Annotated in this window: 100 protein-coding genes and 2 pseudogenes (1 of these 102 running past the window's edge); 55 read left to right on the top strand and 47 right to left on the bottom strand. The window is 70.6% G+C overall.

The window, feature by feature from the left end; all coding sequences use genetic code 11:
• A protein-coding gene (locus tag P2L57_RS23405; protein ID WP_275817689.1) for a hypothetical protein crosses the window boundary here: on the bottom strand, positions 1–470 show its 5' portion. 1 nt of this gene lie to the left of the window's left edge; 470 of the gene's 471 nt are visible here — the first part of the coding sequence; the start codon lies at positions 468–470; only part of the stop codon is in view: it crosses the left edge, with 2 bases visible at positions 1–2.
• Positions 467–1687: a cytochrome P450 gene (locus tag P2L57_RS23400; protein ID WP_275817687.1), complete on the bottom strand. Its 1221-nt coding sequence runs from the start codon at positions 1685–1687 to the stop codon at positions 467–469. The genes P2L57_RS23405 and P2L57_RS23400 overlap by 4 nt, the downstream gene beginning before the upstream one ends.
• Positions 1688–2276: 589 nt before the next feature.
• On the opposite strand from P2L57_RS23400, the gene P2L57_RS23395 reads away from it, so the two are divergent.
• Positions 2277–3788: an MFS transporter gene (locus P2L57_RS23395; protein WP_372515874.1), complete on the top strand. Its 1512-nt coding sequence runs from the start codon at positions 2277–2279 to the stop codon at positions 3786–3788.
• A gap of 74 nt (positions 3789–3862) precedes the next feature.
• Here P2L57_RS23395 and P2L57_RS23390 read toward each other — a convergent pair whose 3' ends face one another.
• The 3 genes from P2L57_RS23390 to P2L57_RS23380 are packed head-to-tail and all read right to left on the bottom strand — an operon-like array spanning position 3863 to position 6152.
• Positions 3863–4276 (bottom strand): hypothetical protein, encoded by a 414-nt coding sequence (locus P2L57_RS23390; RefSeq protein WP_275817685.1) that lies wholly within the window; start codon positions 4274–4276, stop codon positions 3863–3865.
• Positions 4273–4956 carry a response regulator gene (locus P2L57_RS23385; RefSeq protein WP_275817683.1) on the bottom strand — a complete coding sequence of 228 codons (684 nt, stop codon included), beginning with the start codon at positions 4954–4956 and terminating at the stop codon, positions 4273–4275. The genes P2L57_RS23390 and P2L57_RS23385 overlap by 4 nt, the downstream gene beginning before the upstream one ends.
• Positions 4953–6152, bottom strand: coding sequence for a sensor histidine kinase (locus tag P2L57_RS23380; RefSeq protein ID WP_275817681.1), 1200 nt, complete (start codon positions 6150–6152; stop codon positions 4953–4955). The genes P2L57_RS23385 and P2L57_RS23380 overlap by 4 nt, the downstream gene beginning before the upstream one ends.
• Positions 6153–6415: 263 nt before the next feature.
• Here P2L57_RS23380 and P2L57_RS23375 point away from each other — a divergent pair, with 263 nt between their 5' ends.
• Positions 6416–6952 (top strand): hypothetical protein, encoded by a 537-nt coding sequence (locus tag P2L57_RS23375; RefSeq protein ID WP_275817679.1) that lies wholly within the window; start codon positions 6416–6418, stop codon positions 6950–6952.
• 489 nt (positions 6953–7441) lie between these two features.
• The gene (locus P2L57_RS23370) at positions 7442–7639 is read left to right on the top strand and encodes an SCO3870 family protein (RefSeq protein ID WP_275817677.1); all 198 of its coding nucleotides are present in this window, start codon (positions 7442–7444) and stop codon (positions 7637–7639) included.
• A 63-nt stretch (positions 7640–7702) separates the two neighbouring features.
• Here P2L57_RS23370 and P2L57_RS23365 read toward each other — a convergent pair whose 3' ends face one another.
• Positions 7703–8662 (bottom strand): helix-turn-helix transcriptional regulator, encoded by a 960-nt coding sequence (locus P2L57_RS23365; protein ID WP_275817675.1) that lies wholly within the window; start codon positions 8660–8662, stop codon positions 7703–7705.
• Between the two features lie 99 nt (positions 8663–8761).
• On the opposite strand from P2L57_RS23365, the gene P2L57_RS23360 reads away from it, so the two are divergent.
• Positions 8762–9331, top strand: coding sequence for a DinB family protein (locus P2L57_RS23360; protein WP_275817673.1), 570 nt, complete (start codon positions 8762–8764; stop codon positions 9329–9331).
• A gap of 89 nt (positions 9332–9420) precedes the next feature.
• Here the strand turns inward: P2L57_RS23360 and P2L57_RS23355 are convergent, their stop codons facing one another.
• Entirely contained in the window at positions 9421–9999 is a 579-nt protein-coding gene (locus P2L57_RS23355) for a GTP-binding protein (protein WP_275817671.1), read from the bottom strand.
• Positions 10000–10739: 740 nt separating this feature from the next.
• Between P2L57_RS23355 and P2L57_RS23350 the strand changes: the two genes are divergently transcribed.
• Positions 10740–11258 carry an isoprenylcysteine carboxyl methyltransferase family protein gene (locus P2L57_RS23350; RefSeq protein ID WP_275817669.1) on the top strand — a complete coding sequence of 173 codons (519 nt, stop codon included), beginning with the start codon at positions 10740–10742 and terminating at the stop codon, positions 11256–11258.
• The gene (locus P2L57_RS23345) at positions 11255–12319 is read left to right on the top strand and encodes an NAD(P)/FAD-dependent oxidoreductase (protein WP_275817667.1); all 1065 of its coding nucleotides are present in this window, start codon (positions 11255–11257) and stop codon (positions 12317–12319) included. Before P2L57_RS23350 ends, P2L57_RS23345 begins: the two co-directional genes overlap by 4 nt.
• 160 nt (positions 12320–12479) lie before the next feature.
• Here P2L57_RS23345 and P2L57_RS23340 read toward each other — a convergent pair whose 3' ends face one another.
• The 5 genes from P2L57_RS23340 to P2L57_RS23320 all read right to left on the bottom strand — a co-directional run bounded on the left by P2L57_RS23340 (position 12480) and on the right by P2L57_RS23320 (position 19521).
• On the bottom strand, positions 12480–14483 hold the full coding sequence (locus P2L57_RS23340) for a hypothetical protein (protein ID WP_372515873.1): 2004 nt from the start codon (positions 14481–14483) through the stop codon (positions 12480–12482).
• Between the two features lie 553 nt (positions 14484–15036).
• The gene (locus P2L57_RS23335) at positions 15037–15894 is read right to left on the bottom strand and encodes an oxidoreductase (RefSeq protein WP_275817665.1); all 858 of its coding nucleotides are present in this window, start codon (positions 15892–15894) and stop codon (positions 15037–15039) included.
• 155 nt (positions 15895–16049) lie between these two features.
• Positions 16050–16922: a helix-turn-helix transcriptional regulator gene (locus P2L57_RS23330; RefSeq protein ID WP_275817663.1), complete on the bottom strand. Its 873-nt coding sequence runs from the start codon at positions 16920–16922 to the stop codon at positions 16050–16052.
• Between the two features lie 168 nt (positions 16923–17090).
• On the bottom strand, positions 17091–18083 hold the full coding sequence (locus tag P2L57_RS23325) for a YVTN family beta-propeller repeat protein (RefSeq protein ID WP_275817661.1): 993 nt from the start codon (positions 18081–18083) through the stop codon (positions 17091–17093).
• Between the two features lie 136 nt (positions 18084–18219).
• A complete protein-coding gene (locus P2L57_RS23320) occupies positions 18220–19521 on the bottom strand; it encodes a Dyp-type peroxidase (protein ID WP_275817659.1) in 1302 nt (433 codons plus the stop codon).
• Between the two features lie 344 nt (positions 19522–19865).
• On the opposite strand from P2L57_RS23320, the gene P2L57_RS23315 reads away from it, so the two are divergent.
• From P2L57_RS23315 to P2L57_RS23295, 5 genes are all read left to right on the top strand, one after another.
• Entirely contained in the window at positions 19866–21017 is a 1152-nt protein-coding gene (locus P2L57_RS23315; RefSeq protein ID WP_275817657.1) for an alpha/beta hydrolase, read from the top strand.
• 348 nt (positions 21018–21365) lie between these two features.
• Positions 21366–22820: a molybdopterin-dependent oxidoreductase gene (locus tag P2L57_RS23310; protein WP_275817655.1), complete on the top strand. Its 1455-nt coding sequence runs from the start codon at positions 21366–21368 to the stop codon at positions 22818–22820.
• A gap of 2 nt (positions 22821–22822) precedes the next feature.
• The gene (locus tag P2L57_RS23305) at positions 22823–23326 is read left to right on the top strand and encodes a hypothetical protein (RefSeq protein WP_275817654.1); all 504 of its coding nucleotides are present in this window, start codon (positions 22823–22825) and stop codon (positions 23324–23326) included.
• Positions 23326–24024: a class I SAM-dependent methyltransferase gene (locus P2L57_RS23300; RefSeq protein ID WP_275817653.1), complete on the top strand. Its 699-nt coding sequence runs from the start codon at positions 23326–23328 to the stop codon at positions 24022–24024. Before P2L57_RS23305 ends, P2L57_RS23300 begins: the two co-directional genes overlap by 1 nt.
• Positions 24021–25847: a glycoside hydrolase family 15 protein gene (locus P2L57_RS23295; protein WP_275817652.1), complete on the top strand. Its 1827-nt coding sequence runs from the start codon at positions 24021–24023 to the stop codon at positions 25845–25847. Before P2L57_RS23300 ends, P2L57_RS23295 begins: the two co-directional genes overlap by 4 nt.
• A 29-nt stretch (positions 25848–25876) precedes the next feature.
• Here P2L57_RS23295 and P2L57_RS23290 read toward each other — a convergent pair whose 3' ends face one another.
• Both P2L57_RS23290 and P2L57_RS40820 read right to left on the bottom strand, forming a co-directional pair.
• A complete protein-coding gene (locus tag P2L57_RS23290) occupies positions 25877–28528 on the bottom strand; it encodes a SpoIIE family protein phosphatase (RefSeq protein WP_275817651.1) in 2652 nt (883 codons plus the stop codon).
• A gap of 457 nt (positions 28529–28985) precedes the next feature.
• Positions 28986–29297 (bottom strand): hypothetical protein, encoded by a 312-nt coding sequence (locus P2L57_RS40820; protein ID WP_372515870.1) that lies wholly within the window; start codon positions 29295–29297, stop codon positions 28986–28988.
• Between P2L57_RS40820 and P2L57_RS23285 the strand changes: the two genes are divergently transcribed.
• The 4 genes from P2L57_RS23285 to P2L57_RS23270 all read left to right on the top strand — a co-directional run bounded on the left by P2L57_RS23285 (position 29275) and on the right by P2L57_RS23270 (position 32625).
• Positions 29275–30030, top strand: coding sequence for a L,D-transpeptidase (locus P2L57_RS23285; RefSeq protein WP_372515869.1), 756 nt, complete (start codon positions 29275–29277; stop codon positions 30028–30030). The two genes, P2L57_RS40820 and P2L57_RS23285, sit on opposite strands and share 23 nt — an antisense overlap.
• Positions 30031–30264: 234 nt before the next feature.
• Positions 30265–31263 carry a L,D-transpeptidase gene (locus P2L57_RS23280; protein WP_275817649.1) on the top strand — a complete coding sequence of 333 codons (999 nt, stop codon included), beginning with the start codon at positions 30265–30267 and terminating at the stop codon, positions 31261–31263.
• 135 nt (positions 31264–31398) lie between these two features.
• Positions 31399–31941 carry a hypothetical protein gene (locus tag P2L57_RS23275; RefSeq protein WP_275817648.1) on the top strand — a complete coding sequence of 181 codons (543 nt, stop codon included), beginning with the start codon at positions 31399–31401 and terminating at the stop codon, positions 31939–31941.
• Between the two features lie 90 nt (positions 31942–32031).
• Positions 32032–32625 carry a YbhB/YbcL family Raf kinase inhibitor-like protein gene (locus P2L57_RS23270; protein ID WP_275817647.1) on the top strand — a complete coding sequence of 198 codons (594 nt, stop codon included), beginning with the start codon at positions 32032–32034 and terminating at the stop codon, positions 32623–32625.
• A 120-nt stretch (positions 32626–32745) separates the two neighbouring features.
• Here the strand turns inward: P2L57_RS23270 and P2L57_RS23265 are convergent, their stop codons facing one another.
• From P2L57_RS23265 to P2L57_RS23250, 4 genes are all read right to left on the bottom strand, one after another.
• Complete coding sequence (locus P2L57_RS23265; RefSeq protein ID WP_275817809.1) at positions 32746–34173, bottom strand: NADH-quinone oxidoreductase subunit NuoF family protein; 1428 nt, start codon at positions 34171–34173, stop codon at positions 32746–32748.
• Positions 34174–34250: 77 nt separating this feature from the next.
• On the bottom strand, positions 34251–35030 hold the full coding sequence (locus tag P2L57_RS23260; protein ID WP_275817646.1) for a ferric reductase-like transmembrane domain-containing protein: 780 nt from the start codon (positions 35028–35030) through the stop codon (positions 34251–34253).
• Between the two features lie 231 nt (positions 35031–35261).
• Positions 35262–35636 (bottom strand): hypothetical protein, encoded by a 375-nt coding sequence (locus tag P2L57_RS23255; protein ID WP_275817819.1) that lies wholly within the window; start codon positions 35634–35636, stop codon positions 35262–35264.
• Between the two features lie 322 nt (positions 35637–35958).
• Positions 35959–36423: a MarR family winged helix-turn-helix transcriptional regulator gene (locus P2L57_RS23250; protein WP_275817645.1), complete on the bottom strand. Its 465-nt coding sequence runs from the start codon at positions 36421–36423 to the stop codon at positions 35959–35961.
• A gap of 113 nt (positions 36424–36536) precedes the next feature.
• Here P2L57_RS23250 and P2L57_RS23245 point away from each other — a divergent pair, with 113 nt between their 5' ends.
• From P2L57_RS23245 to P2L57_RS23200, 10 genes are all read left to right on the top strand, one after another.
• The gene (locus P2L57_RS23245; RefSeq protein WP_275817644.1) at positions 36537–37397 is read left to right on the top strand and encodes an SDR family oxidoreductase; all 861 of its coding nucleotides are present in this window, start codon (positions 36537–36539) and stop codon (positions 37395–37397) included.
• Between the two features lie 353 nt (positions 37398–37750).
• Positions 37751–38866 (top strand): conjugal transfer protein, encoded by a 1116-nt coding sequence (locus P2L57_RS23240; protein ID WP_275817642.1) that lies wholly within the window; start codon positions 37751–37753, stop codon positions 38864–38866.
• Between the two features lie 57 nt (positions 38867–38923).
• Positions 38924–39166, top strand: a complete 243-nt coding sequence (locus P2L57_RS23235; protein WP_275817640.1) for a hypothetical protein — start codon at positions 38924–38926, stop codon at positions 39164–39166.
• Complete coding sequence (locus tag P2L57_RS23230) at positions 39166–39753, top strand: hypothetical protein (RefSeq protein WP_275817638.1); 588 nt, start codon at positions 39166–39168, stop codon at positions 39751–39753. The genes P2L57_RS23235 and P2L57_RS23230 overlap by 1 nt, the downstream gene beginning before the upstream one ends.
• Positions 39750–42320: an ATP-binding protein gene (locus P2L57_RS23225; protein WP_275817636.1), complete on the top strand. Its 2571-nt coding sequence runs from the start codon at positions 39750–39752 to the stop codon at positions 42318–42320. The genes P2L57_RS23230 and P2L57_RS23225 overlap by 4 nt, the downstream gene beginning before the upstream one ends.
• Positions 42317–42880, top strand: a complete 564-nt coding sequence (locus tag P2L57_RS23220; RefSeq protein WP_275817634.1) for a hypothetical protein — start codon at positions 42317–42319, stop codon at positions 42878–42880. The genes P2L57_RS23225 and P2L57_RS23220 overlap by 4 nt, the downstream gene beginning before the upstream one ends.
• 14 nt (positions 42881–42894) lie before the next feature.
• Positions 42895–44811, top strand: coding sequence for a hypothetical protein (locus P2L57_RS23215; protein ID WP_275817632.1), 1917 nt, complete (start codon positions 42895–42897; stop codon positions 44809–44811).
• Positions 44812–45603 (top strand): hypothetical protein, encoded by a 792-nt coding sequence (locus P2L57_RS23210; RefSeq protein ID WP_275817630.1) that lies wholly within the window; start codon positions 44812–44814, stop codon positions 45601–45603.
• Positions 45604–45606: 3 nt separating this feature from the next.
• Positions 45607–46791, top strand: coding sequence for an NlpC/P60 family protein (locus P2L57_RS23205; protein WP_275817628.1), 1185 nt, complete (start codon positions 45607–45609; stop codon positions 46789–46791).
• Between the two features lie 33 nt (positions 46792–46824).
• Complete coding sequence (locus P2L57_RS23200) at positions 46825–47580, top strand: hypothetical protein (RefSeq protein ID WP_275817626.1); 756 nt, start codon at positions 46825–46827, stop codon at positions 47578–47580.
• 45 nt (positions 47581–47625) lie between these two features.
• Here the strand turns inward: P2L57_RS23200 and P2L57_RS23195 are convergent, their stop codons facing one another.
• From P2L57_RS23195 to P2L57_RS23180, 4 genes are all read right to left on the bottom strand, one after another.
• On the bottom strand, positions 47626–49074 hold the full coding sequence (locus tag P2L57_RS23195) for a glycosyltransferase family 4 protein (RefSeq protein ID WP_275817624.1): 1449 nt from the start codon (positions 49072–49074) through the stop codon (positions 47626–47628).
• Between the two features lie 74 nt (positions 49075–49148).
• Positions 49149–50297, bottom strand: a complete 1149-nt coding sequence (locus P2L57_RS23190; protein ID WP_275817622.1) for a hypothetical protein — start codon at positions 50295–50297, stop codon at positions 49149–49151.
• Entirely contained in the window at positions 50294–50878 is a 585-nt protein-coding gene (locus P2L57_RS23185; protein ID WP_275817620.1) for a hypothetical protein, read from the bottom strand. The genes P2L57_RS23190 and P2L57_RS23185 overlap by 4 nt, the downstream gene beginning before the upstream one ends.
• On the bottom strand, positions 50875–52698 hold the full coding sequence (locus tag P2L57_RS23180; RefSeq protein WP_275817618.1) for a type IV secretory system conjugative DNA transfer family protein: 1824 nt from the start codon (positions 52696–52698) through the stop codon (positions 50875–50877). The genes P2L57_RS23185 and P2L57_RS23180 overlap by 4 nt, the downstream gene beginning before the upstream one ends.
• Before the next feature lie 260 nt (positions 52699–52958).
• Between P2L57_RS23180 and P2L57_RS23175 the strand changes: the two genes are divergently transcribed.
• The 4 genes from P2L57_RS23175 to P2L57_RS23160 all read left to right on the top strand — a co-directional run bounded on the left by P2L57_RS23175 (position 52959) and on the right by P2L57_RS23160 (position 57277).
• Positions 52959–53636, top strand: coding sequence for a transglycosylase SLT domain-containing protein (locus P2L57_RS23175; protein WP_275817616.1), 678 nt, complete (start codon positions 52959–52961; stop codon positions 53634–53636).
• Between the two features lie 457 nt (positions 53637–54093).
• A complete protein-coding gene (locus tag P2L57_RS23170; RefSeq protein WP_275817614.1) occupies positions 54094–55497 on the top strand; it encodes a nucleobase:cation symporter-2 family protein in 1404 nt (467 codons plus the stop codon).
• A 283-nt stretch (positions 55498–55780) separates the two neighbouring features.
• Positions 55781–56554: a hypothetical protein gene (locus tag P2L57_RS23165; protein ID WP_275817612.1), complete on the top strand. Its 774-nt coding sequence runs from the start codon at positions 55781–55783 to the stop codon at positions 56552–56554.
• Between the two features lie 153 nt (positions 56555–56707).
• The gene (locus tag P2L57_RS23160) at positions 56708–57277 is read left to right on the top strand and encodes a sugar O-acetyltransferase (protein ID WP_275817610.1); all 570 of its coding nucleotides are present in this window, start codon (positions 56708–56710) and stop codon (positions 57275–57277) included.
• A 43-nt stretch (positions 57278–57320) separates the two neighbouring features.
• On the opposite strand, the gene P2L57_RS23155 is transcribed toward P2L57_RS23160, so the two are convergent.
• The gene (locus P2L57_RS23155; protein WP_275817608.1) at positions 57321–58229 is read right to left on the bottom strand and encodes a helix-turn-helix transcriptional regulator; all 909 of its coding nucleotides are present in this window, start codon (positions 58227–58229) and stop codon (positions 57321–57323) included.
• A gap of 175 nt (positions 58230–58404) precedes the next feature.
• Between P2L57_RS23155 and P2L57_RS23150 the strand changes: the two genes are divergently transcribed.
• Positions 58405–59802, top strand: a complete 1398-nt coding sequence (locus P2L57_RS23150; RefSeq protein ID WP_275817606.1) for an MFS transporter — start codon at positions 58405–58407, stop codon at positions 59800–59802.
• A 153-nt stretch (positions 59803–59955) separates the two neighbouring features.
• Here P2L57_RS23150 and P2L57_RS23145 read toward each other — a convergent pair whose 3' ends face one another.
• Positions 59956–60789, bottom strand: a complete 834-nt coding sequence (locus P2L57_RS23145) for an isocitrate lyase/PEP mutase family protein (RefSeq protein WP_275817603.1) — start codon at positions 60787–60789, stop codon at positions 59956–59958.
• Between the two features lie 224 nt (positions 60790–61013).
• On the opposite strand from P2L57_RS23145, the gene P2L57_RS23140 reads away from it, so the two are divergent.
• Complete coding sequence (locus P2L57_RS23140) at positions 61014–61706, top strand: response regulator transcription factor (protein ID WP_303656588.1); 693 nt, start codon at positions 61014–61016, stop codon at positions 61704–61706.
• Positions 61707–61731: 25 nt separating this feature from the next.
• On the opposite strand, the gene P2L57_RS23135 is transcribed toward P2L57_RS23140, so the two are convergent.
• Positions 61732–63057 carry a HAMP domain-containing sensor histidine kinase gene (locus tag P2L57_RS23135; protein ID WP_275817601.1) on the bottom strand — a complete coding sequence of 442 codons (1326 nt, stop codon included), beginning with the start codon at positions 63055–63057 and terminating at the stop codon, positions 61732–61734.
• A gap of 293 nt (positions 63058–63350) precedes the next feature.
• Here P2L57_RS23135 and P2L57_RS23130 point away from each other — a divergent pair, with 293 nt between their 5' ends.
• A complete protein-coding gene (locus tag P2L57_RS23130; protein WP_275817599.1) occupies positions 63351–65126 on the top strand; it encodes a SpoIIE family protein phosphatase in 1776 nt (591 codons plus the stop codon).
• A 19-nt stretch (positions 65127–65145) separates the two neighbouring features.
• Here P2L57_RS23130 and P2L57_RS23125 read toward each other — a convergent pair whose 3' ends face one another.
• Positions 65146–65634 carry a MarR family winged helix-turn-helix transcriptional regulator gene (locus P2L57_RS23125; protein WP_275817597.1) on the bottom strand — a complete coding sequence of 163 codons (489 nt, stop codon included), beginning with the start codon at positions 65632–65634 and terminating at the stop codon, positions 65146–65148.
• 68 nt (positions 65635–65702) lie between these two features.
• Here P2L57_RS23125 and P2L57_RS23120 point away from each other — a divergent pair, with 68 nt between their 5' ends.
• Positions 65703–66824, top strand: a complete 1122-nt coding sequence (locus P2L57_RS23120; RefSeq protein ID WP_275817595.1) for a questin oxidase family protein — start codon at positions 65703–65705, stop codon at positions 66822–66824.
• Positions 66825–66945: 121 nt separating this feature from the next.
• Positions 66946–68256, top strand: coding sequence for a cytochrome P450 family protein (locus P2L57_RS23115; protein ID WP_372515866.1), 1311 nt, complete (start codon positions 66946–66948; stop codon positions 68254–68256).
• On the opposite strand, the gene P2L57_RS23110 is transcribed toward P2L57_RS23115, so the two are convergent.
• Positions 68249–69094, bottom strand: a complete 846-nt coding sequence (locus P2L57_RS23110; protein ID WP_275817591.1) for an SDR family oxidoreductase — start codon at positions 69092–69094, stop codon at positions 68249–68251. The genes P2L57_RS23115 and P2L57_RS23110 overlap by 8 nt on opposite strands.
• On the bottom strand, positions 69091–70017 hold the full coding sequence (locus P2L57_RS23105) for a ScbA/BarX family gamma-butyrolactone biosynthesis protein (protein WP_275817589.1): 927 nt from the start codon (positions 70015–70017) through the stop codon (positions 69091–69093). Before P2L57_RS23105 ends, P2L57_RS23110 begins: the two co-directional genes overlap by 4 nt.
• A 169-nt stretch (positions 70018–70186) precedes the next feature.
• On the opposite strand from P2L57_RS23105, the gene P2L57_RS23100 reads away from it, so the two are divergent.
• Entirely contained in the window at positions 70187–70903 is a 717-nt protein-coding gene (locus P2L57_RS23100; RefSeq protein WP_275817586.1) for a ScbR family autoregulator-binding transcription factor, read from the top strand.
• 219 nt (positions 70904–71122) lie between these two features.
• Here P2L57_RS23100 and P2L57_RS23095 read toward each other — a convergent pair whose 3' ends face one another.
• The gene (locus tag P2L57_RS23095) at positions 71123–71815 is read right to left on the bottom strand and encodes a ScbR family autoregulator-binding transcription factor (RefSeq protein WP_275817584.1); all 693 of its coding nucleotides are present in this window, start codon (positions 71813–71815) and stop codon (positions 71123–71125) included.
• A gap of 785 nt (positions 71816–72600) precedes the next feature.
• Between P2L57_RS23095 and P2L57_RS23090 the strand changes: the two genes are divergently transcribed.
• The gene (locus P2L57_RS23090; RefSeq protein WP_275817581.1) at positions 72601–73491 is read left to right on the top strand and encodes an alpha/beta hydrolase; all 891 of its coding nucleotides are present in this window, start codon (positions 72601–72603) and stop codon (positions 73489–73491) included.
• Positions 73492–73502: 11 nt separating this feature from the next.
• Here the strand turns inward: P2L57_RS23090 and soxR are convergent.
• From soxR to tatA, 3 genes and pseudogenes are all read right to left on the bottom strand, one after another.
• Positions 73503–73941: pseudogene (soxR, locus tag P2L57_RS23085) on the bottom strand (redox-sensitive transcriptional activator SoxR); the annotation flags it as partial.
• 69 nt (positions 73942–74010) lie between these two features.
• Entirely contained in the window at positions 74011–75327 is a 1317-nt protein-coding gene (locus P2L57_RS23080) for a hypothetical protein (RefSeq protein WP_275817804.1), read from the bottom strand.
• 170 nt (positions 75328–75497) lie between these two features.
• Entirely contained in the window at positions 75498–75791 is a 294-nt protein-coding gene (gene tatA, locus P2L57_RS23075; protein ID WP_275817579.1) for a Sec-independent protein translocase subunit TatA, read from the bottom strand.
• A gap of 148 nt (positions 75792–75939) precedes the next feature.
• On the opposite strand from tatA, the gene P2L57_RS23070 reads away from it, so the two are divergent.
• The 3 genes from P2L57_RS23070 to P2L57_RS23060 all read left to right on the top strand — a co-directional run bounded on the left by P2L57_RS23070 (position 75940) and on the right by P2L57_RS23060 (position 81231).
• Positions 75940–77673 (top strand): ABC transporter ATP-binding protein, encoded by a 1734-nt coding sequence (locus P2L57_RS23070; RefSeq protein WP_275817577.1) that lies wholly within the window; start codon positions 75940–75942, stop codon positions 77671–77673.
• A gap of 145 nt (positions 77674–77818) precedes the next feature.
• Entirely contained in the window at positions 77819–79729 is a 1911-nt protein-coding gene (locus tag P2L57_RS23065; RefSeq protein WP_275817575.1) for an ABC transporter ATP-binding protein, read from the top strand.
• 695 nt (positions 79730–80424) lie between these two features.
• Complete coding sequence (locus P2L57_RS23060) at positions 80425–81231, top strand: putative RNA methyltransferase (protein ID WP_275817573.1); 807 nt, start codon at positions 80425–80427, stop codon at positions 81229–81231.
• Positions 81232–81245: 14 nt separating this feature from the next.
• Here P2L57_RS23060 and P2L57_RS23055 read toward each other — a convergent pair whose 3' ends face one another.
• A complete protein-coding gene (locus P2L57_RS23055; RefSeq protein WP_275817571.1) occupies positions 81246–82052 on the bottom strand; it encodes a rhomboid-like protein in 807 nt (268 codons plus the stop codon).
• Positions 82053–82147: 95 nt separating this feature from the next.
• Between P2L57_RS23055 and P2L57_RS23050 the strand changes: the two genes are divergently transcribed.
• Entirely contained in the window at positions 82148–82927 is a 780-nt protein-coding gene (locus P2L57_RS23050) for a FadR/GntR family transcriptional regulator (protein WP_275817569.1), read from the top strand.
• A 77-nt stretch (positions 82928–83004) separates the two neighbouring features.
• Positions 83005–84267 (top strand): CynX/NimT family MFS transporter, encoded by a 1263-nt coding sequence (locus P2L57_RS23045; protein ID WP_275817567.1) that lies wholly within the window; start codon positions 83005–83007, stop codon positions 84265–84267.
• Positions 84268–84287: 20 nt separating this feature from the next.
• Here P2L57_RS23045 and P2L57_RS23040 read toward each other — a convergent pair whose 3' ends face one another.
• Together P2L57_RS23040 and P2L57_RS23035 are read right to left on the bottom strand one after the other, a co-directional pair.
• Positions 84288–84722, bottom strand: coding sequence for a hypothetical protein (locus P2L57_RS23040; RefSeq protein WP_275817565.1), 435 nt, complete (start codon positions 84720–84722; stop codon positions 84288–84290).
• Entirely contained in the window at positions 84722–85138 is a 417-nt protein-coding gene (locus tag P2L57_RS23035) for an ATP-binding protein (protein ID WP_275817563.1), read from the bottom strand. The genes P2L57_RS23040 and P2L57_RS23035 overlap by 1 nt, the downstream gene beginning before the upstream one ends.
• Before the next feature lie 116 nt (positions 85139–85254).
• On the opposite strand from P2L57_RS23035, the gene P2L57_RS23030 reads away from it, so the two are divergent.
• The 3 genes from P2L57_RS23030 to P2L57_RS23020 are packed head-to-tail and all read left to right on the top strand — an operon-like array spanning position 85255 to position 87216.
• Positions 85255–86067 (top strand): helix-turn-helix domain-containing protein, encoded by an 813-nt coding sequence (locus tag P2L57_RS23030; protein WP_275817561.1) that lies wholly within the window; start codon positions 85255–85257, stop codon positions 86065–86067.
• Positions 86064–86369, top strand: a complete 306-nt coding sequence (locus tag P2L57_RS23025) for a DUF397 domain-containing protein (protein ID WP_275817559.1) — start codon at positions 86064–86066, stop codon at positions 86367–86369. The genes P2L57_RS23030 and P2L57_RS23025 overlap by 4 nt, the downstream gene beginning before the upstream one ends.
• A 34-nt stretch (positions 86370–86403) precedes the next feature.
• The gene (locus P2L57_RS23020; RefSeq protein ID WP_275817557.1) at positions 86404–87216 is read left to right on the top strand and encodes a DUF72 domain-containing protein; all 813 of its coding nucleotides are present in this window, start codon (positions 86404–86406) and stop codon (positions 87214–87216) included.
• Between the two features lie 196 nt (positions 87217–87412).
• Here P2L57_RS23020 and P2L57_RS23015 read toward each other — a convergent pair whose 3' ends face one another.
• From P2L57_RS23015 to P2L57_RS22990, 6 genes are all read right to left on the bottom strand, one after another.
• The gene (locus P2L57_RS23015) at positions 87413–88159 is read right to left on the bottom strand and encodes a Mut7-C RNAse domain-containing protein (RefSeq protein WP_275817555.1); all 747 of its coding nucleotides are present in this window, start codon (positions 88157–88159) and stop codon (positions 87413–87415) included.
• Between the two features lie 71 nt (positions 88160–88230).
• Positions 88231–89022, bottom strand: coding sequence for an aminotransferase class IV family protein (locus tag P2L57_RS23010; protein WP_275817553.1), 792 nt, complete (start codon positions 89020–89022; stop codon positions 88231–88233).
• Positions 89023–89039: 17 nt separating this feature from the next.
• Positions 89040–89768, bottom strand: a complete 729-nt coding sequence (locus tag P2L57_RS23005; RefSeq protein ID WP_275817551.1) for an ABC transporter permease — start codon at positions 89766–89768, stop codon at positions 89040–89042.
• Between the two features lie 12 nt (positions 89769–89780).
• The gene (locus tag P2L57_RS23000; protein WP_275817549.1) at positions 89781–90704 is read right to left on the bottom strand and encodes an ABC transporter ATP-binding protein; all 924 of its coding nucleotides are present in this window, start codon (positions 90702–90704) and stop codon (positions 89781–89783) included.
• Entirely contained in the window at positions 90701–91627 is a 927-nt protein-coding gene (locus P2L57_RS22995; RefSeq protein WP_275817547.1) for an ABC transporter permease subunit, read from the bottom strand. Before P2L57_RS22995 ends, P2L57_RS23000 begins: the two co-directional genes overlap by 4 nt.
• A complete protein-coding gene (locus P2L57_RS22990; RefSeq protein ID WP_275817545.1) occupies positions 91617–92564 on the bottom strand; it encodes an ABC transporter ATP-binding protein in 948 nt (315 codons plus the stop codon). The genes P2L57_RS22995 and P2L57_RS22990 overlap by 11 nt, the downstream gene beginning before the upstream one ends.
• A gap of 312 nt (positions 92565–92876) precedes the next feature.
• On the opposite strand from P2L57_RS22990, the gene P2L57_RS22985 reads away from it, so the two are divergent.
• The 5 genes from P2L57_RS22985 (at position 92877) to P2L57_RS22965 (ending at position 98090) form a co-directional block, all read left to right on the top strand.
• On the top strand, positions 92877–93734 hold the full coding sequence (locus P2L57_RS22985; protein ID WP_275817543.1) for a M24 family metallopeptidase: 858 nt from the start codon (positions 92877–92879) through the stop codon (positions 93732–93734).
• Complete coding sequence (locus P2L57_RS22980) at positions 93731–95578, top strand: SDR family oxidoreductase (protein WP_275817541.1); 1848 nt, start codon at positions 93731–93733, stop codon at positions 95576–95578. Before P2L57_RS22985 ends, P2L57_RS22980 begins: the two co-directional genes overlap by 4 nt.
• Before the next feature lie 38 nt (positions 95579–95616).
• Positions 95617–96564, top strand: a complete 948-nt coding sequence (locus P2L57_RS22975) for a metal-dependent hydrolase (protein ID WP_275817539.1) — start codon at positions 95617–95619, stop codon at positions 96562–96564.
• Between the two features lie 131 nt (positions 96565–96695).
• Positions 96696–97622 carry a MerR family transcriptional regulator gene (locus P2L57_RS22970; RefSeq protein WP_275817801.1) on the top strand — a complete coding sequence of 309 codons (927 nt, stop codon included), beginning with the start codon at positions 96696–96698 and terminating at the stop codon, positions 97620–97622.
• Between the two features lie 15 nt (positions 97623–97637).
• Positions 97638–98090, top strand: a complete 453-nt coding sequence (locus P2L57_RS22965) for a hypothetical protein (protein ID WP_275817537.1) — start codon at positions 97638–97640, stop codon at positions 98088–98090.
• A 103-nt stretch (positions 98091–98193) separates the two neighbouring features.
• On the opposite strand, the gene P2L57_RS22960 is transcribed toward P2L57_RS22965, so the two are convergent.
• Positions 98194–99078, bottom strand: coding sequence for an LLM class flavin-dependent oxidoreductase (locus P2L57_RS22960; protein WP_275817535.1), 885 nt, complete (start codon positions 99076–99078; stop codon positions 98194–98196).
• Between the two features lie 249 nt (positions 99079–99327).
• Here P2L57_RS22960 and P2L57_RS22955 point away from each other — a divergent pair, with 249 nt between their 5' ends.
• Positions 99328–99567 carry a DUF1059 domain-containing protein gene (locus P2L57_RS22955; protein WP_275817534.1) on the top strand — a complete coding sequence of 80 codons (240 nt, stop codon included), beginning with the start codon at positions 99328–99330 and terminating at the stop codon, positions 99565–99567.
• Between the two features lie 119 nt (positions 99568–99686).
• Positions 99687–100592: an HAD-IIB family hydrolase gene (locus tag P2L57_RS22950; protein ID WP_275817532.1), complete on the top strand. Its 906-nt coding sequence runs from the start codon at positions 99687–99689 to the stop codon at positions 100590–100592.
• Between the two features lie 113 nt (positions 100593–100705).
• Here P2L57_RS22950 and P2L57_RS22945 read toward each other — a convergent pair whose 3' ends face one another.
• The 5 genes from P2L57_RS22945 to hisC form a co-directional block, all read right to left on the bottom strand.
• The gene (locus P2L57_RS22945; RefSeq protein WP_275817530.1) at positions 100706–102301 is read right to left on the bottom strand and encodes a GAF domain-containing sensor histidine kinase; all 1596 of its coding nucleotides are present in this window, start codon (positions 102299–102301) and stop codon (positions 100706–100708) included.
• A 94-nt stretch (positions 102302–102395) separates the two neighbouring features.
• Complete coding sequence (gene cydD, locus P2L57_RS22940) at positions 102396–105935, bottom strand: thiol reductant ABC exporter subunit CydD (protein WP_275817528.1); 3540 nt, start codon at positions 105933–105935, stop codon at positions 102396–102398.
• Between the two features lie 7 nt (positions 105936–105942).
• Positions 105943–106950: a cytochrome d ubiquinol oxidase subunit II gene (gene cydB, locus P2L57_RS22935; RefSeq protein ID WP_275817526.1), complete on the bottom strand. Its 1008-nt coding sequence runs from the start codon at positions 106948–106950 to the stop codon at positions 105943–105945.
• 33 nt (positions 106951–106983) lie between these two features.
• Complete coding sequence (locus P2L57_RS22930; RefSeq protein WP_275817524.1) at positions 106984–108564, bottom strand: cytochrome ubiquinol oxidase subunit I; 1581 nt, start codon at positions 108562–108564, stop codon at positions 106984–106986.
• 237 nt (positions 108565–108801) lie between these two features.
• Positions 108802–109884, bottom strand: a complete 1083-nt coding sequence (gene hisC / locus P2L57_RS22925; protein WP_275817522.1) for a histidinol-phosphate transaminase — start codon at positions 109882–109884, stop codon at positions 108802–108804.
• A 372-nt stretch (positions 109885–110256) separates the two neighbouring features.
• On the opposite strand from hisC, the gene P2L57_RS22920 reads away from it, so the two are divergent.
• The 4 genes and pseudogenes from P2L57_RS22920 to P2L57_RS22905 all read left to right on the top strand — a co-directional run.
• The gene (locus tag P2L57_RS22920) at positions 110257–111354 is read left to right on the top strand and encodes a LacI family DNA-binding transcriptional regulator (RefSeq protein WP_275817520.1); all 1098 of its coding nucleotides are present in this window, start codon (positions 110257–110259) and stop codon (positions 111352–111354) included.
• Between the two features lie 220 nt (positions 111355–111574).
• Positions 111575–112849, top strand: a complete 1275-nt coding sequence (locus P2L57_RS22915) for a metallophosphoesterase (RefSeq protein ID WP_372515882.1) — start codon at positions 111575–111577, stop codon at positions 112847–112849.
• Between the two features lie 232 nt (positions 112850–113081).
• On the top strand, positions 113082–113990 hold the full coding sequence (locus tag P2L57_RS22910) for a hypothetical protein (RefSeq protein WP_275817518.1): 909 nt from the start codon (positions 113082–113084) through the stop codon (positions 113988–113990).
• 269 nt (positions 113991–114259) lie between these two features.
• Positions 114260–114587 (top strand): annotated as a pseudogene (locus P2L57_RS22905) (hypothetical protein); the annotation flags it as partial.

Genomic DNA, 114587 nt, shown 5'->3' with positions numbered 1-114587 from the left:
CAGGTGGCGTCGCGGTCGGCGGACGGGGTCTGCCGGGTGGCTGCCCAGTGGCCGACAACGACGGTCAGCACCAGCAGCAGGGCGCCGGTGATGGTGTAGGGGTAGCGGGTTGTCCCGGTCAGCAGCGCCGTCAACGCGGATGCGATACCGAGCAGGACGAGCTTGCCGAGCATCAGCCAGCGCAGCGGCAGTTGACGGCTGGGGGCGCGGCCGGTGCGCCGTAGCCACCAGCGGTGCGTCAGGACCACCGTCGGCAGCCCGACGAACAGCACGACGGCCAGGCGGAGCAGGTGGTACGGGTCCGGCCGGAAGTCGTTGAGCGACCACATCGTGCCGATGCCCAGACCCGCTACCAGGAAGATCCACGGACGGCGCGGGCGACGGCCGCCGGCTGTGTCGTCCTTCGCCGCGTCGACCGTGCTCACCGTCTTCGCGGTGGTCGTCGGGTTCGCGGGGTTCTCCGCGTTCACCAGGTCACCGGGACTGACTCGTAACCGCCGACCAGCAGCCCCTCACGACGTCGCAACTGCTCAGCCGGCACTGCCAGCCGCAGCGTCGGCAGCCGCCTCAGCAGCCCGGCCAGGACCTCCTGGAGCTCGACCCTGGCCAGCGGCGACCCCATGCAGAAGTGGGCGCCCGCGCTGAAACCGAGGTGGTGGTTGTCGCCGCGGTGCGCGTCCCACGTCTCCGGCGAGGCGAAGACGCTCTGGTCCCGGTTGGCCGCCTGCAGACTCAGCAGCACCGTGGTGCCCTTCTCCACCACGCTCTCGCCGACCTCGACGGTCTCGGTGGCGTAGCGGGGCAGGCCGAACTCCGACATCGCGTCGAAGCGGATGACCTCCTCGACCGCCGCCGGCACCAGCGAGGGGTCGGCCAACAGCGTCTCGTACCGTTCGCGGTGCGACAGCAGGATCGCGGCCATCTTGCCGATCATGCTCGCGGTCGTCTCGTGACCGGCCGCCAGCAGGCTCATCGACGTCGCCAGCAGCTCCGCCTCGCTGAGCCGACCGTCCTCGGCATCGGTCACCGAGATCAGCTCGCTGAGCAGGTCATCGCCCGGCTCGGCGCGCTTGGCCGCGATCAGGCCGGTCATGTAGGCGGCGAACTCCGCCCGCCCGGCCGCCACTTCATCCGCGTCGTAGCGGGTCAGGCTCAGCATCTGGTTCGCCCACTCGGTGAACCGGCCCTGGTCCGAGGCCGGGACGCCGAGCAGTTCACAGATCACCCCGACCGGCAGCGGAAGCGCCAGGTTCGGCACCAGATCCACCGGCCGCCCCTGATGGGCCGTCATCGCGTCGAGCAGTTCGTCGACCATCGCACCGATCCGCGGCCGCAGCCCCTCCACCCGCTTCATGGTGAACGTGCGGCCCACCAGCCTGCGCCAGCGGGTGTGTCCCGGCCCGTCGGTGATGTCCACACCCGGCCGCCTGGCGTTCATGAACCCCTGATCCCCGGCGGTGGTCAGCCGAGCAGCGTCCGGGCGGGCCAGGTCCCGGCTGAACCGCGGATCGGTCAGCACCTTGCGCACGTCCTCGTACCGGGTCAGCATCCGCGCCCGGTCGCCGCTCGGCAGCCGCACGGCCGCGAACGGGCACTTCTCCCGCAGCTCGGCCCACTCCACCGGGGGCTCCATCGGCGCTGAACGCGGGAACGGCAGATCCCGTAGCTCATCGGCCTGATTGCTCATCTCGACTCCTTCTTCGGCGTGTTCTTCGGCGTGTTCTTCGATGGGGGCGGTGCGGATTCCTAACGGCCGGCCTTCTGCTTCTTGAGGGCCTTGACGATGCGGACGATGATTCCGACGAGCATGGCTGTCCCCTTTTCGGTGTGCGTGAGCGAATTTCCGTCTGTGTGAGGGAATTCGCGCCCGGATCGGCCGCCTCTCGGCTCCGCGATCCCCGGTGCCTCCGAACGTAGGGGCAGCCGAATATCCCGGCCGTCAGTCCCCAGGTGGAGACCGGGTTGAGCCCGGGTGGAGCCGCGCGGCGCGGCCCGTTCCCCGAGCGCTGTGCCGTGACGGCGGCGGGCGGCATCGGGCCGCTGCCGGGCGGCCCTGGTACCGCGTTTCCGCAGTGGTGCGCCGCCGCGTGGCCGGCTCACTGAAGCGAGGAGACGCCGGGACACCGCGAGGGCGGTCAACCCCGTCCGCACCCGGTCCCCACCCCCGGTTCGACGAGTGGCGAGGGGGCCGCTGCCTAGCGTTACGGCCATCGGCCCGAACGCCAGACAGTCCACGGCCACAGCCATCGGCCGCCATTCGCATCGGAGTTGGAATCATGGAAGACGCAGTCACCGGCCCGGCGCCGGGCCCGGACGTACGGATGGCCGGCGCCCGGACATCGGCTGCCCCGGGGCGCCAGTGGTGGACGCTGGGCGTCATCAGCCTGGCGCAGCTGATGGTCGTGCTCGACGCCACCATCATGAACATCGCCATGCCGTCGGCGCAGAAGGATCTCGGGTTCTCCAGCGGCGACCGCCAGTGGATCGTGACGACCTACGCGCTTGCCTTCGGCGGCCTGTTGCTTCTCGGTGGCCGCCTGGGCGACCGTTTCGGCCGCAAGAGCGCCTTCCTGATCGGTCTGGTCGGCTTCGCGGCCGCCTCAGCCGTGGGTGGGGCGGCCACGAGCTTCACCATGCTGGTCATCGCCCGCGCGCTGCAGGGGATGTTCGCGGCGCTGCTCGCTCCCTCGGCGCTCTCCTTGCTGACCACCACCTTCACCGAGAGCAGGCAACGCGCCAGGGCCTTCGGCGTCTTCGGCGCCGTCGGAGGTGCGGGAAGCGCCGTGGGACTGCTGCTCGGCGGCGTACTCACCGAGCAACTGAGCTGGCGATGGACGCTCTACGTCAACCTCATCATCGCCGGGGTCGCGGTGCTCGGCGCTGTCCTCCTGCTGCCGCGTCCGCAGGACAACGCCCGCCCCGCGCTGGACCTTCCTGGCACGGCCCTGGTCGTCGGTGGCCTCTTCGCCCTTGTGGACGGCTGCGCGAACGCCGAGCCGCACGGCTGGGCATCTCCCATGACCTGGGGCCTTCTCGTCACGGGCGCCGTGCTGCTGGCGTGCTTCACCTGGTGGCAGACCCGCGCGGTCAGCCCGTTGCTGCCCTTGCGCGTCCTCACCGACCGTACGCGCGCCGCCTCCTTCCTCTCCATCCTGATCGCCGGTGCGGGCATGTTCGCGATCTTCCTGTTCCTCACCTACTACCTGCAGCAGATCCGGCACTACTCGCCGGTCGACAACGGCCTGGCGTTCATCCCCCTGATCGCCGTCCTGGTGGTCACCTCGCAGATCACCACCACCGTCCTGCTGCCCCGCTTCGGTCCGAAGCCCCTGGTCCCGGCGGGGATGATGCTGGCCGCCGCCGGAATGGCGCTACTGACCCGCCTCGGCGTGGACAGCGGCTACCTCTCCCACGTCCTGCCGTCCCTGCTGCTGATGGGAATCGGCATGGGCTTGGTCCTGCCGACGTCCGTGAGCCTGGCGACGTTCGGAGTGGAAGAGCGGTTCGCCGGGGCGGCGGCGGCCACCGCGAACACCACGCAGCAGATCGGCGGGTCCATCGGCACCGCCGTCCTCAACACCCTTGCGGCGGCGGCCACCTCGGCGTTCGCGGCGGGCAGGCAGGCCACGCCCGCCACGCTGGCGGCCGCGGCCGTCCACGGCTACGCGGCCGCGTTCTGGTGCACGGCCTGCCTCTTCGTCGTCGGGGCCGTCATGGCGGTATCGCTGTACCGTCCGGGGCCGGTCACCGGGCAGGGCAGCGCCGCGCGGCAGCCCGTCCACATCTGAGGCCCGGCCCGTGGCGGCACCCCGGAGCGCTCCAACGCCGGGCGTGCCGCTGCCTACCGGTGCGAGCACGCTTGTCAGGGCGACACGTGGGGCGGATCCCGCCTGGTGGCGAGCCACCAGCACAGACCGGCGAGGGGAAGTTCGACCAGCAGGGCCTGGACCAGGGCCAGGGGCAGGTCGTGCGGAGTGCTGGTGGTGGTGTCGAACCAGGCGTCGACGGTCAGCAGCGTGGCGCTGGCGGCTGCGTGGCGCGGGACGAGGTGGCGCCAGCGGTGGCGAAGCGCGCACACGCCGGTGCGGGCGAGCTGTCCGAGCAGTAGGACGTCGAAGCCGACCCAGGCGGTGCGGTAGTGCGGGGAGAGCTGCCGCTGCGGAAGCGTCTGGGAGAGGTAGACGATCCACGGCAGCAGGACCAGACCGAGCACGATGTACAGCGGGGCGACCCAACGGGGCAGTGCCGGAGTGGGGGTGTCCGTGCGGTGGTTCACGGGGCGGACCGCGGTTCGGCGTATCCGTGGGTGTAGGCGTAGTGCACGGCCTGGGCGCGGTCACGGCTGCCGGTCTTGGTGAAGATCCGGTTGATGTGGGTCTTGACGGTGGCCTCGCTGACGAACAACAGCCGGGCGATCTCACGATTGCCGTGGCCTTCGGCTATCAGGCGCAGCACGTCGGCCTCCCGGGCGGTGAGGACATCGGCTGAGGCTGGTTCGGCGGACTGCGCGGCGTCGGGGACGCCGGTGGCGGCGGCGAGCAGACGCTGCTGGACCGCGGGGTCGAGGATCGCCTGGCCCGCGGCGGCGGCCTTGACCGCGCGTTCGATGTCGGCGCGGGTGGCGGACTTGGTCAGGTAACCGAGCGCTCCGGCCTGCAGCGCGCTGACGATGGAGGTGTCGTCCTCGTAGGTGGTCAGCATCACGACGCGGGTGTCGGGGCGCTGGGCACGGATACGCCTGGTGGCGTCGATCCCGTCGCAGCGCGGCATGTTGAGATCCATCAGGACCACGTCGGGGTGCAGTTCGGTCGCCAGGTCGACGGCGGCCAGCCCGTCCTCGGCCTGGCCGACGACGGTGACGTCGGCGATGGTGTCCAGGAGCAGGGCCAGGCCCTCACGAACGGCTGCCTGGTCGTCTGCGACGAGTACACGGATCGGGGCGGAAGAGGCGCTCACACGGGGATTGTGACGCACACGGACCAGGTGTTGTCCACCACCCTGGCGGTCAGGGTGCCCCCGGCCAGCTCGGCACGCTCGCGCAGCCCCGTAAGACCGTATCCGGCACCGCTGGCGCCCAGGGGCCGCTCGGTGCCGGCGGCGGCAAGGGGATTGGTGACCGTCAGGGTGACCTGCTCGGGGGTGTACGCCAGGTCGAGGGTGACCGGTTGGCCCGGGGCGTGCTTGGCGGCGTTGGTGACCGCCTCCTGGGCGGTGCGGTACAAGGCGACAGTGGCCTCCGGCGCCAGGCGTCGAGGAGTACCGCGGGTACGCACGGCGATGGCGGGCGAACACTCGCCCTCGTGCTCATCACCTCCACGGGAGGCGACCAACGAGGCCAGCATCTCGGGCAGCAGGGCGGTGTCCTCGCGCAGGGCGAGGACGGCGCGACGGGTTTCGGTCAGGCCCTCGCGGGTCAGGTGCCCGGAGCGCTCCACGCACCGCAGCGCCTTGGCCACCGCGGGGTCGGTTTCATGTGCGGGGCTGCCGTCGAGCAGGGCGTGGGCGGCCTCCAGCTGCATGGACAGGGCGCCGAGGGAGTGGGCCAGGATGTCGTGGATCTCGCGGGCGATACGGGTGCGCTCGCGCAGGGCGGCGGCTTGGGCCTCTGCCTGTTGGGCCCGGCGTGTCTGTTCCAGGAGCAGTTCCGCGACCTCGGCACGCTCGACGTAGCCGAGGCGGATGAACCCGGCGCCCAGTCCGGCGCCGATCGCGACCAGGTAGCCGAGCATGACGGCGGTGTCACCACCGACCGCCAAGGTGGTCGCGGTCAGGGCCAGAGCCGCGGCGACGGTGATCGCGATGGAGACTTCGGGGGCCAGACTGCCGCCCGCGGCCAGCGCCGCCACCGCCGGGAACGCGATCACGAAGCTGTGCGGGCTCAGCCCTCCGAGCACACCGCCCGCCACGGCCATCACCATCAGCGCGGCCGCCGTCCAGCGGCGTCTGCCCTCGACAAGTATCCAGACCAGCCACGCGAGCGCGGCCACAACCAGCACACAGGTGAGGGCGAGCCCTCTGCCCTGCCCGCCGGGAGCGGGGTGGGCACGCGTCGTGGTGCCGACCAGCGCGGCCAGACCGGCGATGCGCATCGCCCGGATCCCCCAGACGTAGGCGGGCCGCTCACGCAGGGCCGCCACGGAGCCTGTCGGCATTCTTCGCTCCTCGCCGATCGGATGACTCCCGCCACGAGAATCATGGCACCCACACGTGATCACGGCATGCCGCCGATACCCCGCTCCCCGGCCTCCACAGGGCTGTGAGCGGCGCCTGCGGGCCCGTGTACCCGGACGGCGGCTTCCACCCGACGTCAACCCGGCATCAACCCGCGGGCCGACGAGCCGGATGGGAGGCAAAACCTACCGTCATCAGCGTCGCTACAACAGCCCGCAGGAACCCCGCCGAAAGGGACCGTCCCATGAACGCCAGCGTCTGGATCGTCAACCTCGCCGTACTGACCGCCGTCCTCGAAGCGGACCTGGGACGTCGCAAGGTCGCCTGGTTCCGCCTGGCCCGCCCGATCCTGATGGCCGCCGCCATCATCCCGTTCTTCGCCAAGAACATCGCCACCGCCGGAGCCGGGCTCACCCTGGAACTCACCGGAGCCGCCGCCGGGATCCTGCTCGGCCTGGGCGCCGCGGCCCTGATGCGCACCGAATACGACACCGCCGAAAAGACCGTCTTCTCCCGCGCCGGCGCCGCCTACGCAGCCTTGTGGGCGGCCGTGGTCGGCGCCCGCCTGTACTTCGCCTACGCCTCGGTGCACGTGTTCCCGACCCAGCTCGGCCACTGGCTGGCCACCAACCACATCACCCCCGACGCACTGACCGACGCACTGATCTTCCTCGCTGTCGGCATGCTCCTGTCCCGCACCGCCGCGCTGCTGGGCCGGACCTCCCGCGTCCGCCACACCCACCGCATCACCGCGGCCCCGGTGGCCGTCGGCCACCACTGATCGCCCGTCCGACCGCGGCCAGCCGCCCAACGGCTGTGCCGCGGTCGGATGTGTGTGCCGGGCCGTCCGTCGCCCTCTCGGCGAGATGTCACGGCCGCCCTTCCTCACGAGGTGCAAGGCCTGGGTCGAAGACCTGGGCCTTGTTGCTTGTCTGGTCCTGTGCAGGTCCGCGGGCCCGTCCCCCTCCACGTGGCCTGGTTCGGTGGAAGCCCGTTTCAAGGTCGGCGGACGGGCCGGGCGAGCGGCTTCAACGCGTGACGGTCAACGGGCATCCCGCCCGCCCGGAGGGCCAACCCCGTTACCAGGCTCAGCGGCTCTGGCTGGACCGGGCCGCGCGGAAGACCATGTCGCAGCGCCAAGGGCCGCTCACCGATCCGGCGGGCGGGTGGCCCCACTCGCATGCGTGGGTTGCTCAATTCCGGGCAGCGAAAGGGCAGTTGACATAGACTCGGCGGTGATCGGGTCGTTTCGCTACTTGGAGGACGTCACATGGCAAAGGTCCCATTCGGCGCCCTGTCCGCCGCGCTCGCGGCGCTCGGGACCGCACTTGTCTTCCTCGCGGTGGAGCTGCGGGCAGACGGCTTCGAGCCGTACGTCGGAGAAGTGGTCTACATCGCCGCGGCGGTGTACTTCACCGCGCTCATGGTTGTTGTGACGTGGTTCCGTGCTCAGAGGTACTCAGAGTGAGTTCTCCCGGCGCCGTTCCGGGTTGCGGGCACGCCTCTCGCCGACTCCACGGCGGCGGCCGCGTCAGCCCTGGGCCCGGTTGAACCGGGCACCCCAGTCGTGGATCCGGTCCAGCAGTTCGGGCGGGTCGAGGACGCGGAAGTCAGCGCCGAGCACGCCCAGTGCCATGGCCGGCCAGTCCAGGGAGTCGGTGGTCATCAGCATCCGGCAGCGCTCGGCATCAACCTCCTCGACCGTGCTCCACCGGCCGATCCGTTCGCGCACGGCCGCGGCCGGAGCCTCGACCAGGACCTCTACCCGGTACGGGCGGGGCAGGCCGTCCAGGCTCGCGCGGACGAACTCGGCAGCGTCGGCGGCGGGCAGCACACGGGGCCGGAACCGGGAGCCGGTGCCGTGGGGCGCGGTGAGACGGTCGACCCGGAAGGTGCGCCAGTCGTGCCGGGTGAGGTCGTAAGCGACCAGGTACCAGCGCCGACCGAGACAGACCAACCGATGCGGCTCCACGTGCCGGTCGGTGTGCCGGCCGTCGGCGGCGGTGTAGGAGAAGCGGAGCTGTTCGCTGTCCCGGCAGGCCAGCGCGATCTCGGTGAGCACACCCGGGTCGACGCCCGCCCTGGCCGGACCGCCCCACTCGGCGGGCACGGTCATCGCGCGCAGCGCCTCGACCCGGTGCCGCAGCCGGGCAGGCATCACCTGCACCACCTTGGCCAGCACCCGGACCGAGGACTCGGCGATGCCCTCCACCGCGCCCTGCGCGGCGGCCTGCAGCCCGACGGCCAGGGCGATCGCCTCCTCGTCGTCGATCACCAGCGGCGGCAGTGCGGCGCCCGCGGCGAGCTGGTAGCCGCCGTCGACGCCGCGCTGCGCCTCGACCGGATAGCCCAGCTCGCGCAGCCGGTCGATGTCCCGGCGCAGGGTGCGGACCGAGACTCCCAGCCGCTCCGCCAGTTCGTCGCCCGGCCAGTACCGGTGGGTCTGCAGCAGGGACAGCAGCCGCAGCGTCCGGGAGCTGGTGTTCGCCATGTCCCTGATTCTTCCGTGCATTCAGGTCAGAAAGTGACCGCTATGGCTCCTAGTGTGGTCCTTGCCCGAGAGAAGCAGGACGAACGGAAGGCGGAAGCCATGAACGAGACCACGAGCGTCAACGAACCGACCACCCGTGACCTGGCCGACGCTCCGGCGGCCACTGGCGAACGCGCCGACCTGCTGGAGGTGCTGGCCAAGCACCGGCACTTCCTGCGCTTCACCACCCGCGACCTCACCGACGAGCAGGCCGGACAGCGGACCACCGCCAGCGAGCTGTGTCTGGGCGGCCTGATCAAGCACGTCGCGGCGGCCGAGCGGAGCTGGGTGGACTTCATCCTGAGCGGCCCGTCGGCGATGGGCGACTTCACCGCCATGACCGAGGCCGACTGGGCCCGGCGGGCCGATGAGTTCCGGATGCTGCCCGGCGAGACGCTGGCCGGTGTGCTGGCCGACTACGCCGAGGTGGCCCGCCGGACCGACGAGTTGGTGGCCAGCCTCCCCGACCTGGACGCCACCCAGCCGCTGCCGAAGGCTCCGTGGTTCGAGGCCAAGACGCGGTGGTCGGCGCGTCGGGTGCTGGTGCACATCATCGCCGAGACCGCCCAGCACGCCGGCCACGCCGACATCATCCGCGAGTCCCTGGACGGCGCCAAAAGCATGGGCTGACCAGCCCGGATGCGCTGGTCGGGGAATTGGGGGCCCGTACGGCGACCGCGAATCCCTGCTGACTGGCTTTCGAAGGCTGTCGATGCGCACTACCGCATCCGTGCCATCAACGTGTGTTCCATCAGCGTGATGAGAATGCCTTTCACCGCGGAGCGCCGGCGGGCGTCGATGCTCATGATGGGTGTCTCGGATCCCATCTGGAGGGCTTCTCGCACCTCGTCGGGGTCGTAGGGCTGGCAGCCGTTGAACCCGTTGAGGGCGATGACGAACGGCAGCCCGGAGTTCTCGAAGTAGTCGACGGCGGGAAAGCAGTCGGCGAGCCGTCGGGTGTCGACGAGGACGACGGCACCGATGGCGCCGCGCACCAGGTCGTCCCACATGAACCAGAAGCGGTCCTGTCCCGGCGTGCCGAACAGAGACAGGACGAGGTCGTCATCGAGTGTTATGCGGCCGAAATCCATCGCCACCGTCGTGGTGGCCTTGTCCGGGGCGTGCGTCAGGTCGTCGATTCCCGACGAGGCGGCGGTCATCGCGGCTTCGGTACGTAGCGGGTCGATCTCCGACACAGCACCGACGAACGTGGTCTTGCCCACGCCGAAACCGCCCGCCACCACGATCTTCGCGGAGGTGGTGAGGCGAGACACGCCGTCAGATCCTGCAAAGTCCACTGAGCACCTCTCGCGCGGTGTCGCATCCGGCTTGTCGCCCGAATTCCTCGTCATCGACCGTTTACGCCGCCGTCCAACCGTCCGGCTGAAGCAACTCGGGCGGGCCGCTGCGGCGAACTCCGCGTCGGTGACGCCTGCCGCTTCCGCCCTCAGAGCAGTCATTCCGGCCACCACCGCGTCATGGTCCGCTTTTGCCCTTTCCTCGTCCGCAACCCGCGGGCTGTTCCGGCACCTCGTCCACGGCGGGTCCCGCAGCCGAACAGCCGACGGCAGCGCGGACCACCCACACAGAATCGAATGGAGGCGCGCAGCACGTGCGACCGACGCATCGCGCCAGGGGAGTAGTCGTACCAATCCGCCGACGCCAATCCACCAGACATACGCGAAGCGACTGGAAGTTGGGGCGAGTGGGCTTATCGATGTTGCTTGTTATCCGCAGTTTGATCGACTTGTTACGGGGTCGGCCCGTGAGAAAACGCCCCTGGCGTACCGCGCCGCCGGGACACGCCCGGGGCGCGTCGCGGCACGTCCCATCCGCGGAGTACGCAATACGATCGCCGGAGGCCGGAATTCGCGCCCTCCCCTTTGGTGACGAGGTACTCCATGCCGCCGATGGCAGCGGTCGCATGCCTTGAGCCGCGCTTCGAAGGCCGCACATCGCCGGCGTTCGGCGGGCTGGGGCTGCTGATGGCGATGGGGCCAGGGCTCCGCTCCGCGATGGTTCCGCCGCGGTGGTGACCATGGCCGGTGTTCCGTGGTTCGGCGTCCTGGTCGCCGCGGTCGCCGTGGAGCGGGCGGTCGAGCTGGTCATCGCGTTCCGGCACACTCGTTGGTCCCTCGCCCGTGGCGGGGTCGAACACGGTGCGGGCCACTATCCGGTGATGGTCGCCCTGCACACGGCGTTCCTGGTCGGCATGCCGCTCGAAGTGTGGTGGGCCGCGCGGCCGTTCGTGCCGGAACTGGGCTGGCCCATGCTCGCGTTCACCGTCGCCGCCCAACTCCTGCGGTGGTCCTGTGTCCGGGCGCTCGGTCCGCGATGGAACACCCGGGTGATCGTCGTCCCCGGGCTGCCCCTGGTCGCCAAGGGCCCTTACCGGTGGCTACGGCACCCCAACTACGTGGCGGTCGTCCTGGAAGGCGTCGCCCTGCCGCTGGTGCACACGGCTTGGGTGACCGCCCTCTGCTTCACCGCCGTCAACGCCGCGGTGCTCGCGGTACGCCTGCGCGTTGAGAACGCCGCCCTCGGGCTGGCCTCGTGACGGGCACGGGATACGACACCGACCTGCTCGTCGTGGGCGGCGGCCCCGCGGGGCTGGCCACCGCCGTCCACGCCGCGCGGGCCGGTCTTGACGTCGTGGTCTGCGATCCGCGGCGAACGCCCATCGACAAGGCCTGCGGAGAGGGACTCATGCCCGGTGGCCTGGCCCGTCTGCACGCCCTCGGAGTCGATCCACCAGGCGTCGCCTTCACCGGCTTCGCCTACCTCGACGGAGTGGGGAACCGCGCCGAGACCCGGTTCCCGCACGGCCCGGGCCGTGGCGTACGCCGCACCGCGCTGCACGCCGCCCTGGCCACCGCGGCCACCCACGCGGGCGCGCACTGGTCATCCACCAAGGTCCACCGCGTAGCGCAGGACGCCGACTCGGTGACCGCCGCCGGTGTGCGCGCCCGGTGGCTGGTAGCCGCTGACGGACTGCACTCCGGCGTCCGACGGCGGCTGAACGTCCCCACGACGAGCGGGACACCGCGCCGGTTCGGCCTGCGCCGCCACTGGCGGATCCGCGCCTGGTCCGAACTGGTCGAAGTGACCTGGGCGGCACACGCCGAGGCGTATGTCACCCCGGTGGATGCCGACTTGGTGGGGGTGGCACTGCTGTACCGCCCGCAACGCGGTGCCGCGTCGCCCGCCACCGATGCGTACACCCGTCTGCTGTCCGGCTTCCCCGCGCTCGCAGCGCGCCTCGCCTCCGCCGAACCCGTCGGCCCGGTCCGCGGTGCCGGGCCGCTGCGCTGTCTTCCCCGCGGCCGGGTGCACGGCAGGGTGCTGCTCGTCGGCGACGCGGCCGGATATGAGGACGCGCTCACCGGCGAGGGCATCAGCCTCGCCCTGGCCCAGGCGCAGGCCGCCGTGGCGGCCATCCTCGCCCGCGAGCCAGCACACTACGAACGCGCCTGGCGGCGCATCACCCGCCAGTACCGGCTGCTGAGCCGCGCCCTGGTGCTCGCCACCACCCCGCCGATCGGCAGGCGGCTGATCGTGCCGCTGTGCGCCACCGCACCCGCGCTCTTCCGGCACACGGTCAACGCCCTGGCCCACTGAACTCAACCGCGGCAGGCCCGAGATGCACATCGCGGTCCGCGGCGGATGGGCCTCCCTTCGCGGGTATCCGCTGGTATCCGCCGCTCCCACCCCGCACGAAGCACCGAGGCCCGGGTCAGGGACCGAGGTCCGCAACCCGGGCCAGCGTGTTCACCCGGGCTCAGGGCACGTAGCGATAGGTGCCGGTGGCCCACAGCGAGCCGCCCGTGGAGGGACCGCCGCCGCTCTTGTACACCACCAGGTTCCCGTCGTTCTGCATGATGGCGTAGGCGCCGGAGTGGCCCCAGGTGCCGGTGGCCCACAGCGCGCCCCCGGAGCTCCCGTACACGACCAGGTTCCCGTCGCTCTGCATGTACACGTACGCGCCGGAGTGGCCCGAAGTGCCGCTGGACCAGATGGCCTTGCCGTCGCTCTTGCGGTACATCACGAGGTTGCCGTCCAGTTGCACCACCAGCCGGGTGTACTGGGCCTGCGTCCACGATCCGGCCTGGAGCCGCTGGCCCGAGCCGATGGTCTGCGAGCGCGCGTACGTACCGTCGGCCCACAGCGAGCCGCCGGTGGTGGGACCGCCGCCGCTCTTGTAGACCACCAGGTTGCCGTCGTCCTGCAGATCGGCCCAGGCGCCGGGGTTGCCCCAGGTGCCGCTGGCCCACAGCGCACCGCCGGTGCTCCGGTAGACGACCAGGTTCCCGTCGCTCTGCATGTACGCGTACGCGCCGGAGTTACCCGCGGTGTTGGTGGCCCACACCGCCGGGCCGGTGCCGCTGCCGCCGGTCTTGAGGTAGGCCACCAGGTTGCCGTCGGACTGCATGGCCAGCGTCATGCCGCCGCTGGTCAGGCTGTGCCCGGAGGTCAGCCGCTGGCCCGGCTGCAGCGCGTTGCCGGTGGTCGGTCCGCCCCTGAAGGCGGCGGTGCCGTTCGGGGTGCCGAGGCCGGTCGGGCCGTCGTAGCCGGTGCCCCCGGTGCACAGGTAGCTCGGCGAGCAGCTGCCGTTGGCGCCGGTCGTGACGTCGTTCAGCGCCGAGGGGCGGCCGTACGGGTACGAGGAGGGGTAGCTGTTCGCGGCCGGGGCGCCCGCCAGGGCGTAGGTGGCCGCGATGATCGGCGACGCGGCGCTGGTGCCGCCGTAGACGTTCCAGCCGGAGGCGCCGTAGGAGTCGTAGACCGCGACCCCGGTGGCCGGGTCGGCGACCGCCGAGACGTCCGCGACGGTACGGCGGGAGCAGCCGGCGTCCGTCTGCCAGGACGGCTTGGGCTCGTACGCGGAGCAGCCGGAGCCGGTGCCCTCGGTACCGCTGGTGCTCCACACCGACTCGGTCCAGCCACGGGAGTTGGCGGCCCGGCTGAGCGAGGTGCCTCCGACGGAGGTGACGTACGGGGAGGCGGCCGGGTACTCGACGCCGTAGCCGCTGTCCCCCGCGCTGACGGTGATGGCGACGCCGGGGTGGTTGAAGTACTGGCTGTCCGCGCTGGCCTCGGACGGGTCCTCCGCTCCGCCATAGGAGTTGGAGACGTACTTCGCGCCGAGGCTGACCGCCTCGTTCACGGCCGTGCCCAGGTCGGACAGGCTGGCGCTGTTGGCCTCGACGAGCACGATGCGGCACTGCGGACAGGCCGCGCTGACCATGTCGAGGTCGAGGGAGATCTCACCGGCCCAACCGGAGTTTCCGGCCGGGTAGTTGGTGCCGCCCGCCTGGTCGACCTTGCGGAAGCAGCCGCCTCCCGTGGTGCAGGCGGGGAGCCCGTACTGGGAGCGGTAGGTGGCCAGGTCCGACTCGGCGTTGGGGTCGTCCTGCGCGTCCACGATGGCCACCGTCTGGCCCGAACCGGCCGTGGACGACGGCAGGTTGTAGGCGCTCTGCAGGTCCGCGGGGCCGTAGCCGGACGGTGTGGTGTTCACGCCGATGCTCAGGTGCTGGGCGATGTCGGTGCGGGCTTCGGCGAGGCACGCCATCTGACCGGGCTTGGCGGCCCCTGCGCACAGGTGCCGGACGTGTCCCGCGGAGGGTGCCGACGGTGCCGGGGATGCGACGGACGGAGTGGCCGCGAGCAGCCCGCCGGACACGAGTGCCGTGGTGGCCAGCAGCGCGGTCGCGCCGGAGCCCGCCCACTGTCTGCGTCGGTCGCCTGGCTCTGTGTTGGAGTGTTCGGTCCTTGAACGCAAGGAACCGCCCTTCTGTGTGGTGATGACGCAGCCATGACTGGCCCGCCCATGACAAAGCGGTGCCGTCAGGGGATGCGTGAAGTCAGTGGTACCGCTCGGTGCTGGGCGATGTGCGCAGACGAGCGCGCGGTGCGCAGGGCGTGCCCGCGGCGGGAGGGCTTTGCGCCGCTCCGGCCGAATCCGCCACTGCGGGTGGTTACGCCACCGCGGGTGATAAGGAGTGTGTCGACGGCTGGCCGTCCGCTGTGACGGCGGTGTGGCCGCGCCGCGTGCGAAGCCAGTGCCGGGCCACCCGTTTCCTCCCGTGCGGGGCGATGGAGACATGGGTGGACCATGGCTGGGACGGCGGCCTTCGCCGTCCGTTCAGTCAAGTGAGTGCAGCCCCCGGGCTACTCCCCCCGTGCGATGAGCTGGAGGCTAGCGCACGTTGATGCGCGGGCGGAAGATGCATGGAACATGCGGAACGACGGCCGGTTCGGGACGGTGTGCATGCCGACGGGAGTCTCCCGGCACCCCTGTGCCAGGAGACTCCCGGTGTGGGCGTCGGCGTCGTTCAACCGGTCGGGCTGTCTTCCGGATAGTCGGCGCTCAAGGTGAGCTCCCGCCAGGCGTCGAAGGTCGTCCTGAGGGTGTCGAGCCTGGCCCCGGCGACCTGCAGTGCGACCTTGCCCAGCAGCAGGCGCAGCGGTGGCTCGTCGGCCTGGACTGCGCTGATGATCGCTTCGCTGCCCCGCACCGGATCACCGGGCTGGTGGCCGAAGGTGGCCAGGGTGGCCGTGCGCCGCGCACCCGCGGTCTGGGCGTAGTCGTCGATGTGGATCGCGGACTGGCGCATGGAGGGCCCGGCCCAGTTGGTGCGGAACGCGCCGGGTTCGACGATCGTCACCTTGATGCCCAGCGGGGCCACCTCGGCGGCCAGTGATTCCGAGACGCCTTCCACGGCGAACTTCGTGGCGTGGTAGTAGCCGGTGGCGCCGAAGGCGGCCAGGCCGCCGAGGGAGGAGATGTTGACGACATGGCCGCTGCGGCGGGCGCGCATACCGGGCAGCACGGCCCGGGTGACGTCGATCAGGCCGAAGACGTTGGCGTCGAACAGGGCACGGATCTCGTCGTCCTCGCCCTCCTCGACGGCGGCGAGATAGCCGTAGCCCGCGTTGTTGACCAGTACGTCGATGCGGCCGAAGGCGGCTTCCGCCTGCTTGACCGCCTCGGTGATCCGGACGGTGTCGGTGACGTCGAGTGCCAGGGCCAGTGCACGGTCCCCGTGCTCGGCGACGATGTCGGCCACCTTCCGCGGGTCGCGTGCGGTGACCACGGCACGCCAGCCGCGTTCGAGGACCGCGGTGGCGAGCGCCCGGCCCAGACCGGTGGAACAACCGGTGATGAACCAGACGGGCGTGTTGACAGTCATATGGGCTGATCCTCCGTCGAAGTACGGGTGCTGTCAGTGGGGTCGGCCATGGCGATGCGCCGTCCGACGGCGGGCACCCGGGCGGCGCGCGGGCGCATGGGGTCGCCACAGGCGCGGGCGCACGAGGTCGCCGGCGGATCGGCGGCGGGCCGCGGTCACCGTTCGGTGCTGGCCGCGTTCCGGGATGGCCGCACGGCCTCGGCGCTCTCGGTGGCGGTGAGGCTGCCCAGCAGGGAAAGCGCGTGTTCGGACGGGCTGCCCGACTCGGCCTGGTAGACGACCAGTTGCTGACCCGGAGCGCTGTTCACGGCCAGCGACTCGTAGTCCAGGGTCAGTTCCCCGACCAGGGGATGGCGGAAGCGCTTGGTCTCGCGGGCCTTCTGGCGGATGTCGTGCCGGGCCCACAGTCTGCGGAACTCCTCGCTGCGCAGCGACAGTTCGCCGACCACTTCGACCAGCTGCGGGTCGTCGTGGTCGGCCCCGGCCGCCGCCCGCAGTCCGGCGACGGTGTTGACGGCCACCCGCTCCCAGTCGGGGTAGAACTCCCGCGCGTCCGGGTCGAGGAAGACCAGCCGCACCAGGTCCCGGCTGTGGGTGTGGCCGTCGAACAGTGCTCCGCCCAGGGCGTTGTGGGCCAGTATGGTCAGGCAGCGTCCCAGGACCACGGCCGGAGTCCGCGGCCAGCCCTCCATCATCCGCAGCAGGTTGGGACTGACCCGCTCCCGCCGCGCGGCCGCCCGCCGCCGCCCCGGCAGCGGCCGCGCCAACTGGTGCAGATGGGCGGCCGCGTCCTCCTCCAACCCCAGCACCCGCGCCAGCGCATCGACCACCTGCGCCGAAGGATGCCGCTCCCGGCCCTGCTCCAGCCGTATGTAGTAGTCGGTGCTCACTCCCGCCAGCATCGCGACCTCCTCCCGGCGCAGGCCCGCCACCCGGCGCCGGGCGCCGACCGGCACACCCAGGTCCTCGGGCCGTACGAGCGCACGGCGGGCGCTCAGGAACTGACCGAGCAGGTTCTCGCTGTCCATGACACCGAGGCTAGGCCCGCGAGCGGTCGCAAGGGACCCCGGAAGGTGGCCGTGATACTCCTACGATCGGCCCTCCTGGGGGACATCGCGGACCTGGTCGTCGTCCCCGTCCAGCAGGGGTGAGCCGGAGTCCGGCGCGGGACGCGCCGAAAGCGGACGACCCCGGCGTCACGGGCCCACCGCCACCCCGAAGGGGCTGGTGCCGACCGGGACGGTCGCGGTGACCTTGAGGGTGTGGGGGTCGATGACCGTAAGGGTGCCCGCCCCCTGTTCCGTGACGTAGACCGCGCCGTCGGTGACCGCCAGGTTGAACGGGTCGGTGCCCGGCGGGCCGACGGCGACGGTCGCCGAGACGCGGCGGGTGCGAGCGTCGATCACGGACACCGTGCCCGGGCCGAGACCGGTGACGTAGGCCTTCGAGCCGTCCGGTGACAGTTGTACGTCGAAGGGGCCCTCGGCGACGGGCACGGTCGCCGCGATCCTGCCGCTTCCGGTCCCCAGCACCGAGACGCGGGCCGTCGCCTCGTTGGCCACGTAGGCCGATCCGCCGTCCGGGGTGACGGCGACGCCCACCGGGGACCGGTCGGCGGGCAGGCTGCGCACGACACGATGCGTGCGGGTGTCGATCACCGACAGGCTCCGCGAACCGGCGTTGGCGACATAGGCCGTCGCACCGTCGCGACTGACGGCCACGCTCACGGGAGAGACGCCGACCGCTACCGACGCGGTGACCCGGTCGGTCCGGGTGTCCAGCACCGAGACGCTGTTCGCACCGCCGTTGGCGACGTACAGGGTCCTGCCGTCCGGGCTCAGGCGGACGCCGACGGGCTGGTCCCCGACCGGCACGGTGGCGACGACCTTGTCGGTCCGGGTGTCCAGCACGGAGACCTTGGCCGACCCGTTCTCGGCGATGTAGGCGTGCCTGCCGTCCGGGGTGATCGCGATGCCTTCGGGGGCGTTGCCGACCGGGACGGTGGCGACGACCTTGTGGGTTCCGGCGTCGATCACGGAGACGGTGTTGTCCAGTTGGTTGGTGACGTACACCCGGCCCCCGACGGCGCCGGTGGGCGGGGCGGCGGGGCGCACCGCGGGTGACGCCGGGACGAGCCACGCGACGAGCAGGCCGGAGGCCAGCACGAGTCCGACGCTGACGGCCGGCACCGGCCGAAGCGCCCTCTTCCGCTCGCCGCCTTCGGCGTGAGTTCTGGTTCGCCGGGGGAAACGCATCTCGCCTCCTGTCGCGGAACGTCGGTCTGCGGCCCGGACCGCCGCTCGCGGACCGGCCCAGCGGCAGCGGTCAGGTCAGCAGCCCGCGGGCGAAGTAGTCCCGCTCGTCGCGCACTCCCGGCAGGGCGAAGAAGTAACCTCCGCCCCGTGGAGAGATGTACGGCACCAGCGCCTCGCCCTCCAACCGGGTCTGCATCGCGATGTAGGTGTCGAGCTCGCGCTGGAAGCAGCAGAACACGTGCCCCAGGTCGAGGTCGCCGTCCACATCGGGACTGCGCTCGTAGTCGTAGCTGCGCCGCAGGATGGCGCTGGTCGACGCGGTCTGCGGGGTCTGCGGATTGGCCAGCCGGACATGGCAGTTCAGCGGGGTGATCAGGCCCTGCGGGTCGTTGGTGTAGATGGGATCGAACGTGTCCGGGGCGGTGTCGGACAGGGCGTACAGCGGAGCACCGCTGATCTTGCGGCGGCCGAAGATCCGCTCCTGCTGGGCGACCGGCACCTTCTGCCACGCGTCGAGGTAGAAGTGGACGACGCGCACCGCCTGGTAGGTACCACCCGCCGTCCAGGCGGGCTCGGCGGTGTTCGGCTGTACCCAGACCACCTTGTCCATCAGGGCGGTGTTCGTGGCGTCCGGGTTGGTGATGCCGTCCTTGAAACCGAACCAGTCACGGGGGATTCCGGTGGGCCGCGGCGGATTGCGCTGGCAGTGGAAGCGCCAGCGCGGCTTCAACACGCCCTTGGTGTGGGCGAGGATGTCGAGCGTCGTGTGCACCGTCGTGTCGCGGTGTCCGGAGCACACCTGCAGCAGCAGATCGCCCTGGGACAGCGCGGGGTCCAGATCGTCGTGCAGGAACGGCGTCATGGTCTTGAGCTGGACGGGCTTGCGCGGGCGCAGTCCGTACCGGTCGTCGAAGAGCGTCGCACCGACCGCGACGGTGATGGTGAGGTCGTCCCGTACGGTGCCCGGTCCCAGGATGCCGTTGTCCGGCGGCGGTTCGTTGGGGGACGCCTTCGGCCCGGTTCCGCCCGCGGTGAGAAAGCGGGCCCGTTCGGTCAACGTGCGGAGCAGCTCGGTGAGTTCTCGGCGGTCGGAGGCGGTCACGTCGAAGGCGGAGAACGCCCCGACCGTCTGCGGCGGAGTGGCGATGCCCGCCTGGTGGTAGCCGTGGAACGGAATCAGGCTCCCGGTCGTCCGGTCACCGCCGCTCGCCCCCTCGGCAAGGGCCGCATCGCCGCCGAGCAGGCTTTCGCCCGCCGCTGCGACCAGACCGGCGGCGGTGCCCTGCAGGATCGACCGCCGCGCGAAGAGACTCGCGGGGCATCCTGCGCCGTGCCACCCGTCCGCGCGGGCCCGGGTCCTCTCGTCAGCCATGTTCTCCCTCTCCGAACGAGCACGGCGGGGAGCCGTATGGGTGCCGCGACCGCCGCTGTCCCTGGCCGCGGCGCTGTGCTGCGACCGGCCGCGCCCCGGACGTTCGCAAAGCCGGGCGGTCGGCTTGGATCACCCATGGACAACCGACAGTGACATCGGACCACGGCGACGGGTGCCCCGCAGTCCGGACGCCGCCACCCGGGGTGCGGCGGCCGGGCGGCCCCGGCGCCTGTGCTCGGCCGTCCGGAAAACCACTCCGGTGGAGTACCTCGGCGTGCTCGGCCATGCGGGTCACCCCAAGGGTGGACAGGGGGGAACCACCTCCTTCGGATGGAGCAAGACCCATGCCCCCTGCCTCGCACGTCCGCTCAGGTCGCCGGGCCCTCGCCCTGACAGCAGCGCTCACCGCGGCCACCGCACTCAACTGCGGCACATCCGCCGCCCGTCCATCGGCCGCCGCACACCTGGACCATCCCGCGCTGACCGGCGCCGACCGCGCCGCGGCCAGGTACGCCCCCTGCGGCAAGCCCCCGGCCACCCTGGAGAAGCAGGACCAGGCCTTCTTGAACCAACTGGCCGCCGCCGACGGGACGCCGCTCTACAAGCAGTCCTACGCCGCGGCCCGCCAGGTGCTCAACAAGCTCCAGGCCGGTCCGATCGCCAAGCTCCCCGCCGACATCAGCGAACGCACCGTCCCCGGTGGCCCGACCGGACCGGTGTCCATCCGCGTCGTCCGGCCCGCCGGGGTCAAGGGCCCGCTGCCCGGCATCATCTACACCCACGGCGGCGGCTGGGTCCTCGGCAACGCCCAGACCCACGACCGGCTCGTCCGCCAGATCGCCAACGGAGCGCGCGCCGCGGTGGTCTTCGTCAACTACACGCCCTCCCCCGAGGCGCACTTCCCGGTCCCGATCGAGCAGGCCTACACCGTCGCCAGGTGGGTCGCCCGCAACGGGAGCGCTATCAACGTCGACGCGTCCCGGCTGGCCATCGCCGGGGACTCGGTCGGCGGCAACATGGCCGCGGCCGTCACCATGCTGGCCAACCAGCGCGGCGGCCCCAGGTTCCGCCAGCAGGTCCTGCTGTACCCGGTCACCGACGCCCGCTTCACCACCGCGTCCTACAACCGCTTCGCCGACGGCTGCTGGCTCACCCGCCCCGCCATGGAGTGGTTCTGGAACGCCTACGCCCCCGACGTCCGCACCCGTGCCCAGCCGCTCGCCTCCCCGCTGCGCGCCGGCATCGCCCAACTCCGCGGCCTGCCCCGGGCTTTGGTGATCACCGACTCCGACGTGCTCACCGACGAGGGCAACGCCTACGCGGCGAAGCTACGGACCGCCGGAGTCCCGGTGACCACCACGCACTACGCGGGCATCACCCACGACTTCATGATGCTCGACGCACTGGCGGGCACCCAGGCCGACAAACAGGCCGTCGCGCAGACCAACAGCGCACTCCGCCAAGCCCTCTACGGGTCGGGGCGGGGCCGCCGCTGACAGCCGGCTGCCGCACGGACGTCGCGCCCGCCGCCGCTCGTGACGGAGCCGGCGCCCGCGCACCCCACGGTGGCCGTCGGTGTCCAACGCCGACGGCCACCGCCGGCTGCCATCGGCAGGGGCGTCGGCAGACCGCGAGCCGCGGCACATCCGGGCGTCGGGTTCGGCCGTTCGGCTGACGGAAGGCGCGACATGGGGGATCACCGTGTGCGGGACCCCCGGTCCACACATGTAATCGACGGTGGTGGTGAGTCCTGGCGGGATTTCGACCGGCCGCGCGTACCGCGGCGTGATCGCGGCCGACCGCTCCCCATCGAGGATGTGGCGCTGAGATGGAGGAGACGGTTGATGGGCAGTGGCGGGCGGTCGGCGTCCGGTTCTTCCGGGGGACCGCAGGGCCCGAAGCGGGACCAGGAGCCCGCACGGCGGCGCTTGCCGCGGCTCGGCGCCGCGTCGGCCGCCGCGATCCACGCCATCGCGTCCGCAGGCGACGCGGCGGCGGCCCGGGCCCAGGCGATCGCGCGGCGGGTCGGCCGGACACCTCCGCCGCCGGGGCCCTTCCGGCCCGGGTTCTGGCGTAGTCCGATCCGCGGGCCGTGGCTGACGTCGGTGTTCGGCCTGGTGCTGCTGGTCGGCATTCCGGTGCTCTTCGTCACCGGCGCGCTCTCCTACGCCGCGTACAACCCCGATCTGGGCCCGCTCAACGACCAGACCCCCGACAAGGGCCTGCTGGGCTTCTACCTGTTCGACTGGCCCACACAGCCCTACTGGCTGTACCGGCTGACCCAGGGCGTACACGTGACGCTCGGCGTGGTCCTCGTCCCGGTGCTGCTGGCCAAGCTGTGGGCGGTCATCCCGAAGCTGTTCGAGTGGCTGCCGGTGCGGTCGGTCGCCCACGGACTCGAACGGCTGTCACTGCTGCTGCTGGTGGGCGGGGTCATCTTCGAGTTCGTGACCGGGATCCTCAACATCCAGCTGTACTACGTCTTCCCGGGCTCCTTCTACACCCTGCACTTCTACGGCGCCTGGGTGTTCATCGCCGCGTTCATCGTCCATGTGTGCCTCAAGCTCGGCCGGATGACCCGCGCGCTGGGCAGCCGCGACCTGGCCACGGAACTGCGCACCGACCTCGCGCACACCGTCCCCGAGCCCCCCGACCCGCACGGCCTGGTGCCGACCGCACCGGCGGCGCCGACGATGACCCGGCGCGGCGCCCTGGGCCTGGTGGGCGCGGGATCACTGACCCTGCTGGTGGTCACCGCGGGTCAGAGCGTCGGCGGGCTACTGCGCGGCACCGCGCTGCTCGCCCCGCACAACCGCGACCCGGGCAGCGGACCGAACGGCTTTCAGATCAACAAGACGGCCGCGGCCGTCGGTGTCTCCCCGGCGCATGTCGGCCCGAGCTGGCGGCTGGAGGTGCGCGGCCGCTCCCCCGCCCTGGTCTTCACCCGCGCACAGCTCCTCGCGCTGCGCCAGCACGCCGCCGCGCTGCCGATCGCCTGTGTGGAGGGCTGGTCCACCCCGGACCAGCTCTGGAGCGGCCTGCGGCTCACCGACCTCGCCGCCATGGCCGGACTGCCCGGTGCCGGAAGCGTCCTGGTGGAATCGGTCCAACCGCCCGGCCCCTACAGCTCGGTGGTGCTGCGCGGCAACCAGATCCACGACCCCAGGTCGCTGCTGGCGCTGCGCGTCAACGGGGCGGACCTGTCGCTCGACCACGGCTTCCCGGCCCGGGTCATCGTTCCTGCCAACCCCGGTGTGAACAACACCAAGTGGGTGCACCGACTCACCTTCAGGACCTGACGATGGCACGCTTCGTCCGCTGGTACGGCGCCGGACCCCTGCACCTGCTCGTCCTGGTCTGCTCCTTCGCCCTCACCGCCTACGCCTTCGTGCGGCTGTTCGCCGTTCGACCGGTCGACGTGGCGATCTGGTTCGTGGGCGCGGCGATCCTGCACGACCTGATCCTGCTGCCGCTGTACTCGCTCGCCGATCTCTCCGCCCACTCCGTGCTGCGGCACCGCACCGAGCGGGTGCCGACAGTGCCGTGGATCAACTACCTGCGGGTGCCCACCTTCCTGTCCGGTGTGCTGCTGCTGGTGTGGTTCCCCCTGATCCTCGATCTGGCGGTCCCCTACGGAGGCGACACCCGGTTGCCGGAAAGCGTCTACCTCGGCCGATGGCTGGCGATCACCGGTGTGCTGTTCGGCGCGTCGGCACTGGCCTTCGCGCTCAGACTGGGCGGGATCCGCCGAGCCGCCCGCGCCGCGGAGGCAGGACCGCCGTCCGGTCGTGACGCCGAGCCGTGATGCCCGAGGAAACGCGCTCGCCCCGCGCGGGCGAGGACCCCTACGCACTGGCCCTGCAGAACGGCCGCGGACCGCTGTACCTGCCGCTGTACCTGCGGTGGGCGGACGGGCGCCGGATCCGGCTGCCGGTGCACCGCTGGTGCTCCCGGCCCAGCAGGGCCGACGAGACCTTGCTGGAGCGCTGCAACAGCCGGGTGCTGGACGTGGGTTGCGGACCCGGCCGACTGTGCACGGCGCTGATGAGCCGCGGCGTCTTCGCCCTCGGTGTCGATGTCGCTCCGCGCGCGGTCGCCCGGACCGTCGCCCTCGGCGGGGCCGCACTGTGCCGGTCGGTTTTCGACCCGCTGCCGACCGAGGGCGGCTGGCAGACCCTGCTGCTCGCCGACGGGAACATCGGTATCGGCGGTGACCCGCACGCCCTGCTGCGCCGCTGCGCCGAGCTCGCCGATCCGACGGGAGCCCTGCTCGTCGAGGTCGACCAGCAGGATGTGGAGGAGCGCTGCACCGCTTGGGTGGAGGACGCCCACGGCCACCGCGGCCCGCCGTTTCCCTGGGCACGGTTGGGGGCACCGGCCGCCCGCAGGGTCGCCGAGGGCCTCGGCCTGCGCGTCACCGACCAGTGGGACAGCGGGCATCGGCGGTTCCTCGCCCTCGGCCGGCGGAACTCGTCCCTGGAACGCCGGGTGTGCGGCCGGTGAGCTCACGACCCATCAGTGACCACGCCCTGCTGTCCGACTGCCGCTCGGCCGCCCTGGTCACCTCCGACGGTTCGGTGGACTGGCTGTGCCTTCCCCGCTTCGACAGCCCGGCGGTCTTCGCCCGGCTGCTCGACGAGGACGCCGGGCACTGGTCCATCCGCCCCGTCGGCCCGGCCGAGGTCAGCCGCCGGTACGTCGAGCGAACCCTGGTGCTGGAGACGACCTTCCGCACACCCGGTGGAACAGCGGTCCTGCGCGACGCGCTCGCCCTGGGCCGCCGGGAACGCGGTCACGCACTCGGCGCCGCTTCCCCCGGAGTCCTGCTGCGGCAGATCACCTGTACCGAAGGGCAGGTGCCGGTCGAGATCGACTACGCGCCGCGCCCGGAGTTCGGACTCGTCCACCCGCTCCTGTCGTCCGTCCACGGCGGGCTCACCGCCTGTGGCGGCGCCTACACCCTGCTGCTGTCGAGCCCCGCTTCCTTGACGGTGCGCGGTTCCACCGCGCACGCCCAGCTCACGCTACGGGCCCCGGAGCGCCTCGGCTTCGCCCTGCACATCGGCCCGGCCTGGGGAAGCCGGCCGGCGCCCTGGGGTCCACGGCGCATCCGCCGACGCCTCGCGGACACCGCCGAGGGCTGGCGCTCGTGGTCCCGGCTGCACAGCGGCTACGTCGGCCCCTGGCAGGACGAGGTGAGCCACAGCGGACGGGTGCTGCGCGCGCTGACCTTCGCGCCCACGGGGGCGGTCATCGCCGCGGCCACCACCTCCCTGCCCGAGCGCCCGGGCGGCACACGCAACTGGGACTACCGCTACACCTGGATCCGGGACGCCAGCTTCACCCTGCAGGCGCTGGCCACCGCCGCCTGTGAGAAGGAGCAGGACAGGTTCTTCGGCTTCCTCACCAGAGCCGCGGCGAGCCAGCTGCACCGGGGCGTGGACCTGCAGATCATGTACGGCATCGGCGGCGAACGCGATCTGAGCGAACGGCTGCTGCCCCATCTGACCGGCTGGCGCGGCAGCATCCCGGTGCGCACCGGCAACGACGCCTGGCGCCAACGCCAACTCGACGTCTACGGCGAGCTGCTCGACGCCGCCCACCAGACCCTCCCGCCCGGTGAGCACCTCGACCCGCCCACCCGCGCCTTCCTCCGCCAGGCGGCCGAGACCGCCGCCCGCCGCTGGAGCGAGCCCGACCAGGGCATCTGGGAGAGGCGCGGGGCGAGCCGGCACTTCCTGCACTCGAAGCTGATGTGCTGGGTCGCCCTCGACCGCGCCATCGCCCTGGCCGCCTCCCTGCAGGCCGACGAACACGTAGCCCGCTGGCAGCACGAGCGCGACCAGATCCGGCACGCCGTCGAGCGCCGGGGCTGGAACCCCCGCCTGGGCGCCTTCACCCAGGCGTTCGACAGCGACGACCTGGACGCCTCGTCACTGATGCTGCCCATCGTCGGCTTCCTGCCGCCGGAGGACCCCCGGGTCCAGTCCACGGTGCAGGCGGTCGCCACCCACCTCACCGAGCCGGGCGGCCTGGTGCGCCGTTATCTCGGCGACGAGATCGGCGAGGGCGAGGGAGCCTTCCTGCTGTGCACCTTCTGGCTGGCCCACGCCCTCGCGCTGACCGGTCATGCCGCGCGCGCCCGGCAGGTGTTCCAGGCCGCCGTCGCCCAGGCCAACGATGTCGGCCTGCTGGCCGAGGAGACCGACATCGCCACCGGGGAGGCCCTCGGGAACTTCCCCCAGGCCTTCAGCCACATCGGACTGATCAACGCCGCCCGCGCCATCCGCGACGCCGAGCGGCCATCGCCGCCACCGGGAACCTGAACACCGCCGGGATCCTTTCCGGCGGGGCCTCAGCTGCCTTCCCCGGACGGCAGGGCCTGCTCGCCCCAGATCGTCTTGCCCGTGGGCGTGTAGCGCGTCCCCCACTGGTCAGCGATCTGGGCGATGATGAACAGACCGCGGCCTCCCTCGTCGTCGTTGGCGGCGTGGCGCAGATGGGGCGAGGTGTGTCCGGTGTCGGAGACCTCGCAGATGAGGGTCTGGTCGCGGATCAGTCGGACCTGGATCGGCCCGGTGGCGTGCCGTATGGCGTTGGTGACCAGCTCGCTGACGATCAGTTCGGTGTTGAACGTCAGCTCCTCCAGCCCCCAGTCGGCGAGTCGCCGGGCGACCGCGGTGCGGGCATGGCCGACCATCTCCGGTTCCGCGGGCAGTTCCCACACCGCCACCTGGTCCTCGCCGAGCAGCCGCGTACGGGCGAGGAGCAGCGCCGCGTCGTCGTCCACCGGCCCGGGCAGCAGCGTCGCGAGCGCCCGGTCGCACAGCTCTTCCAGGGGCTGCTGATGCTGGGCGAGGGCTCTGGCGAGCAGGCCGAGCCCGACGTCCAGGTCGTGGTTGGCCGCCTGGACGAGGCCGTCGGTGAACAGGGCGATGAGGCTGCCCGGCGGAAGCTGGAGTTCCGCGCTCTGGTACGGCGGGCCGCCGACGCCCAGCGGCGGGCCGGGCGGCAGCTCGGGATAGCTGGCGGCGCCGTTGTGCGGTGTGACCACCGCGGGCCGCGAATGACCGGCCCGCGCCATGCTGCACCGTCCGGACACCGGGTCGTACACCGCGTAAAGGCACGTCACCCCCAGAGCCTCGTCCTCCCCCGGCCGGGCGCTGCCCGCGCCGTCAACGGCCGTCCGCTCCTTCGCGGTCTGCCCCACCAGGTCGTCCAGCCGCGACAGCAGCTCGTCCGGCGCGAGGTCCAGCCGGGCGAGCACACGTACCCCGGTACGCAGGCGTCCCATGGTGGCGGCGGCCCGCAGGCCATGGCCGATCACATCGCCGACGACCAGCCCGACCCGGGTGCCCGACAGCGGGATGACGTCGAACCAGTCACCGCCCACCCCGGTCCCGCTGTCGGCGGGCACATATCGGCTCGCCAACTCGACGGCGGCCTGCCGCGGCAGGCTCTGCGGCAGCAGGCTGCGCTGAAGCCTCAGGGCCGCGCTGTGCTCACGCGTGACGACCAGCATCAGCACGACGCCGAGCAGCAGGGCGCCGAGCCCCACCACCGTCACCCCGCCCGTCGGCCCGATGAGCGGCAGGTCGAAGGAGGTCGCGCCGTAACGGGGGTCCGCGTAGACGTCGAACGCGGCGTAGCAGAAGAGGAAGAGCATCATCAGCCCGCCAAGACCCGGCAGCAGGCCCTTGAACAGGAAGTCCCTGACGCTGCGGGTGAGCACCCTGCGGTAGTACCAGACGCAGGCGAAGCCGGTGAGGCCGTAGTAGAACGCGATCGCGAGGCCGACCGACTCGATCGAGTCGGCCAGCACATTGTGGCTGAGCAGCGTCAGCAGGACGAGGAAGCCGATGGAGGCCAGGCCCACACCGACGGTCGACCAGGTCGGGGTGAGGAACCTGCGGTGCACCCGGGCGAACCGGGACGGTACGGCCTTGTGGGCGGCCATGGAGAACACGGTGCGGGCCATCGGCAGGATGGTGGTCTGGGTGGAGGACACCGCGGACGTCAGCACCATGAGGACCAGCATCCGGGAGAGGAAGAGTCCCGGACCGTGGCTGCCGAAGACCGCGTCGCCCAGTCCGGAGAACACATCGCCCGAGTGGCTCGCGTTGCCCAGCCCGATTCCCGACCGGCCCACTCCGGCGAACGCCTGCGCCGAGGTGGCGACCAGCCCATAGGTGACCAGCAGCAGCACGATGGAGATGACCGCGGCGCGCCCCGGGATGTGCGCGCTGTCGGCGGTCTCCTCGTTGACCGTGACGGCGGTGTCCCAACCCCAGTAGATGAACACCGCGGCGAGGATGCCCGAGGTCAGCGCTCTGGCCGAGGTCACCTGGAAGGGGTCGAACCAGAAGGTGGAGACATGCATCGCCGTCGGGGGATGGCTGGTGTAGACCTTGACCAGGGCGGTGACGGCGAACAGGATCAGCACCCCCACCTCAAGGCACAGCAGCCAGCGCTGCACAGCGGCCGAGAGCTCGATGCCGACGTAGCAGATCGCGGTCGTCACGGCGATCCAGATGACACCCGCGACGGTGGTCCACACCCTGTTCGCCGCCAGTGCGTCGTAGCCCAGCAGCCGGAAGCCGTAGATACCGGCGATCTCGGCGAGGTTCGCCATCACGAGGATGTCGGCGACGATGATGCCCCAGCCGCCCATCCAGCCGACACGCGGACCGAAGGCACGGGTCGCCCAGGTGAAGGTGGTGCCGCAGTCGGCGTTGCCCGCGTTGAGCTCCCGGTAGGCGTAGGCGATCAGCAGCATCGGGATGAACGCCAGCATGGTGACGATCGGGGCCTGCAGGCCCACCCCCGCCACGATGAGACCGAGGGTGGCCGCGAGGCTGTACGCCGGGGCGGTGGACGCCAGGCCGATGACAACCGAGGAGAACAGGCCCAGGGCGCCGGTTTTGAGGCCCTTCCGGCCCGCGCCCGGGCCAGGCGCGAGTCGGACGGCGGACGCGGCACCACCGAAGACCTTCACACCTGATTCCAACTCCGCATCCCACTCGGGCGCAACGCAACGTCCCGGGCGCCCGGGACGCCGGCTCCGCCGCTCCCGAGCCGTCCGTCCGGGCCCCGCCTCCCGGCACGCCACGTGCCCGGCCCACGCCAGACCGGGTATCCACCGTCCCGCACATCGCCGGAACCCGCCGCCCCGGACCGCGCGCCCGCCGCGTCACCAGCCCGGGAACCCACGGCCGACACCCCGCCCACGCCAGGGCCACGGGTGCCCCGGCACCCGCGCTGCACACCTCGCGTCGCCGTCGGCACCCGCGCTGCACACCTCTCGCCGCCGTCGGCACCCGCGCGGTCTGCCCGGATGCCAACTCACCCACGAAGGGCAGTGGTTGACCTCCAGCCCTGCCCCGCGCGGCCGCTCGCCCGCTCCCCGGGCATTCTTGGCCGACGCTTTGCCAGTCGACCGCAACCTTTTGCACGAGCCCCGTGTCTCAGACGACGTTGAACCCGATTTCGTGACATGAGCGGAGCAAAAGCGTGGGGCGGATCAAGCGCAGCACCGGGGCCGCGTTGCTGGCCGGCGCGGTGATGGCCAGCGTAGGTGTGTTCGGCGGCAACGCGGTGGCGGCAACGCCCGCCGCGAAGCCGTCTCCAAAGGCCAGTACGCCGGTCGCCGCGAAGACCGGCGCGAGTGCGCGCCCGTCGGCGGCCCACCCGTCCGGCCCGCCGATGCTGCTGGACTCGATCGTGCCGAGGAGCGGCAGCACCGTCGGCGTGGCCATGCCGATCTCGGTCGTGTTCACCGACCCGGTGGCCCACTCGGCCCGGGCCGGAATCGAGCGGCACCTGAAGGTGACCACCTCCGTACCGGTCACCGGCGCCTGGCACTGGTTCAGCGACACCCGCGTCGACTGGCGGCCGGAGAAGTTCTGGCCGTCCGGCACCAAGGTCACGCTGAACGCCGGTCTGACCGGGGTCGGCGACGGCCACGGCCGCTACGGCATCCACGGGTACCAGCACAGCTTCACCATCGGGTCCGACTTCGAGACCACCGTGTCCGTGCCGGGCCACACGATGAAGATCACCCACAACGGCCGTGTGATACGCACCATGCCGATGGACGCGGGCAGCCCGAAGTTCCCCTCCTGGGACGGCACCATGGCGGTCATCGACAAGCAGCGCGAGGTGCGGATGACCTCCTGCAGCGTCGGCATAACCTGCGACCCGCACAACCCCAACTACTACGACCTCACCCTGCCCTGGGACGTCCACCTGACCAACTCGGGCACCTACGTCCACTACTCCCCCGCCGACCCCTACCCGGGCAGCAGCAACGGTTCGCACGGCTGCATCCACCTGTCGCTGTCCGACGCCCAGTGGTACTACAACCACGTCGAGCAGGGCGACCCCGTCACCATCACCGGCTCACCGCGCGGCAAGGCCGCCGGGGACAACGGCTACGCGGACTTCGACCTGTCGTGGTCGCAGTGGCTGGCGGGCAGCGCCACCGGCCAGCAGACGACCAGCGCCAGCTAGCCGCCGTCGCCCGCTCCGCCATCAGGCCCAGGTCGCTGACCTGGGCCTGATGCTTGTCCGGCACCGTCCCCGGCACCAGCCGACGCACCGCCCGTCAGCCCGTCGGCACTGGGAAATCTGACGTCAAGCCTAGTTTTGGCCTTTGCTTTGCAAGCTCCCTGCAACCGGTTGCCTAAAGTCGATGTCTCTGGGGATGTTGAACATCCAATGAAGTGACGTGAGTGGAGCAAGTGCGTGGGGCGGATCAAGCGCAGCATCGGTATGGCACTGGCGGCTGGTGCGGTGCTGGCAAGCGCCACCGCATGCGGCGGCCACGCGGCCGCCTCGACCGCCGACGCGAAGTCGTCTCCGAAGGCCAGTGCCAAGGCCGGCACGACGGCCGGCGCGAGTGCGAGCCCGTCGCCGACACGCCCGTCCGGCCCGCCGCTGCTGCTGGACACGATCACGCCCGAGAGCGGCAGCACCGTCGGCGTGGCCATGCCGATCTCGGTGGAGTTCACCCATGCGGTGTCCTCCTCGGCCCGGGCGGCGATCGAGCGGCACCTGAAGGTGACCACCTCGGTACCGGTCACCGGCGCCTGGCACTGGTTCAGCGACACCCGCGTCGACTGGCGGCCGGAGAAGTTCTGGCCGTCCGGCACCAGGGTCACGCTCAACGCCGACCTGGACGGGGTGACCGACGGCAACGGCCGCTACGGCACCCGCAGCTACCAGCACAGCTTCACCATCGGGTCCGACTTCGAGACCACCGTGTCCGTGCCCGACCACACCATGAAGGTCACCCGGAACGGCTCGGTGGTACGCACCATGGCGATCGACGCCGGTAGCCCGGACTTCCCGTCCTGGGACGGCACCATGGCGGTGATGGACAAGCAGCGCGAGGTGCGGATGACCTCCTGCAGCGTGGGCATAACCTGCGACAAGGGCAACCCCAACTTCTACGACCTCACCCTGCCCTGGGACGTCCAGCTCACCACGTCGGGCACCTACGTCCACTACTCCACCGGCGACCCCTACCCGGGCCACAGCTACGGCTCGCACGGCTGCGTGCACCTGTCGCTGTCCGACGCCGAGTGGTTCTACAACAACGTCGAGCCGGGCGACCCGGTCACCATCTCCGGGTCTCCGCGCGGCAATGTCGCCGGGGACAACGGCTACGCGGACTTCAACGTCTCCTGGTCGCAGTGGCTGGCGGACAGCGCCACCGGCCGGCAGACGACCAGCGCGTCCTGAGCGGCAGCCCGTCCGGCCGGTACCGGCCGCCGCCTCCACCGCGACCGGCACCGCGCCCGGTCGGCCGTGCACGGTGGCGGCCTTCCGGCCGAGGCGCCTTTTGCCCGCACAGGTCCATCGGCCATACTTCCGGCCGTGGAGCAGCGCATAGGCCCGAACACCCCGCCCGTACACGCCGCCGGGACCGATCCGGCGCACGTCCCCGGCCTGACGTTCTCGCGCCCGGTCGCGGCGGAAGAGAAGGCTGTGGAACCGGCGGCGGAGCAGCCGCCCGGCGACGCCGTCCCCGAAGACCCCGCGCCGGAAGCCGTCGCCCCCGAGGAAGAGGCGGCCGCCGAGGAGGAGGCTGCCACCGAGGAGGGGGCCGAACGGCGGGCCGACGGACCGGTCTTCGAGGTCTCCGACCGCCGTGGTTCGATCGTCGTCGGCCCCGCTGGCGTCACGTTCCAGCTGGATGACGAGACGGCCGAGTTCCACTGGGACGAGATCGGCGCGGTGGAGATCGACACTCCCCGGTTCGCGCGCCGGTTCACCGTCACGGTCCACACCACCGGTCGCCGCAGCTACGAGGCCGACGTCGAGGCGCCGAGCAGGAGCCTGCCCAAGCAGTGGACGACGGAACTCGACGCCGTCCTGGACGTCTACTTCGAGGACACCGAGGCGGACAGCCCGCGCTGACCCCGTACCCCGACGGCGCGGTCTTACCACTTTCTATCGCCGTGGCGTCGGTGACCGATCGAGCACACCGGTGTCCCTACAGTGGGCGCTATGCGAGGACACCGAATCCGGGCGGGTGTTGCGGTCACGACGGCGCTGCTGGCGTGTGCCTCCTGCTCCGGCACCACGAAGCCCGCTTCTGACACATCGGCATCCGCCACGGCGCCCGCACGCACGACCGCGACCCCCACCGGCCCCCTCACCCTCACCCCTGGGCAGGGCTTCGACCGGTCGGGCGACTTCATCCCACTCATGACCTGTGACGATCCAAGGGACTACTCGCCAGGTCTGAACTTCGCCAATGTGCCGGCCGGTACCGCCGAACTCGCCGTCACCATGGTCGACCTCGATGTGCACAAGATCCACTGGCTGCAGCTCGGCATCCCGCCGAACGCCACGAAGATCGCCCCGCACCACCTGATCCCGGGCGCCCGCGAGGCCCTCAACGACTTCGGGGAGGCCACCTACGACGGTCCGTGCCCGCCGCACGGCAGCACGCACAGGTACCAGTTGACGCTGTACGCGCTGCGCCAACCGACCCCCGCCTCCCTGGGCGGCAGCGCGCCGCCCGCCCAGACCCTACGGGGGATCCAGAGCCAGGCAATCTCCTCCGCGTCGTTCGTCGCCCGATACACCCGCCACTGATCCGCCGCCGATCAGCCCGCGACAGCACGCCCGCGCGGGACGCCCACGGCTGTCACCGCAGCGCCACGCACACCAGGCCGGGCGCCCCAACAGATGGGCGGCACACCGGCGTTGGACCACTCACCGCCGTTCCAGCCGCAGGGCCAGTGCCGGGCAGCGCGCCACCGCACGGCGGGCGCGCGGCAGCAGGTACTCCGGCAGGGGGCCGTCGCCGAAGACCGGATAGCCGTCCCGGTCCAGCCGCATCGCCTCCGGGAGCAGGTCGGCGCACAGACCGTGGCCCACGCACAGCGTCCAGTCGACGGTGAGCCGTTCGCCGACGCTCGGCTCGCCGTCCGTCGGCAGCGGCAGCACCCCGGCGACCGGCCGCCCGCAGCCGCTGCCCAGCACATGGGCCGCCAGGTCGTCGGTGAAGGTGTTCACCGCCGAGAGGACGAACCGGGCCGAGCCGTCCGGGTGTTTGCAGGCGCCCCGGCCGCGCACCGAACCCGCGTACTGCCGCAGCGTCTCCAGCGCGGGCTGGCCACCGCCGCCCAGGATGTCGGCCAGCGCTCCGGCGAGAGCGGGCAGCCCCAGTCGGCACGGCCCGCACTGGCCCGCCGTCTCGGCGGCCAGCCACTGGGCGACCAACAGCGTCTCGCCCAACGGGCACACGTCGTAGGACAGCGGCAGCACCGCACCCGCGCCGAGTGTCGCGCGGTGCGCGGCCATGCTGCTACGGGAGATCGAGGCCATCGAGGCGGCGCTGGGGTCCAGCCAGGCGCCGTGGTAGCCGCCGACCAGCACACCCTGGCCGATGCCGCTGCCGCAGCTCTCCAGGACGTGTGCCAACGGCACACCGGTCGGGGTCTCCACCACCGTGCGCCGCGGCACGGAGCCGCCCAGGGTGAGCAGCACCGTACCCGGCTCCCCGCGCGCGCCCGTCGCGGCGTAGTACTCGGCGCCCATCCGCGCGGCCACCGCCATCTGCGCGAACGTCTCGGTGTTGGAGACCAGGGTGGGCAGCCCCGACAGACCGCGCTCGGAAGAACGCACCCGCCGTCCCGGCGGCAGCGCCGGACCGCCGTCGGCCGCCCGCAGCAGTGCCGTGGCCTCACCGGAGACGAAGCGTTCGGGCATCCGGAAGACCCGGGCCCGCAGCCGACGCCCGCGCCGGTCGGACAGCCCGCGTTCCGCCATCGCCTGACGCACCGACTCCTCAAGCGGCCCGCGGGTGACGCCGACCACCAGTTGCTCGGCGCCGAGCGCCTCGGCGGCCAGCAGCGCGCCGTCCAGCACCAGGTGCGGGGCACGGGCCAGCAGCACGGTGTCCTTCTGGCAGGCCGGCTCGCCCTCGCAGCCGTTGACCACGACGGCGGTACCGGTCCGGCGCTTGCGCGCCGAGTCGGCCACGGCGCGCAGCTTCCGGGCGAACGGGAAGCCCGCACCGCCCCGGCCGCGCAGGTCGATCTCCGTTGCCAGGTCGGTGAGTTGGATCAGGCTCAGGTCGGGCATCGAGCCGTGTACGGACAGGTGCGTCGTCCAGTCGAGCCTCGCCGCCAGGTCCATTCCGGCGGTCAGCCGCGGAAGTCCGAAGGGGCGCACCTCCGGCAGGTCGCTCGCCAGGCTGCGCACGGGCAGGTTGTTCACCGGCGGCCCTCGATCCGCGACCGTGTCGCTTCCGGGGCGGGCGGGTAAGGGGAGTTCGATGTCATGGGGATCCTCCGGTCCGCTCGTCTACGGCGACCGCGCGCACGGCGGCGCCCGGTCGGCACGATGGGCGGCCGACGTATCGACGGGGCGCGTTCCTGACGTGCCGGACCGCGCATTCGTACCGCCACGACGACCGTGACGGCGATCATGCAGGCGACGTACGACGCGGTGACCCACCACGCCGCTGGCCGACCCGCCTTGAGGCCGTGGACCAGCGCCGCTAACCAGGAGACGTACGAGCCGGCGTGGAGTATGCGCCAGCGCACCGGATGCCGACGGGCGGCGAAGGCCCGGCGCGCCACTCCGGTGCCCACCGCGAGCACCAGCAGATAGCCCGCGCCGACACCGAGCGCGATCAGCAGCCCGCGGGCCGTGAAGCCGATCGGCACGAACGCCGCGATGAGCGAGGCGTGTTGTTCGGAGACCTTGATGCCGACGTGCAGCACCAGGAACCCCAGCGATATGACGCCCAGCCCCCGGTGCACGCCCTGCGCCCACAGTCGGCTTCGCGGGCCGAGGAAGGCGGTGTCGGTGCTGATGACACCCCACAGAACGGCTCCGGTCAGCGCCACCAGCGAGATGACACCGGCGAAGTAGTCCAGGAAGCCGCGCACGCCCGCACCGGCGCTCAGCACCAGCCCGAGCCCCACCGCACCGGCCACCACGGCCAGCACGGTGCCCATCAACATCCGTGTGGACGGGCTGAGTTCCATGGTGCCCGTCGGTGGAGCGCCCGGCGACCCGAAGCTGTCCGCCGGTCCGTTGAAGCGACCGCGCCCACGAGTGTCGCCGCGCCGTGAACCTACCGCTCGCTTCATCGCGCTCCGATCTCCCAGGCGCTCCCCCTTGCCCGAGCGCACGGTGGGTCTGCCGATGCCGATCCGTTCGGCCACGTTTACGGAATCGAGACGTTGGCGGTTCAATGCTTTTGCGCTGACTTGGCGTCAGAATGCGCAGGCGGCAGCGTCAGTCGGCCGTTGCCGCGCGGTAGGCCGCGGCCATGGTGCGGAAGACGTCCTTGGGGCGGAGCGTGCCGTCCGGAAGGACCGCCTGGACCCCGTACCCGGCGAGGTCGAGATCGGGGGCGGGGTCACCGTCGTGACGGGTGAGCTGCCAGGCGGCGTAGGTGAACCGGCCGCCTCGGCGGCGATGGTGAGGCGTGCGGGGTCCCCGCCGGAGATACGTATCGCGTCGCAGCGCAGTTCGTCGGCGATGACCGCCATGTCACGGCGGACGGTGTCGGGGTCGAAGTACGTACGGCTGGTGCCGTCGCCGAACGGGTCGAAGCCGGTGTCGTAGTTGATGCCGTGGCGTCGCATGTCTGCGCCCTTTCGGAGGTGGAGTGACGGTGGTCGGGCGGCCTGCCGTGCGCCGGCTTCGGCGTTCACGGTGCCGGCCGGGCGCGTTCAGCTTCGCGCCGGGAGGGGGCAGCACTGCAGAGCCGACCGTCCGCACTTGCGCGTGACAGATGTCATGCTGGCGCTCCGTGCGGGGCCGTGCGGCCATTACGCGAGATGTTTTCGGCCGACCTTCGGCGCGACGGCACCATGGACTCCTCGCCGCGACGGCGAGCGATCACGATGGGGCGCTCCGGCGGCGCCCGACCGTCCGCGATCCCGGCGCGGATCCGCCGGAGGGGCCCTATCGCGCCGGAGACTGCTTGAGCTTGCGCCAGACGGCCTCCAAGGCGCGGATGTCGTCCTGGTCGAGGAGTTCGGTGAAGACCGGGCCGAGTACCGCCCTGCGCGTCGCGTCCGCCGTGTCGAAGGCCGCGCGGCCTTCCTCGGTCAGCTCCACCTGCACCGACCTCGCGTCCGTGGGCGAGGGCGAGCGGACCGCCAGGCCTCGGGCCACCAGTGCGTCCAGAACGCGGGAGACCTGGCTGCGGCTGAGCATCGTCTTGGCTCCCAGGTCCGAGGAGGCCACCGGCTCACTCTGGCCGTTGAGCCACAGCAGCACCTCGAACCAGGACAGCGGCAGGCCGTGCACCCGGGTGAGCTCGCGATCCACCCGCGCGGCGAGCGTGGTGCCCGCCCAGACCAGGCCGTAGAAGGCGTGATCCTGCTCGGACAGGGTTCCGATGGACAGATCGGGGCGACGGCTCATGACACCCATGGTACGGCTTGCGTGTACACACACGCATTAATTAGTGTGTGTACACGCAATACTGCGGACCGCCACCGGCCCCGCCGCACCGACCCCGAGATGAGGCCCCACCCATGTCTTCCACCAGGGACAACCAGCGCAAGACCGTCCTGATCACCGGGACCTCGTCCGGCATCGGCCTGGCCGCCGTGGTCGCCGCCGCCCAGGCGGGCTGGCACACCGTCGCGACCATGCGCGACACCTCCCGCGCGGACGCCCTGCGCCAGGCCGCCGCCGAGGCCGGTGTGGCCGACCGGGTCGAGGTGCGGCAGCTCGACGTCACCGACCCGGCATCCGTGGCCGCCTGCCTGGACGGCGTGCTCGCCGAGCACGGACGGCTGGACGCGGTGGTGAACAACGCGGGCGCGGGCCATGTCGGCACCATCGAGCAGGAGAGCGTGGACGATGTGCGCGCCGTGCTGGAGGTCAACTTCTTCGGTGTGGTGGAGGTCGTGCGAGCCGCCCTGCCGCATCTGCGCGCCTCCCGGGGCCGCCTGATCACCGTGACCAGCGTCGGCGGCGTCGTCGGCCAGCCGTTCAACGAGGCGTACTGCGCGGCGAAGTTCGCCGTCGAAGGCTTCCTGGAGTCGCTCGCCCCGGTCGCCGCGACCACCGGCGTCCGCGTCACACTGGTCGAACCGGGCGCCGTGGCAAGCGAGTTCGTGGCGAACGTGAACGTCGACACCTCCGCCGCACTGGAGGCGGCCGGTCCGTACGCACCGGCGCTGCAGCGCTACCTCGACCGCACCCAGAACGCCTTCGCCAACGCGCAGACCCCCGCCGAGGCCGCCGCGACGATCATCGAGGCGCTCGACACCGAGCGTCCCGCCCTGCGGATGCAGACCTCACAGACCGCCCGCGGCTTCGCCAGCACCAAGCTGACGGACCTGGACGGCTCCGCCACCCTCGCCCTCACCAGCACCTGGGTCTCCTGACCCGCTCACCGCCGCGCGGCGCCCAATGCCGCCGCCCCGGGGGCCACTCCAACGCCCGGCGCCGGGCCCGGCCACCCGACCGAGGCGGCATCGCGGGGATATCTCCAGACCGAGTCAGCGCCAGGACCGCCGCGCTGTAACGGTCATCAGGCACTCGTTACCCGCAGTGCGAGCGCTGGGGCACCCTGCCCAGGGTGCCCCACCAGCGTTTTCACGTAACGGAGTTCACACGTGCCCATGTCAACCATCCGGCTCCATGCTGTATTTTTACCGGCACGCGCGAGATGCGCACGGGGGAAACGGGGAAACGGGGCATGGGAGCGGTTCATACTGCTGTTCGCAAAATTCTCAACTTGCCCACTCCGCATCAGGATCTCCCGAGGAGCACTCCGACAGGCTACGCAGGGGTCGAGCCCGCGCCTCCAGCAACGGCTCAGGCCGGGGCGGGGCAGACACAACCCAACCCGTGGGTCGCTGCCGCGCAGCGGTTGGGCAAGGCCGCCGAGGATCAGGACGAGCATCGCCTCCTGAACGCGAACGGCCATGCCGTGGACGAGACCGCGGGGGGCACGCGGCCCGGTAAGGCCGCATCGACCATTCCATGGAACGTCCAGGACGAGAAGAGCGGCACGTTGTTCGCTCGCCGCCTCGGTCGCGGGCTGCTGTGGACGGTGGTGGCCCTCGCGGCCGTCACCGGGCTGCGCTCATGGTTCTTCCCGGATCGGCCTGCTCCCGCACCGCCACCCGTGGTGAAGAGTGGCCCCGACTACCCGACCGACGCCGCCCGAGCGGTGGCCTCTCGGTGGGCAACGGCGTATCTGACGTGGGATGAGAAGAACCCCACCGCCCGCCAGACGGCGTTGGCGATGGACATGCCCTCCGATGCCAACACCGCCCTCGGCTGGGACGGCAAGGGGCGGCAGAGCGTGGACGAGCTGTACGCGGGCGAGGTCACGGTTCTGCAGCACGGACAGGCCCGGGTCCATGTCGAAGCCCACGTCATCGCGAACGGCGGTTCCGCGGACCAGGGCAACTGGCTGGCGCTCGATGTGCCCGTGGCCCAGACCCATGGACGCATCGTCGTGTCCGGGGAACCCGGGATCGTAGGACTCGACCTCGATTCCGTGACGGTCCCGACGCCCAGCCCCACGCAGCCCGACGTCGACATGTCGCAGCAGACCAAAGACGTCATCTCGCAGTTCTTCACCGCGTACGCCTCCGGGAACGCATCCACCGTGGCCGCGCCGGGTGCCGACATCCCCACACTGCCCAAGGGGTTCACCCTCGCGTCCGTGCAGGACTGGAACGTGGACGCCGGGTCCGGGGCGAATCGTTCCGGCACCGCTGTGATCAAGTGGCAGACCGCCGGCGGAACCATTGAGCAGACCTACCGAGTGGTGATCACCCGGGTAGCGTCCGCCAGCGCGCAGCGCTGGCAGGTATCCGACCTGCACGGCGGAGCTTACTGAGCCTCCGCGACCGTACGAACTTTCACACCAAGCAAACCAATGCACTAGGAGCTTGTCGTGCTACAGCTCGCCGCTGACCTGACGACTGGTCAAGACCTGAAGAACTGGGTCATTCTCATCGCCGGCAACGTCTTCATCGTGATCATGGCGGTGCGTGCCATCGGGTACTACGCCAAGCGCGAATGGGGCGAACTCATAGGCCACTTGATGGCCGCGGTCGTGATCGCCGGCCTTGTCTACGCGCCCGACGCGGCCGTCGGCCTGTTCAAGGGAATCTGGGGCAAGGTCGCGGGCAACTGATGCGCAAGGGGTACACGTTCACCCGGCACTTCGACCTGGAGACTCGGCAACACGAGATCATGGGGCTCGACCTGGGTGAAGGAGTGCCGCGCCGCACCCTGATCCTCGGGGTGACGCTGTGCGTGGTGTGGTGCGGTGGCCTGTTCCTCGTTTTCGGTGCGCCGTCGAAGTACACCTTCTCGATCTACATGTTGCCTCCCCTGGTCATCGCCGTGCTGGGGGCGCAGCGCAACCGCCGGGTGGACCGGCGCCGCAACCTGACCTGCTGGGCCCTGGCGATCCGGTACGTACGCAGAGGCCACCGGCCGATCATCAACGGCGGCCGCCGGGCCGCGGAACGGTCCGAGTGGATCCCGGTACGGGCCCGCTGGGGCGACCGGATCGAACAGCTGCTGGAGCTGCCCGGCTTCGGCGGCCTGGAACCGGTGCTAGGCGGCATCGAGCAGGGCGAGATCACGGCGGGCGCCGCGATCCGGCTGGACGCCCGCGCCCGGCTGTACGGCCCGGACCGGGTCTGGCGGGCACGCCAGCGGACCGGTCTGGCCGCGAAGACCACTTCCACCGCTACTGGGAAGGCCCATAGGTGAAGTTCACCAAGGGAATCGGCCGCTTTTTCGGGCTCGGTCCCGAACGGGCACTGCCGCCGGCCAGGTACGAGGCCGTCGCCGACGGCCTCGTGGTCACCGACCTGGCCGCCGAGGCGTGGTTCCTGCTGTCGGGTTCCAACACCGATCTGATGGCGGAGTCGGCCCGGGACGCCGAACAGGACACCATCTCCTCCGTCCTGGCCCGTACGCTCGCGGGCTACGAATGCCATCTGAAGGTGCTGTGGTCACCGCTGAACTCGGCCGACTACCTCACCGAGGCAGGGGAGTTGTTCGTCGCCGGCCGCCACCAGGACTGGGCCGCGCTTCGAGTTGACCGACTGGACGCCCTCCAACTGCCCACCCGTCACCTGCTGCTGGGCGTACGCATCGCCGAACGCAACAACCAGACGAAGGCCAAGAGCCGGGCCGGGTTCCAGGAAGCCCTGGGCTTGGGCACCCGCGCCGTGTCGTACAAGGAACTGGCGCGCCTGGACGCCCTCACCCGGCGGCTCGGCCGCCAGCTGGAATCCACGCCGTGGCGGGCGCAGCCCGCATCCGTGGAGATGCTCGCCTGGATGATCTCCCGTGAGCAGCACCGCAGTGTGCCGCTGCCCAGCTCCAATGCCGACGGAGCGGTCACCGGGGCCAAGCTCGCCCAGCTCACCCAGGGCCGGATCATCCCCTACCCGGACCATCTGCGGGTGGTCGACGCGAGCGGGGAGACCGCCTCATGGGTCTCCATCCTGTCCATGACGGGTTTTCCGGAGGAGATGGAGGCCCCCGGCAGCGGTGAGTGGCTCCGCGCGGTCTCGGAGATCACGTACATCCCGGAGGGCGGCGACGACTTCGAGGACTTCGGCTCCATCCCGGTCGTACCGGTCAACCCGGAGGTTTCCGTCCGCTTCGAGGTGATGCACAAGCGGGACGCGCTCAAGGCGATCGACGAAGTGCGCCGGCTCGCCAAGGAGCAGCGCCAGTCCGCGGCCAAGCACTCCGCGGGCGAAGCCGGTCGTGAGATCGAGGAGACCGAGCAGGTCATGGCCGATCTGAGCCGTGACATGAAGCGCGACGACGTCACGCTGCTGGAGGACCATCCGCGGTTGGTGGTCAGCAGCGATGTGAGCGTGGAGGACCTGCGGGCCAAGGTCGACGCCGTCATCAGCTACTACGGCGGGATCGGCATCGAGGTCGTGGTCGGCGTCGAGGAACAGCGCGAGCTGTGGCTTGAGGCACAGCCCGGTGACCAGACCCGGGTGACCGACCTCGGCCACACCCGCACCGTCGACGCCTTCGCCGGCTCCTGGTTCTGGGGCGGTGCGCAGGTGGGCGACGACAGCGGACCCATCGTCGGCTATCTGACGGGCTCGACTCCGGGAGTGGTCCGCAACGACGTGACCGCGGGCAGCGAGCGCGGTGACGCCACCACGAGCGCGTTCATCGGGCGCTCGGGGCGCGGCAAGACCACCGGCATGATGCTCAGCCTGCTGGACGCCGGATTCCGCGGGGCATTCGTGCTCGCCCTCGACTTCAAGGGCGACCTGGGCGGGCTGGTCAACGCGGCGCAGGCGTACGGCCTCAACGCCCACCTCGTCCAGACCGGCACACACTACGCGGGTGTCGCCGACCTGTTCCGCATGCTGGAAGAGGATGAACGCGCGCAGATCGAGGTTCCGGCGCAGTTGGGCATCGCCCTCCCCTCGCATCTGCGGGTCCGCGGTGCCGAGACGCCGATCCAGAAAGCGGTCAACCAGACCATCGCCGAGGGGGACCCGGCCACCTGGAAGGTGATCGAACGGCTCCGGCGGGCTGACGACCCGTTGGCCCGCGAGGCCGGGGAGGCCCTCTACGAGCTGTCCCAGACCGGTGTGGGCGCACCCTTCATGGGACGGCCCACCGGCGAGGGCATGCTGGTGCCCCGGCCGGGGCTGTGGGTCGTCCAGATGCCGGGCCTTTCGCTGCCGGACGCGGACAGCGACCGCGAGGACTGGAACGTGACCCAGCGACTGTCCGTCGCCCTGATGCACTCGATGATCGCCTACGCGGTGACCACGGCGGGCCGCAAGGACCTACGCGGCATGCGCAAGGTCGTCGCCGTCCCCGAGGTTCATGTGCTCACGGCCACGCGCGAGGGCAGCGCGTTCCTCCAGTACATCGCCCGGGTCGGTCGTGCGCTCTCCACAGCGCTGGTGGTGGACACCCAGGACCCGGAGAGCCTGGCCGGACTCACCGGCCTGGTAGAGCAGTTGACCACGGTCTTCGGATTCCAGCTCACCACCCCGCAGCAACAGGACGCGCTCGCCGCGCTGTTGGGCCTGCCCGAGGGCAACCACACCCGCCGGCTGATCCAGGCCATCGGACTGCTGCCGGACGGCGAGATCCGGCACGGCCACTGCATCACCCGCGACCGCCGCTTCGCCTGCGCCACCACGCAGTTCGACATCCCGAGCGCCGAACTGCTGACGCTGCTGAGCACGACGCCGACGGTGAGCGGCTACCCGGCTGCGCAGTCGCAGGCCCCCGCGGCAGCCGATCCCAGGACGGTACTTACGAAGGAGACATTCGTATGACGCGGCTTGCCGTGATCACGAAGGGCGGCGCCCTGGCCGTTTGCCTGGCGGTGGGGGCGGTGGGCTGCTCCTCGTCCGGCTCCGCCTCGGGTACGGCGAGCAGGCCCGCGCAGCCTCCGCAGACACCGGAAAGCGTGGCGACGGCCTACTACAAGGCCAAGGACGCGGCCGACTGGAAGCGGATGTGCGAGCTGTCGACGGAGGCGAACCGGGCGGCGGAGATCGGCGCGTCCGGTGTGTGGTCGGACCGGGACGCGAGTGACATGCCTGCGCCGACGGTGGGCAACTGCGTCACGGCACACCAGGGCAACAACGCGGAGTCGCACACCTGGCAGTTCGACGCCCGGGTGAACGTTCCGGCCTTCGGTGCCCACCCGGCCGGCGTCGGCCTGCGCGCCTCCTGCAACTTCACGGAGGAGGGCAAGCCGCAGACGAACGGTTATGCCGTGCGGCTGGTGTCCAAGGACGGGAGCTGGCTGGTCGATCAGGTCACGGTTCTCGCGACGCCGGAGAGCTCCGACCCCCAGAAGGTCGTCAACACGCTCAGCGAAGATCACTGAGCGGGGGGACGGTCATGCGCCTGCGCACTCTTGCCATCCCCGTCCTGGGGGCGCTCACCACGATCGTGGTGTTCTCCGGTGTCGCCTCGGCGGCGACCCCCATCGACCCGGTGGGTATCGGGGGCCTCATACCCGCGCCGATCCAGCCCCCGAAAGGTACCGGCACCCTCTACGAGACGTACTCCACGAACCTCGGGGTCTGGTCGCTGGACGAACACATCGACACCAGTTGGGGGACGGACGTCAACGCCGACCTTCAGCTCGTCATGCACGTCATCAACACGGTGTTGATGGGCGTCATCGTGCTGATCGGCCGGTGCTGTGTGGTCATCACCCAGTGGGCCCTTGAGGGGGCGTCCGTTCCCGAACTCAGCGACCCCATCCAGAAGGCCATTTCCGGTGCCTCCGACAAACTGGTCACCACCCTCCTGCCGGCCTGCCTGGTGGTGGGCGCCCTCGTCGCCTTCGGGAACCACAAGAAGGCACACGGTTCGGCACTGACCCAGATCGGCTGGTTGGTGGCGGCCGGAGTCTTCTCCGTCTCCTTGCTGACCAGCCCCGGCACATGGATCGACGGGGTCAACTCGACCCGGAACATCGGCTCCGACATCTCGTTCGCCGTGGCCGACGCCGGGATCGGGGACCCTGGTGACTTCCCGATCAAGATGGACCACAAGGTCGAGATCGCGGGAAAGCCGAAGGACGTCGTCATGCGGAAGGCGGGCGACGCGGTCTGGCGGACCTATGTCGCAACCCCCTGGTGCTTCGCGGAGTTCGGCAGCCTTGAGGTGTGCCAGAAGGCCGGAGACGGCCTGCTGCAACAAGCACAACGGGGGAAGAGCCGGGACGACTGGCTGGACCACGCGGTGAACAACGACCCCGGAAACCACAACTCCGGTGACCTGTTCGTCGGCAAGGCATCCGTCGAGTGGCGCCAGGGCAAGCAGCCCGCGGGCCGCTTCATGGTCCTGCTGCTGGGACTCATCTCCATCATCATCTACGCGGCCCTCGCCCTGATGCTGGCGTTCGCCTCGATCGCCTCGCTGCTGGGCGCCCTGATGCTGCTGATATGCGGGGTGGTCTTCGCCTGTCTGTGGATGATCCCCGGCAGGCCACGGCAGTGGGGCGTGAAGTGGTTCGACACGCTGCTCGGCATGGTGCTGCAGTCGTTCGTCGCCACGCTGGTGCTCGGCTGCGTCATGATCATTACGTCTGCGTGCACGCAGACGGCCGACAAACTGGGCTGGTTCGTCTCCTCCGGACTGTCGATCACGGCGGCCATCGTCGCCTTCAAGCTCCGCCGCCTCGTCGAGACCATCGTGGGTTCGGTGAGCGGCCCCGGAGCCCTGGGCAACATGGCCTCGTCCATGGCGATGCGCGCCTACAGCGGTGCGGCGAGCAAGTTCCTCGGCGCAGGTGGCGGTGGCGGCGGACTCGGCGCAGGCGCAAGGGTCTCCGCGAGGGGCGCAGGTGGCAGGTCGGGGGGCAGCTCCGGCGGAGACGACTCGGACTCCCCCATCCCTCGGCGGTTCAACATCCTGAACCGAGGGCCCTTCCAGGCCCCCAACGGCACCGGCAACGGCAACGCACCGCGGCCCCAGCAACCGGACGGGCCCCGCAGCCAGCCGTCGAGCGACCAGCGCCCACCGGCCAACGGGAGGCCGGGCGAGCCGCGCGCGGGCGAGATCGGTCCGGGTTCGCGTACCCGGTACGTGCCGCCTCGGCGGCGTTCCGTCCCGGTCGGTGACATCCGGCCCAACCAGCGGATGCACCGCACCGCCGACCGGCGGCAGCAGGCCCAGCGCAACCCGTCGGGCCCGCGCCGCCAAGGGCAGCGCGGCAAGGCGGAGTTCGCCTTCCGTCCCCCGCAGCCGCAGGGCAACCGGACCCCGCGCCCCACCCGCCGCGCCGCCGACAAAGAGGAACGCTAGGTGTCCGACGACAAGGAATCCCGACGCAAGCCGCCGCCCCCGCAGCACTGGCGCGATCTGCTGAAGGCCGACTACGCCTACCCCGACGACCTCGTGTCCCCGCAGGACAGCAAGCGGCAGCGCAGACGGGCCCGCAAGCAGTGGCGGGCGGACGACCGGGACGCCCGCAAGGAGTGGATCCAACGCAAACGCGAGGCGGAGCCGGTCACCCCGGGCGGCGTGATCGTCGTCATGGCGGTGATCCTGCTGATCGGAGCGGGCACCGCGTGGCTGTCGCACAGCGGGGGGAAGTCCGGTGGTGCGACCGCCGCCGCCTCGCCGACCGCGGTCGCGCCGTCCATCGCGCCGCCGTCCGACAGCACGGGTGCGTCCGCACCAACGGCCTCCGCGTCACCGGTGGTTGACACGCAGAACCCGGACGCGGTGGCGTCCGCGTTCATCACGGCATACCTGACCCGCAACCCGGTCAAGGACCAGACCTGGCAGCCGTCGGTGCAGCGCGCCACGCCCTGGATGACCAGTGCGCTGCACGACAACCTGATGCAGTTCGCCGATCCGGCGTTCAAGCGGCTGGTGATCCAGGGCGGCGTCGCCCGCGTGGTGAACGTGGCGGTCCAGAAGGGCGGCGACGGCCTGCCGGTGGATCTGCCGAAGGAGCGTGTCTACCGGGCGACCACTGCCTCCATCGAGGTCACGGCGGACAAGACCACCACGCAGACTCGCACCCTGCATCTCGAACTCGTCTACGGGAACACGGGATGGCTGGTCTCCCGCATACCCGATTTGGCCTGAGGAATGGAGGGACGCGAATTCGTCGCGGCCGCGGCGGGAGTCGCGAGTCGCGCGGTGGGAATGAAGGTCGCCGCCGCCGCGGCGGCGCTCTTTCTGATCTTCCTGATCCTGGTGGGTCTGGTGGGCGGCGTGGGCTCCGGCGCCGCCCTCGGCGCGGACAGCGGCACCTGTGGCGGGCAACCGCAGGGCGACGGAAACGGCAACGGCAGCACGGTGGTCAGCGGCGGCGACCCGACGCAGGACGAGATCAGCAACGCCAAGGTCATCGACGGGGTGGCCGCCGACCGTAAACTGCCGGGCCGCGCCACTCTCATCGCCCTGATGACCGCGCTGCAGGAGTCCGGACTGCACAACATCGACTACGGGGACCGGGACTCCATCGGCCTGTTCCAGCAGCGGCCGTCGGCGGGCTGGGGCAGCAAGGACCAGATCATGGATCCGAAGTACTCGGCCAACGCGTTCTTCGGCGGTCGCGGCGCCAACTGGCCGCCCGGCCTGGTCGACATCAAGAACTGGTTGACCATGCCCCTGGGTGACGCGGCGCAGGCCGTCCAGGTCTCCGCGTTCCCCGACCTGTACGCGACGCGGGAGGGCGAGGCACGCCAGGTCGCGCAGAAGGCGGGCATCGACCTCAACCGGGACGGCAGCGCGCAGGGTTCCACCTCTGGTGGCGGCGATACGAGCGGCGGTACCACCCACGACGGAGGACAGTGCCAGACCGGTGGCGACTCCGGCACTCCTGGGAAGCCAGGTGAGCCGTTCCACGACGGGAACTCCCCCTGGCCTGCGCAGGTCAAGAACCCGCGCTCCTCGCAGGACGCCATCTCCTGGGCCAAGCAGCAGGTCAACGGCTCCGGAGACTGGTACGACAAGTGCCTGGCGTTCACCGCGATCGCGTACGGATGGAGCTTCTCGGGCACCAATTACGCCAAGGATCTGTACCTGGTCGACATGCCCCAGTCGATGCGGCACGACGGCGACCGCAATCCGCCCCCGGGCGCCCTGATGTTCTGGGACACCGGTGAACGGGCCGGGCATGTGGCCATCTACGTCGGCAACGGCATGATCGCCAGCAACGACATCCTGCGGCCGGGGTACATCGACGTCGTTCCCGCCACGGAGATCGAGTCCAAGTGGGGGGCGACCTACCTGGGTTGGGCGCCTCCTTACTATCCGCACGCGGGGTAATGGGCGCGAACCAGGAGGAAGTAGGATCCAGCCGTGCCCGCCATATCCGATCCGTCGGCCGTCCCGCTGTCGCCGGTCATGACCATCGTGCTGATGGCCGACGGCAGCGTGAGCGTGGACGGTGAAGCGCTTCCCACCAGCGGCGACCCCCGGGTGGCCGGGCTGCGTGAGGCCACCATCAAGGCCGCGTTCCTCGGCCGCCCGGTGCGGGTCAACGCCAAGGAGGTGGACGGCTCCACATGGCCGCTCTTCGTGGACGTGGACGGCACGGTGACGGCCTCCTCCAGCCCGCACCCGGAACCGCAGCCGATCGTGCGGCACGACTGGAACGCGCCGCCGCCGCGTGAGTACGAGCCGTTCTGGGAGCAGATCCGGGACGCCGAGACCGGCGGCGCCCCCGGGCGGGCCATGACCGTCGCCGGCCAGTTGGTGGGGATGCTCACCCAGCGCTACGGCGCCGACCATCCGTACACGGTCAACACCCTGCACATCCAGGGCCACCTGGCCCTGGTGGCCAACGACTACCCGCAGGCCGCCTGGTTGCACGCCCAGGTCGCCCGGATGCGCGAGGTGGGCGGCGCACCGTACGACCAGACGCTCCAGGCGGCGCGCAACGCGCACGCCGCCTGGAAGCTGATCGCGGACCCGACCACGGCACTGCACATCGGGCAGCAGGTCCTCCAGATGTGGCAGGTGGTCTGCCGGGAGGACCCCCGCCCAGTCGCCAGTGCCGAGCGGCGGCTGCGGGAGCTGAGCCTGCGAGTCGGCGGACGCCCGGCGGACGCCTGACGCCCACCCGGCGCACCCCGGGTAGGGGTGCGCCGGTATGGGCGCCTAGAGCGACGGCCCCTTCGTGTGGCCGGGGCCCTGCTGCGGGAGGGGCGGCGGCAGCGCCGGGCCTTCGATGACCGGCGGCGCGGCGACCGGCTGCGCGGTGACCGGCTCGGCCGCCGCGCGGTTGGCCAACCGATCCCGCAGACTCGGTCTGTCCTCGCCGAGCAACTCCACCAGGTCCTCGCTGACTTCGAACTCCTCCCGGGCTTCTTGTGCCTCCTGCCCTTCGGCCACCGGTGCCTCGGTGATGAGCTCTCCGTACGCCGCCTGGACGGAGGCGTTCCTACGCTGATGGTGTGTTGTGTGCTGCTGGTGTGTCGCGGGCGTGGTCCGCATCGCCGCGTCGGTAAGACCACGAGCGGCGTGCTCCCACGAATAGCCCTTCAGGGTCTCGCGCAACTTCACCGCGTTCTGCTGCCGTTGCGGAAGTTCATCCTTGAGTCGGTGGATGGCATCGGCCCACGCTTGGGGCCGCATGCTCGGATCCGGCGGCTCGGGGACGACACAGGGCCGACCGATCTCTGGCGGGACGCGCTTGGCGTCATTCAGGAAACGTGCTGCGCCGCTCTCCTCGTTGACCAGGATCGGCACGCCATGACCCGCGCCCTCGGTGGCGACCAGACCGAAGCCCTCGTGCCTGGAGGGCATGATGACGGCATCGGCGTTGCGGATGTCGTTGTTCAGCTCGGCCTTGTTGTCGGTACGAGGGAGGACCGTGACGGCCTTGGCCCCGCCGGCCAATGCCGCGGCCTCTCCGCGAACCTGGGCCAGCGTCTCTTCGTTGGCCCCCCGAATAGTGAGGTGAACATCCATTCCCTCGCGGCGCAGCTGGCGCACGGCCCGGAGCGCATCGTCAACGCCCTTGATCGGGTCATCGGTGCGCCCCATGAGCAGCAGGTTCAGGCGTTCCTTCGGGCCTGAGTGCTGGACGAGTTCTTCGATCCCCGTGCCGGGAACGAGTTCATGCGAGTCGGGGAGCCGCCCTCCACCCTGCGCGGACAGCCGTTGGGCTTCCTCGGTGAGCAGGGGGCCGACGCCGACGACGAGGTCGGCCTTCTGCATCACCTCACGTTCGACCGCGGCCTTCGCCGCCCCCTTTTCGGGCTGGCCCTTGACCTCGTCAAGACGCTCCGGACTGGTGTGGAGGAAGTGCGCGACTCGGGCGTCCGGGTACCAGTTCTCCCGCAGAGCGGCCGCGGCCGGTCCGGAGAACCGGGAGTGGCCGATGATCAGGTCGTACGGCTCCTGCTGCGGGTCGTTCAGACCATAGCTGCGTGGGTCCAGCTCGGCAGCCTTGGTCAGAGCGTCGCGCTTGCTGTCTCCGGCAGGGTCGATGGTGAGGGTCTTCGCGCCTGCGTGCGGTCGGGTGGTCTTCGGGTCCGCCGTCAGGAGGGTCACGTCATGTTCTTTGGCAAGTGCTTCGGTGAGCTCTTGATTGAAAGTCTGCACACCCCCCTGGCCAAGACCACTTTCGTCGGAGACGACAAGTATGCGCTGCCGATTAGCCACAGACTGACTACCAATCAGAATCCAGAGTGAGCTCGCAGCTCACGCCCGATACCCCACGTTACGAACTGCCCGAGCTCGTACGCTCCGAACTCGATCACCCCTGCTTCCCGACCGGGGTAGACGCGCGCCGCGAACTCGTCCAGCAACTCGGCGAAGACCAGCGCCCTGGTAGCGGACAGCGCGATGTCGGTCTCCCCGCGGTCCGGGTGGAACTGGACCTGGTACTCCGCCGGAGTCCACGGAAGCGGTCCTTGAGCGAACAGCTTGCGCCATCGGTCAGCCGATTCCGCAAAGGACAGCGGCCGGTCCTCGCCGTCATCCCCGGTGTCGATGGCGTGCATGATGTGACGCGCCGGGTCCATGAAGTCGAATTCTTCTCGCCACACCTGGACTTGCCGGCCCGCCAGGAGCTGCGTCACCGCCCCCGCCGCATCGGCCACCTCGCGCTTCACCGAGTAGTCCGACGCAGCCCGCAGTTCCTCGCGCGACGGCACCGTCTCCGCCGCGCGCCATGCGGCTCGACTCAGCCGCTCGTAGCGCTCGGTGAGGTCGGGAACATCGCTCACGCGCTGGGAGGACGGGGAGATCCACGGCGCTGCGCCCGGGTGCGACGTGGCGGCCTGGCCCGTCAGCGGTGCGCGCAGTGCGTCCGCGGCCTCGTGTGCCAGTTGGCTGAGTTCGGCGGCGTCCGCCCCGATGGTGCAGCCCGGGCGGCCCGGTGCCAGCCGATGGAAGAGTTCCGGGAAGATCCCGACCATCGCGAGATGCCGCGACGGGTGGACCACCACACACGCCCCCGGCTCCATGTAGTAGTCAGGGAAGGGTTCCTGCCGTGCTTCCAGGAAGCCGGGGTCGGCCTCCAGCCGGGCCTTCCAGTCCCGTACCGCCTCGTCGAAGGTGATCGGTCGGTCCTGGCCGTCGGCGCCCGCCGCGCGCCGGGAGAGCAGATGGCGCGCCGGGTCGGAAAGCGTGCCGGACTGTGGCAGGTTCGCGTCGGCGTCCCGCAGGACTGCCTCCAACTCGCCCCAGGCCACACGGCGTTCCTGCGGCCAGACGTCCTGACGCCAGGCAGGATTCTCCTGTACCCACAGCATCCGTGCCGCGGCCGAGTACAACTGCTCGTACCGATCCGCCAGGTTCCCCTGTGCCTCATACGTGTTCACGTGCTCATCTTCCCCTTGTCGCGGGCCGGTGCGGCGGCAATGCGGTTCTCCAGGACGGTCGGGTCCGTCGGGCGGCCTGCCCGGTCGGGGGTGTGGTCGGTCTCGCAGCTCTTGAACATGTAGTTCTGCCGAATCCGGTCGAGAGTGGGCCACAGCCACATCTGATGCCAGTACGCCATGTCGGGCGAGACGCTCTGCGACTCCGCGTCGGCAAGGGCCGCCGCCCGCCACGCGGCGTGCAGGGCGGCGAGTTCCTCCACGACTCCGCCATGCGAGGGCCAGCACGGCCAGATGCGCAGGTTGAGTTGGGGTGCGTAGTGGGTGCTGATCCAGTCGACCCATCCGGCCAGGTCCCGCCAGTCCTTCTCGGTGGCACGGTACGACCAGGGGGAGGGCATGGCGGGGTCGTCCCCGGCGGGTGCCGCTGCGGCGGCTTCCGTTCCGCCTTGTCGGGCCTGGCCCTGCTCCAGCGCCGACAGGCGCTGGAGCACCTCACCGAGGACCTCCTCGACCTCGTGCTGCTCGCGTTTGACCCGCAACGCGAACTGTCGGACGAGCTCTTCCAGTTGCTCGGCGCTCACACGTTCTCCAGATCGGTCCCCAGACGCCGCTGCCGGGTGAGCTGCTCACCCTGGCGCAGCTGCCGACCCTCCCGCCGTTGGTCCCAGGGTTCGAGCTGCGCGATGACACCGGGAGCACCACGGAACAGCAGCAGTGCCTGGCCGTTCGGCAACTGCCGGATCTCCTCCGGCCGCAGTACCCGCTTCTCCCGCTCGTTCTTGACAGTGCCGTAGCCGAAGAGACGAGAGGTGTCGCGTTGGGTGGAGACCTCGGTCAGTTCGGTCTCGCCGACCAGCTCGGAGAAGCGGCGCAGCGCCTCGACGTCCTTCAGACCTCCCATGACCAGCGTTGCCGCCGCGTTGTCAAGGAGTGTGTCCGCTTCCTGGCGGCCCCATCGCTGTACCGCCTGGCCGAGCGACTGCAGGGCGTACACCAGGTGGATGCCGTAACCGCGCGCGTCGGAGGCGAGGGCGGGCAACTTGGGCAGCGGGGCGACGTTGGCGACCTCGTCGAGCACCAGGCGGATGAACGGATCGAGCCGCCCGGACGGGGTGCGTGGGGCACGTCGCTTCGCCGCATCGACGACCTCGCCGAGCAGCATGGTGGTCAGCGGTGCCACATTGGTCGAGGCGTTCGCGTCACTGATCAGCACGAGGGTGTCCCGGGACGCCACGAAGGCGTCCGGTTGGAACAACGCCACACCTGGTTGCGGCGTGACGCACCGCAGCACCTTGCGCAGGGCCAACGGTTCGATCTGGGCGGCGAGCGTCTGCCGGGTCGAGGCGATGGTCTCGTCCGCGCCGGTGGACACCGACCTCAGCAGGACGTCCCAGCCGGGTTCGGCACGCGGGTGGTCAGCCAGGATGGCGCGCGGTTCGTTGGCGTTCTCCAGGTTGGTGGCCCACCGCAGCACATGCTCGATGGTCTTGCGCTCCAGGTCCGCCGCGTGCAGCAGCCGGGTCAGCGCCGAGGAGGCGGTCTGGCGGAAGAATCCGGCGTTGGAGGACGAGGAGTCATCCGCCCCCATGCCGACGGAGAAGGACAACGCCCGGGATGTCGCGGTCTCGCCATCCGCACACCCGGCTATCGGGTCCCAGACCATGGGGTCCGGCCAGCCCACCGTGTCGAGAGGGTCGAAGACCCAGACCCGCCCCAACCGGGAACGCGGCTCTGCGATGACGTCGAGTACATCGGCACGGGTGGAGGTGACGACCAACGGGCCCGGCGCGTCGAGGCACGCGGGGATCACCACCGTACGGGACTTGCCCGCACCCGACGGTGCGATCACGGCGACCGAGTCCTCGGGAGTCGCCACCAGCCGCTGCCCGGTGCCGAGTTGGCGCCCGAGGGACCAGCCGACCTCCCTGAGATCGGCGCGAGCCGCCGCACGTGGGTCGAAGCTGCCGTCGGGCCGGGTGAACGTAGCCGCCCGGGTCTGCGCGGCGGAGTCACGAGCCCGCTGTTCACCCAGCGCGGACCGCGCCTCCGCGCCCGTCGCCAGGCCTTCGCCTCCGGCACCGTGCACGCGACGGCGGAAGGCCCGCACCACGGCCCATCCCAGAAGGGTGGGGCCGAGAAGGAACACCGCCCACAGTGTCAAGGTGAGGCCTGGGGACCCCGGCCTGATCCCCGCTCCGAGCCCGCCGAGCGGCTGCCGCAGGAACAACGCGCGGCCGGTGGCCTGCACATCACCGATGCGCATGCCATCGGCGGCGGCCCACACAGCGATATGCCAGGTCACGGCCACCGCGGCGATGACCGCAACAGCCTTCGCGATAGCCGCCGGACCTTGTGGCCCGGCCTTCCTCTGCTGTCGTCCGAGCTCCCGTCCGCGGCTCATCTCCCCGTCCCCCGTTGCACGCAGCTCACCCGATCGGGCGATTTGATCAACGCACGTTAGCACCTGATCAGACGCCGGTTCGGGTGCCGGACCGGGCTGGGCCGCCTGGGAATCGGCGGGCGAATCCGGCGGCCTCAGCCGAGGCGACGCTTCCGGCGCGTACGCCTGCCCGAAGGCGACGGCGCCTCGTCCCCTTTGCCGGTCGCGCCCCGTATCTTTCGGTACGCGGGGTCGACTGACGGCAACTGGGGAGGCACGGCATGGGAGAGCCGCGGAGTTCTCGGCGGGGGCTTGCCCTGGTGGCCGTCGTGGTGGTGGTGGCCGGATGGGCGGCGAGCCGTGGTGGGCACGGCTCGGGCTCGGCGGGTCCGGCGAAGTCCGCGGCGCCCACTGTCTCCAGCGCGCCGGAGAGCAGCCCGACCGGCCGGCCCTCGCCGACGGCGGCGGACCAGGATCCCGCCCGTTTCGCTCCACAGGTCGCGAGGTATGCCGAAAAGGCCGACGTCGACCCGCAGTTGCTGATGGCGATCCTGTACAACGAGTCGTACAAGCCGCACGACCCGGCCTGGGAGCGGGCTTGGCAACGCATCAAACCGGACGCTGCGTTCGGCGTCGCCAACATGCACAAGGCCGCGTTCGACCAGGTCAAGCAGGGGCGCGACTTCGCCGGCCGGGACTGGCAGCAGTTGCCCGACGACCCGGCCCTGGCGATCGAGGCCGCGGCCTGGTACCTGCACGACCTGGCCCGGCAACTGCCCGCGCAGCGGTCCAGCCCCTACCCGAAGGACGAGTTGCTCGCCCTGGGCTACAACACCGGGCCGGGCAACATGGACGCGTTCGCCCAGGGGGCGAAGCCGGGCTCGGCGGCCCAGTCCTACCTGGACCGCCTGCACGCGAACTGGTCGACGGCCGCACAGGCCCTGCACCACTCGCGGTGACGGTGTCGCGCTCCCGCGGCGCCACCCGCTCCGATCTGTTGTGCGACCCTACAGACAGAACTCGCATCTCGGCCGGGATTCATGGAGGTTCCCACAGTGGCACTCGGCGTTCGCCAGGCAGTTTACTGACTGCCACATCACCGTCGGTTCTCGGCCACCGAGTCGCATCGCTCAGGCCCTCGGCCCGGGCACCGCCACGGTGATCGCACACGGCCCGCCCACAAGGGTCCGGGTCACACAGCACCGCCACTGAGGCCGGATGCCGGCACCCCGCTGGAGCGGGGACCAACGCCCCCCGTCCTCGTTGGGCAACACCGTTCGACAAGGTGCCGACGACGCCACCGCAGGCAGACGCATGCCCGACATCCCGCACAACTCTCCGTAGGCGAGGGGATGTTGCGGCGGCGTCGCCACAGGCTTTTCCGACTTTCCCCACCTGCCGGAGGAAACGATGCGGTTGCCACAGCCATCCCAGAAGGACGGGACACACCCTGTCGACGAGGTACTGCCGCCCGCCCGCCTGGCGGTCCTCAGCCTGCAGCATGTGTTCATCATGTACGCGGGCGCCGTGGCCGTGCCCTTCATCGTGGGCAGCGCGCTCAAACTCGACTTCGGAACCATCGCCCTGCTGGTCAACGCCGATCTACTGGTCGCCGGTGTCGCGACCGTCATCCAGGCGGTCGGCATCGGCACGATCTTCGGAGTACGGCTGCCGGTCGTCGCCGGTGCGACCTTCACCGTGGTCAGCCCGATGATCACGATCGCCGCCAAGCACGGTCTGCCCACCGTCTACGGAGCCATGCTGGCGTCCGGTGTCTTCGGGCTGATCATCGCCAGGCCGTTCGCCAAGATGATCAAGTACTTCCCGCCGCTGGTGTCCGGGACGGTGATCGCCATCATCGGCCTGTCGCTGATCGGCCCGGGCGCCGGGATGATCGCCGGGCACAACACCGGGGCCAAGGACTACGGCCAGCTCTCGCACATCGCGCTCGGCCTAGGCGTGGTCGCCCTGATCGTCATCTTCAGCAAGGTGCTGCGCGGCTTCCTCGGCCAGATCGCACCGCTGTTGGCGATCGCGGTCGGCAGTCTCATCGCGGTCCCGATGAACCTGTTCCACCTCAAGGGAGTTGCCGGCGCGGGCTGGTTCGGCATCGCGGCACCGTTCCACTTCGGCGCCCCGCGCTTCGACGCGGCGGCGGTCATCTCCATGTGCGTGGTGATGCTGGTCACCTACACCGAGTCCACCGCCGACATGCTGGCCGTGGCCGAGATGACCGGCAAGCAGCTCACCGACGCCGACATCGCCAGGGGCCTGGCGACTGACGGTCTGTCCGCGGTGCTCGGCGGCTGTATGAACTCCTTCCCGGACACCGCCTACGCGGAGAACGTGGGGCTGGTGCAGATGACCGGCGTGCGCAGCCGCTGGGTGGTGGCCGGGGCGGGCGTGGTGCTGCTGCTGATGGGCCTGGTGCCCAAGGTGGGTGCGTTCGTCGCGGCGGTGCCGGAGCCGGTGGTCGGCGGCGCCGCCCTGGTGATGTTCGCCATGGTGACGGCGGTGGGCATCCAGACACTGAAGAAGGTCGAGTTCCGCGACAACCACAACCTGCTGATCGTGGCCGTCTCCTTGGGGGTGGGCATGCTGCCCGCGGTCGCCACCGACCAGTTCGGCAACGAGGTCTTCTTCAAGCACTTCCCCGACTGGGCGCAGACCGTGTTCGGCAGCCCGATCACCATCACCGTGATCCTGGCCTTCACCCTCAACCTGGTCTTCAACCACCTGGGCGCCGACAGCCCCGCACCGGAGGGGGAACAGGCCGCCCCCGCGCAGGACGGAACGCAGACCCGGCCCGCCGCGATCTGAGACCCGAAGCGGCGGTGACCGGCTGGTGTACGGCGTGCGGCGGCGCTGCGAAGTGCCGCCGCGGGCACAGACCGGGGTGCATCGGCACAGCTCGGACTTGGTGACGCCCACCATGGCGTTCGCGGATTCTCGTCAGTATGGTGTGGCGCGCCAGGGGGAGCTGGGGGGCTGATCCAAAGGAACGGACCACCGCATGCACTACTGCGAGCGATGCGGAAGCTACCTCGGCGGAGCACACGTCTGCCCAGCGTGTGGACTGCCCGTCAACGCCCACGCGATATGGATGGCGCAGCCGCAGGGTCCGCCCCAGCCCGGTCCGCATCCCCTCTACCAGAGCCACATCCCGCCGATGCCCGGGCAGCGGCTGGACGAGGCGTGGTCCCCTTCCCCACAGGGCGCTCAGCCGACCGGGCCCACCGCCGCCGCGCCCGGGGAAGCCGCGCCGACGGCATACGGACCCGAGGCATACGAACCGGAAGCGTACGAACCGGAAGCGTACGAGCCAGAACAGTACGAACCGGAGCAGTACGAGCCCGAGGAGGACGAACCCGGGGAGGACGAGCCCGCTCCCCCCGCCGCCTCGTCACGCCGCCGAGGCGGCGGCCGCTCACGCCGGGCACCGCGCCGCAGGGGCAGAACCGCCAAGCTGGTCCTGGGCGTTACGGGCGGGATCGTGCTGGTCGGCGTGGCCGCGACCATACTGCCGGGTGATCTGCTGCCGACCGGCTCGTCACAGGGGGACAACTCGCAGTCGGCGGCCTCGTCCGCCTCCGAGGCTCCGGCGGCGACGACCAGCGGGAGCCCAGCCGCTCCGCAGCAGTCGGCCCCCGTGAAGGGCACGACCCCGCCGAGCCCGTCGCGCTCCGCCAAGCCGCGTATGTCGGCGACGCCAACCGCCGCCGCGCACACGGCGGTTCCGGCGTCCGTGACCATGCCGACCGCCCCCGCACGTCCCACGACGGCGCCGCCCCCCGCTCCCACCCATGCGCAACCCACCCCGGCACCACGCCCCACACCGACGCAACCGCAGTCCTGCTTCCTCTTCTGGTGCAACTAGCGGCGGTCTGCCGGAGCTCGGCCGGGTTACGTCCGGTGCCGCACCGACGGTCCATGCCATGGAGCAGCCGGGCGCGACAGCGGCCCGGCACTCGGCTGTTGTGCGACGCTTGACGCGCTTGCAACCGTGGGCCGATCCAACGGGAGGGCACCCTTGGGCGAGAACAAGCGGCGCATGCTGGCCGGTGACTGGTACATCAGCGACGACCCCGAGCTGGCCGCGGACTCCGTACGCCGTGCCGAACTCTGCGCGGCGTACAACGCACCAGGTCCGTACGCTCCCGCCGAGCGCCGCAAGATCCTGGAACAGCTGCTCGGCTCGGTGGGTGAGGACGTGCGGATCCGGCCCCCGTTCCACTGCGACTTCGGCTACCACATCGGCATCGGGGCAGGTACGTTCGTCAACTTCGGCGCGGTCTTCCTGGACTGCGCGCCCATCACCATAGGCGCCTACGCGCAGATCGGGCCGAACGTGCAGCTGCTGACCCCGACCCACGAGCTGGACGCGGAGCGCCGGCGGGCCGGATGGGAAAGGGCGGACCCGGTGGTGATCGGTGACAACGTCTGGCTCGGTGGCGGAGTGATCGTCTGCCCCGGGGTGACCATCGGGGAGAACACCGTGGTCGGTGCCGGAGCCGTGGTCACCAAAGACCTACCGTCCGGCGTCCTGGCCGTCGGCAACCCGGCCCGGGTCATCCGCACCCTGGACGGACATCCGGGATGACCGGCCCAGGGCACTATGTGTCGCAACACCGCGACGCTCCAGCTCAGTTGCCCGGCACCGGCCGTTCATGGGTGCGCTCGACCGGCTCCGTCACCGTTTCGCCGTCCTCGGGCTCCAGACCTCCCAGGTCGAGCAGCGTCATCGCGTCATGGTCCCGGCTTCCGGGCGTGGCCATGTAGATGACCAAGCGCTGTCCGTCGGTGCGGTTCAGGTTCACCACCTCGTGGGTGAGGGTCATCGTGCCGACGGCCGGATGGTGGAAGGTCTTCGCGCCGTCACCGATCACCCTGACCTCGTAGCGCTCCCACAGCCGGTTGAAGTCCGGGCTTTTGACGATCAGCTCGCCGACCAGCGCGGCCAGATCGGGTGCGTCGGGGTCACTGCCCGCGACGGCCCGCAGTTGGGCCACGCACGCCTTGGCCTTCTGCTCCCAGTCCGGCCACAGCGTACGGGCGGTCGGGTGCAGGAACGTGTACCTGATCGTGTTGCGCTGCCGGGCGGGCCAGTTGGCCATGCCGTGCATCAGCCGCATGCCACCGGGGTTCGCGGCCAACAGGTCGTTGGTGCGGCTGACCACGTATGCCGGGCTGGGCCGGACCGTCTCCAGCAGTTGCCGCACGCTGGGGCGCACGGTCCGGGACGGCCGCGGGCGGGGCTCGGGGGCGCGCCGGGCCGCCTGGGCCGCGAGGTCGCGCAGATAGTCGCGCTCCTCGTCGTTCAGCCGCAACGCGTTGGCCAGCGCCTCGACCACAGCGGGGCTGGGACGGGTCTCCTTGCCGCGCTCCAGGCGGGTGTAGTAGTCGATGCTCACACCGGCGAGCGTGGCCAGCTCCTCGCGCCGCAGCCCGGGGGTTCGGCGGACTCCGGCACCGGTCGGCAGCCCGACGTCGGCGGGCTGAACGCCACCGCGGCGGGCCCGCAGGAACCGTCCCAGCTCGGTCTGCTCGGTCATGCCGCCCAGTCTGCCAGCGCAGCGGCGCGACATGGCAACGCGGTTGGGGGGCCGTATCACTCCCTGGCTGGCAGTACCCCGGAACATCGCGGTCTGCCTGAGTCGACGTGCACGCACCATTCTGGAGTGCGACGGCGGCGATCCGGCCGCACCAGCAGTCTGGGGGAGGACTCCGATGACCACGACCCTGCGCGAGCCCATACGCACCGCGCCACCGACCGCCGCACCGCGACCGGTGTCCGCCTCGCTCGTGCTCGGTACCGCCCTGCTGGGCTTCTTCGTCATCGGGTTGGACGCCTCGGCGGTGAACGTGGCGCTGCCCGCGATCGGGCGGACGCTGGGCGGAACGACGGCCGGTCTGCAATGGATCGTGGCCGCCTACACACTGATGTTCGCGGCCCTACTGCTGTCCGCCGGTGCGCTGTCCGACCGGATGGGCGCGAACCGGGTGTTCGCCGCGGGTCTCACGGCCTTCACAGCGGCGTCGGCACTCTGCGGCCTCGCGCCCGCGCTGGGCCCGCTGATCGGCGCCCGGGTGATCCAGGGCAGCGCGGCGGCGGTCATGCTGCCTTCCTCACTCGCCCTGGTACGCCAGGCCTTTCCGGAGGCGACCGAGCGCGCCAGGGCCATCGCCCTGTGGACGGTGGGCGGTGCCGTCTCGACGGCGGCCGGTCCGGTGGTGGGTGGGGCGCTGACCAGTTCGCTGGGCTGGCGGTCCATCTTCTTCCTCAACCTGCCGGTCGGCCTGGTCACGCTCGCGGTGCTGGCCCGGGTGCCGCGCTCACCGCGCCGCGCCGCCTCCCTTGACCCGCTCGGGCAGCTGACCGCCGTGATCGCGTTGGGGGCCATGACGTTCGGGGTGATCGAGGGCGGCACGTCGGGCTTCGGCAGCCCGACCGCAGCCGTCAGCCTGCTGGTCGCGGTGCTGGCGATGGCCGCCTTCGTACTGACCGAGGCCCGCGTCGCCGAGCCGATGGTGCCGTTGAACCTGTTCCGGTCCCGTACGGCCACGCTGTGCCTGGTGATCGGCTTCGCGGTCAACGCGGCGTTCTACGGGACGGTGTTCGTGCTCGGCCTGTTCTTCCAGGAGGTTCTCGGCCAGTCCGCGGTCGCCGCCGGACTGATGTTCCTGCCGATGACCGCGCTGGTCGCCGGGGCGAACGTGGCCTCCGCCAAGGCGGCGGCCCGCTTCGGGCCGCGGCTGCCGATCACCGTGGGTCAACTGGTCTGCGCGCTCGGCCTGTTCAGCCTGCTGGGCGTGGACGCGCACACCGACCAGCTGCTGACCGCCCTGCTGCTCGTCCCGGTCGGCATCGGCCTCGGCTTCGCCGTGCCGTCACTGACCGCCGCGATGCTGAGCGACATCGCCGCGGACCGTGCCGGGATGGCGGGCGGTGTGTTGAACGCCGGTCGGCAGACCGGCGGCGCGCTGGCCGTGGCGGCCTTCGGCGCGCTGGTGGCCCACCGGGCGTCGTTCGTCTCCGGCATGCACATCAGCCTGCTGGCAGCCGGCGTCCTGCTCCTCGCTACGAGCGCCGCGGCACTCGCCCTGCCACGCAGCCGACGCCGCTGAACCGGCCCCGGCGGCCCGGCACCGTTCCGCACACCGGGCCCGCCCGACGGACCTCTTGGAGGCGGCCTCCACAACCCCCCAGGGGATGTGGAGGCCGTCAGATCAGCCCGTCGGGCGGGCTCGGTGGGCTCGCCCCAAGAGAAACGTCCGCGGTCAGGCGGCCGTGGTGCGCTCCAGGAGCGCCAGGCAGGACGCCACGGTGGTGGCATCCGGCTTCGGTTCGGGGAGTCTGCCGTCGGCGGCCTTCAGCTCGGACATCGCGCGCTGCATGGCGTCCTGGGCGGCGAACAGGCACGGAGTGCTGTAGATGGCGACGTTGACGCCGAGCTCACCGAGTTCAGCGAGCGACAGCCGAGGCGACTTACCGCCGCCGATCTGGTTGAACAGCAGCGGCTTGTCGCCGATGGTCTCCCGGATGGCGCGGATGGCCTCCGTGCTGCGTACCCCGTCCACCAGGATGACATCGGCAGCCGTGGCGGCCAGCGCCTTGGCCCGGCGCAGGATCTCGTCCTCGTCCGTCGCGTCGGTCCGGGCGACGACCACCAGATCGCGCCGCGTCTCCAGCACCGCCTGCAGCTTGTCGAGGTACTCCTCGAGCGGCAGCACTTGTTTGCCGTCCACATGCCCGCACCGGCGCGGTCGCTTCTGGTCCTCCAGGATCACGCCGGAGGCGCCCACGGCTTCCAGCTGCCGTACGACATGGCATGCCACATGCGTGTCCACATACCCGTCGTCGATGTCCACCAGCAGATGGACATCGGGGAAGGCGCCCCTGATGCGCTGGGCGAAGGAAACGACATCCGGCCAGGCGATGTATCCGATGTCGGGAAGTCCGTAGTGCGAGGCAGCCAACCCGAAGCCGGACAGGAACAGGCCGTCGTAGAACTGCGTCGCCACCGCCGCGGAGTGCATGTCATGTACACCGATCAGCGGCGTGGCGCCAGGCTCGTTCACCGACTGCCGCAAAAGAGTTCCGTACTGTGTCATCCCGGATTCCCCTCACGCTCGGATAGCCGGTCCCGTAGGGTTTCGGAACCGCGCTCGACGAACGTATGCGCCCGGGGGTGAGATCCTCCTCCGAGCAGTGCAAACAATCCGTTTACCAACTCCGTTACGTTAAGCCGATAATGCGCCAGCGGGTAAGCCGTCGAGGTGGCCGGAAACCGCGATCAGGACACTCCGGGAAACATCCCGCTGATCTAATGGACGGCATGGCGCTGGCGGAACTTTTGGTGGTGGAGGACGACGCCGAGATCGCGTCAGAACTCGAACAGGCGCTGACCGGACACGGGTACAGCGTGCAGCACGCACACAGTGGAATGCAGGCCGCGGAGGCGGCACTGCGCCGCACTTGGGATCTGGTGCTGCTCGACCTCGGACTGCCGGACATCGACGGGGTGACGCTGTGCCGTCGACTGCGCTCCTGTCTGCCGATGGAGACCGTCATCGTCGTGCTCACCGCCCGCACCCAGGAATTCGAGGTCATCGTCACGCTGGACGCCGGAGCGGACGACTACCTCACCAAGCCGTTCCGCATCACCGAACTCCTCGCCCGGCTGCGCGCGCACCTCAGGCGGCGCGCCGTGGCCGCCGGGCCGCAGGTGATGCAGGTCGGCGCGACCCGTATCGACCGGCACGCCCGCCGGGTGTACGTCGGCCCTCGCGAAGTACCGTTGCGGCCCAAGGAGTTCGACCTGCTGGCCACCCTCGCGGCGGCCGCGGGCACGGTCGTACGGCGCGAGCACCTGATGGCGGAGGTGTGGGACGACAACTGGTTCGGCTCGACCAAGACCCTGGACGTCCACATCTCGGCGCTGCGCCGCAAACTGATCGACGCGGGAGAGGCCCCGGAGCGCATCACCACCCTGCGAGGCACCGGCTACCGCCTCGAACAGGACACCTGAGCACGGGCCCTTCCGCCGGAAGGGCTCACCGCACGGGGAGCAGCAGCATGAACACCGGGCCAGGACCGGGCCGTCTGAGGACCAGACGGCCCCCCTCTGCCTCGGCGAGCGAGCGGGCCAGCGCCAGCCCGATCCCATGGCCACGCTGCCGCGGAACCGCGAAGGCCGCATCCCCGCCACCGGCCGGGCCGGGCCCCTCGTCACCGACCTCCAGCGCCACCCCGGCTCCGACGTCCGCCGCCACCAGGCTGATCTCGCCGCGGCCGTGGGCCAGTGCGTTGTCCAGCAGCACATCCACGATCTGCAAAATGGCGACGGCCGACGCCCGCACCGCGGGCAGATCCGGTTCGCACCGTACGACCAGTGTGCGCCCGGCGTCGCCGATCGCCTCCCGGTGACGTCCGGCCGCCTGTTCGAGAAGTTGAGCGACGTCGACCGACTCCGCGCTGCGATGCGTGTCGCGGGACAGGTGCAGCAACTCCTCCACGGTCCGACCGAGTTGGTCGGTGCGGCGCAGCGCGGTGGTCAACGACTCGCGCGGCACCGGCCCGTCCTGCTCCAGCGCCCGTTCCAGGCCCAGGATGAGAGCGGTCAGCGGCGTGCGCAGCTGGTGGGAGACGGCGGTGCTGAACCGCCTTTCCCGTTCCAGCAGTTGCCCCAGCCGCTCGGCCGTGGCGGTCAGCGCCTGGCCCACCGCGTCGGCCTCCCGGATGCCGCTGCGGGCCGGCTGGATGCTGAAGTCCCCGTCGCCCAGCGCCCGCGCGGTGGCGGTCAGTCGCTCCAGCGGTATCGCGATGCGGCGCGCCAGATGCCGGGCGAGGAGGGCGGACAGCGCCACGGCCACCGCACCGAGCGCCGCGAGCAGCAGCCAGACGCCCAGAGTGCGATCGGTGACGAAGTCCCAGGGCAGCCAGGCCCGGACCACCGCGACCACCGCGCCGTTCCTCGACACCGGCGCCGCCACCGCGAGTTGGTCGTCCTCCACCGCCTCGTGCAGACGACCGTCGCGCGCTTCCAGCACCACGTCGGAGAAGTCGGGGCCGCGGCCCTCCAGCCGGTGCCCGGACGGGCTGTAGACCGCGACATGGGTGTCGGGCGACCGGCTGTTGGGGAGAAGTGGGCCGGCGTGCCCGGCGCTCTCCGGGACCGGCAGGGAGAGCGCCGCCCAGACGGCGTTGCGCTCCACGGTGACCACGGCGTTGCTGCGGTAGATCCGATGCACCGTGACGGCCAGCGGCAACGTGAAGACCAGCACCGCACACGCCGTGACCGCCACGATGGACACCAGCACCCGGCTGCGCAGGGAAACCGCTCGCACCGGAATGCCACGGCCGCGCCGGCGTCCGCGCATCACGGCGCGGTGGTTTCCCCGGGACCGCCGCGGTGGCGGTCGGCGCCGCGGGCCGTCGGTCCCCGGGACGCGGGCCCGGAGCGACGCCGCGGGGCGGGCCTCGTTAACGCTCCGGAACGGCGAGCGGAATTCTCCGCGCCGCCCCGATCCGGCAGAGCAGAAATCGACGCAATCACCGCACAGACGATATGGCACAACCGCAGCCCCAGTACGCGACGCGGATGCGGATCACCTACCGTAGTCCGACGATGAAGACGAGGCGGTTCGGACACGGGAGATGAGGAGGTAGGCGGGTGTGCCCCGATGCTTCCGGCCGGGACGACGCCGACGCGCTGAACGCCGACGCCCTGCTCGACGCCGCCGCCACCGCTCTCGCGGCGGGCAGCGCTGACCAGGTGCTGCGCAGCGTGCTGATCGACACCGCCGCCGGGGTCGTCATCCTCGATCCGCAGCTGCGCCACCTCTACGCCAACCCTGCCTTCACCCGCATGACCGGGGTACCGGCGGCCGACCTGATCGGCAGGACCCTGGTGGAGGCGCTGCCCGAAGTGGCCGACCGACCGGACGTACAGCACCTGGTGCTGGACGACGGACAGCCGAGGGAAGCGGTGATCAGCGGCCGGGCCCGCACCGACGCACCCGACGAGCGCCGGTGGTGGCACGGCGCGTACCACCGGTTGACGGCCGGCGACCAGCGGTTCGGGCTGGTCGGGATCATGCTGGAGGTCACCGGCTCCCGGCAGCAGCAGCACGACCTGGAACAGGCCCGCGCCCGTCTCGCGCTGCTGGACGCCGCCGCCACCCGGATCGGCACCACGCTCGACGTGGACGTGACCTGCGCCGAACTGGCGGACTTCACCGTTCCGCGGCTGGCCGATCTGGCCACCGTCGAGGTCTTCCCGTCCGACGCCGCGCACGGCCCCGTGGCCAGGGCGGGGGCGCTGCGGTTGCGCCGGGCCGCGCTGGCCTGCGTACCGGCGCTGGACAGCCGGGCGGCGGCGCTGGGGGTGACCGGCGAGTACGTCCGCCATCCGCACGGCTCCACCGTGCAGCGCTGTCTGGAGACCGGCACCCCGGTGGTGTGGCAGCTGGGGCGCGACGACGAGCCCGGCGACGCCTGGCCGGAGGCGGAGCATGTGGCGGAGTACCGGGCCATCGGGATCCACTCACTGCTCGTCGTACCGCTCACCGCCCGCGGCCACGCCATCGGCGTGGTGACCCTGGGGCGGGCCGGGGACATGCCGCCGTTCACCGACGAGGACTCGGTGCTCACCCAGGACCTGGCAGGTCGCGCCGCCATCAGCATCGACAATGCCCGCCGGTACACCCACTCGCAGGGCATCGCCCTGGAACTCCAGCGGGCACTGCTCGCCGAGCCGGGCAGCCCGCACCCCAACCTGGAGATGGCCTCCCGCTACCTGCCGTCCGGTACCAGCGCGGTGGTCGGCGGCGACTGGTACGAGACCATCCGGCTGCCGTACGGGCGGACCCTGCTGGCCATGGGCGATGTGATGGGCCACGGCATCGAGGCCGCCGTCGACATGAGCAACTACCGCTCGATGCTGCGCTATGTGGCCGGCACCGATCTGCCACCGCACCGGATCCTGCGCCAGCTCGACACCCTGATCTGCGAGGAGAACGAGTCCGGCCGCCCGGCCACCTGCCTGCTGGCCCTGGTCGACCCGGCCCGCGGCCGCTGCGCGTTCTCCAGCGCCGGGCACCTGCCGCCCGCCCTCCTCGCCGAGGACGGCAGCATCCAGCTCCTCGACGTACCGAACGGTCCGCCGCTCGGCAGTTGCTTCGGCGGCTACGACCTGGTGACCAGCGACCTCCTGGCCGGCCAGGTGCTGCTGATGTACACCGACGGCCTGGTGGAGCGGCGCGGCGAGGACATCGACGTCTCACTGGCCCGGCTGGCGAACCTGAAACTCTCGGTCGCCGGTGACCTGGACGACCTGCTCGACGAGGTGCTGCGCGGCTTGGTGCCGCAGGCCGCGGAGGACGACATCGCCGTCCTCGCCGCCCGGCTGCGCCCGCGACCGGCCGCGCAGGACAGCGAGCCGACCTGACCCGCGCCGCACCCGGGCGCTACCAGTTGCGCACCTCGTGCGCCCAGGCCTGCAGCCCCGCGACGAAGCCGTGCCGTTCATCGGCGGAGAGCGCGTCCATGGCACGCAGCAAGGGCGCCGCACGCACCGCGACGAAGTCCTCGACGACCGGGCGGCGCTCCATCGGCAGCGCCACCAGGGTCCTGCGGTGGTCGGCGGGGTCCTCCCGGCGGGTCACCCAGCCCGCCCGGTTGAGGTCGCCGACCAGCTCACTCGCGGTGGACAGCGACAGGCCCATCCGCCGGGCCAGATCGGTGACGCCGATCGAATCCTGGGCCAGCAACTGGGTCAGCACCGCACCGTGCCGGGCGGTGAGCCGATGGCTGCTGAACGCCTCCCGCAGTTCCACCGGCATGTCCGTGTGCGCCCGCCGGAAGAAGGCCGCCAGCAGGGGTACGAAGCCGAGGGCCTCCTGGATCTCCCGGGGGCGAGGCCGGGCGGTGGGCTCGGGAGCGATCTTGTTGGTCACGGGAGGGAGTGTATAGCTTGGATATACGAAGTATTCGGATACCGGGTATCGGAAGGCGGGCACAGTCAGTGACCAGTCACGTCATCAGTTACGGAGACGCCGTCAACGACGCCCTGGAACGGATGGACGACCTCGGCTACGAGCGCGGGGCGCAGGGCGACCTGGCCAATCACGGCCCCATGGGCGCGGAGGCGCTGGCCGTCATGGGCCACGGGGAACAGGTGGCCGCCTGGGTGGAGGGATACCGGCACGCCATGCCGCATCACGAGCCACCGGCACCGCGCTTCGCGCTGGACCCGGCCGACGAGGCCTCATGGCGGCCCGCGCTGGGCACGTTCAACCGCGCGGGCGACTGGGAGCGGTTGTTCGAGCGCGAACTGGCCGACCGGCCGTGGCGCGATGTGCTCGCCCGATGGTGGGGTCGGCTGCTGCCCGGCACGCTGGCCGGGCTCACCCACGGAATGATCCGTACCGCACACGCCGTACGCGGCCTTGCCGCCACACCGCACCCCAGCGCCGCCCAACTGACCGAGTTCGCCCGGGGCTTGGCCTACTGGGCGGCCCGCTACACCGGCCTGCCCGGCGAGGCCGCCTTCCAAGGCCCGTACGGCACGCAGGGGTCACCGGGCTCTGGGCGGCTCGCCGACGCGGTGGCTGCGCTGCCCCGCCGGCCCATGACCGCACACGTCACCCGCGGCGGCGCCGCCGAACGGCTGCGTGCGGTGGACGAGTTCGCCGGCTACCGCGAAGCGCTGCACGCCTTGGCCCCGGCCGATCCGCAGTTGCTGCTCAGCGAGATGACCGCCGAGTTCGCCGGGATATACCTCGCGCATCCCGAGGTCTTTCCGGTGCCGCTGATCCATGGTGTCACCGCGCCCGCGGCCGCCCGGCTCGTACTGCCCCATCTGCCCGCGGAGTTGCACACACCGACGCTCGCCGCCCTGTGGCAGGTGCACGTCGCACTGCTGCTGGCCTTCACCGGTGATCGGCAGCACGAGGAAGCCGTCGCCGGCACGGCGCGCGAAACCCCCGTTCCGGCATTCGACGAACTGGCCGCCCGCGCGCTGGAGCACCAGGACGAGCACGTCATCAAGTTCACCGAAGCGTGCATACGCGAGCACGCCCTGCGGCCCGACCCGCGATTCGCGGCCGCGGTACTCGCGGCGCAGCAGCGCATTCCGCGCCGCTGAATATCCATGGCCACCCGAATCGGTTGATCTTCGAACAGCGCCACCTGAACAATTGCGGCAGCGTCCGAGTGCGGCCCCACAACCCGTTACGGGACCGCCAGCCAGCGAGCAGACCGGAGATATGCCGATGGATACGTCAGCGGTGGACTGCCAGCGCCAGCCTGTCGTTCTCGACCCTTCGGGGCATGACATCCACGCCGAAACCGCACGGCTACGCGAGCGCGGTCCGGTGGTTCCCGTCATACTGCCCGGCGGAGTACCGGCATGGTCGGTGACAAGCCATGAACTGATCAAGAGATTGATGACCCATCCCAGCGTTTCCAAAGACGCCTACCGGCATTGGCCAGCCTGGATCAACGGCGATATACCCCGGGACTGGCCGCTGTCCCTGTGGATTTCCGTACGCAGCATGATCACGGCCTATGGAGCGGACCACACACGGCTGCGCAAGCTGGTGTCCACGGCGTTCACCGCACGCCGCACCGCGGCCCTGCGGCCGCGCGTCGAGGAGATCACGGCCGGTCTGCTGGACCGGCTGGAAGGGCTTCCCCCCGGCCAACCGGTCGACCTGCGCGCCGAGTTCGCCAGCCCGCTGCCCATCCAGGTGATCTGCGAGTTGTTCGGCATCCCCACGCAGGCACGGGACGCACTGCGCCATACCATCGATCTGACGTTCATGACCGCGTTGACGGTGCAGGAGGCGCAGGAGAACGGCGAGCGGCTGTACCAGATGCTGGACGAGCTCGTCACGGCCAAACGCGCGGCGCCCGGGGCCGACCTGACCAGCGGTCTGATCGCCGCCCGGGATGACGGCGACGGCTCCGGACTCAGCCGGCAGGAGCTGGTGGACACACTGCTACTGATGATCTCCGCCGGGTACGAGACGACGATCAACCTGATCGGCCACGCCGTTCATCTGCTGCTGACCCATCCGGAACAACTGCGTATGGTGCGCACCGGCGAGGTCTCCTGGGCGGATGTCATCGAGGAGACCCTGCGGGTGGAACCGCCGGGCGCGAACGTGCCGTTGCGGTACGCGGTCGAGGACATCGAACTGGGCGGCGTGACGATACCCAGGGGGGACGCGATACTCGTCTCCCTCGCCGGGGCGGGCCGTGACCCCGAGCAACACGGCTCCGACGCCGACCGTTTCGACCCGGCACGTCCCACCCGCCGGGACCATCTCTCGTTCGGCCACGGGGTCCACCGCTGCCTGGGAGCGCCGCTGGCACGGCTGGAGGTCTCAGTGGCGCTTCCCGCGCTGTTCTCCCGGTTCCCCGATCTCGCCTTGGCCGCGCCCTCGGAAACGCTGGGAAGCCTGAACTCGTTCATTTCCAACGGTCATCGGCGGCTTCCGGTTGTGCTGGGCGACCACAACCGGCTTCCGGTTGTGCTGGGCGACCACAACACCGTCGAACAGGCGACTAGTTGAAATGCCGTGCGTTCTCGGCCGCCCAGGAGCGAAAGGTTCTGGGCGGTCGGCCGGTCACTTCCAGCACGGTGGAATCCACCTGCGCCTTGCTGCCGCTGCGAGCCCGCTCGGCGCTGTCCATGAGGGCCTCGACCACCGGTTCCGGATACCGGCGCCGAAGGCCTTCGCGGACCTGGTCCGCGGTGAGCTGTTCAAAACGCAGCGGTCGGCCGAGTGTTTCCGCGAGTTGGGCGGTCTGTTGCCGCACGGTGAGCGCCTCCGGGCCGGTGAGCGAATACACCTGGCCCTCATGACCCGGTTCGGTCAGTGCCCGGCAGGCCACTTCGGCGATGTCATCCGGATCGACACAGGCGTTGGGCGATGAACCGTCCAGCGCGCGCACGACGCCCTCGGCACGAATGGAGGGCGCCCACGACAGGGTGTTGGTCATGAACGCCCGCGGCCGCAGAACGGTCCAGCCAAGGCCCGAGGCGCGTAGCCGGTCCTCGTTGGCACGGTGCCAGTTGGTGATGAGGTCGTCCGCGTCCGGATGACCGACCGCGTGCGCGGAGAGCTTGACCAGCCGCCGCACCCCCGCGGCCCGGGCCGCGTCGATGAAATCGGCGTCCTCCTGGGGGCGTTGCGGGTTGTTGGTCACCAGGAACGCGGCACGCACCCCGGCCATCGCCTCGTCCAGCGACGCGCGGTCCCCGTAGTCCCCGCGGACGACCTCCACCAGCGGTCCCGCGACCGCCACCCGGTCCGGCCGCCGCGCCAGGATGCGCAGCGGACCGCGGTCCACCAGCCGCCGCGCGATCCGGCCGCCCACCGTTCCCGTCGCACCGGTGACGAGGATCATCGCGGCCTCCGGTCACGGGGCTCATCGGGGACGGCGGACGCGAGCGTGGCGAGGAACACGAGCTCATTGTCCTGATGTCCGCTGACACGTACCGCAGTGCCCCCCGCGGCGTGGGTGCGCAGCGGGCTGGCCGCTATCCAGCAGGGGCTGCCGTGTTCGGCGTAGCGGTGGAACGCGACGTCCACGGTGGTCGGGGCGAAGGGAGTGAACGGGGCTGCGGCGTAGGCCGCTTGGCGGGCCGCTTCCAGCAGCAGCATGCCCGGTACATGGTCGTTCGGACGGTGGAAGTGCGAAGGGTGGCTGGTGTCGACGCGAAGTTGCCAGGTCCGCTCCTGGGGGACGGGGGCCAGCGCCACGTCCCCGATGACGGAGCGGCCGACCGATCGCGGCGGCACGGCGGGGAGCAGCGGCACCGCGACCCCCGCGGCGGCCAGCCGGTCGCCGCGCAACCGGGCGTAGACCTGTGGGCTTGTACAGGTCAGCCGGGCCTTGCCGGTCGCCAGCAGCCGGCCGGAGCGCCACAGGGCGTATTCGGTACGCATGCTGGACAGCCGGTTGCCGCGCTGCTGGACTTCCGTACAGGTGACCACCGCCTCGACATCGTCGGACCGGCTGTCCAGCGCGAGCCGTTCCACGTCGTCGACGGTGTACTCCAGTGACCACATGACGAAGTGATAGCCAAGCGGAACCCCCAATTCCGCATGGGCCAGAAGTATCGTGGCCTGTCGCATCGTCTCCGCCACCAGCAGAGCGTCATGGCGGCCGTGCACCGGCGCGAAGCACCTGTGGTCACGCGGCCAACGGACCGACACCGAGAAGCGGGAGTCATCCAGGCGCGTCCACCCGGTCGGAAGAACCTCACGTTCGGAGGTCCTGTGCACCAGTTCCCTGGCCACCGGAACAGTCACGTCCGGGGCGGTCATGCACCGCGCCACCCCCGGAACGAAATCGTCCACAGGTCTTCCGGTACAAAGCCGCTGCGTCATACATCCCCCCTGGGATCTGCACTCACAGGGCGAGACGCCCCGCGCTGCTAACATACGTACTAATCGGTTTTCTTTTCAATGCTGAAGTGAATCTTGTGGAGGCTTCGTGGCGCGACAGGACCGGGCGATCCGTACCCGCAACACCCTGGTCGAGGCGGCGGCGACGGTCTTCGACCAGCGTGGCTACGAGGCCGCCACCATCGGCGAGATCATCTCGACCGCCGGGGTGACCAAGGGGGCGCTGTACTTCCACTTCGCCTCCAAGGAGGAGCTGGCCTTCGCCGTACTTGACGCCCAACTGGCCGATGAGCCGCTGCCCGAACAGCCCCTGAAGCTGCAGCAACTGGTGGACGCCGGAATGGTCCTCGCCCACCGCCTGCGCCACGACCCCCTGGTACGGGCCAGCGTGCGCCTCACGCTCGACCAGGGCGCCAGCGGTCTCGACCGCCGTGGGCCCTTCCTCAACTGGAGCGCCCAGAACCTCCAGATGCTCGTCGAGGCCAGGGACAACGGCGAGTTGCTGCCGCATGTGGTGCTGGAGGACACCGCCGACATGTTCGTCGGCGCGTTCGCCGGGATCCAGGCGATGTCGCAGACCCTCGCCGACCGCGGCGACCTCGGACATCGCACGTCCGTACTGTTCAGCCACGTACTCCCCTGCATCACCGTGCCCGCCGTGCTGGCCTCGCTGGACATGTCCGCGGACCGCGGGGAACGGCTGCTCGCCTCGCTACGGCGCGACGATCCCACCGGCGCACCGGAAGCCGCGCTCCACGGGGACAGCGCCGAGGTGGAGGACACCGTCGCCGCCACGCCGCAGTGACGCCCGCCCGTCGCGCCCCGGAACCCGTCAGGCCCCGGGGCGCAACGGCTGTTCGCGCCAGGCCTGCACGGCGCTGTCCGCGGCCCATGGGCGGGCGGTGTCCCCGGCGTTGTCGGTGGGCCGGTGGCGCGCCTCGCCCCGCCGGATGGCCCCCGTATGACACGGGGGCGTCAGCGCGTCCAGCCAGGTTGCGACACCTCGTTCTCCCTGATGACCACGTCAGGAGCGGGCCCGCCCTTCCAGGTCGGCGCCACCCCGGCTCGGCCGGTTCGGCCCGTACGGCGCCACACCGGCCAGCGGCCGCGCCCCCGCCGGGTTGAGCCGCTCAAGCACCTGCGGGGCGGCCAGCCGCGGCTGCATCACCCGCCAGAAGCGGGTGACGGTCCGCTGGGAGAGCCATTCCGGATTGTCCCGGCCCAGCACCTCGAAACCGATCGTGGCACCCACGATCGCGGTGGCCATGTCCTGCTCGGCCACTCCTTCGGCCAGCGTCCCCTCGGTTCCGGCCAGAGCGAGCAGATGCTGCACGCAACCCTGCCACTCCTGCCGCAGACTCAGCCCGGTGCCCAGCGTGTTCTGGCAGCTCAGCTGGAAGCCGGAGCGCGCCACGACATCGTCGCGCAGCAGCTCGGCGAGCGCGTGCGTGGCGTCCGTCAGCGCCTGAAGCGCGATCTGCCGCCCCCGGTAGACGTCCCGCGCGACCGCGCGCAGCGCGACGGACGCCTCCGCCTCGACGGCCGCCGCGAGCGCCGCCTTGTTCTCGAAGTGGAAGTGCAGTGCCCCCGGGCTCACCCCGGCACTCGCGCTGATGTCGGCCAACCTCGCCTGTACGTAGCCGTGTTGGGCGAAGGTCTCCGCAGCGGCGCGGATCAGTTCCTGGCGGGTTCGGGCCGCGCGTTCCTGCTTTGTCACCGGACGCCCGCCTCGCAGACTCGCTTCTTGCCGGTTGCCGCCGGCTCGGCGGCGGAGCCGGGCGCTGCGAGGACCCGGCACTCAGGCCATGGATGAATCATGGGCATCATCAAACCAACAGCCTGGTTTTTTTCTCTAGGCTGATGTCCGGATTGCCAGGAAATGATCCCGGTAGATCTTTCAGACCCAGACCAGCTCACCCCGGCTCGACCAGGGCGCGGCGTCCTGCGTAGCACCTCCCTCCGCATCGTACCGAGCACCACCAACTCGGGCCCGCGCGCACGGGCTTGAGCTGCCATTACGCCGCCGCGCAGATTCCGGTCAGGACCGGCCGCCCGACGTCCACCGAGTGCGGACGACGGCACCAACGCCCCCATAACCGCTCAGAACTGGCCCGCGATCAGGTACATGGCAGCCCCATAGTCTGTGACAAATCGACACATCGGTTTCGCACCCGTACGGCAGCTGAGCCCGCCGGGCCGCACCGGCCCGGTAGCACCACCGCGGGATGGGCCCGAACCATCGGGCGCACCGCGCGTTCTGTTGCGGAAGGAATTCCACCACCCGCCCGTGCCGGGACGCGCCCACGTCCTTCGGACCTGGTCACCTGCACAACTCACCGAGTTCCCGGCCACGTTGGACCACCCGCGCGGACGGGATATGGCGACTCCGCTGATTTCCTCCTGGGGTCAGCGGTCCACATCGTGATCTGATCGCGGGGTGTGCCGGAACTTCTCGGCGCACCCCGCGATTCGCCTTTTCCGCCTCCTGGATAACGGACCGACATGACTCAGCCGATCAACTCCGCTGCACCGCAGACGCGGGAAATCGTCCTGGACGCCGACGGCGTCTCGCTGTCCGGCCTGCTCATCGAGCCCGCGCACCTGCCGCCACGGGCCGTCGTGGTCGCCGTGCCCGGCGGAGGCATGCGGGCGGGCTACTTCCACGGCCCGGCGCACCCCAGCCTGTCGCTGCTGGCCCTCGGGGCGCAGCTGGGCTTCACAGTGCTGGCCGTCGACCGTCCCGGCTACGGGCTGTCGGCCGGCCAGCTTCCGGAAGGGCAGGGTCTCGCCGAGCAGTCGGCGGCCCTGCACGCCGCCCTGGAGGACTTCGCCCTGGGCCATGAGACCGGTGCGGGGTTCTTCCTCATCGCCCACTCCTACGGCGGCAAGCTGGCGCTGACCGCTGCCGCGGACAAGCGCGGCACCGAGCTGATCGGCTTGGACATCTCCGGAATCAGCCATCGCTACGCGGTGGACGTGGCGCGGCTTCCGGACGGGACCGGACGGCTCAACGGTGTGGCCAACGGGCACCTGAACTGGGGTCCGCTGCGCCTGTACCCGCCGGACACCTTCCGGCTCGCCGAACCGCTGGTGGCTCCCATGCCGGTACGCGAAGCACGGGAGGTCCGGCACTGGCCGGACATGTTCCCCACGGTGGCGGCGCGGCTCCAGGTACCGGTGCGCTTCACCTTCGCCGAGCACGAGCGGTGGTGGCACCACGACGAGGAGACCCTGGCCTCCATGACGGACCTGCTGGCCTCGACGAAGGTGGTCTTCGACCGCCAGGCGGGCGCGGGCCACAACATCAGCCTGGGCTGGGCGGCCCGCTCATACCACCTGCGAGCCCTCGGCTTCCTCGAAGAGTGCCTGATCGCACACCGGTTGGCGCACTGAGCCTCGAACCGCCTGGCGCCGGAGCCCCCTTCGCCGAGTACGTCGTACGGGTTGGCCAGTGCGCAGCGGTCAAGGGTGAGGCAACCGCAGCCGATGCAGTCCGTCAGGTTGTCGAGCGGCTTCGTCATCTGCTCGATCCGCGCGGTCAGATCCTGCCGCCAGTGCTCGGAGACACAGGCCCGGTCCTCCCTGCCGGGGGGTGCGGCCGTCGGGCAGCAGGGAGAGCGCCTCGCGAATGGTGGCCGGCGGAATTCCGACCCACTGGGAGACCCGGATGAAGGCCACCCGGCGCAGTGTGTACCGGGCGTAGCGGCGCTGGTTGCCGCTGGTGCGGCGGCTGTCGATCAGGCCCTGACGCTCATGGAAGCACAAAGCGGAAGCAGGTGCTCCGCTACGCTCCCACAGCTCGCCGATGATCAGTTCCCCGGCCTGCCAGGACACACCGCTCATGAGAACACCCTGGCTGGACCTGAAGTTTGGTTCAGGTCCAGCCAGGGTGCTCATCGGCCGAAGGGCCGACTACCAGTCGCCGCCGCCGAATCCGCCGGAGTCGCCCCCGCCGAAGCCACCCGAGTCCCCGAACCCACCGGAGAAATCGTTCGGGTTGAAGTCGGCACCGGAGAAGTCGCCGCCCTGCGGGCCGCTGTCATAGCCGCCCATCTCGCCGCCGCCGTCATACGCGTAGGCGGGCGTGCTGAGCGCGCTGCCGAGCATGGTGCCGATCAGCAGTCCCGGCAGCAGGCCGCCGCCGAAGTAGCCGCCCGCCCACGGCGCGTAGGCCGGTCCGGCATCCCAGTACGGCTGCGGGCCGTACGCGGTCTGCACATGGCGGGTCATCGGCTCGGCGCCGTCGGCGATCCGGCTGGCATCCGCCGCACACGCCGGAACGCTGCGCACCGCGCCCCCGGCCGGCGCCCATTCCACGTCGCGCACCGAAGGACCGTGCCGCGGGTCGAAGAAGCACGGCACCCGCCGCTCCGGCAGCGGCGCACCACTGCGCCGGGCCGCCAGCGTGGCCAGCGAGAACCGGCCGTCCTCCAGCGCCTCGGTGACCGGCCGCACATCGTCCGGCCTGGTCGCCGCCGTCATCAGCGACTTGGCGCGGTCGTACGCGTCCAGCGCGTGCGTGTAGTCCTGCCGCATCGCGTCCGTGGCGGACGGGTCGGTGGGGGTGAAGTCAAGGCGTTCGAGTTCCTCACCGAAGGCGGTGATGTCCTCGTCCACGACCGTGCGCAGCTGGTCGAGGGCGGCCAGCTCCCGCTCCGCCTTCCGCTTCTTGGCCCGCCGGTACAGCACGTACCCGCCGCCACCGGCGCCCAGCACGATCACACCCGCGGCGATCGCGCCCACGGCCGCACCGGAGCCGCTGGAGCCGCCGGAGTCACCCCAGGAGTCCGGCGCATGGCCCTTGGCCACCTGGTCCGCCTGGTCGACGAAGGTGTTGAGCTCGGCCTTCGGGTCGGCCGCGGAGGACTTGGCGTCGAGGACGATGTTGCCGACCGTGCTGCGGGACATCACCTTGGCGTCGGCCGCGGCGTTGAAGCCCTTGTCGCCCAGGTGCACCGCGTACACGCCGGTGATGCCGACCTTGGTGCGCAGCAGCCGCAGCAGCGTCGCACGCGGGTACTCCGGCGCGTCCGGCAGCACGGCGACGAACACCGGCTTGCCCGCGTCCTTGATCTTCTTTTCCAGCGCCGCGGCGTCCGACGACGACAGCTGGGCCGAGGCGCGCGGGTCCACGTAGACCGGGCTCTTCTTCAGCGCGTCGGCCACGGTGTCCAGGCTTCCGGCCGCGTGCGCCGATGGGGCCGCCAGTGCCAGTACGGCGAGCAGCATGGCCGGGAGCAGCGCGAGCACCCCCCGGCGTGCTCTGTTCAGGGACGTGCCCACGAATAGCCTCCGAGTTCCTGCTGACGTTCCTGCGATCGATCATCCGAGATCAATCGATCACCCAAGAGTACGTAAAGACAGGACGCAACGGCACGCACGCCGGTTGACACACGGACCTAATCGTTATGCGCCGTAGGACGCTCCTCGACCGGCCGGGCACTGGCCGTGTCACCGGGCGCGGACCGGATCGTGCGCTGTGCGGGCGCGTCCTGCGAGTTCTGGGGCGCGGCGGGCTCACCGGCGGCGCCCTCCTTGAAGTCCTCCTTGAGCGCCCTCGTCTCGCTCTTGAGGATCCGCAGCGACTTGCCGAGCGACCGGGCGGTATCGGGCAGCCGCTTCGCTCCGAACAGCAGGAACACCACAACGACGACGACGATCAGGTGCCAGGGTTCCAAACCGTTGCGCAGCATCGGCGCCCCACCTCTTTCTCTGGTTTCCCTTGGTTGGTCCGGGCCCGCACGTCCCTCATTGCAGTATTCCCGAAAGCCGTCGGCAACAGGGCGCGGCCTCCCGTAAATACGTGCGCACCCCGACGGCCACTCACGTACTCTGCGCGGTGTGCTGGTCCGACTTATGCGGGCTTACCTCAGGCCCTATACCAAACCCATAGCGCTGATCGTGCTTCTCCAGCTGGTCCAAACGCTGGCGACGCTGTACCTGCCGACGCTCAACGCCGACATCATCGACAAGGGCGTCGTCAAAGGTGATACCGGTTACATTTTCCGCACCGGCGGCTTCATGGTCGCCGTCACCCTGCTCCAGATCGTCTGCGCGATCGGGGCGGTCTACTTCGGCGCTCACACCTCCATGGCCCTCGGCCGGGACGTACGGGGCGCGGTGTTCGACCGGGTGCAGTCCTTCTCGGCCCGCGAGCTGGGCCGGTTCGGGGCGCCCTCGCTGATCACCCGGACCACCAACGACGTCCAGCAGGTCCAGATGCTGACCCTGATGACGTTCACCCTGATGGTGTCGGCGCCGATCATGTGCGTCGGCGGCATCCTGATGGCGCTCAACCAGGACGTACCGCTGTCCGCCCTGCTCCTGGTCATCGTTCCGGTGCTGGGCGTCATCGTCGCACTCCTGGTACGCCGCCTGCGGCCGCTGTTCCGGCGGATGCAGGAGCGGATCGACACCGTCAACCGCATCCTGCGCGAGCAGATCACCGGCATCCGGGTGATCCGCGCCTTCGTCCGCGACACCCATGAGCGGCAGCGGTTCAAGGCGGCGAACGACGAACTGCTGGACGTCTCGATCCGCTCCGGCCGTCTGATGTCGATGATGTTCCCGCTGGTCATGCTGGTCGTGAACGCCGCCAGCGTGGCCGTGCTGTGGTTCGGCGGGCACCGGATCGACAGCGGCGGCATGCAGCTGGGCGCGCTGACCGCCTTCCTCAGCTATCTGATGCAGATCCTGATGAGCGTCATGATGGCCACCTTCATGTTCATGATGATCCCGCGCGCCGAGGTGTGCGCGGAGCGCATCCACGAGGTGCTCGCCACCGAGACCAGCGTGGTGCCGCCGGTGACGCCCATCTCCTCGGTCACCCGGCACGGCCAACTCGAACTGCGCGGTGTGGAGTTCCGCTACCCCGGTGCCGAGGAGCCGGTACTCAAGGACATCGACCTCATCGCGCTGCCCGGCGAGACCACCGCCATCATCGGCTCCACCGGAAGCGGCAAGTCCACGCTGCTCGGCCTGGTGCCCCGGCTGTTCGACGCGACCGCCGGTTCGGTGCTGGTGGACGGCGAGGACGTCCGCGAGCTGGACCCGGTCACGATGGCCGAGCTGATCAGCCTCGTACCGCAGAAGCCGTACCTGTTCACCGGTACGGTCGCCTCCAACCTGCGCTACGGCAAGCCCGACGCGACCGACGAGGAGCTGTGGCGCGCGCTGGAGATCGCGCAGGCCCGCGACTTCGTCGAAGCCATGCCGGAGGGCCTGGACGCGCCCATCGCCCAGGGCGGCGGCAATGTCTCCGGCGGCCAGCGGCAACGGCTGGCCATCGCCAGGGCGTTGGTCCGGCAGCCCGAGATCTACCTCTTCGACGACACCTTCTCCGCCCTGGACTACGCCACCGACGCACGGCTGCGGGCCGCGCTCGCCCGCGAGACCAGGGACGCCACCGTGGTCATCGTCGCGCAGCGGGTCAGCACCATCCGCGACGCCGACCGCATCGTCGTCCTCGACGAGGGCCGGGTCGTCGGCACCGGCACCCACGCCGAGCTGATGGACGGCAACGAGACCTATCGGGAGATCGTGCTCTCCCAGCTCACCGAGCAGGAGGCGGCGTGAGCGACGCACACCCGGCCGCTCGGCCGCAGACGACCACGAAAGCCGCACCTGCGCGCCGCGTGGGCGGAGAAGCGAACAAGGAGGCAGGGTGAGTACCCCCGCTCCCCGTAGGGGACCAGCCCCGGCCGCGGGACCGGCGCGTTGGATGGGTGCCCAACCCACCGAGAAGTCCATGGACTTCAAGGGGTCGGGCAAACGTCTCCTCGGCACACTGCGCCCCGAGCGCGGCATCATCACGGTCACGCTGGTGCTCGCCGTCATCAGCGTCGGGCTGTCCGTCGTCGGCCCCAAGATCCTCGGCCAGGCCACCGACCTGATCTTCGCGGGCGTCATCGGACGTCAGCTGCCCCCCGGCACCACCCAGGCACAGGCCGTCGAGGCCATGCGCGCCCACGGCCAGGGCAAGATCGCCGACATCGTCGCCTCGATGCACGACGTGCGCCCCGGCCACGGCATCGACTTCGGCGCGGTCGGCGCCGTCCTGCTCTGGGTGCTGCTGATCTACGTGGCCGCCGCGCTGTGCGGCTTCGTCCAGGCCCGGATCGCCACCCGCGTGGTCCAGCGGTCCGTCTACCGACTGCGCGAGCAGGTCGAGGAGAAGCTCGGCCGACTGCCGCTGAGCTACTTCGACAAGCAGGCGCGCGGTGAGGTGCTCTCCCGGGCCACCAACGACATCGACAACATCGCGCAAACGTTTCAGCAGACACTCAGCCAGATCATGGCCTCGCTGCTGACCATCGTCGGTGTGCTGGCGGTGATGTTCTGGATCTCCTGGCTGCTGGCCCTGGTCGCGCTGCTGACCGTGCCGCTGTCCGTCTTCGTCGCCACCCGCGTCGGCAAGCGCGCCCAGCCGCAGTTCGTCGCGCAGTGGAAGTCAACCGGCAAGCTGAACGCCCACATCGAGGAGATGTACACCGGCCACTCGGTGGTGAAGGTCTTCGGGCGCCAGCGGGAGTCCGCCGAGACGTTCAAGGAGCACAACGACGCGCTGTTCGAGGCGGGTTTCAAGGCCCAGTTCATCTCCGGAACCATTCAGCCCGCGATGATGTTCATCGGCAACCTGCAGTACGTGCTGATCGCCGTCATCGGCGGTCTGCGGGTCGCCTCCGGCGCGCTGTCCATCGGCGACGTCCAGGCCTTCGTGCAGTACTCGCGGCAGTTCAGCCAGCCGCTCACCCAGGTCGCCAGCATGGCCAACCTGGTGCAGTCCGGTGTCGCCTCCGCCGAGCGGGTCTTCGAACTCCTCGACGCCACGGAGCAGGACGCCGACCCGGCCGAGCCGCTGAGGCCCGCGCGGGTCACCGGCAAGGTGGAGTTCGAGGGCGTCCACTTCCAGTACGACCCGGAGAAGCCGCTCATCCAGAACCTCTCGCTCTCGGTGAGCCCCGGGCACACGGTGGCGATCGTCGGACCGACCGGCGCGGGCAAGACCACACTGGTCAATCTGCTGATGCGGTTCTACGAGGTCACCGGCGGCCGGATCACCCTGGACGGGGTGGACATCGCCGGGATGTCCCGCGAGGAACTGCGCGGCAACATCGGCATGGTCCTCCAGGACACCTGGCTGTTCGGCGGCACCATCGCCGACAACATCGCGTACGGATGCGAGGGCGCCTCGCGCGACAAGATCATCGAGGCGGCCAAGGCCACCCACGTCGACCGCTTCGTCCGCACGCTGCCCGACGGATACGACACCGTCCTCGACGACGAGGGCACCAACGTCTCCGCGGGCGAGAAGCAGTTGATCACCATCGCGCGCGCGTTCCTTGCCGAGCCCGCGATCCTCGTCCTGGACGAGGCGACCAGTTCGGTCGACACCCGCACCGAGGTGCTGATCCAGCACGCCATGGCCCAACTCCGTTCCGGCCGCACGAGTTTCGTCATCGCCCACCGCCTCTCCACCATCCGCGACGCGGATGTGATCCTGGTGATGGAGTCCGGCCAGATCGTCGAACAGGGCACCCACGACGAACTCCTGGCAGCCGACGGCGCGTATGCCCGCCTGTACGCGGCCCAGTTCGCCGAACCGGTAGCAGAAGCCGCCGAACCGGCCTGACCCAGCTGGGGCCGGGGCCAAGCCCCGGCCCCACAACACGCCGCCAGGGGGCGCAGCCCCCGGCAGGGGCTCCTGCTGGCGGCAGCCGGATCTTCCTCCCGCCGCGACGGCATGCACCTCTGCGGCGCAGCCCGGCGGCACCAACCCCCGCATCCAGCGGCACGCAAAGCCCAAAACCCACAGCGGCGTGCAGGGGGCGCAGCCACCGCGAGGGTTCGGAGCGCAGCCCCGCAGGCCCCCCACAGCGCAAGCAGCCAGACCTCTTAACCGCCGCAACGGCGAACACCCCCAGGGCGCAGCCCGGCGGCACCAAAGCACCGCAACCCACGAGCACGCAAGAGCGCAAGCAGCAGGGCACAGGGGGGCGCAGCCCCCGCCATGCCTCCCGCCCGCGGCAGCCGGATCTCCTCCCCGCCGCAACGGCGAACACCCCCACGGCGCAGCCCGGCGGGGCCAAACCACCGCAACCCACCGGCACGCAAAGCACAAACAGCAGGGCACAGGGGGGCGCAGCCCCCGCCATGCCTCCCGCCCGCGGCAGCCGGATCTCCTCCCCGCCGCAACGGCGAACACCCCCACGGCGCAGCCCGGCGGGCACCAAACCCACCGCAACCACCGGCGCACAAGGCGCAAACCCCCACAGCGGGGCGCAGCCCCCGAGGAGAGGACCGCCCACGCGCGCTAGCGTGACAGACATGCCCGGCACCCCCTTCGCCCTCCTGACCTGCCCGCTCTGCGGGCAAAGCCTCACCCCGCGCGGGGGCGCCCTACAGTGCGCCACCACGCACAGCTTCGACGTAGCCCGCCAGGGCTACGTCAACCTCCTCCCGGGCGGAGCCCACACCGGAACCGCCGACACCGCCGAAATGGTCCGGGCCCGAGCCGACTTCCTGGCCGCCGGGCACTACGCCCCACTGGCCGACGCCGTGGCGGAAGCCGCCAAGGCCCTCGCACCGGACGTAGTCCTGGACGCCGGAACCGGCACCGGCTACTACCTCGCGGCCGTCCTCGACGCGCTCCCGTCCGCCATCGGCCTGGGCCTCGACCTGTCGAAGTACGCCCTGCGCCGCGCCGCCCGCGCACATCCGAGAGCGGCCGCGGCGGTGTGGGACGTCTGGCAGCCGCTGCCCGTGCGATCCGCCGCCGCCGATCTCGTGCTCAACGTCTTCGCCCCGCGCAACGCTCCCGAGTTCGCCCGGGTACTGCGCCCCGACGGCGCCCTGCTGGTCGTCACCCCGGCCCCCGACCACCTCGCCGAACTCCGCGAGCAGGCAGGCCTGCTGGAGGTCGACGCGGCCAAGGAGGAACGCCTGGACCGCACACTGTCCGGCCACTTCCGCCCCGAGCACACCGAGACGTTGCGATACCCCCTCACCCTCACCGCGACCGAGGCGACCGACGCCGCCGCGATGGGCCCGTCAGCACACCACGCCCCGCGCCGCATCGAAGGCGAGCAACGGGTGACCGCCTCGTTCCGCGTCTCCGTCTACCGGCGAGGCTGACCCTCGCGCCCCGCTCACGTCCCCGCCTCGAATCCCAGCAGTCCAACCTCCCGAGACCGCACGGCCAGCCGCCCGCCCCCGGGTCGCTGACCGGCCCGCAGCCAGGGCCGGGAGCCGCCGGACGACGGCGGCCCGCCCGGCCGCCGCGGCCTGCGCGACCGTGCCGTCGGCGTCAGCGCGTAGCACGCGAAGCCCAGCACCAGCGCCGTGAAGTGCCCGAGGTCGGTGAACGTCCGCCCATTGACCACCGACCAGCCGAAGAAGCCGGTCACCAGCACCACGTACCCCCACCGCCATGGTCTGGGCACCAGGTACGCCAGGATCCCGATGACGCCCGCGAGGCCGTAGCTCACCCCGATGTCCACCGTGTGCGCCATGGACTTCGGCAGCCGCTCGTACTGGATCCCGAGCCGCACCGCCTGCTGGCTGACCAGGGTGGCGCCGACATGGGCGATCCCGACCGCCAGCAGCCAACGCCAGGTGCCGAGCCAGCGTTCCGCGGGCGCGTGGATCAGCTCGAAGAACACCCCGTAGATCAGGAATCCGGAGGGCGACTCGATCCACAGCGCGCTCACGAAGAGCACTCGGATGGGATGGTCGCGCAACTGAACCAGATTGGAGCTGTTGTGATGCAGCAGGAAGTTCCGTACGCCGGGTGACACCACCGCGATCACTCCGCTGGTGACCGCGAGCACCAGCAGCCAGATGTGCGTACCGGGCGAATGCCCCACCCAGTCCCCGACGGCGCGCGCGCCGACGCGGGCCGCCTGCCGCGGTGTGACGCGGCGGCCTTTGCGGGACTCGTGGTCGGATGCGGTCACTCTCCACATGATGACGGCATTCTCTGTGCCGCCGCAGTGAGCCGGACACAGCCGCGGAAGCCCTGAGAAATCCCTGGCGCGCCGGAGGTTGTAGGATGACCGGGCAACCCCTCAACCATCGGCCCCAGCCACCCCCGGAGGACGCCGTGTCGCCAGAGCTGCGCGCCGCCGACCGCCGCTCCCTCGTCGACACCGTCGTCGACCAGCTGAGGACCCAGCTCACCGAACGCACCTGGCGGGTCGGCGACCGCATCCCCACCGAGCACGAGCTCGCCGAACAGCTGGGCGTCGGCCGCAACACCGTGCGCGAAGCGGTCCGCGTCCTCGTGCACGCCGGACTGCTGGAGTCCCGCCAGGGCCAGGGCACCTTCGTACGGTCCACGGCCGACCCCGCGGCCGTACTGCGCGGCATGAAGCAGGCGAACGTACGGGACGTACTGGAACTGCGCATCGCGCTGGAGACCGAGGCCGCCCGCCTCGCCGCCGTCCGCCGCACACCGGACGACCTGCGCCGCATGCGCGCCGGACTGCGCGCGCTGCATCAGCACGGCCCGCAGCCCGAGGGGGCCATACAGGCCGACGACGACGTCGACTTCCACATGGCAGTGGTCGCGGCGGCGCACAACACGGCCCTGTCCGAGGTCTACGACTACTTCAGCTCCTCCGTACGCGAAGCGCTGGTCGCCTCGCTCGGCCAGGACGGCATGCCGCGGATCGACCTCGACACGCACACCGCGCTCGTCGACGCCATCGAGTCCGGCGACCCGCAGACCGCGGAAAGCGCCGCCCGGGACTTGCTGATGTCCCCGCTACGCGCCGTGGACGCCCTCCTTCCGCCCGGAACGGAGCACAAGCGAGGAGAACACCTCACGTAAGAGGCGAGCACCTCACGTAAGGAGAACGCCTGCCGCAAGACGAGGACCTTCCGCCAGGAGACGAAAGGACGCAGCACTTGCCCCGCCCCGCCCCCGACCAACTGCTCGTCGACGCCGAACCCGACCTCCGTCCCACCCCCTCAGGCGTCGCCGCGCGCCGCGCGCTCCTCGCACATCCGGTCGTCCTCCTGGTCGGCATCGTGCTCGCCTCGCTCAACATGCGCGCCGCGCTCGCCAGCATGTCCCCGCTGGTCAGCGAGGTCAGCGCACACTTCGGACTGTCGTCCACCGCGAGCAGCCTGGTCACCTCGGTACCCGTGCTCTTCCTCGGCCTGGGCGGCATCATCGCGCCCGGCCTGGCCCGGCGCTTCGGCACCGAACTGGTGCTGTTCTGCGCGCTGGTGCTGCTCGGGATCGGCATCGTCGTGCGGGTCTTGCCCTCCGTCGTCGCGCTCTACGGCGGCGGCCTGCTCGCCGGTACCGCGATAGCCCTGCTCAACGTCCTTATGCCGGGCCTGATCAAGCGCGACTTCCCCGACCGCGCCGCCGCCATGACCTCGGTCTACACCGGCGCGATGATCGCCGGTGCCACCCTCGCGGCCGCCACCTCCGTCCCGTTGGAGAAGGCGTTCGGCGGCAGTTGGCAGGCCTCCCTGGCCACCTGGTCGCTGCTCGCGGGTGTCGCCGCCCTCGCCTGGCTGCCGCAGGTCGTCATCGCCCGCGGCCGAACCGGCCACGAGACCAAGGCGGTTCCGGCGGGCGGTTCCGGCAAGAGCGTCTGGCGCAGCGCGCTCGCCTGGCAGGTCACCCTCTTCATGGCACTGCAGTCGCTGTGGACGTATGTCCTGATCGCCTGGCTGCCGACGATCCTCACCGACCACGGAATGAGCCGTTCCACGGCCGGGGTCGTCTTCGCCTTCAACACCTTCGTCCAACTCGCGGGCGCCTTCGCTGTACCGCTGCTCGCGGGCCGGATGAGCAGCCAGCGCCTGCTGGTCGTCATGGTCACCGTCCTGGTCGGCGGAGGGTACGCGGGACTGCTGGTAGCGCCGGTCGCCTACGCCTGGCTGTGGGCGGCGCTGATCGGCGTCGGCCAGGGCGGCGGCATCGGCCTCGCCCTCACCCTGATCGTGCTGCGCGCGGGCGACGCCCACACCGCCGCCCGCCTCTCCGGCATGTCGCAGACCGTCGGCTACCTGGTGGCCGCCGCGGGACCGTTCGCGGCAGGCGCGCTCTACCAGGCGACCCACGGCTGGACGGTCCCGATCACCGCCATGCTGGGCGTCTGCTCCATAGCCCTCCTGGTCGGCTTGGCGGCGGCCAGGCGCAGCACGGTCTGAGGCGTCGCGCCGCGCACGGGCTAGGCGGGACGCCCGCGCGCGGCACCGAGCCGCAACCGCCCGCCCAGCGTGCCCACGCCCAAGTACTCCTCGACGTGCTCGCGCGGCGAGCAGCGTGCCAGCGGATCCAACCCGACCAGTAACACCACCGGCCCGCCGTCACCGACGAACGCCGACCACCGCTCACCCACCTCCACCTGCACCCGGTGCACACAGCCGTCGAGCCGCACCTCGGCCCGCACCTGTCCGACCAGCGTCACCCGCACCCCCGTATCGGGCAGCCGGGTACGCGGCGGTACCAGCCCCAACGCATGGGCCAGCCCGGCCAACTCCCGCTCGACAGCCCCCGCATCGGGGTGCGCGAGCAGCAGAAAGGCCACCGGCCCGGCACTGGTGCGCTCCAACCAGGCCCAGGACGCGAGCGAGTTGACGAACGCGGGCGTGGGCGTCGCCATCACACCCCCTCCCGCAACAGCACCCACACCTGCTTGCCGCCGCCCGCCGTCGGCGACACCCCCCACAAGTTGGCGGTGTTGGCGACGATAAACATCCCCCGACCACTCTCCGCGAACCAGTCCACCTCCTCGATCACCACCGGCAGCTCGCCGGACTGATCGCCGACGGCTGCCCGTACCCCCTCCGGCATGTTCTCCAGAACGAGTTCGCACTCCGGCGGGTTCACATGGCGGTGCACATTGGCCAATATCTCCGTCACACACATCGCGGCCGCATCGACGAGCCCCGACCGCCCCCACAGCCGAAGGTGGGCGCCGACGATCCGCCGTACGTCACCGAACTGGGCGGGTTCCGCGCGAAGTTGAAGTCGGCAGAACCCCGACGTCGTCACGATGGGTGGAGATTCCAGCGTCATACCTTCCACGTTCCCGGCCCGAAGCTAACCTGACCAGGCATAAGCGGATCGCACACAAAAGTGTGCGTTCCGTGACTGTTGGCTGTGGTGAAGGCGTGACCGTGGGGAGGCGTGAGGTGGCGACGAAGGACGAGGGCTCCGACAGCATGCGCATGTTCGGAGCGGTCAGCAAGGCCCTGCGGGCAGCGGCCGGGGTCTCACAGGAGGCACTCGGGGAGCACGTCGGGTACTCGAAGTCGCTGGTGCAGGGCGTTGAGAGCGGCACGCGCATGCCGAGCCAGCGGTACGTGGAACTGGCGGATCCGTTCCTGAACGCGAACGGGACGCTGCTGTCCGCCGCCGCGCACCTGTCGCGGCAGCGGTTTCCGTCGTGGTTCGAGGATTTCGTGAGCGTGGAGAAGACCGCACGCAGCCTGTGGACGTACTGCACGAACGTGTTGCACGGATTGGTACAGACAGAGGAGTACGCAGACGCAGTCCTGAGTGCGTACTGCCCAGCCCTGGAAGAGGACGAGATCGCGGAACGTCTCCAAGCACGGTTGGAACGCCAGAGCTTGCTGACCCGCAAACCGATCTGCGATCTGTCCATCATCACCGAGGAGTCGGTCCTCCTTCGTCCCCTAGGCGGAAAGTCGGTCCAAAAGCGCCAGTTGGAGCACCTGCTAAAGCTGGCCGAGCTACGCCACGTCTCCATCCAGGTCATGCCGTTGATGTACGAGTCGCATGCCGGATTCGACGGTCCACTGACGCTGCTGGAGACACCCGAACACCGGTGGCTTGGCTACGCGGAAGGCCAGAATCGAGGTTTCATGTTCGACGATCCGGAAGAGGTCAGCGCTCTACACCAGCGCTATAGCATGATCCGTAGCCAAGCCCTCACTCCGAGGGACTCTCGGGTGTTGATCGAGAAGCTGGTAGGGGAGCTATGAGCGCCGATCTCACGTGGTTCAAGAGCAGTCACAGCGGCGCCGAGGGTGGCGCGTGCATCGAAGTCGCCTTGGACTGGCGGAAGTCCAGCTACAGCGGCAGCCAGGGCGGCGAGTGCATAGAGGTCGCCATGGAGTGGCGGAAGTCCAGCCATAGCGGCGACGCAGGCGGCGAGTGCATAGAGGTCGCCACCTCGCCCCGCACCATCCACGTCCGGGACTCCAAGGACCCGCAGGGTCCCGCCCTCGCCTTCACGCCGGAGGCGTGGACGTCCTTCCTCGCGGCGGCGCCGCAAATGGGGTGATTCCCGGCGCCCCGCGCCGGGTAGGCATACGGACGTGCCCGTACTCGTAGGCACGTCCGGCTGGCAGTACCGGGACTGGCGCGGTGTCCTCTACCCGGCAGGGTGCCCGCAACGCCTGTGGCTGGAGGAGTACGCGAGGCACTTCATCACCGTGGAGAACAACGGTGCCTTCTACCGCCTGCCGACGGCCGAAACCTTCGCCGAGTGGCGCGACCGAACGCCCGACGGCTTCGTCATGGCCGTCAAGGCCAGCCGCTACCTGACGCACATCAAGCGGCTGCGGGAGCCGCAGGAGCCGGTACAGCGGCTGATGTCGCACGCGGGAGCGTTGGGGCCGCGCCTCGGCCCGATCCTGCTCCAGTTGCCGCCCACCCTTCCGCTGGACGCGGAGACGCTGGCGTCGCTGGACGCGTGCCTGGCCGCCTTTCCGGCCAGCACGCGCGTGGCGGTCGAACCGCGCCACGAGTCATGGTGGACGGAAGACGTCCGGGCACTGCTGGAGCGCCGGAGCGCCGCCCTGTGCTGGGCTGACTGGCGGGCGCGGCCCGGGTCACCGTTGTGGCGCACCGCCGACTGGGGATACGTACGCTTCCACGTCGGCATCGCCAACCCGTGGCCGCGCTACGGCCGCCAGGCGCTGACCACTTGGGCGCGCCGGATCACCGACACCTGGCCGGAAGAGGCCGATGTGTACGCGTACTTCAACAACGACCCGGGCGGCGCGGCCGTCCGCGACGCGGAAACCTTCATTCGCGTCCTAGTGGCCCGCCACCGTCAGGCCTATCAGCCCGATGGCCAGCAGCAGGGCCACGATCAGGATGCGGCCGTCGACCGTGCGAAGGCCTGACGGCCGCCGGGAACCGGTCACGGGAAACAGCTGCGAGTCGTCGCCCGTGTGATGGTGGTGCCCACCGAGCCCGCCGCCGTGGTGGTGCCCGCCGAACCCGCCGCCGTGGTGGCCGCCACCGCTTCCGCCGTCGTGCATGTCGCTCTCCCCGCTCCTGGTCGTCCTAGGGCAGGGCACCTTCCCGCGTTCCGACCGTTCACACCTGGGCGACACCCCTATCCCGGGTCGCCGAGGCCACGATCGCATCGAGGCGGCCGTGGTGGGCGCCGTGCCAGTAGACCTGCCCGCAGGCCAGGCACCGTACGAACGCGTCGTACGTACGCCGCGTCCCCGGCTGGAGCAGATGCTCGACCTCGTCCTTGCTGACCGGCACCACCTCGCCGTTGCAGGCCATGCAGCGGGTCCAGGGCGCCAGCCGCGGGGCGAACCGGTCGAGGACATCGGCGAGTTGGGCATCGGGCCGCGAGCCGCGCACGAACGCCCCGCACCACAGGCTTCTACGGAACAGCAATCCGCGATCCTGCGTGAGCAGCACCCTGCGCTCGCCGTTGGCCTGAGTGATCAGGGCATCGTCGTCCATGTCGTTGCGGTACGCGGTGTCCAGCCCCACCAGCCGCAACCGCCGCGCCAGCGCACCCAGATGAACGTCCAGTACGAACCGCACCGTCCCCTTCGCCACCTCCTGCGGCCGTCGCACCGCGCGCACCCGGACCAGCTCTCCCCCGCGCGGCCGGTACGAGTCCGCTACCGCCCGGCCGTCCACGTCGAGCCCACCGACCTCGGTCAGCGGCAGACCGAGGGACTGGACGATGTGCCCGAGCGACGACGTACCGTCGACCGCCGCCCGCAGCCCCGACGGCTCGGTCGCCGCCGTCCGGTTCCGCACCGCCAGGAAGAACCGCAGGCCGTCCGGGACGACCACGCGCAGCTCCGCTCCACTCACCCTTTCAGGCTGCCACGGCGCAGCCCGGCGACGCCAAACCCTCCGCAACCCGCCAGGATCCGCCCGAAGGGCTAGATCTCATCCCAGGCGACGGAGTCGTACAACTCCGTCAACGCCCGCATCCGCTCGCTGTCCACCGGAAGGTCCCCCTCATCGATCCGGCCGACCGCGACGATGCCCCTGGCGTTGCTGACGAACGCCCCGTCGTACGAGCCGACTTCGCCGAGCCGTACCGTCGCCCGCCGCGAAGGCGTCCCGCGCTCGGCGAGCGCACGCTCGATCAGCCGCATGGTGATCCCGTGCAGCATCGGCGCGTCCGGCCAGACCACGGTGGGCCCGGCGAAGAACCCGATGTTGGCGATCGCGCCCTCCGCCACCACCTCGTCCGGCCCGGTGAGCAGCGCATGGTCGAATCCCTCGCGCTGCGCCTGCCGCTCGTGGTGCGTCTGCCCGAAGCCGCCGAGGTGCTTGATGTGGGCGACCGGCCGCAGATACGGCACCGAGCGCAGCCGCTGCGGCGCCGTCGGGTCATCGGCTGGCGGCTTCACCGTGACCAGCACGGACGGCGGCTGTCCCGCCTCTGACTGGAAGGCGTAGACCCGTACCGAAGCGTCCGGGATGTCGTCGCCGAGTGCATGCCGTACCAGCTCCCGCACCCGGCCGCCGTCCAGCCCGGCCCCGAACAGCTCCCGCGAGGCTTCGTCCAGCCTTCGCAGATGCAGCTCCAGGCCCCTCGTCCGCCGGCCGCGCACCTGCATGGCCGTGAAGTGGCCGTACGGGAACCCGGCCAGGAAGCCCAACTCCTCGACGGTGGCCGGGTGTCCGTCGATCTCGATCCGTGAGGTGGTCGGCGAGGTCTTCACGCCCGTCAGGGTATGCCTTACTCCTCGCCCGCCAGCGTCAGCGACCGCAGCCTGCGGCCCGCGAACCAGGTCGCCACCAGCGTCACACCGACCAGCAGGACCACCGCCAGCGGCAGCCCCACGTCGGAGGAGACCGCGCCGCCGTCGGCAACCTTGGACGCCAGCGCCAGCGCCCACTGCTGAACGCTCAGGGCACGGGCGCCCGGCACCAGGTTGCCTATCAGCGACTCCCACACCAGGGCGTAGACCAGACCGGCCACCACCGCGTGCCGTGTGACGACCCCGAGGAGCAGGAATATCGCGCTGTACGCGATCGAGGCGACCGCCGCCGCGACCGCGAAGCCGACAGCGAGGTGCTGGCTGTTGCCGTCGAGGATCAGGCCCGCCGCGAACGTCGGTATGGCGGCGAAGCCGACCGAGACCAGCATGGCGACAAGGAGTTTGGTGAGGATGATCGTCGGCCGCTTCACCGGCTTGGCCAGCAGATAGGCGATCGAGCCGTCGTCGATCTCCGGGCCGATCGCGCCGGTACCGGCGATCACGCCGATCAGCGGGACCATCGTGGCCAGCGCGAACCCGGACAGCACCTCGCGGGCGGTGGAGTCATCGGCGCCGGTCAGCATCCGCACCGCGACGGAGATGACGATCAGCAGCAGGGGCAACGCGAAGAGGATCATCGCGCGGCGCCTGCCGAGCAGCGCCCGGTAGGTCAACCGGGCGACGGTCGGGTGGTACACCGTGGACATGTCGTTCGCTCCCTATGCCGCTACGAGGTAGGAGAAGACGCTTTCCAGCGACTCGTCGGAGGGCGACACCTCGTAGAGCCGGATGCCGTGCTCGCGGGCGACGCGCGGCAGCAGTTCGGTGAAGCGCGCGAAGTCGACGGCCTGGATGCGCAGCGCGCTGCGGCCTGCCTCCACACCGAGTTCGAGCCCCGTCGTGCTGCCGTCGGCGATCAGCGCCGCGGCCAGGGCGCGATCGTCGCTGGACCGCACCAGATAGCGGTGCGGACGGTCGGTCATCAGTCGGCGGATCTTGCGGAAGTCACCGGACGCCGCATGCCGCCCGGCCACGATCACCTCGATGTGGTGGGCGAGCTGCTCGACCTCCTCCAGGATGTGCGAGGAGAACAGCACGGTCCGACCGTCGGCGCCCATCTGTCGCAGCAGGTCCATCAGTTGGAGCCGCTGCCGTGGGTCCATCCCGTTGAACGGCTCGTCCAGCAGCAGCACGGACGGCTCATGGACCAGGGCGGAGGCCATCTTGACCCGCTGCCGCATGCCCTTGCTGTAGGTGTCGATACGGCGGCCCTGCGCGTACTCCATCTCCACCGTGGCCAGCGCCTTGCGCGCCGCGGCCCCCGGATCGGGCAGACCGTGCAACTCGGCGTTGGCCAGCACGAATTCGGCACCGGTGAGGAAGTCGTACATCGACTCGCGCTCGGGCACGATGCCGATGTGGCGGTACGCCTGCTCGTTGCGCCAGATGGTCTGCCCGTCGAGCGTGACACTGCCCGTCGACGGGGCGAGGAAGCCGCCCATCATGTTGATCAGCGTGGACTTTCCGGCGCCGTTGGGGCCCAGCAGCCCGGTCACACCGGGGCCGATCGTCATCGTGACGTCGTTGACGGCGACGACGTTCCCGAACCAGCGCGAGACATTGTCGATCGTGACGGTGGTCATCCCAGCCCGACCTTTCGGTAGCGGCGCATCAGTAGGGCGAACGAGCCGGCTATCAGGCCGAGCACAACGAGCAGATAGAGCGTTCCGGCAACGGCGTTGGGCGGGCCGTAGTTGCCCACGAACGCGGAGCGCGCACCCAGCCACCAGGTCTGCACCCCGTCGATCAGGGTCACCGGGGAGAACAGGCCCAGCCAGCCGATCGCGGCGTGGTCGCCCTGCTGGTAGGCGACGCCCTGCACGCTCGTCACCGCGCCATACGAGATGGTGAACGCCGCGATCACCGCCGCCACCCCGAAGCCACGGCGCGGGGTGAGCGCGGCCAGCACCAGCCCGATGCCGCCGAACAGCAGCGACAGCAGCGCCGCGGCCAGCAGGCCCTTGCCGAAGCCCGCGGTCTGCGTGGCGAAGTCGAGCTTCGCCAGCAGCGCGCCCGCGTAGAGGATCACCAGCGGCGCGGCGGTGAGGATGAACAGGGCCGCGGCCATCGCCCCGTACTTCGCTATGACGTAGTCGATGCGTTCCATGGGCCGTGAGAAGTAGAGGGAAACCGTCTTGAACCGCAGGTCGCGGGAGACGGACTGGGGCGCCTGGGCGGCGAGGAACAGACCGATGACCGCCTGGAGGTACAGCGCGTACCGCGTGTACTCCAGCGGGAGCTTGGTCATGTGGGTGTAGACGGTGACCGCGTCGATGATGCCCGCGGGCAGGCACATCACCGCGAACAGGATCATCGGCAGGACCTTGGACTTCGCCGACCTGCCGAGCCCGTACGCGCCGCGCAGACTCTGGGTGAACAGCGAGCGGCGGATGTACGAGCGGTCCAGGCGGGTGCCGTCGTAGTGCCGGTAACCGATGTCGTGGATACGGGAGTTGTCGGCGGGAGCGGTCGCTGCCGCCACTGCTGCGGTCGGCTCAGGCGGCATCGCGGCTGCCTCCTTCCTTGTCCTGGTTGCTCTTGAAGATCTCGGCGATGCGGTGGCGGCGCTGTTCCATCCGGATCAGGCCGAGGCCCAGCGCGGCGACCGCGTCCCGGACGGTGTCGTACGTCGACTCGTCGGCTATGTCGACGAGCAGGAGATGGCCGTCGGCGTGCACGGTCAGCCCGGCGACGGTGAACGCGTCGAGCGCGGCGCGGGTCCCGTCCGGGTGCTGGTCGGTGTCCGTGACCTCGACCGCGAGCGAGGCCGTGGCCTGCGTGAAGTCCGTTGTGGAGGAGGCGCGCAGCAGCTTCCCGCCGTCGATGACGACGATCTGGTCGCTGGTGCGCTCCAACTCGCCCAGCAGATGGGAGGTGACGAGGACCGAGATTCCGAAGTCGATGTGTACCCGGCGGATCAGGGCGAGCATCTCGTCCCGGCCGACCGGGTCAAGGCCGTTGGTCGGCTCGTCGAGCAGCACCAGCTTCGGGTCGTGGACCAGCGCCTGGGCGAGCTTCACCCGCTGCTTCATGCCCGTCGAGTAGCCGCCGATCGGCCGGTACCGCTCCTCGTACAGGCCGACGTGGCGCAGCGTGTCGGCGGTGCGCTCGCGGGCGGCCGTGGCCGGGAGCCCTGCCATCCGGGCCATGTGTACGACGAACTCGGTCGCCGACACATCGGGCGGCAGGCAGTCGTGCTCCGGCATGTAGCCGACGAGCGCCCTGATCCTCGGGCCCTCGGTGGCCACGTCGAGGCCGAGCACCGCGGCGGTGCCCTCGGTCGCCGGGGACAGCCCGAGCAGGATCTTGATCAGGGTGGATTTACCGGCCCCGTTGGCGCCCACCAGCCCGGTCACACCCGGCTGGATGCCCACGGTCAGCCGGTCCAGCGCGGTCACCCGCGGGTACCGCTTGGTCAGGCTCTCGGTCTCGATCACAGTCACGATTCGACGGTAGGGGCAGCTACCGACATCCGTCGTCACTCCCGGGGGTCGGCTTGGCGTAGTCCTGCAGGCTGACCCCACGTAGGGGATGAGCGACCTGCGGATTACCGGACCTCAGGGTCGGCCGGGCCCCGCGATTTCCGTCCTGGGGGTGACCGGGTTGTCCACACCGGCCGAGTTGTCCACAGGTCGGTGCATGCCTCTTGACTCGGCCATCAAGCGTTGTCACATTCATTGATGTCAGTTTCGTACGGGCAGGCGGCGGGGGCGATCGGTTCGCCGCGGGACGGCTGAGGGGATGGGAGGGCGGCCATGGCAGGGGGACTTTCAGCGGAGCTGCACGGCTTCCAGGCGGTGCAAAGGCTCGCGTACGAGTGCGCGGAGACGGTGGCCGCCCAGCTCAGACCGGGAACGACCGAACGGGAGGCGGCGCGTGCGATGCGCACCGAAGCGGTCGAGCGCGGCGTGCGGGACTGGTTCCATCTGCCGTTCGCCTGGTTCGGCGACCGCACGGCGTTCGCCGGGTTCAAGCTGCCGACGCAGTTCTTCCCCACCAACCGCCCGCTGGAGCCGGGGATGCCCTTCATCCTCGACATGGCGCCGGTCCACGGCGGATTCACCGCCGACATCGGGTATTCGGGCAGCCTCGGCCCCAACCCGCTGCACGACCGGCTGATGACCGACCTTCGCGAGCACCGCGAATTCATCCTGCACCAGGTCAGGCAGCGGCGTTCGCTGCGGCATATATACGAGGACGTCGACCGGCTGATGGGCAGGCAGGGGTACGAGAACCGGCACCGCGCCTATCCCTTCGGGGTGATCGCGCACAAGGTCGACCGGGTCAGGGAACGCCGCTGGTCACCGCATATCGCCGGGTTCGGCACCCAGAGCCTGCGCGGCCTGGCCAAGGACGCGCTGCACGGCCACCGGGACGGCTGGTCACCGCTGTGGAGCCGCTATCGGATGTCGGACCATCCACCGCACCCGGGGCTGTGGGCAGTTGAACCGCATCTGGGGTTCCGGGGTACCGGCGCGAAGTTCGAGGAGATCCTCGTCGTCACCGACTCGGCCGACCCCGAGGAGAGCGCGTTCTGGCTCGACGACGAACTCCCGCATGTGAAGCGGTGGAAGGAAGCCGGGCTGTTCGCGACCACGAAGGGGGAAGCATGACATCCGAGCCACGCGAGCGCCTGGTGCGCTCGGGCGACATCGAGCTGTGCACCGTCGAGTACGGGGCCACCGCGCACCCGACCATCGTCCTGGTGCACGGCTATCCGGACAGCAAGGAGGTGTGGAACCCGGTCGCCGAGCGGCTGGCCGACCGCTTCCATGTGGTGCTGTACGACGTGCGGGGGCACGGCCGGTCCTCTGCGCCGACACCGCTGCGCGGCGGCTTCCGGCTGGAGAAGCTGACCGATGACTTCCTGGCGGTGGCGGACGCGGTCAGCCCCGACCGTCCGGTGCACCTCGTCGGCCATGACTGGGGATCCGTACAGGGCTGGGAGTTCGCCATCGTCGGCCGCACCGAAGGCCGGATGGCCTCGTTCACCTCCATCTCCGGACCGTCACTCGACCACTTCGGCCACTGGATCAAGCAACGCCTGAAACGCCCCACCCCGCGCGGTACGGCCCAACTACTCGGCCAGGGCGCGAAGTCGTGGTACGTCTACGCACTCCACACGCCCGTCCTACCGGAGTTGGCCTGGCGGGGAACGCTCGGCAGACAGTGGCCGAAGCTCCTGGCCCGTGCGGAGCGGCTCGATCCGGGCGCTTACCCCACGGACTCGCTACCGCAGGACGCCGCACACGGCACCTGGCTCTACCGGGACAACGTGCGCCCCCGGCTGCGCCACCCCCGCGACGACTCCTACGCCCATGTCCCGGTCCAGCTCATCACCCCGATCGGCGATCCGTTCCTGTCACCGCGGCTGTACGACGACCTGGAGCGCTGGGCACCCGGGCTGCGTCGCAGGACACTGCCCACCAAGCACTGGGTGCCGCGCACCAGACCAGACCAGTTGGCCGAGTGGATCAGCGAGTTCGTGACCACCCACGAGGACGGCGCAGGGCCGTCGGCCAGCACGGCGGCCAACGGCGCGGTCAGGGCAGGGTCCGGGGCGGGCGGCTCACCGCGCAGGGCGCGGAGCGGCAGACCAGCGACGAGGTCCGCCCGCGACAAGGCGGCCTACGCGGAGCGGTTCGCCGGGCAGCTCGTGCTGGTGACGGGTGCGGGCAGTGGCATAGGCCGCGCCACGTCCTTCGCGTTCGCCGAGGCGGGGGCGTGCGTCATCGCCGTCGACCGGGACGCCGAGGCCGCGGGCAGAACCGCGGAGCTGTCACGGCTGGTGGGCGCACCGGACGCATGGGCCGAGACCGCGGACGTCTCCGACGAGCAGGCGATGGAGAAGCTCGCCGCCCGGGTCGCCGCCGAGTACGGCGTCGTGGACGTGCTGGTGAACAACGCGGGGATCGGCCTGTCCGGCTCGTTCCTCGACACCTCCACCGAGGACTGGCGCAAGGTGCTCGACGTCAATCTGTGGGGGGTCATCCACGGCTGCCGACTCTTCGCCCAGCAGATGGTCGACCGCGGTCAGGGCGGCCACATCGTCAACACCGCCTCCGCGGCGGCCTATCAGCCTTCTCGCGCGCTGCCCGCCTACAGCACCTCGAAGGCCGCCGTACTCATGCTCAGCGAGTGCCTGCGCGCCGAGCTGTCCGCGCACGACATCGGGGTGACCGCCATCTGCCCCGGCCTGGTCAACACCAACATCACCGCCACGGCGCGCTTCGCCGGTGTCTCGGACAGCGAGCAGGAGCGCCTGCGCGCCAGGTCCTCCCGGCTGTACCGCATACGCAACTACCCGCCGGAGAAGGTCGCCGACGCCGTCCTGGGCGCCGTGCTGCGCAATGCGGCTGTGGTGCCGGTGACGCCAGAAGCGCGCGGTGCCCAACTGCTCGCCCGGCTGTCGCCCAAGGCCCTGCGGGCGATGGCCCGGATCGACCCGCCCCTGTAGCCCAGCACCCCAGCCTCAGCCAGAAGGAAGCACCGCCCATGGACACCCCGGACCCGGCCCCGAGCCCCGCCTCGACCACGTCGTCTCCGTCCGCGCACTCCATCAGGCCGCGCCGCGTCTCCTTCGACTGGCAGCGCACCCCGCTGCACTGGATACCGGACGAGCCCACCGCGACCCATGTCATCAACGTGCTGCACCTGCTGCTCCCCGCCGGAGAGCGATGGTTCGTCAAGGTCTTCAAGGAGGCACTGCCCCTGGTCACTGATCCCGAACTGCTCAAGGACGTCAAGGGCTTCATGGGCCAGGAGGCCACCCACAGCGTCCAACACTCCTATGTTCTCGACCACTTGGCCGAGCAGGGCCTGGACACCAGTGAGTACACCAGGCACGTGGACTGGATGTTCGATGTGCTGCTCGGTGAACGCCCGCCCGCCTGGCTACCGGTCGCGCCGCGCGAGTGGCTGCGTTTCCGGCTGTCGCTGATCGCCGCGATAGAGCAGTTCACCGCCGTCCTCGGCGACTGGATACTGCGCGCCGAGGGCCTGGAGCGGGCGGAGCCGGACGAGGTGATGCTCGACCTGCTGCGGTGGCACGGCGCGGAGGAGGTCGAGCACCGCGCGGTCGCCTTCGACATGTACCAGCACACCGGCGGCACCGGCCTGCCGCGCTACGCCCGACGTATCGAGGGCATGGCCATCACCGCGCCGGTCCTGCTGTGGCTGTGGGGGGTCGGCGCGGCGTACCTGATACGTCACGACCCCCAGTTGCGCGGCACCCTGCCGTACACCCTGCGGGAGCACAACAAGGCGGTCAGGAAGGGCCTGCTGCCCTCCTGGCGTGAGCTTGGCGCGGCCATCCCGCGGTATCTGCGACGGTCGTACCATCCCTCTCAGGAAGGGTCGCTGCGCGCGGCCGTCGAATACCTGGCCACGTCCCCCGCGGCCAGAGCGGCGGCCGGCGCGATCGGCCGGGCGGCGGCGTCGTAGCCGACGCCCCGTAAGGAGCACGAACAGTGACGCGACAGTCGCGGGGCACACCGGGAAAGCCGACCGGAGCAGCCGCTACCACCGTCGGCGCGAGCGGCACCACCGCAACCGCCGCCGACCCGGCCTACCGCATCGAGGACCTGGCACGCGAGAGCGGCGCCACGGTCCGGACCATTCGCGCCTACCTGGACCGCGGTCTGCTGCCCAAGCCCGAGCGGCGCGGCCGGGCCAATCTGTACGGAGACGTACATCTGGCCCGGCTGCGGCAGATCGCCGAACTGCTGGAGCGTGGATACACCCTTGCCAGCATCAAGGAACTGCTGGCGGCATGGGACGCCGGGACCGGGCTCGGTGGAGTCCTCGGTCTGGTCAGCGAGGTGGACCGGCCGTGGTCCGACGAGCGCCCGGCCCGCATGGGACGCCGTGAGCTCGCCGAGACCTTCGGCGGCGTCGCGGACGACGGGGCCATCGCCGAAGCGGTCGAACTCGGCGTGCTGGAACCCGTTCCGGACACGGACGAGGAATTCGTGGTCCCCAGTCCCCAGGAGCTGGCGGTCGCCGCGGAACTGCACACGGCGGGCGTGCCGCTGACCGCGATCTCCGGCCACCTCAGGGAATTGCGCGGCCAGGTCGAGCACATCGCGGAGCGGTTCCTGGAGTTCACCACCGAGTACGTGTTCCAGCCGTATCTGGACCACCCGCCGACCGAGGCGGAGGCCACCGAGGCCGCCGCACTGGTACGACGGCTGCGCCCGCTCGCCCAGCAGACCGTGGACGCCGAACTCGCCCGCGCGATGCGGACGTTGGCGACCCAGCTGGTCCAACGCCACCTCGGCGCACACCAGCAACCGGAACCGCAGCCAGCTCAAGCACTCCCGGAGCGGGCCCCCTCACCCCCGGAGCCACCGGCCCAGCCCCAGCAGGCCACCATCGCCCTGCCCGAGTCCACGCTGCGCTCCGTACGGTCCCTGGTCGGCGCCCGCAACACGGCGCCCTTCATCGCCGCGGCCGCCGAACGCGAGGTCCAGGCTCGCACCATGGACAAACTGATGCCGTAAGTGAGGATGGCGGTCATGAGCCATCCCCAACTGCCCAGCACCGAGGCCGCCGTCGTCGCGATCCGCGAGACCGCGGCGGCGCACGGCCGCGAGTCGCGGGTCACCCACGACATCGGCGCCGACCACTCCACGCGCCGCACCGCGGCCGGGGCGTTCGCGGTCGCCGACCCCGACGGCAGCCTGCCGCACGAGGCGTATGTGGAGATCCCCGGCTCACCCGAGGTCGCCATCGAGGTCTACTCCGAGGGCGACGTCAAGATCATCGTCGATGGAGTCGAGTTCCATGACATCCCCCGAGACTCCGCTCCCGCCTTCCTCACCGCCGTCTACACCAACCGTGCCTTCGTGAAGCTGAGCTTCCTGCCGCCCCACCAACGCCTGATCGTGCCCCTCCCCGGCGACGAGACCTACAAGGAGGTCATCACCAGCCCGACCCCCACCCCATGGCTCAGCGCCAGGGCCCGCTAGCCGCGGGCCTGTCCGGCGGATCTTCATCGGGCCGCGCCAGCCGTGTGACCGCGCGCCGCGACTCATGGTGCCGACCGAGTTCCGAAGATCCGCCGCCGAAGGCCTAGAGCTGGGCCAAGCCGTCGGTCGCGATCTTTTCGAAGATCGCCATATCGGCCTCGAAGATCGAATCGGCGATCGGCCAGTGCAGGACGATCTCGGTGATGCCCAATTCCGCGTAGCGGCCCGCGTAGTCGACGAAGGCGTCCACCGAGTCCAGCGGGCGCTCGCTCGTGGAGCCCTGGAGCAGGATGCGGTCCAGCTCACGCGGATCACGGCCGGCTTCGGCGCAGGCCGCCTCCAGCTTCTCCATCTGTGCCCGCACCACGCCCGGGCAGTCCTCCACCGGCACGTCCCGGGGACCGCGCGGGTCGCCGTAGGTCACCCAGGCCTGCCCGTACCGCGCGGCGAGCCGCAGGCCGCGCGGGCCGGTCGCAGCGACGGCGAAGGGCAGCCGGGGCCGCTGTACGCAGCCGGGAATGTTGCGTACCTCGTGCGCCGAGTAGAAGTCGCCCTCGCGGGTCACCACGTCATTGGTCAGCAACTCGTCGAGGAGGCCGATGAACTCCCCGAAGCGGTCGGCGCGTTCACGCGGCGACCATGCCTCGTTGCCCAGCGCGGTCGCGTCGAAACCGGTACCCCCCGCCCCGATCCCGAGCGTCACCCGGCCGCCGCTGACGTCGTCCAGCGTGATCAGTTCCTTTGCCAGGGTGACCGGGTGCCGGAAGTTCGGCGAGGTCACCAGAGTGCCGAGGCGCATGCGCGACGTGGCACCGGCCGCCGCGGTCAACGTGGGCACGGCCCCGAACCACGGCAGGTCGCGGAAGCTGCGCCAGGACAGATGGTCGTAGGTGTACGCGGTGTGGAAGCCGAGTTGCTCGGCGCGCCACCACACCTCACGCCCCTCCGACCAGCGGTGTACCGGGAGAATCACAGTGCTCAGTCGCATGCCATCGACTCTAAGCGCCCCGCCACTCGAACCAAGACCCGGTGCATCACGCGGCACATCCCGCCGCCTGTCCGCGAGCCACCCAGCCGAACCACAGCCTCCGTCCGCCAACCAGCCGATTCGCCCGGGTCGCCACACCCCCCGGGGGATAACCCCCGACCCCCCAGCCGAACCACAGCCCCCACCCCACGAGCCACCCAATTCGCCCGGGTTTAACCTGAATGCAGGGGGGTGCCCCAGGAGGTCGCCATGACCAGGAAAGTCGCCGACTGCCGCAAGTTCCCCAGTGAGTCGCACTGCACGATCGCCATCACGGGGGAAGAGGAGGAAGTGGTCCAGGTAGCCGTTGAGCATGCGGTCGCGGACCACCACCACAAGGACAGCCCGGAGCTGCGCGAGCAAATCCGCGGGATGCTTGAGGAAGAGCGCATTCCGGCCATCCCGAAGTCGGGACCGCCGCCTCCCGAGGGCGAGATCTTCGATCTCTGACCTCGCACGGTTCTGATCCCGCACCGCGGACCCACGGGACGGCTGGGCCCTGACCGGCCGCCGAGTCCCCGTACGCCCTGCCGCCCCTCCCGCACGCCTGTCCGCCGTTGTGCGCCACTATGGACCCCGTGACCTCGCTCTCCCGCCCTCCGCAGCCCTCCCGGTCTCCGCAGCCCCCGGCCGCGCCCTGCGCGCCCCGGCTGATCGCCACCGACCTGGATGGCACGCTGCTGCGCGACGACCGGACGGTCTCCGCCCGCACCGTCGCCGCGCTGGCGGCCGCCGAGGAGGCGGGCATCGAGGTGTTCTTCGTCACCGGCCGCCCGGCCCGCTGGATGCATGTGGTCGCCGCCGCTCCGCTCAACGGAGACCCGGGCCGCCGTTCGTTCCTCACCAACGGCATCGCCATCTGCGCGAACGGCGCCGCCGTCTATGACCTGCACCGAGACCTTCTGCTGAAGGCGTTCCCGCTCGCCGAGCGCGACGCACGCGCTGTCGTGGCCGCGGTACGCGCCGCCGTCCCCGGTACGACCTTCGCAGTCGAGCGGACCGGCGGCTTCCACTACGAACCGGAGTACGCGGCGGCCTGGGCGGAGGCCGACTCCGTCGTCGGCCCCATCGAGGAGTTGCTGGGCCTCGACGCCGACCAGCCGGTGCTCAAGCTGCTCGCCCGGCATGACACCGCCGACCCGGACGCGTTCCTGACGGCGGCCCGCGGTGTGGCCGGGGAGCACGCCGAGTTCACCCGGTCCAGTCCCTCCGCGCTGCTGGAGATCAGCGGCGTCGGCGTCAGCAAGGCCAGCACCTTGGCCCGCTGCTGCGCGGAGCGCGGCATCACCGCCGCCGAGGTGATCGCCTTCGGCGATATGCCGAACGACCTGGCGATGCTCGGCTGGGCCGGTACCTCGTACGCGGTGGCCAACGCCCACCCCGACGTACTCGCCGCGACCACCCACCACACGGCGGCCAACGAGCAGGACGGCGTCGCCCACATCATCGAAGCGATCCTGGCCGACTGCACGTAGCAGGCTGGCCGCCACGGTCGACACAGATGCCGTCACGGTGCTGCGGACCTGCGGCCACGCGAGTACGGCGGCCTACGGCAGGCCCCGTTCGCCGCGGATCCGCCGAGCAGGCATTACAGCGGCGACTCCCAGACCACCCGCGCCCCCACCCCGTCCGGCCCCTCGCCGTAGCAGCTGGACCCGCCCAGTGCCTCCGCACGGCGCGCCAGATTGCGCAGGCCGCTGCGCCGTCCGCCGTCCGGGATGCCCACACCGTCGTCGATCACCGTCAACCGCACCCCGCGCTCCCCACTCGGCAGGGTGACCGTCGCATCCACCTGGACGTCGATCCTGGAGGCACATGCGTGCCGGAAGGCGTTGGACAGCGTCTCGCGCAGTGCGGCGATGAGGTTCTTCGCGGGCACTTCGCCGACCAGCGCGTCGACCGCGCCGATGAACCGCACCGCCGGCGCGAACCCCAGCGGCACCGAGGCCTGCCCGAGTTCCCGCAGCACCCGGGTACGCAGCCCGACCGGGGCGTCGGCGGGCGCCTGCTGAAGCGCGAAGATCGCGGTCCGAACCTCCTGGATCGTGGCGTCCAGCTCGTCCGCCGCATCGCCGATACGTTCCCGCACCTCCGGCACCTCGGACCGGCGCTGCGCGCTCTCCAGCAGCATCCCGGTCGCGAAGAGCCGCTGCACCACCAGATCGTGCAGATCGCGCGCGATGCGGTCGCGGTCCTCGTAGACCGCGAGCCGCTCCCGGTCGCGTTGTGCGTCGGCGAGCACCAGCGCGACCGCCGCCTGGTGCGCGAACTGCTCGGCGAGCCGCCGCTCCGTGTCCGAGAACGGGGTGGCCCCGCGCATGCGCGGCAGCGCCAGCGTGCCGATCACCTTTCCGCCGCTGCTCAGCGGCAGCATCATGCTGGGGCCGAAGAAGCGGGCGGCATCGGCGGTCATCCGCTCGTCCGTCGCCGAGTCCGCCACGAACACCGGCTCGCCCGCGAGGAGTTGGGAGACGATCGGGCTGGTGGGCGCGATCACCGTGCCCACCAACGGAATCGGTTCGTCGGTGGCGGCCGCGACGATCTCCATTCCGCCCTCCTCAGTGGGCAGCAGCACAACACCCGCCGCCGAGTCGGCCAGTCGCCGCGCCTGCTCGGCCACGACCTGCAGCGCCTCGTCCGCGTCGATTCCGGTGACCAGCGCCGTGGTGACGGCGTTGACGCCGTCGATCCAGCGGTCCCGCTGCCGGGTCGCCTCGTACAGCCGGGCGTTGCCGATCGCCACGCCCGCCTGGGCGGCGAGTATCTGCGCGGTGTGCAGATCGACGTCGGAGAACTCCGCGCCCGCTGGCTTCTCGGTCAGGTAGAGGTTCCCGAAGACGTCGTCGTCCACTCGGATCGGCACATCCAGGAAGCTCCGCGACCGCGGATCGTGCAGCAGGGCGTCGAGCAGCCCCTGGTACCCGTCCGGCAGCGTCCCGAGCCGGTCGGCGACGTTCTGGTCGATGCCGTGGGTGATGACGTCGCGCAGGGCGCCGCCGTCCGGGTCGACCACGCCGAGGGCCGCGTAGCGGGCGCCCACCAGTTCGGCGCCGGTCGCGACGATCCGGCGCAGGGTCTCATGCAGGTCAAGGCCGGTGCCGACGGAGACCACGGCGTCCAGCAGTTGTGGAAGCCGATCACTCAGCTCGGCCAGCTCCCCGAGATCCCCTGCGTGGTCTGCCATGCCACGAGGGTAAATGGCCCGCTTTGGTGCGAGAAACCACTAAACCAGCCGTTAGTGCGGTTTCAATGACTTCGCCAGCAGAAGCGGGAAGCGATCAGCCCACCGGCAAAGGCTCGGTGGCCCGCTCACGTTCCAGCAGGCCGCGGAACGGCCCTTCGACGGCGGCCAGTTCCTCGTACGTTCCGCGCTGCACCGCACGGCCGTGGTCGAGCACGATGATCTCGTCGACCGCGCCGGGGGCCGCGAGCCCGGCCAGCCGGTGGGTGATCAACACGGTGGTGCGACCCTCGGTGACCCGCAGCAGATCGGCGGTGAGCGCGTCCGCCGTCGGTAGGTCGAGGTGCTCGGCGGGCTCGTCGAGTATCAGGACCGGGAAGTCGGCGAGCAGTGCACGGGCCAGCGCCAGACGCTGCCGCTGGCCGCCGGACATCCGCGCCCCATGCTCACCGACAAGGGTGTCCAGTCCTTCGGGAAGCGAATCCACCCAGTCGAGCAGGCGTGCGGCGGCGAGCGCGGCGCGCAGCTGGGCTTCGGACGCCGCCGGACGCGCCAACCGCAGGTTTTCCCGCACCGAGCTGTCGAAGACATGCGCGTCCTGCGCGCACAGCCCGACCAGGCGGCGCACCGCATCGCCGTCCAGCGCCGCCGCGTCGACTCCACCCAGGCTGTAGGTACCGGCCTCGCGGTCCACGAAGCGCAGCAGCGCCTGGGCGAGCGTGGTCTTCCCGGCGCCGGACGGCCCGATGACGGCGATCCGGCGCCCAGGAGCCAGATCGAGGTCGAACCCTTCGAGCGCTGGCTCCCGCTGCCCTGGATGACGTACCGTCAGATTCCTTATGGTCAGCGGGAACGGGGACGCAGGCGGAGCGGCGGGATCCTCCGGCTCGTGTACCGGAACCGGGGTGTCCAGCACCTCGTGGACGCGCTCGGCGGCCCGGCGGCTGCGGCGCCGGTGCAGCGCCGCCGGCGGCATCGCGGCCACCGCCTCGAACGCGGCCAGCGGGGTGAGCACGACAACGGCCAGTTCCACCCCGGCCAGACGGCCGTCGGCGACCGCCAGCACGCCCAGATAGGCACTGATCGCTACGGTGAACCCGGTGATCAGCGCGGTGAGTCCGGCGCCGAGCGCGGTGGCGGCGGCCGAGCGGGCGGCGATACGGGTGAGGACCCGGTCGGCCAGGACCGTCCCGTCGAGCCGGGCGGGCAGCGCGCCCGCGACCGTCAACTCAGCGGTCCCCGACAGCAGATCGACCACCTGAGTGGACAACCCACCGCGCGCGGGCGCCAGTTTGGCGTCGGTGCGCCGGGACACCGCGGCGGACAGCGCCGGAACGCCGACCCCGGCAGCGAGCAGCCCGACCGCGAGCGCCGCACCCGCCGCGGGCAGCAGCCAGGTGACGAACCCCACGCAGACCGCACTCACCACCACCGCGCTGGCCGCCGGAAGCAGCCAGCGCAGGAAGTAGTCCTGCAGCGAGTCGACATCGGCGACCAGCCGGGAGAGCAGGTCGCCGCGCCGCGTGTCGCGCAGCCCGGACGGCGCGAGCCGCTCCAGCCGCCGGTAGACAGCGGCGCGCAGGTCCGCGAGCGCCCGGAAGACGGCATCGTGGGAGACGAGGCGCTCGGCGTAGCGGAAGACCGCGCGCCCGATGCCGAAGGCACGGGTCGCGGTGGTGGCCACCAGCAGGTAGAGCACCGGGGGATGTTGGGAGGCACGGGAGATCAGCCACCCCGAGGTGGCCATCAGGCCGACCGCGCTGGCGAGCGTGAGGGCGCCGAGCAGCACGGCGAGCGCGAACCGCGCGCGCAGGGGGCGCGCCATCCGCCGTACGCGGGCCAGCGCGCCGGGAGCGCTTACGGCTTCCCGGACCGGGTCCGCGACCTGCTCGGGACGCCGCTGCTCCGGTGCCGGGGGCTGGACGTCCGTAACCCGCGCCTCCCCTGCCCGGCCTGGAACTTGGGCGAGGGCCTGGGGCGCCTTGGGGTTCTCCAGCCGGATGACGCGGTCCGCCACCGCGAGCAGTGCCGGTCGGTGGACGACCATGATGACGGTGCGGCCCCGGGAGAGGCGGCGGACCGCGTCGACGACGGCCGATTCGGTCTCGCCGTCCAGATTCGCCGTCGGCTCGTCGAGCAGCAGTAGCGGGCGGTCCGCGAGGAACGCGCGGGCCAGCGCGAGGCGTTGGCGCTGACCGGCCGACAGGCCCGCGCCGTCTTCGCCGAGGCGGGTGTCAGTGCCTCGTGGGAGGCTTTCTGTGAAGTCGAGGGCGTTGGCGTTCCGAAGGGCTTCGGTGACTTCGTCGTCGCTTGCTTCGGGGCGCGCCAGCCGGACGTTGTCGGCGATGGATCCGGCGAACAGATAGGGATGCTGGGGGACCCAGGCGATCTGGTTCCGCCAGCTGTCCAGGCTCAGGGAGGTGAGATCGGTGGCGTTGACGCGAATACGGCCGGAGGTCGGCCGGGTGAAGCCCAGCAGGGCGCCCAGCAGGGTCGTCTTGCCCGCGCCGGACGGGCCGGTGATGGCCACCGTCTCGCCGGGGCGGACCGTGAAGCTGGTCTGCGCGAGCGAGGGTTCGTCCCGTCCCTGATGGGTCACGGTCAGGTGGTCCACGGTCAACGTTGCGGTGCGGGCATCGGGTGCCGTGACCGTTCCCGTGGTCGGCGCCGGAGTCTCCAGCAGTGCGAACACCTCGTCCGCGGCGGCGAGTCCCTCCGCCGCCGCGTGGTACTGCGCGCCGACCTGGCGCAGCGGCAGGTAGGCCTCGGGGGCGAGGACGAGGACCAGTAGGCCGGTGTGGAGATCGAGCCCGCCGTCGACCAGTCGGAAACCGATGCCGACCGCGACCAGCGCCACCGAGATGGTGGAGAGCAGTTCCAGTGCGAAGGAGGAGAGGAAGGCGATGCGCAGCGTCTTGAGCGTGGCCCGCCGGTAGTCGTCGGTGATCTTGCGGATCGCCGCTGCCTGGGCCTTGGCGCGGCCGAAGACCTTCAGCGTGGGCAGACCGCTGACCACATCGAGGAAGTGACCGGACAGCCGGGACAGCAGCCGCCACTGCCGCCGCATCCGCGCGTCGGTGTACCAGCCGATCAGGGCCATGAACACCGGGATCAGCGGCAGGGTCATGGCGATCACCAGCGCCGACTCCCAGTCGGCGGTGGCGATCCTGGCCAGCACGACCACCGGTACCACGACGGCCAGGCCGAGTTGCGGCAGATAGCGCGCGAAGTAGTCGTCGAGGGCGTCCACGCCGCGCAGGGCGAGGGTGGTGAGTTCGCCGATGCGCTGCGGGCCGCCGCGCGGTGAGTCGGCCGATGCGGGGCCGAGTCGGGTCGCTTGGGCGAGCAGTCGGCGGCGCAGCTCGGACTTGACGGAGGCGCTGGTGCGGTGGGCGGCGAGTTCGGTGAGCCAGCCCACGGCCGCACGGCCGAGGGAGACGGCGGCGAGGAGGGCTATGGCAGAAGCGAGCCGGGATGTTCCGTAGTGGTGTTGGAAGGCACCGACCACGATTTCGGCGATGAGCATCGCCTGGGCGACGACCAGGCCCGCTCCGGCGAGGCCGAGTGCCACCGTCGCGGCGAGGAAGACGCGGGTGGTTCTGGCGTACCGGAGCAGGCGCGGGTCGACGGGTCGCATGGTGACCTCAGTGGGTGATCGGATCGGGTATGTGGTGGGTCCCGATACGCTTGCGGAAGACCCAGTAGGTCCAGCCCTGGTAGGCGAGGACGAGCGGCGTCATGATGCCCGCGAGCCACGTCATGATCTTCAACGTGTACGGGCTGGACGACGCGTTGGAGACCGTCAGGCTCCACGCCGGGTTGGTCGTGGACGGCATCACGTTCGGGAACAGCGCCAGGAACAGCATGGCGACCACGGCCGCGATGGTGACTCCGGACAGGGCGAACGCCCAACCTTCCCGTCCGCGCCGGTTGAGCACCAGCGCCACGGCCAGCGCGGCCACGGCGACGATCAGCGCGACCAGGCTGCGCCCGTTGCCGCTGTGCGCCTGGGTCCAGACCAGGAACGCCAGTGCGGCGGCTCCGGCCACCAGTCCGAGGACACCGGCCATGGCGCGCGCCCTGGTCCGCACCTCGCCGAGGGTCTTCAACGCCGCGAACACCGCACCGTGGAAGGTGAACAGCGTCAGCGTCACCACCCCGCCCAGCAGCGCGTACGGGTTGAGGAGGTCCGGCAGCGTACCGGTGAAGTCCTTCTGCGCGTTGATCGGCACACCCCGCACGATGTTGGCGAAGGCCACCCCCCACAGGAAGGCGGGCAGCAGGGAGGTGTAGAAGATCGCGTGCTCCCAGTTGCGCTTCCACCGCGCGTCATCGCGCTTGGCCCGGTACTCGAAGGCGACACCGCGCACGATCAGGCAGACCAGGATGATCAGCAGCGGTAGGTAGAAGCCACTGAACAGCGTGGCGTACCAGTCGGGGAAGGCCGCGAAGGTGGCACCGGCCGCGGTGAGCAGCCAGACCTCGTTGCCGTCCCAGACCGGGCCGATCGTGTTGATCAGTACCCGGCGCTCCTTCTCGTCCCGCGCCAGCAGTTTGGTGAGCACGCCGATGCCGAAGTCGAAGCCCTCCAGGAAGAAGTAGCCGGTCCACAGAACGGCGATCAGCACGAACCAGACGTCGTGAAGGTGCATGGTCGTTCTCTCCCGATCTCTGCCGTACGCCGGTCAGTAGGCGAAGGCCAGGGGCTTGTCGGACTCGGCGTCCTCGCCGCCGCCCGCGCCGCCGGACGGGCCGCGCAGCCGTGGGTCACGCGCCGGGGGCCGCTCGTCGGTGGCCGGTCCCGCCTTGGCGTAGCGGACCATCAGCCGTACCTCGATGACCGCGAGGATCGCGTAGAGCACGGTGAAGACCGACATCGAGATGATGACGTCGGTGTGGCTGACGCCGGGGGAGACCGCGTTGCGGGTCTTCATCAACCCGTAGACCACCCACGGCTGCCGTCCCATCTCGGTGAAGATCCAGCCGAAGGAGTTGGCGATCAGCGGGAAGCCCATGGTGAGGATGCCGATGCGCCAGGACCACTTGGTGAAGAGCGTGCTCATCTCCCGCTTGGGCGTGAGCATCAGCCGCGGCACCTCCTCGTCACCGGTGCGGAACTCCGGCGCGAGCCAGCGCTTCCTGCGGGTGGTCCACAGTCCGACCAGTCCGGCGACGAACGAGGTCATCCCGAAGCCGATCATCAACCGGAAGCCCCAGAAGGTGACGAAGATGTTGGGGATGTAGTCGTCCGGCTTGCCGCCGTACCTGGCCGCCTCCTGCTTGGCCACGTCGTTGATGCCGGGTACGGCCTCGTGGAAGTTGCTGTGTGCGAGGAAGGACAGGATTCCGGGAACGGACAGCTCGACGGTGTTGTGGCCCTTGTTGACATCGCCGACCGCGAAGACCGAGAAGGGCGCGGGTGCCTGGGTGTCCCAGAGCGCTTCGGCCGCCGCCATCTTCATCGGCTGCTGTTCGAACATCACCTTGCCGAGGCTGTCACCGCTGACGGCGGTGCCGAGTCCGGCGATGACCGCGAGGACCAGGCCGGTCCGCAGTGAGCTGCGCATCGCGCCGATCCGTTTGCGGTCCTTCTCCGTGACGGTCTCGCCCGCGGTCTGCTGGCGCTTGGCCTTCCACAGGTGGAACGAGGCGATGCCCACGACGAACGCGGCGCCGGTGAGGAAGGAGGCGGTGAGCGTGTGGAAGGCCTGCACGAGCGCGGTGTTTTGGGTGAGCACCGTCCAGATGCTGGTGAGTTCGGCCCGTCCGGTGTGCGGGTTGATCTGGTAGCCGTTGGGGTGCTGCATCCAGGAGTTGGCGGCGAGGATGAAGTACGCGGACAGCAGCGTGCCGACGGAGACGATCCAAATGCACGCGCAGTGCAGCTTCTTCGGCAGCTTGTCCCAGCCGAAGATCCACAGTCCGATGAAGGTGGACTCGAAGAAGAAGGCGATCAGCGCCTCCATGGCGAGCGGTGCACCGAAGACATCACCGACGAACCGCGAGTAGTCCGACCAGTTCATACCGAACTGGAACTCCTGCACGATGCCCGTGACCACGCCCATCGCGATGTTGATGAGGAAGAGCTTTCCCCAGAACTTGGTGGCGTGGAAGTACTTCAGCTTGCCGGTCCGCACGTACGCCGTCTCGAACCCGGCGGTGATGGCGGACAGGCTGATGGTGAGCGGGACGAAGAGGAAGTGGTAGACGGTCGTGATGCCGAACTGCCACCGCGCCAGAGTCTCCGGGGCGAGAGCCAGATCCACGTCGCGTCTCCTTACCTTGGGGCGCGGGTGAGCTTGTGAACGCGTTCACATTCACAAGCAATTATTACTCAGCCGTTTTGAGCTCTTGACAGGGGGGTGGGTGACCCTCTTCACACGGCTGACGTGGCCGTTCGCGCGCTCACCGTAAGGGCGCCGGAACGCACCGGGGGCGCGCCGAAATGGCGCGCCCCTGGTCGTCCGCGCGGCGATTCGTCCGTTGTTCCGCCTGGCGGCGCCCTACAGCTCCTTGCGGAACTCCGCCGCCGCCCGCAGGAACAGGTCGTTGGCCTCCCGCTCGCCGATCGTCGCCCGGATGCCCTCGCCCTGGAACGGCCGCACCACGACTCCCGCGCGCTCGCAGGCCGCCGCGAAGTCCAGCGTGCGGTCGCCGAGCCGCAGCCAGACGAAGTTCGCCTGCGTCTCCGGCACCGTCCAACCCTGCTCGGTCAGCGCCTCGTACACCCGGGTGCGCTCCGCGACGAGCGAGTCCACCCGCTCCAGCAGCGCCTCCTCCGAGCGCAGCGACGCGACCGCCGCGTCCTGGGCGAGCTGGCTCACCCCGAACGGCACCGCGGTCTGCCGCAGCGCCGCCGCCACCGGTTCATGCGCGATGGCGAAGCCGACCCGCAGCCCGGCCAGCCCGTACGCCTTGGAGAAGGTACGCAGCACACAGACGTTGGGGCGGTCCCGGTAGAGCTCGGTGCCGTCCGGCACCTGCGGGTCGCGGATGAACTCGCGGTACGCCTCGTCCAGCACGACCAGCACATCGGACGGCACCCGGTCGAGGAACCGCTCCAGCTCCGCGCGGCGCACCACGGTCCCGGTCGGGTTGTTGGGATTGCACACGAAGATCAGCCGGGTGCGGTCGGTGACCGCGGCCAGCATCGCGTCGAGATCGTGCACCTCGCCGTCGGTCAGCGGCACCGGTACCGAGGTCGCACCGGCGACCTGCGTGATGATCGGGTACGCCTCGAACGACCGCCATGCGTAGATCACCTCGTCGCCGGGGCCCGAGGTGGCCTGCAGCAGCTGCTGGGCCACGCCCACCGAGCCGGTGCCGGTCGCGATGTGGCTCTCCGGTACGTCGAAGCGCTTCGCCAGCTCGGCGGTGAGCCCGGCGCACGCCATGTCCGGGTAGCGGTTGAAGGACTGCGCGGCGTTGGTCACCGTCTCCATGACGCCGGGCAACGGGGCGTACGGGTTCTCGTTGGAGGACAGCTTGTAGACGGGCGCGCCGGTCGCGGAGACCGCGGGCTTGCCCGGCTTGTACACAGGGATGCCGCGCAGTGCGGCACGGAGCCTGGGTTGTGCTTCTGTCACCGTAGGTCCTCCTCGACCATCCCGTCGTACGGGCGCCCGCCAGTGGTCGTCCCGTACTCCCACGCCGTACTCAGCGGCTGCTCACACCCTACGAGGGGGCGTGCACCGAACGGGAGGGGTCATATGCCCCGGCGTACGCCGGTGGCGTGCGCCCTGGCGCGCATCACTCGTACAGGTGAGGTGAGGCGCCCCGGCAAACTGGACCACACGGCGAATCGACCGGACCGTATGGCCAACCAAAGAGTCCAAATCCCTTGTTCTGCCTGGCATTTCAAGGGGAGACCCGCCTTGCCCATATACAGAAACGTCACTGCCCAACGCCGCTCGCCAGCCTCCGCCACCAGACCCCCCGAGCCCTACTATCGGCCTGCCATGACAGCAGCAGGTAACCACCAGGCGAGCCGGTCCGGGCGCCGGCTGGAGCGAGCGGGGATCCGGGACGTGGCCGCCGCGGCCGGGGTCTCGATCACCACTGTCTCCGACGCACTCAACGGCAAAGGCCGTCTGCCCGACGCTACCCGTCGACACGTCCGCGAGGTCGCGAACCGACTGGGCTATCGCCCGTCTGCCGCAGCCCGCACCCTGCGCACGGGTAGATCGGGGCTGATCGGCCTCACGGTGACGACGTACGGGGAAGAACCTTTCACCTTCACCGAGTTCGCCTACTTCGCGGAGATGGCCCGCGCCGCCACCTCCGCCGCTCTGGCCCGCGGTTACGCCCTGGTGATCCTGCCCGCGTCCTCCCGCCACGATGTCTGGAGCAATGTGGCGCTGGACGGCACGGTGGTCATCGATCCGTCCGACCACGACCCGGTGGTGGCCGATCTGGTCCGGCAGGGCATCCCCGTGGTCAGCGACGGTCGCCCGGCGGGCAATCTTCCGGTGCACGCCTGGGTCGACAACGATCACGAACAGGCTGTTCTCGGCATCCTCGACCATCTCGCGGACGCTGGCGCTCGTCGTATCGGCCTACTCACCGGCACCAGCACCGACACGTACACCCGCCTGTCGACCACCGCGTACCTCGACTGGTGCGAGCGGGTGGGCCAGGAACCGGTGTACGAGTCCTACCCGGCACACGACCCCTGCGCCGGCGCGGTCGCCGCCGACCGGCTGCTCGCCAGGCCCGACCGTCCCGACGCCGTCTACGGTCTGTTCGACCCCAACGGCACCGACCTGCTCGCCGCGGCCAGGCGGTACGGGCTGCGCGTCCCCGAGGATCTGCTGCTGGTCTGCTGCAGTGAACGTGCGGCGTACGCCACCACCGAGCCGCCGATCAGCACGCTTTCCCTCAAGCCGGGCCGGATCGGCACCGCGGTCGTGCAACTGCTGATCGACGCTATTGAGGGGGTGGGCTCCGGCCGACCGGTGGCTCAGGTCATGCCGACCGATCTGATCGTCCGGGCCTCCTCGCAGCGGCGTTCACCACGAACCACGGTGAGTCCGCCGCGCTCCCCGGAGAACGATTGAACGGAATTCGACGGTCCGGCAGGCGTCTGCGGGGTGTCCTGGAGCCAGCGGGCAGACAATTTCACGGATATTGTCCGCTCCGCCCCAATTGGCAGGTGGCAGGTGCGTCGCAACGCGAGAGCGGCATTCCTATGATGGGCGGATGACACCGGAGGACGCGTCGGCGCAGGCCGCGCAGGGCGCGGCGGCGGTGCACGGCGGCGCGATGGTGGAGGGGTCGATGACTCAGGGGGCCGGTCAGGAACCCGTAACGCCCGGAGTGAGTGCGCCGGTGAGCTGGCGCCCGGCCGAGCCTGTCCTTCCGCCGGGCGTGGAGCTACCGCCCGCGCCCGGGTATCCGCAGGGCACGCCGGCGTCTCCGGACGGCCCGACCGTGTTCGAGGAGGCGACCGCCTTTCCGGTGATCCCGTCGTCCGGTTTCCCTGGTGCGTCCGGCGCGTCCGCCCTGACCGGCCGGGGGCTGACCGGCCAGGGCCTTCCGCTGGGGGCACCGATGGCACCCGGACTCGCCGGCACCCCGGCCGCGCCCGGCTTCCCGCAGGCGCAGTCCGCGGCTCCGGCCGCGCCGCCCGCCGTCGACTACACGCCGACCGCGCGCGACCTGCCCGTGGTCAAGTCCGCCGAGTACACGCCGACCGTCCAGCTGGAGACGGTGACCGAGCCGGAGGACGGGCCGCCCGGACCGCTGTACGTGGTGGGCGACGTCCACGGCTACCTCGACGAGTTGCGCGCCGCGCTGCACGCCGAGGGGCTCATCGACGCCGAGGGGCACTGGTCGGCGGGCCGGGCGAGGCTGTGGTTCCTCGGTGATTTCACCGATCGCGGTCCGGACGGCATCGGCGTCATCGACCTGGTGATGCAGCTGTCCGCCGAGGCGGCCGCCGCGGGCGGCTACACCAAGGCGTTGATGGGCAACCATGAACTGCTGCTGATCGGCGCCAAGAGGTTCGACGACACCCCCGTCAACTCCGCCGCGGGCACCGCGTCCTTCCTCGCCGCCTGGCGGCTCAACGGCGGGCAGCCCAGCGACATGGAACGGCTCCAGGACCACCATGTGGCCTGGATGTCACGCCTGGACGCGGTGGCGCTGGAGGACGACCATCTGCTGCTGCACTCGGACACCACCGCGTACCTGGAGTACGGCACCAGCATCGACGCGGTCAACGACGCGGTGACCGGTGTGCTCCAGCGTGCGGACGCCGACGAATGCTGGGAGCTGTTCCGCAAGTTCACCAAGCGCTTCGCCTTCCGCGGCGACACGGGCACCCTTGCGGCACGCGAGCTCCTCGACGCCTACGGCGGAGAGCGCGTCGTCCACGGCCACAGCCCCATCCCGTACCTGCTGGGCGAGGTCGGCACCGAGGACGGCGGCGAGGGCAGTGCCCCGGCGGTCTCCGGGCCGCATGTCTACGCCGACGACCTCGCGGTCGCGATGGACGGCGGAGTGACGATGGAGGGCAAGCTACTGGTGGCCCAACTACCGCTCGACGTATAGGTTTTGGCAACTCATCGAATACAGACTGGCAGGGGGCAATCTTCGCGAGCCGGGCAACACCTCGCCGTTGGAAGGCGACCCTGAGCAGCCGATTTCTGTAAACACTCTGTCACCGTGTCAGTGCCGCGCTCTACCATCGGGTTATCCGTCACACGCTCGCCTCCGCTTCCGACCAACCACCCCGGTACCAGGACGGTCCAGGGCAGGCCGGAGGGGAACGGAGCATCGGGGGATGTACATGAACAGCGCTCCGCACCTGCTGACCGAAGACCGCCCGGAGTTCGAGCGGGTCCTCGACGAGGCGCTGCGAGCGGCGGCGGACGCGCCCGCCGCCAATGGAACGCGGCTCAGCTCTGAGCAGCTCCGCGCCATGGCCCTTAGTGCCATCGCCGCGATATCGGCGTGCGCCGCCGCCGAGTACGACCACTACCTGGCGGTCCGCGAGTCGCTGCGCGCCCCCGTTCCCGGTCCGCCGCGCGGCGACAACCGGCACGCCACGGCGGGCGGCGGCGCGGGCGACACCTCGGCGGGCGCCGGTCTGTTCGCGATCGTCGCGGTCCTCACGCCGATCCTGGCCGGTACCGCCGCGCTGATCTTCCTGCTGGTCGGATACGTACTGGCGGCGATGGATCCGGAGCCCGCGATAGCGGCGCCGCTGCGCACCGCGGGCTGGCTGTTCCTCGCGGTCGCCGGTGCCGGGGTGCTGGCGGGCACGGTCGGCCTCGTGCTGACCGCGTTGCGCGACGGCTCGTCGGCGATCCGGGCGACGCGCCACGAGGACCCGGCCGAGGTCATGGCGGCAAAGGACGCCTGGCTGACGGCGTTGATGGAGCGCGGCATGCTGCCGTTCCTCCGCGAAGCGCAGGCCGGCAGCGCGCGTGCCGACTCCGCCGCCAGGCTGCCGAGTTCCCGCTCTGACGGCACGGGGCGACCGCGGCGCGAGCTGACGGACGACGAGGACGGCGATCCTCGTATGCCGCACGGACTGGGCTACTCACGCCCCGGCTTCTCCAGCCCGGGCGGCGAGGAGCCGGACTCCGGCCCGCCCCGGTTCAGCAGCCCGCACTACACGAGCCCGGACTTCAGCAGCCGCGACTTCGGCAGCCGCGACGTCGGCGACCCGGACGCCGAGCGCGGCTGAACTCCACGGCGTACCCGCCGGGCGGCACTGATACCGACATGCCAGAGCCGCCAGACGGGGATCTGGCCTGCCCGCACTGACCTGCGCGTACTCCGCAGACGGGTGGTTAATCGGCCTATCACATAGGGCCCTGGGCTGGATACGGCCAGCCGCGAACTAGCTTCGGTGTGCACCAGGACGGACATTCCGCATCCAACTGCCTGTAAACCCCCATATCGGCATGGGTCGGAGACAGGCCAGCCAGACCTTCCCTCCCAGGAGTTGAGCAGATGGTTCTGCAGTCCAAGCTCAGTAGGGCACTTGTCGCCGTCGCCGCGAGTGCGCTCCTCACCAGCACCGCCGTTGTCCCCGCGGTCGCGGACCAGTACCCGTTCCCCGCGTCCAGCCCCCAGGACGACCCCCACCACCACGGCGGTCGCCATGACCGCGACCATGACCGGGACCATGACGGCGACCACCGTCACGACCGGGACCACAACGGCGACCACCGCCACGACCGCGACCACAACGGCGACCACCGCCACGACCGCGACCACAACGGCGACCACCGCCACGACCGCGACCACAACGGCGACCACCGCCACGACCGCGACCACA

The sequence above is a fragment of the Streptantibioticus ferralitis genome, from assembly GCF_029223525.1.
Classification (GTDB): Bacteria; Actinomycetota; Actinomycetes; order Streptomycetales; family Streptomycetaceae; genus Streptantibioticus_A; species Streptantibioticus_A ferralitis.
This window is presented reverse-complemented; position numbering and strand designations above follow the sequence as displayed.

Excerpts from the sequence above, each read along its gene's own strand:
- P2L57_RS23250 (WP_275817645.1), bottom strand. The coding sequence starts at position 36,423 with ATGAGCCGTCGCCCCGATCTGTCCATCGGAACCCTGTCCGAGCAGGAT.
- P2L57_RS23360 (WP_275817673.1), top strand. The coding sequence starts at position 8,762 with ATGAACGAGACCACGAGCGTCAACGAACCGACCACCCGTGACCTGGCC.
- P2L57_RS23370 (WP_275817677.1), top strand. The coding sequence starts at position 7,442 with ATGGCAAAGGTCCCATTCGGCGCCCTGTCCGCCGCGCTCGCGGCGCTC.
- P2L57_RS23215 (WP_275817632.1), top strand. The coding sequence starts at position 42,895 with ATGCGCCTGCGCACTCTTGCCATCCCCGTCCTGGGGGCGCTCACCACG.
- P2L57_RS23380 (WP_275817681.1), bottom strand. The coding sequence starts at position 6,152 with ATGCCGACAGGCTCCGTGGCGGCCCTGCGTGAGCGGCCCGCCTACGTC.
- P2L57_RS23305 (WP_275817654.1), top strand. The coding sequence starts at position 22,823 with ATGGCACGCTTCGTCCGCTGGTACGGCGCCGGACCCCTGCACCTGCTC.
- P2L57_RS23000 (WP_275817549.1), bottom strand. The coding sequence starts at position 90,704 with ATGACCACCGTCACGATCGACAATGTCTCGCGCTGGTTCGGGAACGTC.
- P2L57_RS22985 (WP_275817543.1), top strand. The coding sequence starts at position 92,877 with ATGGCAGGGGGACTTTCAGCGGAGCTGCACGGCTTCCAGGCGGTGCAA.
- P2L57_RS23365 (WP_275817675.1), bottom strand. The coding sequence starts at position 8,662 with ATGGCGAACACCAGCTCCCGGACGCTGCGGCTGCTGTCCCTGCTGCAG.
- P2L57_RS23395 (WP_372515874.1), top strand. The coding sequence starts at position 2,277 with ATGGAAGACGCAGTCACCGGCCCGGCGCCGGGCCCGGACGTACGGATG.
- P2L57_RS23115 (WP_372515866.1), top strand. The coding sequence starts at position 66,946 with ATGCCGATGGATACGTCAGCGGTGGACTGCCAGCGCCAGCCTGTCGTT.
- P2L57_RS23165 (WP_275817612.1), top strand. The coding sequence starts at position 55,781 with ATGGCGCAGCCGCAGGGTCCGCCCCAGCCCGGTCCGCATCCCCTCTAC.
- P2L57_RS23205 (WP_275817628.1), top strand. The coding sequence starts at position 45,607 with ATGGAGGGACGCGAATTCGTCGCGGCCGCGGCGGGAGTCGCGAGTCGC.
- P2L57_RS23270 (WP_275817647.1), top strand. The coding sequence starts at position 32,032 with ATGCGAGGACACCGAATCCGGGCGGGTGTTGCGGTCACGACGGCGCTG.
- P2L57_RS23060 (WP_275817573.1), top strand. The coding sequence starts at position 80,425 with ATGCCCGGCACCCCCTTCGCCCTCCTGACCTGCCCGCTCTGCGGGCAA.
- P2L57_RS22910 (WP_275817518.1), top strand. The coding sequence starts at position 113,082 with ATGTACATGAACAGCGCTCCGCACCTGCTGACCGAAGACCGCCCGGAG.
- P2L57_RS23320 (WP_275817659.1), bottom strand. The coding sequence starts at position 19,521 with ATGGCTGACGAGAGGACCCGGGCCCGCGCGGACGGGTGGCACGGCGCA.
- P2L57_RS22965 (WP_275817537.1), top strand. The coding sequence starts at position 97,638 with ATGAGCCATCCCCAACTGCCCAGCACCGAGGCCGCCGTCGTCGCGATC.
- P2L57_RS23315 (WP_275817657.1), top strand. The coding sequence starts at position 19,866 with ATGCCCCCTGCCTCGCACGTCCGCTCAGGTCGCCGGGCCCTCGCCCTG.
- P2L57_RS23350 (WP_275817669.1), top strand. The coding sequence starts at position 10,740 with ATGGCCGGTGTTCCGTGGTTCGGCGTCCTGGTCGCCGCGGTCGCCGTG.
- P2L57_RS23110 (WP_275817591.1), bottom strand. The coding sequence starts at position 69,094 with ATGATCCTCGTCACCGGTGCGACGGGAACGGTGGGCGGCCGGATCGCG.
- P2L57_RS23105 (WP_275817589.1), bottom strand. The coding sequence starts at position 70,017 with ATGACCGCCCCGGACGTGACTGTTCCGGTGGCCAGGGAACTGGTGCAC.
- P2L57_RS23140 (WP_303656588.1), top strand. The coding sequence starts at position 61,014 with ATGGCGCTGGCGGAACTTTTGGTGGTGGAGGACGACGCCGAGATCGCG.
- P2L57_RS23080 (WP_275817804.1), bottom strand. The coding sequence starts at position 75,327 with ATGCTGCTCGCCGTACTGGCACTGGCGGCCCCATCGGCGCACGCGGCC.
- P2L57_RS22950 (WP_275817532.1), top strand. The coding sequence starts at position 99,687 with ATGGACCCCGTGACCTCGCTCTCCCGCCCTCCGCAGCCCTCCCGGTCT.
- P2L57_RS23035 (WP_275817563.1), bottom strand. The coding sequence starts at position 85,138 with ATGACGCTGGAATCTCCACCCATCGTGACGACGTCGGGGTTCTGCCGA.
- P2L57_RS22960 (WP_275817535.1), bottom strand. The coding sequence starts at position 99,078 with ATGCGACTGAGCACTGTGATTCTCCCGGTACACCGCTGGTCGGAGGGG.
- P2L57_RS23300 (WP_275817653.1), top strand. The coding sequence starts at position 23,326 with ATGCCCGAGGAAACGCGCTCGCCCCGCGCGGGCGAGGACCCCTACGCA.
- P2L57_RS23255 (WP_275817819.1), bottom strand. The coding sequence starts at position 35,636 with ATGCGACGCCACGGCATCAACTACGACACCGGCTTCGACCCGTTCGGC.
- P2L57_RS23155 (WP_275817608.1), bottom strand. The coding sequence starts at position 58,229 with ATGACCGAGCAGACCGAGCTGGGACGGTTCCTGCGGGCCCGCCGCGGT.
- P2L57_RS22945 (WP_275817530.1), bottom strand. The coding sequence starts at position 102,301 with ATGGCAGACCACGCAGGGGATCTCGGGGAGCTGGCCGAGCTGAGTGAT.
- P2L57_RS23400 (WP_275817687.1), bottom strand. The coding sequence starts at position 1,687 with ATGAGCAATCAGGCCGATGAGCTACGGGATCTGCCGTTCCCGCGTTCA.
- P2L57_RS22975 (WP_275817539.1), top strand. The coding sequence starts at position 95,617 with ATGGACACCCCGGACCCGGCCCCGAGCCCCGCCTCGACCACGTCGTCT.
- P2L57_RS23040 (WP_275817565.1), bottom strand. The coding sequence starts at position 84,722 with ATGGCGACGCCCACGCCCGCGTTCGTCAACTCGCTCGCGTCCTGGGCC.
- P2L57_RS23335 (WP_275817665.1), bottom strand. The coding sequence starts at position 15,894 with ATGACTGTCAACACGCCCGTCTGGTTCATCACCGGTTGTTCCACCGGT.
- P2L57_RS23135 (WP_275817601.1), bottom strand. The coding sequence starts at position 63,057 with ATGCGCGGACGCCGGCGCGGCCGTGGCATTCCGGTGCGAGCGGTTTCC.
- P2L57_RS23005 (WP_275817551.1), bottom strand. The coding sequence starts at position 89,768 with ATGTCCACGGTGTACCACCCGACCGTCGCCCGGTTGACCTACCGGGCG.
- tatA (WP_275817579.1), bottom strand. The coding sequence starts at position 75,791 with ATGCTGCGCAACGGTTTGGAACCCTGGCACCTGATCGTCGTCGTCGTT.
- P2L57_RS23150 (WP_275817606.1), top strand. The coding sequence starts at position 58,405 with ATGACCACGACCCTGCGCGAGCCCATACGCACCGCGCCACCGACCGCC.
- P2L57_RS23260 (WP_275817646.1), bottom strand. The coding sequence starts at position 35,030 with ATGGAACTCAGCCCGTCCACACGGATGTTGATGGGCACCGTGCTGGCC.
- P2L57_RS22980 (WP_275817541.1), top strand. The coding sequence starts at position 93,731 with ATGACATCCGAGCCACGCGAGCGCCTGGTGCGCTCGGGCGACATCGAG.
- P2L57_RS22995 (WP_275817547.1), bottom strand. The coding sequence starts at position 91,627 with ATGCCGCCTGAGCCGACCGCAGCAGTGGCGGCAGCGACCGCTCCCGCC.
- P2L57_RS23065 (WP_275817575.1), top strand. The coding sequence starts at position 77,819 with ATGGGTGCCCAACCCACCGAGAAGTCCATGGACTTCAAGGGGTCGGGC.
- cydB (WP_275817526.1), bottom strand. The coding sequence starts at position 106,950 with ATGCACCTTCACGACGTCTGGTTCGTGCTGATCGCCGTTCTGTGGACC.
- P2L57_RS23245 (WP_275817644.1), top strand. The coding sequence starts at position 36,537 with ATGTCTTCCACCAGGGACAACCAGCGCAAGACCGTCCTGATCACCGGG.
- P2L57_RS23050 (WP_275817569.1), top strand. The coding sequence starts at position 82,148 with ATGACCGGGCAACCCCTCAACCATCGGCCCCAGCCACCCCCGGAGGAC.
- P2L57_RS23230 (WP_275817638.1), top strand. The coding sequence starts at position 39,166 with ATGCGCAAGGGGTACACGTTCACCCGGCACTTCGACCTGGAGACTCGG.
- cydD (WP_275817528.1), bottom strand. The coding sequence starts at position 105,935 with ATGCGACCCGTCGACCCGCGCCTGCTCCGGTACGCCAGAACCACCCGC.
- P2L57_RS23145 (WP_275817603.1), bottom strand. The coding sequence starts at position 60,789 with ATGACACAGTACGGAACTCTTTTGCGGCAGTCGGTGAACGAGCCTGGC.
- P2L57_RS23220 (WP_275817634.1), top strand. The coding sequence starts at position 42,317 with ATGACGCGGCTTGCCGTGATCACGAAGGGCGGCGCCCTGGCCGTTTGC.
- P2L57_RS23090 (WP_275817581.1), top strand. The coding sequence starts at position 72,601 with ATGACTCAGCCGATCAACTCCGCTGCACCGCAGACGCGGGAAATCGTC.
- P2L57_RS22955 (WP_275817534.1), top strand. The coding sequence starts at position 99,328 with ATGACCAGGAAAGTCGCCGACTGCCGCAAGTTCCCCAGTGAGTCGCAC.
- P2L57_RS23375 (WP_275817679.1), top strand. The coding sequence starts at position 6,416 with ATGAACGCCAGCGTCTGGATCGTCAACCTCGCCGTACTGACCGCCGTC.
- P2L57_RS23175 (WP_275817616.1), top strand. The coding sequence starts at position 52,959 with ATGGGAGAGCCGCGGAGTTCTCGGCGGGGGCTTGCCCTGGTGGCCGTC.
- P2L57_RS22920 (WP_275817520.1), top strand. The coding sequence starts at position 110,257 with ATGACAGCAGCAGGTAACCACCAGGCGAGCCGGTCCGGGCGCCGGCTG.
- P2L57_RS23025 (WP_275817559.1), top strand. The coding sequence starts at position 86,064 with ATGAGCGCCGATCTCACGTGGTTCAAGAGCAGTCACAGCGGCGCCGAG.
- P2L57_RS23265 (WP_275817809.1), bottom strand. The coding sequence starts at position 34,173 with ATGGACCTGGCGGCGAGGCTCGACTGGACGACGCACCTGTCCGTACAC.
- P2L57_RS23180 (WP_275817618.1), bottom strand. The coding sequence starts at position 52,698 with ATGAGCCGCGGACGGGAGCTCGGACGACAGCAGAGGAAGGCCGGGCCA.
- P2L57_RS23330 (WP_275817663.1), bottom strand. The coding sequence starts at position 16,922 with ATGGACAGCGAGAACCTGCTCGGTCAGTTCCTGAGCGCCCGCCGTGCG.
- P2L57_RS23310 (WP_275817655.1), top strand. The coding sequence starts at position 21,366 with ATGGGCAGTGGCGGGCGGTCGGCGTCCGGTTCTTCCGGGGGACCGCAG.
- P2L57_RS23285 (WP_372515869.1), top strand. The coding sequence starts at position 29,275 with ATGCCGATCTCGGTCGTGTTCACCGACCCGGTGGCCCACTCGGCCCGG.
- P2L57_RS22915 (WP_372515882.1), top strand. The coding sequence starts at position 111,575 with ATGACTCAGGGGGCCGGTCAGGAACCCGTAACGCCCGGAGTGAGTGCG.